The sequence below is a fragment of the Roseivivax sp. CAU 1753 genome (assembly GCF_054482575.1).
Genome location: NZ_JBTLRF010000005.1, coordinates 262,186 through 345,429, shown reverse-complemented (window position 1 = coordinate 345,429; position 83,244 = coordinate 262,186). Strand labels below are relative to the sequence as shown.

The window sequence follows — 83,244 nt, the reverse complement described above, 5'->3', positions numbered from 1 at the left end:
CGCCCCGCAGGCAACCCCCGGCGTCTCCACCGCAGCGCCGCCCCGTCTGGCGTCCCAACCGCGCCTCAGCGCCGCCGGTGAAGGGGCTTCTACGGTCCCACACCAAAACCCGCAAGCAGAAAATTCACAAATCCCGGGAATTTCTCGATCGCGTCCACGAAAGTCCTGTCAGAGCGGAAAAATTCCGCACCAACGACACGGCGGCACCCCCCTGCCCCGCCCGGTATTCGCGCACTTGTAACACAACCGGGGCCGGTTCACCGACTCATTTCTGGAATCAGCGGCGGTTTTCGGGTCTGTCCGGGGCCCGCGTCCGCGCCCGGGGCGACGGCACCCGGGCGACAGGCTGGGAAACATGCCGCGCACGCGCCCCGGCCCGGCAACCGTCAACAGCCATCGCATAAAGGCGCCGAGACCCGGTACAGGGACCCTGTACGAAAGCCCGGCGCAACAGACCGGTGCGGAAACGGTTCAAACCGGGATCAGGGGGAGGGTGGCAGCCCGTAGGGGAATCGAACCCCTCTTTCCAGGTTGAAAACCTGGCGTCCTAACCGATAGACGAACGGGCCATCCTTGTGGCGGCTGCCTAGGCCAACACGCCCAAAGCCGCAAGAGGTTTCTTCACCGCGCCCGCGCATGCCCCGGTCACGGGTTAGCCGATGCGACGGCTGCAGGAAATCCGGGGAAAAGTGGCAGCCCGTAGGGGAATCGAACCCCTCTTTCCAGGTTGAAAACCTGGCGTCCTAACCGATAGACGAACGGGCCACGATGTGGCGTGCGCGGTGTTTAGAAAAACCGGCGCGTCGCCGCAAGGGGCTTTCTCAGGAATTTTCACCGGCGGCGCGCGCGGCGTCTTCCAGTCGCAGCTGCACGCATTGCCGCCCGCGAAACGCATTGACCTCGAGCCGCCCGGCCAGATGAAAGCGCGCGCCCTTGTGATTGCTGAGCGCGGCCCCCATTTCGGTCTCGAAGGCACCGAAGGCAATGGCGTCGACCTTGGCCCCCAGGCCGTCGCCGAAGCCCAGCTTCAGATGCCCGTCGCCGACAGGCTTGGCATAGCCGATCTGCACATCGGGAAAGACATGGCGCGGCGCGGGCGCACCGGCCCCGAAGGGCCCCGCGCGGCCCAGTGCCTCGATCAGCTCGATGGTCGCGGCCCCGGGCATCAGCACGCCGTCCAGCCGAAGGTCCGCGGCACCGCCCTGCCCCGCCCCCTGCCGTGCCAGCAACTCGGTCAGCCGCGCCATGGCCGCCTCGACCCCATCGCGCGCCACGGTCAGACCCGCCGCCATCCTGTGCCCGCCGCCCTTGAGCAGCAGACCCTCGGCGGCGAGCTTCTGGATCGACGCCCCCAGATCCACGCCCGAAACCGACCGGCCCGACCCCTTGCCCTCGTCGCCCTCAAGCCCGATGACGACGGCGGGGCGGTTGGTCATCTCTTTCAGACGCGCGGCGACGATGCCGACGACGCCCGGATGCCACCCCTCGCCCGCGGCCCAGACCAGCGGCGCATCGAGATTGCGGGTCTCGGCCTGGGCCAGGGCCGCGGCGCGGACCGCGGTCTCGATCTCGCGGCGTTCGGTGTTCAACAGGTCCAGCCGTTCGGCCAGCGCCGCGGCCTCGTGCGGATCGGTGGTGGACAACAGGCGCGCCCCGAGATCGGCAGCGCCGATGCGCCCCCCGGCATTGACCCTCGGGCCAAGGACAAAGCCAAGATGATAGGCGGTTGGCGCGGTGCCCAGCCGGGCCACGTCCGACAGCGCCACAAGGCCGGGCCGCGCGCGGCGTGCCATGACCTGAAGCCCCTGCCGCACCAGCGCCCGGTTCACCCCGCGCAGCGGCGCGACATCCGCCACCGTCGCCAGCGCCACCAGATCGAGCATGGCCATGAGGTCGGGCCCCTGCCCGCCATCCGCACGGATCTGGCGCCCGCATTCCACCAGCATCAGGAACACCACGGCGGCGGCACACAGATGCGCCAGCGCGCCATCCTCGTCCTGCCGGTTGGGGTTCACCACGGCGACGGCCGGCGGCAGGGTCTCGCCGCCCAGATGGTGATCCAGCACGACCACATCCGCCCTATGCGCCGCCGCCGCGATGGGCGCGTGCGAAAGCGTGCCGCAATCGACGCAGATGATCAGATCGTGGGTCGCGGCCAGGTCGGTCATGGCCGGCACGTTGGGGCCATAGCCCTCGTCGATGCGGTCCGGCACATAGAGCGTGACACCGCGATCCTGTTGTCGGAACCAGTCGATCAACAGCGCCGCCGAGGCGCCGCCATCGACGTCATAATCGGCAAACACCGCCACGCGCTCGCCCTTGCGCACCGCCCCGAGCACGCGTGTGGCGGCGCGCTCCATGTCGCGCAGACCGCGCGGGTCGGGCAGCAGATCGCGCAGCTTGGGGTCGAGATACCGGGCCGCCTCCGCCCCAGTAACACCGAGCCGCGCCAGGGTGGCACAGACCGGTGCGGCAAGACCGGTCTCCTGCGCCATGGCCTCGGCCTGCCGCTGCAGCTCGGGCGCGGGCCCTACCCAGCGCCGTTCGGTCAGCGACGTCTCGACACCCAGAAAACTCACGCGCGCGCGCCCCTCATGATCGGACCAGAAATACTCCGGGGGTCCGGGGGCAGCGCCCCCGGTGGGGATCGCCCCGCGATCCGCGCACCCCTGCCCGCCTCAGTGCCCAGTCGGGTTGCGATACACCATGCGCCGGACCGACCCGGTCTTCGAGCGCATCAGGATCGTCTCGGTGGTCAGGTAGCCGACCTCGCGCTTGATCCCCGGCACCAAAGAGCCGGAGGTCACGCCGGTGGCGGCGAAGATGACGTGATCGGTGACCATTTCATCGCGCGAATAGATCCGGTCGAGATCGGTGATCCCGGCCTTGGCGGCGCGGCCGCGTTCGTCGTCGTTGCGAAAGATCAGGCGGCCGTAGATCTGCCCGCCCATGCATTTCAGCGCCGAAGCGGCCAGCACGCCTTCGGGCGCGCCCCCCGACCCCATATACATGTCGATGCCGGTCAGGTCCGGCTCGGCGGTGTGCATGACACCGGCAACGTCGCCATCGGTGATCAGGCGGATCGCCGCCCCGGTGGCGCGCACCTCGGCGATCATGTCCTCGTGGCGGGGCCGCTCGAGGATGCAGACGGTGATGTCGCGGGTGGCGCAGGACTTGGCCCGGGCCAGCGCCTCGACCCGTTCGCGCGGGCTCATCTCGAGCGTGACCACGCCTTCGACAAAGCCCGGCCCGACCGCCAGCTTGTCCATGTAGACATCCGGCGCGTGCAGCATCGAGCCGCGCGGCCCCATGGCGATCACGGTCAGCGCGTTCGGCATGTCCTTGGCGGTCAGGGTCGTGCCTTCCAGCGGATCGAGCGCGATGTCGACGCCGGGGCCCTTGCCCGAACCCACTTCCTCGCCGATGAACAGCATCGGGGCTTCGTCGCGCTCGCCCTCGCCGATCACCACGGTGCCCTTGATATCGAGCTTGTTGAGCTGTTCGCGCATGGCGTTGACCGCGGCCTGGTCGGCGGCCTTCTCGTCGCCGCGCCCGATGAAGTCCGCCGATGCGATCGCCGCGGCCTCGGACACGCGGGCGAGACCCAGCGACAACATGCGATCATTGAAATCCTTGTGCGCGCTCATGGCGATGCTCCGACCCTTGTCTGTTTCCTGTTGCCCGCACACCTACCCTGCCCGCTTGGCGCAGCGCAAGAACAAGGGCGATGCGGGATTTTAATTAAAATCCCGTGCCAGCGCCCGCAGGCAGAGCCGGTCGACATCGCGGCTCATCATCAGGCGCGCGGCGATGACATCGGCGATCCCGAACCAGCCCGCTTCCTCGGCATCGTCGGCGGCCTGCACGTCACCGGTGGCATGCGCGCACACGAAGGCATCCAGACGGTAGACCGCGTAGGGGCGGATCACATGCAGCACCCCCAGCGGCGTGGCGCGGGCGGCGCGCAGGCCGGTTTCCTCGGTCAGTTCGCGCAGCGCCGCCGCGGCGGCGGGCTCGCCCGGTTCGCACTTGCCGCCGGGATACCCCCAGAGCCCCGCATCCGGGCGATTGCGGCGACGCACCAGCAGCACCCGGCCCGCGCGGATCACCACCGCGAGGGCCGCGGGGATCGGCTCAGACCTGTTCGATGCGGAGCGCAACCGGATCGCTTCCCAGCACGCCGGACGTGCTCATCGCGGCAATGGCCCGGTCCAGCGCGTCGCGCGTGGTCTTGTGGGTCACGATCAGCACCGGCGCGGTATCGGCGGAGTGATCGTATTGCCGCATCCGGTTGATCGAGATGCCCGCATCGCCCAGTGCCGTCGCGACCTTGGCCAGCGCGCCGGGTTTGTCGAGCAGCCGCATCCGCAGATAGTAGGGTGCCGGTGTCGAGACCAGCGCCGGTTGCGCCTCGACCAGCGCCCGGGCGGGTTTGCCGAAGGTCGAGATGCGCAACCCGCGCGCGATGTCCATGACGTCACCCATCACCGCCGAGGCGGTCGGCCCCTCGCCGGCACCGGCACCGCGCATCACGATCTGGCCGACCATGTCGCCCTCGATCACCACCATGTTGGTGCCGCCGTCTAGCTGGCCCAGAGGCGAGGTTTCGGGCACCAGGCAAGGTGCCATGCGCTGCTCGAGCCCGCGACCGGTCATCCGCGCCACGCCCAGCAGCTTGATCTTGTAGCCCATGTCGGCGGCCTGCCGGATATCGTCGATCGACACCTTGCCGATGCCTTCCAGCCTGACGCCCGCGAAGTTGACCTCGGTGCCGAAAGCGATGGCGGCCAGCAGCGAAAGCTTGTGCCCGGCGTCGATCCCGCCCACGTCAAGCTCGGGGTCGGCCTCGAGGTAGCCCAGGTCGTCGGCCTCGTCGAAGGCCTGCCGATAGGTCAGCCCGGCCGATTCCATCCGCGTCAGGATGTAGTTGCAGGTGCCGTTCATCACCCCCATGACGCGGCTGATCTCGTTGCCCGCCAGACCTTCGGTCAGTGCCTTGATCACCGGGATGCCGCCCGCGACCGCCGCCTCGAAGCGCAGCACCGCGCCGGTGTCGTCGGCCAGTTCGGCCAGCATCTGCCCGTGATGGGCCAGCATCGCCTTGTTGGCGGTGACCACGTCCTTGCCCGCCGAAAGCGCCGCCTGCGTCGCGGCCTTCGCGGGCCCGTCCGAGCCGCCCATCAGTTCGACGAAGACATCGACATCGTCGCGCCGGGCCAGGGCCACGGGGTCGTCTTCCCAGGCGTAATCGGTCAGCCGCACGCCGCGATCCTTGTCGCGATTGCGCGCCGAGACGGCGACGATCTCGATCGGGCGCCCGGTGCGGGTGGCCAGAAGGGTGGCCTTCTGCCGCACGATTTTCACCACACCTGCCCCGACCGTGCCGAGACCTGCAATTCCGAGACGCAGGGGTTCAGTCATATGACGCAAGGCTCCTTTGCCGATCTGGGGTTCGCGGCTTCCTCTAGCGACTTGGCGCAGGCGCTGCAACGCGTCTCAGGGATCGGCCACGCCGCGGGCCATCCGCGCCCGTGTCGCCGCGTCGATCACCGGGCCGCGCAGGCGGGCGGCGCGGGCTTCGAGCGACGCCGCGCGCGAGACCACGGAGGCGCGCAGGTCGGGGGTGGCGCGCGGCACCGGACCGCGCAGCAGCGCGTCCAGCGGCAGAAGGTCGGGATAGTCGGCCTCGGCCACGCCGGGCGTCGCCGTCGCATCAAGCTCGGGAAACTGCGCGCAGGACGCAAGCAAGAGAAGGCAGAACAGGCGATGCATCGACAATCCGATCCGGCGATGCTTCTGTCTTGCCCGAGGGGTCGGGGCTTGGCAAGGATGAAGGCGCTTGATCTGAACAGGCGTTCAATACACACTCGCGGAATGGCACGCACGCGCGGTTCCCATTCCGACATCACCGGCCCGCGCGTCGAGCGCGCGGCGCTGACGCTGTTCGCGCGCCACGGCTTTGCCGCCGTATCCATGCGCCAGATCGCCGCCGAGGTCGGGGTGCAGGCCGGGGCGCTTTACAATTACACGCGCGACAAGCAGCAACTGCTGTTCATGCTGTTGCAGCGGCACATGACCGATTTGCTGGCGGCCTATGCCGCGCAGGACGGGCCCGGAACGCCGCTTGACCGGCTAGAGGCATTTACCCGCTTTCACATCCGCTACAACGCCGAGCGTCCGGAGGCGGTCTTCATCTCGTACATGGAGTTGCGCAACCTCGAGCCCGATCATTTCGCCGAGATCGAGGCGCTGCGCCGTCAGTATGAAGGGGCGCTGGTCGACATCCTGCGCGACGGGCGCGACAGCGGGACCTTCGACATCGCCGACCCCCGGATCGCCGCCTTCGCGGTGATCGGCATGCTGACCCAGGTCAACACCTGGTTCCGGGAAGGCGGACGGCTGAGTCTGGCCGAGATCGAGGCGCTTTACTGGACCATGGTGCGCCGCATCGTCGGCAGCTGACGTCATGCCCCTCCCCGAGGCGCCCGCCCGTCAACACCGGGCGCGCCGTCCGTTCCGCGTCAGCGCGTGGCCTGGATCGTGCGCAGGTATTCGGTCAGCGCCACCAGGGTGCGCGGCGTCGGCGTCAGCACGCCATCGCCGGAATCGTAGGGCACGAGGTCGCCCGACAGCATGTCGCCGAATTCGGGCATGCCCGGCCCGGACAGGTCCGAGCGCGCATAGCCGTCGACGGTCGAGAGCACCTTGCGCGCCGGATAGACATCGCCGTTGCGCACGCTGAGCAGCGTCAGGTCCAGCGGCGGCTTGGTCATTGCCCGCGCCATCGGCCCGTCGCCCTTGCCCCCGGTGCCGTGACAGACCACGCAATATTCGACGAACAGCCGCGCGCCTTCCGCTTCGGTGGGCATGGCATCGGCACCGTCGCCGCCTGCCGGACCACCGGGGACCGCGTCCATTTCGCAGGCCACGAGGCCGCTCATGGCAAGGCCCGCGATGGCAAATCGAAACATGGTCATGTCGCTACTCCTGTCCTTTGCGGCCCTGTTTCCGGCAACGCGGGCGTCCGCGCAAGGGCGGATTGCACCGGGAACGGGCGGGCGGCGGGTTGTCGCGTTTTCCACGTGACACCCCCGCATGCACACTAGAGTGTCGCCGCAAGGTCAACCGGAAGGACACGCCATGCTCCACTATGCCGCAATCATGTTTCTGGCTGGAATTGGCATTCCGCTGCTGGCCGCGCTCAATGCCGCGCTTGGCATTCGCATGGCATCGCCGGCGGCGGCGGCGCTGATCCTGTTCATGGTGGCATTTGCGGCAACCGCCACCGTGTTGCTGGTCACCGGACCGGGGGCGCTGGCTCGGGCGGCGGGCGCGCCCAGACACCTGTTCCTGGCCGGTCTGTTCGTGGCGTTTTACGTGCTGACGGTGACCTATATCGCGCCGCATTTCGGCGTCGGCAACGCGGTGTTCTTCGTGCTGATCGGGCAGCTTGTGTCGGCGGCGCTGATCGACCAGTTCGGCCTGTTCGGCGCGCGGCCCTCGCCGCTGACCCTGACGCGCATGACCGGCATAACGGTCATGGCACTTGGCGTGTGGATCACCCAGAGGGCCTAGTCGACGGCCAGATCGCTGAGCCGCGCGTCGATGCGGGTTTCGGTATCGTCGCTGTCGCCCGACACGGCGATGCCCACAAGCGCACCGGGGGTGCCGCCGAAGGCCCGGGCGTAGTCCTGCGCCAGATCGACGTTTTCCATATGCGCGCCGGTGCCCGATCCGCGCAGCACCACGGTCTTGCCGCGGTCGCCGAGATAGGGGCTGGGCAGCACATCGCCGCGGGCATGGTCGCCGCCCCAGACATAGACCAGCGCGCGGATCGCGTCCTCGTTCAGCAGCCGGGTGATCGACGCGCCCTGCAAGGCCTTTGCATCGGCCTCGGGCAAGAACACGAAATAAAGCGCCAGGTTGCGGTCGTCGCCGCCCTTCTGCGTCAGGTCGGTGGCGGGCACGCCATCCGTCACGGACCACGCCCATTGCGCCGCCCGCGCGCCCCAGGCGCTTTCCGCCAGCGGGCGATAGGCGATCGAGACGGTGCCGTCTGACACCACCGACATGCTGGAGCCGTTAAAGTCGTAATCGTTGCCGGAGAAGATCGAAAAGCGCTGCACTTTCCAGCTCTTGTCGAACGGAACGGATGCGGCGGAGACCGGCGGCGCGAGCGCGGTCGCAAGGCAGAGGGCAAGGACCGCACCGACGGTCGCGGGCAAGGAAAAGGCGGCTGTTCGGGGCATGGACTTCCTCATTCACTGACACCACGGAAGATAGCGCCGCGCCGCGTTACAGCGAGAAACGAATCCGTGACAGGGCGCAGGCTTAACAGGCCTAGCGGGCGCGCAGGCGACCCTGGTCGAGCACGACCTGCCGATCCATGCGGGCGGCCAGATCGAGGTTGTGCGTGGCGATCACCGCCGCGAGCCCGGTGTCGCGCACCAGCTGCATCAGCGCGGCGAACACCCGGTCCGAGGTTTCGGGATCGAGGTTGCCGGTGGGCTCGTCCGCCAGCAGAAGGCGCGGCGCGTTGGCCATGGCGCGGCAGAAGGCGACGCGCTGCTGTTCGCCGCCCGACAGCGCCGCGGGCCGGTGTTTGGCGCGGTCCGAGATGCCGACCGAGGCCAGCAGCTCTGCCGCGCGCGCAGCAGCGTCCCTGCGCGAAGTTCCGTTTGCAAGCTGCGGAAGAATAACGTTTTCCTCGGCGGTGAACTCGGGCAGAAGGTGGTGAAACTGGTAGACAAAGCCTACCGTTTCGCGGCGCATCCGGGTGCGCCGACGGTCCGACTGCCCGGTCATGTCCTGACCCGAGATGGCCACTGTTCCGGCATCGGGCGTATCCAGCAACCCGGCGATATGCAGCAGCGTCGACTTGCCCGCGCCAGAGGGCGCCACCAGCGCCACGACCTCACCGGCGGCCACCGCCAGATCAACCTCGCGCAGGACGTGCACTTCACCCGGCAAGCCCTTGTTGTAGCTTTTGGAAATACCCGAAAGACGCAGCGTCGGATCACTCATACCGCAGCGCCTCCACCGGGTTCATCCGGGCCGCGCGACGGGCCGGGAAGATCGTTACGATGAAGGACAGGCCCAGCGACAGGCTGACGGCGGACATCACGTCGCCGAGTTGCAGCTCGGCCGGCAACTGATAGAGACCGCGCACCGACGGGTCCCACACCCCGCCGCCGGCCAGGTAGTTCACCAGCGAGAAGATCGGGTCGATATAGATCGCGAAGAGACATCCCAGGACCACCCCTGCCGCGGTCCCGATGATGCCGGTGAACGCGCCGCAGATGAAGAACACGCGCAGCACCGCGCCCTCGGTCAGACCCATGGTGCGCAGAATGCCGATGTCGCGGCCCTTGTTCTTGACCAGCATGATCAGCCCAGAGGTGATGTTCATCGCCGCGATCAGCACCAGGATCGAGAGGATCACGAACATCACGTTATCCTCGATCTCGAGCGCGTTGAGAAAGCCGCCCGAGGCGTCCTGCCAGGTCCAGGTATAGGTCCCGTTGCCCGCCGCCTGCTGCAGCGCGGGCCGCAGCGTGGCCACGGTTTCGGGGTCGTCCACGCGGACCTCGATCTCGTCCGCCAGACCGTCGCGGTTGAAGTAGAGCTGCGCCTCGGCGAAGGGCATGTAGATGCGGGTGCGGTCGATGTCGTAGCGCCCCGCGTTGAAGATGTAGACCACCTCGTAGGATTTGACGCGCGGGCTTTGGCCGAAGGCGGTCTTGACCCCGTCGGGCGAGATCAGCTTGACCGGATCGCCGATCCACACGCCCAGTTCGCGCGCCACCCCCGACCCGATGGCGATGCCGTCGCCGTAGCGGGCGATGTCGCCGCTGCCGGTTTCGGGATCGACGATGCGCGGCAGGGTGCGCAGGTCGTCGACCGCCATGCCGAAGACCTCGACGCCGGAATTGCGCCCGTTGGCGTTGGCCATGACCTGTCCCTTGACGATCGCGGCCGCGTGGGTCACCCCCGCCACCTCGGCGAGGCGCGACGCCCGGGCGTCGAAATCGGCGAAGGAGCGGCTGACGATGCCGTCGGCATTGCGCGTCTCGGCGGCATAGACGGTCACATGGGCATTGGCCCCGAGGATCGTGTCCACGAATTCGGCCCGGAAGCCCGAGCGCACCGCCAGCGTCGCGATCAGCGCGAAAACTGCGAGCGTGATGCCCAGAAGGCTGATCCACGTCATCACGCTGACGCCCCCCTCGGCGCGTTTGGCGCGCAGGTAGCGCCAGGCAATCATCCATTCGAACGGGGCAAAGGGGGCGGTGCGTCGGGCCATCGTGCTCGGCTGTTGTTGGGCTGGGCGATAGGTGACGGCTGGGCCGCGCGCCGTCAAGCAGCGGCGCGCCTTTTCTTTGGCAACGCCCCGCTTACCTAGGGGACAAAGGAGATTGGACATGAGCAAGATACTGGTGATTGGCGCGACCAAGGGCATCGGGCTCGAGGTGGTGCGCTACGGTCTCGGACGCGGCCACGAGATGCGGGCCTTCGCGCGCAGCGCCGCAGAGATGACGCTGGAGCACGACCGGCTGGAGCGATGGCCGGGCGATGCCACCGATCCCGACGACCTGGCCCCGGCGCTTGCGGGGGTCGACGCGGTGGTGATGTGCCTTGGCATCGAGGAAAGCGTGGCGATGATCTGGAAGCCGGTGACGTTGTTTTCCAAGGCAACCGAGGCGCTGTTGCCGCTGATGGCCGAACACGGGCCGAAGCGGTTGCTGATCGTGACCGGGATCGGCGCGGGCCGGTCGATCCGGGCGCTGAGCTGGATCGAACGTCAGGGCCACGCGTTCCTGCTGGGCGAGCCCTACAAGGACAAGACCCGCCAGGAAGAGATGGTCATGGCTTCGGATCTGGACTGGACCATCGCGCGCCCGGTGATCCTGACCAAGCGTCCGATGACCGGGAAATACAAGGTGCTGACCGACCCCGAGAGTTGGCGGATGGGGCTGATCTCGCGCAGCGACGTGGCGCATTTCCTGCTGCACGCGATCGAGGACCGGAGCCATGTGCGCGGCGATCCGGTGCTGACCCGGTGACGCGCGGCGCGGCGGGCCTTGTGGTCCGCCACGCCGATCCGCATACTCCGCGCCCATGACCGGACCCAGATTGACCCGCCTCGCCCAGAGCCTGCCCGCCGACGTGCCCTTCGTCGGCCCCGAAGTGCAGGAGCGGCAGACCGGTCGCCCCTTCCGGGCACGGCTGGGCGCCAACGAATCGGTGTTCGGTCCGTCGCCCCGGGCGCTGGCCGCGCTGCGTGCCGCCGCACCCGACGTCTGGATGTACGCGGACGCGACCAATCACGCGCTGAAGGCGGCGCTGGCAGAGGCGATGGGGACCGCGCCCGACAACATCGTGATCGGGGCCGGGATCGACGGGCTCTTGGGCACGCTGGTGCGGCTGCTGATCGAACCGGGCGACCCGGTGGTGACGTCGAACGGGGCCTATCCGACCTTCAACTACCACGTTACCGGCTTTGGCGGGGTGCTGCACAAGGTGCCGTTCCGCGAGGATCGAGAGGATCTGCCCGCGCTGATCGACAGGGCGCGTGAAACCGGCGCGAAACTGGTCTACCTGTCCAATCCCGACAACCCGATGGGGTCCTGGCATGAGGGCCGCGCCATCGAGGCGGCGCTGGACGATCTGCCCGAAGGTACGCTGCTGCTGCTTGACGAGGCCTATATCGAATTTGCGCCCGAGGGCACCGCGCCCCGGATCGACCCCGAGGATCCGCGCGTGATCCGCATGCGCACCTTCTCGAAGGCGCATGGGATGGCGGGGCTGCGTGTCGGCTATGCCACCGGCGCGCGCGACCTGATCCGGGCTTTCGACAAGGTGCGCGATCATTTCGGCATGACCCGCGTGGCGCAGGCGGCGGCACTGGCCGCACTCGGGGATCGCGACTGGCTGGCGCATGTGCAGGCTGAAGTGCGGCGCGCCAAGGACCGGATCGGGCGGATCGCCGTGGCCAACGGTCTGGTGCCCCTGCCCTCGGCCACCAATTTCGTGACGCTCGATTGTGGCCGGGACGGTGCCCATGCCAGGGCGCTGGTCGCCGCGCTCGGGGCGCGCGGGGTGTTCGTGCGGATGCCCTTCGAGGCCCCCCAGAACCGCTGTATCCGGGTGAGTTGCGGACGCGATCAGGACCTCGACGTGCTGGAGGAGGTGCTGCCGGGCGCGCTCGAAGATGTGACCGCCGCGATCGCGCGCTAGGCTTTCAATCATCCGGCACCGGCCTATCGTTGTCTTCACGAGTCAAGGAGGCGGTCGGATCATGCAGCATCATCCCCGGGGCACGGCCCCCAACTATACCGTTCCTGCCCTGGTGATGGGCGCGATCAACCTGTTCTGGATCCTGGGCGTGATCTGGGTGCTGTTCGGACTGCCGGTGGTGCTGGCGCTGTCCTGGGTCATGAAAGCGTTGCTCGACCGGATCGCCGAGCGTCGGCATGGCTAGGGCGCGCGCGGGCGTCGCCACGGGCGCGCGGGCGGATCCGGGCGGCGCGGGCGCGGCGGCGCGCCGGACCTGATCCGGCGCCTAGTCGCAGCACCGGGCCGGGGTCGTGGTCTGCGGTGTTTGTGATGTCTGCGCCCCTCGTGCGCCAGTCGCCGCCGCGCTGGCCTCGGCGATGACCTGGACCGCCGCCGACACGCCACCTGCCCCATGCGGCACGCCAAGCGCCGTCAGTCCGGCCTCGACCGTGCCCACGAGTCCCAGGATCATATGCGCGTTGACATGGCCCATATGTCCGAAGCGGAAAAAGCCGTCGCCCCTGGGGTCACCCTCTTCGATCATGCCCAATCCGATGCCCAGGGTCACCCCCGTCTGGTCCGCCGTCCAGGCCCGAAGCCGCGCCCCGTACGGCGCGCCGACGCGCAGCGCCGTCACCGCGTGGCTGCGATGGGCCGGATCGGCCACGTTCAGGCGCAGCGGCCCGCCCTCGGACCAGACATCCGCCGCCGCCCAGATGGCACGGGCCAGCGTGGCGTGGCGCGTCCAGACCGCCTCCATCCCCTCGGCCAGGATCATGTCGAGCGCACAGCGCAGCCCGAACAGGTGGTGGGTCGGTGCGGTGCCGCAGAAATGCTGGTAGAACATCTCGGGCGCAGCGCGTTCGGACCAGTCCCAGTAGCGGCTGACGCGGGGCATGGCGCGGCGCACCGCGGCGGCGCGGTCGTTGAAGAACACAAAGCCCATGCCCGGCGGCACCATCAGCCCCTTCTGCGAGGCCGCAAGCGTCACATCCGCCCCCCAGAGGTCCATCTCGTAGCGGTCGCAGGCCAGCGACGCGATGCAATCGGCCATCAACAGCGCCGCGTGACCGGCGGCGTCCAGCGCCTGACGGCACAGGGCCACGTCCGACCGGATCGAGGACGCGGTATCCACATGCACCGTCAGCACCGCCTTGATGCGCCCGCCCGCATCGTCAAGAAGCCGCGATCTCAGGCGGTCGGCATCGATTGGCGCCTGCCTGCCGAACTCGAGGATTTCGACCTCGATGCCCATCGCGCGCGCCATGTCCGCCCAGCCGTGCCCGAAGCTGCCGGTGGCGCAGACCAGCACCGTCTCGCCGGGGGCGACGGTATTGGCCAGCGCCGCCTCCCAGATGCCATGGCCATTGGCGATGTAGATCGCCAGGTGTCCGTCGGTGCGCGCCACCTGCTTGAGGTCGGGCACCATGCCCGCGACCATGTCGACCAGCGCACCTTCGTAAATATTGGGCGCGGGCCGGTGCATCGCCTGCAGCACGGCGTCCGGGATCACCGACGGTCCGGGAATGGCAAGGTAGGGGCGACCGTGGGCGAGTGACATGGGGCGAAGACCTTCCTGGGGCTGCGCCGCAAGGCACGGGCGCATTTCGCACCCTACCCCCGCCGCCTGCGGCGTCAATCGCGTCACGTTTCGGCGGCGGTGCGGTCGCGAAGGCTTTCGCACGGTCGCCCAAGCGGTTACACCCCCTTGCGTGACAGGAGCCTGATGCCGGACCCGATGATCAGAACAGTATGGAACCGGATCGCCGAGGCGGAGCGCCGCCTGATGCGATCGTTCGGGAAGGATATCTCGACGCCGCGCGACCGTTTCTGGTCGCGGGTGCACATGGCGTTGTTCGACCACGGCATCCTGCGCGGTTTCTGGACCAATTTCTTCGAGATCGCCCCCGGCGTCTACCGCTCCAACCATCCGACCGACCGGCGCTTTCGCGCCTTCAAGCGGATGGGCATCAAGACCGTGGTGAACCTGCGCGGGCCGGACAAGTTCTCGTTTTACCTGTTCGAGCGCGAAATCTGCGAGGAGCTTGGCCTGACGCTGATCGATGCCAAGCTCTGGGCGCGCCACGCGTCGAGCAAGAAGCGCATCCTGACCGCGATAGATGCGTTAAGACACGCGGACAAACCGCTGGTTTTCCACTGCAAATCCGGAGCGGACCGCACCGGCCTGCTGGGTGCGATCTATCTTCTGGTGTTCGAGAACGCGACGATCCCCGAGGCGCGCAAGCAGCTTGGCCTGCGCTACATGCACCTGAAGTTCACCAGCACCGGCATCCAGGACTACATCCTCGATGTCTATGAGGCGCGGCAGGCGCTGGGGCGCATCGGGTTCGAGGACTGGATCCGCAACGAATACCGCGCCGCCCGTCTGCAAGCCGGGTTCGACGAAAAGCGCCCGGCCGCCGACCTGGCACCGCCGGAATGAGCAGGAAAACCCGCCTCAAGGTTTCGGACAGCTACGAGACCGAAGACAACACCTTCCGGGAACGCGTGGCGCTGTTCGCCTGGGTCTGGCGCGACTACCTGATCCGGCACTGGCCCTGGTTCATCGCTGCCTTTTTGCTGATGTCGATCGAGGGGGCGATGTTCGGGGCGCTGTCGTACATGATGAAGCCGATGTTCGACAAGGTCTTCGTCGCGGGCGGCGAGCAGTATATCGGCATCGTCGGCATTCTTTTCTTCGTGATCTTCGCGGTCCGCGCGCTGGCCGGGATCGGGCAGAAGACCATCATGAGCCGCGTCTCGGCGATCTCGATGATGGAGCTGCGCGAGGCGCTTTTGCGTCATATCATGACGCTGGATGGCGGCTTTCACCAGACCTACGGACCGGGCTACCTGATGCAGCGTCTGAATGGCGACGTGAACACCATCAACACCGTCTGGAAGGCCTTCATCACCGGCGCGGGGCGCGACGCGGTGGCGCTGGTGTCGCTGTTCGGGGTCGCCTTCGCGATCGACTGGCGCTGGACGCTGGTCGCGCTGGTGGGCGCGCCGCTGCTGGTCCTGCCGGCGTTCCTGATCCAGAAGTTCCTGCGCGGCAATTCGCGGCGCGTGCGCGACATGGATGCGGGCCTGTCGACGCGCCTGAACGAGATTTTCACCGGCATCGTGCCGGTCAAGCTCAACACGCTTGAAAACTACCAGGCGGGCCGGTTTCGCAGCCTTGCCGAGCGGGTGGTCAACATCAAGATCCGCAATTCCGCGGCGCAGGCGGCGATCCCGGGTCTGATCGACATCATGTCGGGGCTGGGCTTTGCGTCGGTGCTTTATTTCGGCGGCTCCGAGATCCTGTCGGGCGACAAGACCGTGGGCGATTTCGTCGCCTTCTTCACCGCCATTGGCCTGGCCTTCGAACCGCTGCGCCGTCTGGGCGGCCTGTCGGGCACGTTGCAGCCCGCGCTTGCGGGGCTGGAGCGACTGCGCGAGCTGTTCGACCTTGCCCCGGAGGTGCGCGATCCGGTCGACCCCAGGCCCGCGCCGACCGCCCCGCCGCGCATCGTCTTCGACAACGTCACCGCAAGCTACGGCGACGGCGCGATCCTGCAAGGCACCGACTTTGTCGCCGAGGCCGGACAGGTGACGGCGCTGGTCGGCCCGTCCGGGGCGGGCAAGTCGACCGTGTTCAACCTGCTCACGCGGCTGATCGACCCCGAGCAGGGCACGGTGAGCCTGGACGGCATCCGCACCGATGCGATGCGGCTGGGCGATCTGCGGGCGGTCTTTTCGGTGGTGTCGCAAGATGCGCTGCTGTTCGACGAAAGCCTGCGCGACAACATCCTGCTGGGCCAGGACGGCGTCTCCGAGGCGCGTCTGCAGGCCGCCCTCGATGCCGCGCGGGTCACCGATTTCCTGCCGAAACTGCAAGGCGGGCTGGATGCGGCGGTGGGACCGCGCGGTTCCCGGCTGTCGGGCGGGCAGCGGCAGCGCGTGGCGATTGCGCGGGCGATCCTGCGCGACACGCCGGTGCTGCTTCTGGACGAGGCGACCTCGGCGCTGGATGCGCAGATCGAAGCCGACGTGCAGGCCGCGCTCGATACGCTGGCGCGCGAACGCACCACGCTGATCATCGCGCACCGCCTGTCGACGATCCGCAACGCCGACAAGATCGTGGTGATGAACCACGGCCGCGCGGTCCAACAGGGCACCCATGACGCGCTGGTGGCAGAGGGCGGACTTTACGCCGACCTGCACAACCTGCAGATCCGCGATGCGGACTGACCGCCCTGCCCGGTTGCAGACCACGGCCCAGCCACTAGGTTAGGCAAACACACGAAATGAGGCCAACATGAGCGAGACCGACAGAACGGTGCTGCGCATCTCGGGCGCGGAAGCGCATCACTTCCTGCAGAACCTGGTGACCAACGACCTCGATGCGCTGCGCGATGGTCCGGTCTATGCCGCGCTGCTGACGCCGCAGGGGAAATACCGGTCGGATTTCTTTCTCGTGGCCGACGGCGACGCGATCCTGATCGACGTGGCGACAGCGCTGGTGGCCGACCTGAAGCGCGCGCTTGGATTTTACAAGCTGCGCGCCAAAATCGCCATCGAAGAGACAGACATCGCCGTCGCCCGCGGCACCGGCGCCGCGCCCGAGGGGGCCTTCGCCGATCCGCGCGACCCGCGCATGGGGTGGCGGGCCTATGACGGGCGCGCCTCGGAGGACGGCGTCGATTGGGATGCGCTGCGGGTGGCTGCCTGCGTGCCCGAAACCGGCGTCGAGCTGACCCCCGAAAGCTTCATCCTCGAGATGGGGTTCGAGCGGCTGAACGGCGTCGACTTCCGCAAGGGCTGCTATGTCGGGCAGGAAGTGACCGCCCGGATGAAGCACAAGACCGAACTGAAAAAGGGCCTCGCCCGGGTCACGGTCACCGGGGCGGCCCCGGTGGGCACCGAGATCCTGGCCGACGGCAAACCGGCCGGCACGCTGTACACGCAGGCGGATGGCGCGGGGCTTGCCTATCTGCGCTTTGCGCGGGCGGAAGACGGCATGACCGCGGGTGACGCAGACCTCGCGTGGCCGGCATGAGCCTGCCGCAGCCGCTTCTGGACGCATTGGGCACCGATGTCGCGCGCGTCGAGCCGCTGCACGGCGGCGATCTTTCCGAGGTCGCGCTGGTGGTGCTGGGCAATGGCGAGATGCTGGTGGCCAAACGCGGGCCGATGGTGGATGCCGAGGCGCGGATGCTGGCCGAAATGGCGCTGCTGCACGCGCCGGTGCCCCGGGTGCTGCACGTCGAACACGGCCTGATCTGCCTGGAATATCTGCCCGAAGGCGAAGGTGACACCCGGGTCTGGCGCGACTTCGGCACCGCGCTGGCGCGGATGCATGGCTGGGAAGGCCGCAGCTATGGCTGGAGCGAGGACTACGCCTTTGGCCAGGTCCGGATCGAGAATGCCAGCCTGCCCTCCTGGCCCGCGTTCTGGGCCGAGCGGCGGCTGGTGCCGCATCTGCCCCATCTCGATGCCGATCTGGCAGACCGGGTCGCGGCGCTGGCGGCGTCGTTGCACGACCGCCTGCCCGCCGCCCCGAGGCCCGCGCTGCTGCATGGCGATCTGTGGGGCGGCAACGTGCGTGTGTCGGGCGGGCGGGCCTACATGATCGATCCGGCAAGCTATTACGGCCATGCCGAGGTCGATCTGGCGATGCTGACGCTGTTCGGCGCACCTGACGCGGCGTTCTGGCGCGGTTACGGCAAGCTGGAGCCCGGGCACGAGGCGCGCCGCCCGATCTATCAGCTTTGGCCCGCGCTGGTGCACCTGCGGCTGTTCGGCAAGCGCTACCTGTCGCTGGTGACGCGGTGTCTGGACGACCTTGGCGTCTAGGGTCGCGGCGGGGCGCATGAAAAAAGCCGCGGGCCCAGGGCGCCGCGGCTATTTGCGTCTCGAGGGGCCGATCAGGCGCGTTCGGAATACTCCATCGTCTCGGTGTTGACGACGACATCCTCGTCCTGCCCGACAAAGGGCGGCACGTTGATCTTGACGCCATTGTCGAGGATCGCGGGCTTGAACGAATTGGCAGCGGTCTGGCCCTTCACCACCGGCTCGGTTTCGGCAACGCGGCAGGTCACCTTCTGCGGCAGCGTCGCGTTCAGCGCCTCGCTTTCGTAAAATTCGACGAGAATGGTCATGCCGTCCTGCAGGAAGGGCCGCCTGTCGCCAAGGAGTTCCGCGGGCAGTTCCACCTGATCGTAGGTTTCGGCATCCATGAAGGTCATGATGCCGTCGGTCTCGAACAGGAACTGCATGTCGCGCTGTTCAAGGCGCACGCGCTCGACCTTGTCGGCGGACCGGAACCGTTCGTTCAGCTTCGAGCCGTTGCGCAGGTTGCGCATCTCGACTTGCGCAAAAGCACCACCTTTTCCGGGTTTTACATGGTCGACCTTGACCGCGGCCCAAAGGCCGCCGTTGTGCTCGAGCACGTTGCCGGGGCGTATCTCGTTTCCGTTGATTTTGGGCATGTGGCAATTCTTTGTCGATGGGTTGATCGGATCGTGACGCCCCCTATATATGGCCATCAGACACCCTGCAACCTTACCATATATCGTGGAAGGCGGTGGCGGGCTGACGTGGAGACATGCGCGAAGCGCAATGGAGCTATGCAATACTGCTGTATCCGAATCGGGTGGGATAGGTCATAAGAACCCTCACGCCCGAAGGACAAGACCAATAATCAGAAGGACGACACATGCGAGATTTCGTTGACGGAACGGCGTTCAACGCGGAGCAGGGCAACCGTGCCCGCAAACTCTTCGCAGCCGTTGTGCTTGCCGCACTTGATGATGCCATCGCCGACGACAAGAAATACGGAAACGGCCCCGAGCAGATCGCCCGCTGGGCGCGGTCGCGCGACGGTCGCGAAGTTCTGAGCTGCGCGGGAATCGACCCCAACGAACGTGTCGTTGGCGGTCTCATGGAATTCGTCTCGAAGGGGGTCCGTACCTCTGTCGCGCTGTCGCGCGAAGAGAGCGAGCGTCGCAATGCGGCGTTGCAGGCCGAAGCCGCCTGATCCTTCCGAGATTTCAGACCTGATCTTGGCGCGCCCCCGGGCGCGCCTTTTTTATTCGGACCTGCCGGGCTGATGCGCGGCACAGGGCGCGATACAGGGCGCGGGCCGGGCGTAGACGCGGCCCCCGCGCGGCAGATCGCCCGCCACGTGCCGGGCAACCGCGTCCGCGGTTATTCGTAGGTCTGGTTCATCAACGCGCGCTGGATCTCGCGGCGGACCAGCTTGCGCACGTTGCGGGTGATCCGTTCGCCCAGTGCGCCCTGCAATTCGCTGCGCACAATATCGGCAACCAGCGCGCGCATGTCCGCATCGTCGAGCCCTGCAAGCGGCGCGGCCGGCGTGTCGCCCGCGACATCTTCGTCGAGGTCATCGGCCATTTCGGCCAGTTCGCCCGCGCGACGGGTCCGGAACATCGCATCGACCTGCGGCGCGTCCTCCCATTCGAGGGCGGAACCGAAGCTCTTGGCAAACCCGGCATTGCCGCCCTGCCCCGGTGTCTCGTCGTCCCATTCCTCGGACCCGTTGTCGCCGATCATCGCCTCGAGCTCTGCGATCTTCTGTTCTAGGCTGAGCCCGGATCGCGGCGGCGGCACAAAACGCGCGCCGCTGTCGTCTGGCGCGGTATGGCGGGTCGGGCGCGGACGTGGGCGCACGGCGGCCTGTTCGGGCGCGGGCTGGGCGTCCGGCGCGGGCTGGGCGTCTGGCGCGGCGGCTTCGGGCGTCACCGCCGGGGCGGGCTGCGGATCGACCGCGTCAGAGGCTTGGACCGCGTCATGTTGGGGCGCCGGGTCGCCTTGATCGTCGCTCTGGGCGGTCGGATGCGGCGTGCTGGCCATCTGCGCCTTGAGCGCGGCGGTCAGTTCCTGCTTGACCACCTGCGCGAGCAGGCTGTCGGCGGTGTCGGGCGCATTATCCTGCGCATTTTCATCATTTTCGCGCGGCGCGTCCCGGTGACGGTCCGTTGCATCCGTTGCATCGGCGGCATCCGCCTGCCCGCCGTCATCCGGGTCACCGGCGTCGGTTTCGGCGTCGTCCGGGAAAGCGACCGCGGATTCCTGCCCCTCTTCCAGCGCCGTGGCATAGGCGATCATCGGCGCGTCGGGCGGCAGGATGCGATGCGGTTCGGTCAGCAGGACCGGCGGCAGTTCCGACGGCTCGGTGGCTGCCGCGTCAGGGGCGCCGTGGTCCTGTTCATCGTCCTGCGCGTCGTGGTGCCGCGCGTCCTCATGACCGGCGGCGTGGTCCTGCGCTGCATCGTCGAACGGCGCATCGTCATTGGCCGCATGGTCCTGCGCGGCATGGGCTTCGGCGTCGTGGCCCGTGTCATGGTGGGCGTCGTGGCCCGTGTCATGGTGGGCTTCATGGCCCGTATCATGGTGGGCTTCATGGTCTGGATCATGGCCGTCGTCCGCGGCCCATTCCTCGGGCGCGGGTGCGTCCCGCTCTGGCGCGTCCTGTTCGGCGACGCGCTGTGCGGGGGTCAGGATCAGACGGTCGGCTGCCGAGACCTCGCGCGCCTGGCCATTCTGCACCGCGTCGGACAGCGTCCTTGGCGGGTCGACCGGGCCGGGTTGCAACGCGCGCGCCGCCGATCCGCGCCCGTCATCGGCCACAAGCCGACGGATGGACGCCAGAACGTCCTCGATTTCGACGTTCGAAACTGGTTTCGACATATGGTTCACCGCTCTACCTCAAGGAGTGAGTGTAACCGCACCCCTGATTCCGCACAACAGATCGGAAAAACCTTAATCTTTTCCAATCGCTCTCAGGACACGGTTGAGCTGCTCGCCCTGCTGCGACAGGGCCGGGGCATCCTTGACGAGGTTGTAATAGGCGGTCGGATCGTATTGCTGCACCGGCAAGTTGAGGTCCGCCACGGTCAGCCGACCCATCGCCGCGATCACGTTATAGGCCGCGACATATTCATCCACCTGCGCCGAAATCAGCAGCGTGCGCGCATCGAGCAGGTCCTGCTCGGCGTTGAGCACGTCCAGCGTGGTGCGCGCGCCAAGCTGTGCCTCTTCGCGGATGCCGTTGAACGCGACCTGCGCGGCCTCGACCTGACGGCGGCCCGCCTCAATCGCCGAACGCGACACCTGCACGTTGACATAGGCGTTCGACACGTTCTGGCGGACGTTCTCCGACACCACATACAGGTTGGCGCGGCGCTGGTCGCGGTTGGCCACCGCCTGACGCAACGCCGAGGTCAGCGCGCCGCCGCGATAGATCGGCCCGGACGCCCCGAGGGAGATCGACCCGCCGCGCGAGAAATTGTCCAGATCGTCAAGGTCCTGCGTATACCCGTAGCTGCCGGAGAGGTTAACCGAGGGCTTCAGCGTCGCCTCGGCGATCTGGATGCTCAATTCGGCCAGGGTGACGGCGTATTGCGCGGCGATCAGGTCCGGCTGGGTCTTGAGCGCGATGGCGGTCGCGGCCTCGACCGAGGCGGGGATCTTCGGCACCGAGCCCAGCACGTTGGAGGTGCCCGGACGGCGGCCCGTGGCGCGCAGGTATTCCTGCTGCGCGCGCGCCACGCTGCCCTGCGCCACGGCCAGTTGGCTGCGCGCCTCGGCAAGGCGGGCCTCGGCCAGCGCCACGTCGGTGCGGGTCACCTCGCCCACTTCAAAGCGGTCGCGGGCGGCGCGCAATTCGCGCGCGATGACGTTGAGGTTGTTCTGGCGCAGGCTCAGCGTGCGCAGGCTGCGCTGCAGCTCGAAAAACGCCTGGGTCGCGCGGAACAGCACCTGCTGCTCGATGCCGATCAGCTGGTAACGGGTTGCCAGAACGGCCTGTTTCGCCGCGTCGACGGACAGTTTCGAGCGGCCGAAATCGTAGACCAGCAGCGATGCGCTGATGCCGGCGGTCGCGCTTTCGCTGACCGAGCCTGCCACCGAGCCGAAGGTGGCGGCGCTGCGGGTCGCACCGAAGTCGCGGCTGACTTCCGCCGACCAGTTGATCACCGGGCGCAGCGCCGCGATGGCCTGGGCCACATCTTCGTCGGCGGCGCGCAGCACGGCCCGGTTCTGTTCAAGCAATCCGCTGGTGTTGTAGGCCCCGACCATGGCGTCCGCCAGCGTGTCGGCCCGGCTGACCGTGGTGTGGCCGACGATGGTGATCGCCGCCAGACCGGCTGCCGCAAGAATCCTAGTAAGCGCCATAAGGCCGCCTCCTGCCCGTATTTCCCATGCAGGACCGCCGACGCGGTCCCGCCGATCAGAGTGCGAAGGCGCGCGTTTTCGCAAAGCCCGGCAGAACAGGCGCGCTGGCGTTGAACGCGTAGCGCCAGTTCAGGTGACCGTCGATCTTGTAGCCGATCCGCACCGTGCCGAGCTGACCCTCGACAAACAGGCAGGCGATGCGCCCGCCGTCCTTTAGTTGATCCGCAAGCCCGTCCGGCAGGGTCTCGACCCCGCCCTCGACCATGATCGCGTCATAGGGGCCGTGGTCCGGCGCCCCGTCCTTGAGCGCACCCTCGTGAAGCACGACGTTATCGGCCCCGTGTTCGGACAGGATCGACGGCGCATCGGAGGCAAGATCGGTGTCTTCCTCGACCGCGACGACCGCTTCGGCGATATGGGCCAGGACTGCGGCGGAATAGCCGTATCCACAGCCGATATCGAGAACCAGCATGTCATTGGTGACGTCCAGCGCATCGACCATCTTGGCGAAAACCCGGGGCGCGAGGACGGTGCGGCCTGGACCGATGTCGATGGCGTCCGAGACATAGGCGACCTTGGCCTTGTCGACCGGCAGAAACGCCTCGCGCGGGACGGTCAGCATGGCCTGGATGATCGGGAACTTCGTGACATCGGACGGGCGCACCTGTGTGTCCACCATCACCCGGCGAAGGGTCGCGTAATCTGACATCCGCTAAACTCTTTCGTTCAGAAACTCCGCTTCGTTCTGCCACAGGTCGCAACAGGCGGCAACATGACGCGTGCGGAATGGGACAATCCGACACCACTTTTTGCGACAATGACGCCGGGATGCGCCCTGGCCGCCTCAGCCGTCCGAATTGGCGCGGGCCGCGATCTTGGAATGCAGTGCCAGATTGTCGTCGCTCATCGCCACGCCGATGACCAGAACCGGGATCGCCACAATGCCCCCGATCGGCCCCCAGAACCAGAGCCCGAAGATCAGCGCCACGAACACGATCAGCGGATTGAGCGACACGTGCCGCCCGACGAAGGCCGGTGTCACGAACTGCGCTTCGATCATGTTCATGGTCAGGTAGGCCGCAACCGGGGCGGCCACCATCGGACCTTCGAAGTTGATCAGCCCGCCCAACAGCAGCATCACCACCATCGCCGCCGGCCCGAGGTAGAGGACATAGTTCAAAAGCGCGGCGCCAAGCCCCCAGACATAGGGCAACGGCATGCCAAGCGCCGTCATGACGGCGGTGACGGCGAAGCCCAGTGCCAGGTTCACGGTGGTGATGGCGATGAAATACCGCGACACCAGATGCTCTGCCACCCGGAAGCGGCGCTTGATCAACTCGGTCTCTCCCACCTTGCTCAGGCGGCGGGACAGGAAGGAATAGACATCAAGGCGGTTGACCATGAAGAAGTAGAAGGTGCCCGCGAAGACCAGGAACTGGCCCAGAAAGACCGGTGCCGCGAGGACCGCGTCGGTCACGGTGGGCACCGGCGCGCTGTCATCCTCGCCACCGCCGCCGTCGCCGCCTCCGCCAAGCGCCTCCTGGACCTCCTGGTTCACGTTGCCGATGTTGCGCAGCGTGTCGCGGAATTCGAACACGATCTCGCGGATTTCCTGCCGGATCGCCGGGATTGCATCGACGAAGCGCCAGAACACCGGCTCGAAGGCCACGATGGAAATGACGATCAGCGCCAGCGTCATGAACAGGATCAGGGTCGCCCCGATGCCGACCGGAACGCCCAGACGGCAGAGACCGTCGAGCAAGGGCGCGACAATCACACCCGTGACCACCGCCAGCGTCATCGGAGCGGCGATATCCTGCGCGATATATAACACCGTAGCCACCATGATGGCCGCGATGACGTTGATCGACATGGGGATAACGGCGTTGTTCTGTTTCAATGACTTCTCCTGCCCGGTGATTGCCACCAAGCTGCGCAGGCGCGTGGTCCGCCGGGGGAACGAGGGTTAGCGGCGCGAGCGGCGTCCGGCATCGAGCCCGATCAGGAAGCCTTCGACCAGCTGCACGATCGGCAGATCGGTTTTCTGCGGGGCGGCTGAATGCGACGCGATCACCACGGGCCGGGTTGCGACGAATCGCGCGATGCCCAGCAGGATCAGACCGATGGCCACGAGCCCGCCGCCGATGACCATCGCCGCAAAGAGCGCATCGCGTATCTCGACCAGCACGATCCAGAGCGCCGCACACAAAAAGCCGACACCCAACAGTATGAAGATGGTGCCGACAACCGAGAAGGCGGCGCCGCGCACCTTGCGGAGCGCAACGGCCTGAGCATGGGCAAACAAAGCCATGCTTACTTGCGGCTGGTCAGGAAACCGGCCAAGAAACCGACGCCTACGGCGATGCCGATGGCCGTCGCGGGCTGGCGACGAATGGCCTCCATCGCCTGATCCTGCGCATCGTCGGCGCGGACCCGGGCCTCTTTGTAGAGCTTTTCGCCATCGCGGCGCAGCGCCTCGTAGCGCGCTTTCGCAGCGTCGAGTGTCTCGTCCTTCTTGCGCATGCCCAGCTCGGTCATCAGCTCGGTCATCGACGCCATGTCGGCCTTCAGCGTCTCGAGCTGCGCCTTCAACGCCTCAGCCTCGTCGCCGGTTGCATTCTTCGCGTCAGCTTCCACGTCCTTGAGACGCGCCGTAGTTTGAGACTGTGCCATGTTCCATGTCCTTAAGGTCAGTTCTGTCACTGGCCAAACGCGCGCCAGCGCCAGTTGTTCCGCGCTGATTGTAGAGATGCGGAATGTCCGTGTCACGCGCCGCATATCGGCTTGACGAGGACCTGCGGGGGCCATAGGAACACGCTCACTCTGGCGAGTTGGCGGAGTGGTTACGCACCGGATTGCAAATCCGTGTACAGGAGTTCGATTCTCCTACTCGCCTCCACCTTATTTCTATGAAAAATTTCTTATTAGTCTGCTTAATCAGGAGCGGTTTTTTCTCTGGTTTACAGGACAGTTTACAACAACATCCGATTTCTCGCTGAATAGCATAAACAAAAGCCGCGAAGAGAACTCTTCACGGCTTCAGATACTCGGGGAGAGATTTCACTGTCAGACCAAACGCCCCAGGCCCGAAAACAGCTGAAAGGCGGCGATACGATCATGGTTTGACCGGGGTCCTACTTTGACCAACGCAACCCGAATTTCGGACGGTCGGGTGGCAACAGACACTGCAGGATAGCCAAGGATCTCAAGGCAGGCACGGGCGAGAGCATTTATTTCCTCGGCCTCTTCCAGACTCTGGCCCGACAACTGGATCATTGGCCGGACCGCAGTCCGGCCATTACGTTGCAAGAAAACATGGCCAATAGCATGCCGCTCTCTGACTGCGGTATGTTCGAGATCGCACCAAGCTACGGCCAGCGTCAAGTCGGCCCGGATTTCGTTCAGTGCGATCATTCCATCCCCGCTTTCCGGGCTCTCTGGCGTTTAGCTTTTGCGTCAGCCTTCTTGGCCTTGCGTAGCTTGCGATGAACTTCATCCGTCACTTCCGGCACCTGCGCTGCGTAGCGCTCAATCACATTTGCGGCGTGACGGAGCCCCCATCCCATGTGAACCGCAATTTCATTTAGAGAGCAGCCAGCACGTAGTAACGCTGTCGCTGCGGTGCCGCGCATGTCGTAGGGACGCAACTCGTCCCGAATGCGCAATGGTAGCTCGCCAGCATCTACCTTCGCGTTGTGGCGTAGCTTTAGGTCTCGAATGATTTGCGACGCCCGCAACGCAGTCAGCGGCTTGCCGGTAAGCGACGTCACAAGGAGGTCTTGTTCCTTTGGAAGGCCGTCAATCAAATCCCCCAAAGCATCTGTCACTGGTATGCTTACTGGATTGTCAGTTTTCTGCCGACGGAAGAAGAGGCGGCGCCCCTTTGGTGTCACCTGAATGTGCTTCCGACGAAGCAGTCCAACATCCTGAGGCGCAAGTCCGCCCTCAGAGAACGCAATGACTACACGTTTTTCCTCGAGTGTCGCTTGATCCAGCAACATCCTGATTTCGATCGGCAACCATATCTTGTCGGATCGGTCAGACTTGTAGAGCTTGGGCTGCCCCTTGTGGAAATGCAGTCTAATCGCCGCGTCCTTTTCGACGCACCAATTGAGGAAAGTTGTGATCACCGTTCCAGCGTAATCGTAACGTTTTGGCGAATGACCCCATTTCTTTGATCGCCATTCCCGAATTTCACCTAAGGAGTCAGGTTCTTCGAATAGCTCGATGGGATCTTCTCCAAACTCCTCCTCAAATGCAGCGAGGAATTGCTGATAATCCTTTTTTGTACGAGGCTTAAGCTTTACGAATTCACTTGCGTTGAGGTAGCGGCCAAGCACAAACGATGTGGATTTCTCGTCGATCGTAGGTGTTAATCGTAGCTTACGTATGGCCGCTTCATATGCGGAGATATAACGTGCATCGCTCGCATCAAATTCCATCGTGCTGTCCCAAAACTTGGGACCGCTTCGAAAGACATAGTGATACTTGTTCTTGGTGCCGTCTTTCCGCTTTTTTGTCACGCGGTGCACCCCTGCGATGCGGTGTTCATTGTCACGTTTGGCCACGGCGGATCCTCCGTTCTTCGGTCTTAGTTAGTTTGTTTTGAAGCGCACCCGAGGTGCTGATGACCTCAGTTGCAGAGGTGTGCATGCCTTGCGACACGTTGAGGCGGTGCCGCACATGCTGCGGGTCATAGATATCATTCCGGCCGGGAACAGGCCTGATTCCGAGGTTCTTAAGCGAAGCCCGAAATGCCGAGGTGACTCCGGCATAGCGCATGATGGTGGCCAGTTCCGCGCCTGTCATCAGGGGCTGCAGCCAGGGGTTGTGTTGGGGCATGTCGAACATTGACGTTGTCCTTTTGCGTTGCTTGTACGCAGGAGGTGCGAGCGGTTGGCGCGGCACGTTCAAAACTCTGTCCAGGGTTCTTTATCTGAAAGTTTGGCGCGCCGACCGAGAGCAGCTGAAATTGTCGGCGCGCCTCATGTAGCTGATTATGCTACATATTAATTACCTCAGAGGTTGAGACGAAGTTTTTCCATGGCCGCTTCAGCGGCAATGCGATCCTGAATGGCTTCCAAAATCATTTGGAGCTCGAGAACTACCGAGAGCGCGCTCGACATTGCGTCAGCGTCCTCAGTCAATCGGGGCTCACGCCAAAAAGCAGGAGATACATTGCCTTCTCCGACTTCAGCACGGTCGACCATGAAAGTGCCGTCTGAGATGTGCTTGACGAGGCGTGCTTCGAGAAAGGCCAGTTCATCAAGCGTCCAGTGATCAAAAATTTCTCTACTTTCGATCGCTCGAAGTAGGCGTTTCGGACCAACTCGCTCGAGCGGCGCGAGTCGATGAAGTACATCCTCGCGTATTGCTGTAGCAACGATGCGAGCGGCCGCCAGCGCCTCCCATGCAAGGTCCTCAACCACGGCGGACTTGGAGGCAATGTTCATTCCTTGCCCCCTACCATGACTTGGCTTGGCAACAGTGCGCAGTGTCGATCCACTACAGCGTGACTGTCATGCACTAAATTGCATTGCTCATCCCACAGCGTACGATGATGAATTGCTGCATTGTCGAACTCCGGAAGCGTTCGAGCGAGTAACGAATGCAGTCGGTCCGTCAATGCTTGGTCCAGTCGGCCAATACGCGGATCGCCATGAGTTGCAAATTCGAAACCCGAATGAGCGGGGCTGACTATCAGCCGTCGATTTAGGGTGAAGCGCGTTGGGCGCGTCAATCCGGCTTTGCTAATGCCCTCTGACTGTCTGACGATTACTTCGCAGCCCCGGTTCGAAAAACCATAGGCCGAGGTGCCATAGGCTAACTCCACGAGGTTCTGCGTACCATAGCAGCCTGTTTTAACGACGAGGCAGGGTCGACGCTTTGGCGCGTCGCAATCCGGATAGACTTCGGTTGTTGGAAACCGGAAAAGAAGAATGTCGCCTACTGCGATTTCCTGCTCCCAGTAATTGTGTGGGTATTGCTCTAACATAAATGCTCCAGTCATATTGAAAGACGGCAGCAATTTTCTCTAAGGCCTTATGGCCCCTCGCTGCTGCGCGTCACAGCACGCGTGCAGCGGCGAGAGGCCTAAGGCCTGACATCGCCCCTGGGAAGATTTCTTCCGCAGCGGCAAGTTCCCTATCATTCGGCGTAAAGTCCGGAAGTCCTTCACGCGGTCTTCTGAGCCGATCGCTGCGGGTCGGCGTCATTCGCGCACGCTTCAGGCTTCTCCCAGAGGAGGCTTGAAGGGGGTATTGGAGGGTTTGGTGGTTGGCTGTGAGGTATTGCCACGGCCCACGGCTTGGCAAGCCCCCCTGTAGCGGTCGCGGAGGTGTCTCACAAGAAATGCCTCTTCTTTGTTCCACAACTTCGGTGGAATTCATAATCGGCGGCTTAGGGCGGCCGCGTCGATACCATGTTGCGCGAGAGTAGCCGAAGTATTCCCATGGTTTGGTGCGTGTTACCGCATGGCTGGCGAGATATTCTTCCCGCGTCACCATGCCTTTTGCGCGTCGGCGGCTGGCCTCCTTACCCATTCGCAGTCGGCTCCTCTCTGTTTCAGAATAGATCTGCTTGAGCCGCAACTTTTGAGCAAGAGCATCGGAAACATTCAGTATTTCGGCGATACGTGCACCCGAATAGAAATATCGCTCTTGCTCTCCCAATTGGCGCTTTTCCCCTGCACGGACCACTGCAACGACCTCGGAGTAAGGAAGGAGGGTACAATAACGTGCAGCAGCTGTCTCAACCTCAACTGAAACATCAACGCGACCACGTTGATGTGTGATGCAGGTGGCGAACAGATGTAACCAAGTATTCCGAAGCCCCTTAGGAACCTGGCCACCCCAGTATGTGGCCAGAGTGATCAAGTCGGCCTGCACCTGGGCGAAGCGGGCAGTTGAGCTTAGGCCACGGGTGCCATTCGATCGTTTTTTGTTTTTTTCTCCCCTCTCGGATTTTCGGGTCGCCAGCATCGCCCGCGTAGGTCGGCCTAAGGCCGTGTAGATAGCATCCGAGAACCTGTCGAAGTCGTACCGGCGGAGCGTTCCATCCAAAACAGTTACCGTACGCCCATTCTTCAAATTAACCGTGTCGGGAATGCGAAAGACGCGCGCGGTATCTCCACATGACTTGTCGGCGCCGAAGCCTGAGAACATATCGATTAGGCAACTCTGCGCAGACCTCCAGCGAGGTTCGGCGGCTGCCGGCAGTTCGTCAATAAGCCAAAGCACAGCAAGACCACGCCCGGTATCAGTGACGATTGAAGGCTGGGGTAAGTCGAGGTTAGAGACTGCCGTCTTGACCGCCGAAACAACTTGTTCCGGCGTCGCACCGCGCCATTTCGCCGTATTACGATAATCGAGGTCCAGAGCGAGCACGTTCAGTGCCGCAAGTCGGCCTCCAGACCTCGGCCCGTGAAAACGATGCAGCGTGACAAACGACGAAACATCAAGCCAAACGGTAGCGGCGAAAGGAAGAATATCGGGTCGGTATGTCCTGGCACAATGGATATCTCTATCCAACCTCATCAGCGTCACAGACCCAAATGTCCTATCAGGGTGCAATAGACGCAAATATTCCTCGGCTGCCATGCCTGCAGCGGCTGGCTTTGAATCTACGCAGAATGACTGTTGGGGCGGGTTCTCCATGATGAGGACCTACGCCCCCAAGCCATACCTCCCAAAAAGCTTACCCTACGTCATTCTGGTTATTGTTTCCGCGCCGCACAGTTCGATTTCATTTCCTGAATACTGGCCTGACGGTCTCACTACATTACAGGAAAGGCGACATCATGCATGTTCTCCCCGTCACCCTCCCGGCCCTGTTGTCGGGCATGATCGATACCGAAAGCGCGAAGCTGACACTTCAACTGAATTCGATGATGGCCGAAAAGGTCCAGGAGATAGAGGGGCGGAAGAAAGCAAGCTGTTTCGCCCGCCTGCGTCTTGACGCGCGGGGCGACTTTGATTGCTTAACCGCCTCGTTGGAACGCACTTCCCCAGAGGATTTCGAAGTTCAGTTGGATTGGATAAACTTCTCCATGGCGCGGTACAGCCTTCGGGAACATGTAGCCGCCGAATGGTTGAACCAAGCAGTAAAACGCCGTCTGTCACGTGGGCGCGAGCTGGCGCGTTTGAGCGATACAGAACTAAATGGCCTCTTAGTCCGTTGTGAACCGCGAATTCACTCGGCGACCTATTCGACTACACACTTCCAAGAAGCGTTTCTCGGTCTACTTGCCCAAGCTGAAATAAAGGAGCGCAACCGTACTGGTTCTAACCACCAGACGCTTCAAGCCATAAAGGATGCACAGCCACTTCACGAACTCCTCGCATACGAACGCGGACATGCCATTCGAGCGGATTTCGGCCCCCAGGAAATCTGTAGCATGAATAAATATGGGCGCGGCACGGCGCTGCCCGACGACACCCGAAAGGTTTACGACTACCGCGCCTACCATGATGAGCGCTGCGAAGGGTTTCCCCTGTTCGACGTTTGGGGCGACCCCTGGTCGGAAGGTGGATGGTAAAAAAGGACTACCTCGCAGCTGACTGCCCCCCAGAGCGGACCGGAAGCCTCGAAAGTTGCACCTAAAGCCATCGATTTCGTTTAGAACTCTTTGCTAAGTACCCAAAAACGATGTCGACGAACTCGCCTTAACGATCAAATCGCAGGAATACGAGATTTCCGTTAGAACAGAAGCGCAAATCGGTCAGCTGCCTATTTTCCGCTGTCTCTGGCGCGGGCGACGGGCGCGTTGTTTCGCTTTGTAGCTCATTGTGAATTTCGGCGGCTGCTTTGAATTTGGAGTGGCCGCCGTCTCGGTTTCGGGGTCGAGGGTACGGTCGCTGGTCGGGTCAATCCTCTTAGCGGCCTTCCCTTGCGCCCAAAGAATGGCTGCCTTCATTGGGTCAAGTGCATCGAGATGAGGCGCACTCTCGATGGCTTCAGCACGGGCGGCGGTGGATTGAGCAGTATCAATCTTAGTCGTAGCGTCGACACTATCCGCACGGCGGGCCGCTTCATTCTCCACGGCAATCCGCTGCGATTTTTCGAGGCGAGCTTTCTCACGCTCAAGGTCACGCAATAGCAGCCAGCTCGCCCAAAGCGCGTCGTTCTTAGTCTGAACTTCTGCACGCGCTTTGCCGAGAAAGGTGTCGTCCGCCCCCCTCATCAATATACGCCGACGGCCTCGTGCGGTACTTCTTGCTCCAATCTTCGGCTGCGGCATGAGCCCTTCAGGGGCGTCACCTACAGCAGCAGCTTTCTCATAACTTCTAAGGTCGACAAGCTCTTCTACGCCCAATTTCTTCAGTTGACGATTGACCCGCTGCTGCCATTCATCGCGGATTTCTTGCACAATCCGGGGGCCAGAAACGATACCGTCAAGGTCGCGGAGTTTCCGGCCGAAAGACTTCGTTTCTTCGTTCCAGAACCTGGTAGGGCAGAGAATGTGGACGTGTTGATTTAGATGATTACCACGTTCATCCTTCCGCAGCTTAGCTGGCTTTTTTTGCCCTTCTGTCTGCGGGATCAGATCTTCGATAATCTCTTGATCCAGCCCATGGGCAAGCGGATGATGGATCGCCGCCAGGGAAGAAATCCCATAGCGATCATGCAGCCAAAGGCAGAACCCGCGCACCAATACGCGTTGCTTTTCGAGCGATAGCTCGTGAGGTAATGACACAAGTATTTCACGTGCGAGCCGCGCCCTGGGGTGTTTCTCTTTGGCGCAAGCGGCGTTGAAAACCTGCTCAGGCATGTTTGGCATTCTAATCGATTCCACCGAGACGACATCACGACGACGAGAATAATCCTTCACTTTGCCAGTGCGGTCGCAGCGGTAGCGCCCGCCTGCACAATAGGCTGCAGCCGCGACGATGGACGCGGTGTTGCTACGGTTGCGAATTTTGATTTCTAAACGCGATGCCTTGTGTCTCATAGTCTTGAGATGGTGCCCCGTACCAGTTCACGCTCCCGTGCAAAGCCCGCTGCAGGCGCGCGGCAACTCCATCGGAGTTGCGTAACCGCGCCCTTAGCCTGTCCCAGGCTCGGTGCTGGCACTCAGTGGCACTATAGATGGGCGCAAACTTCTTGGGAGCAAAACGGCCGACAAGGCCACATTTCCAATCCGATAACTACAATCCAAAAGGGAATTCATGATGCCCCCTCTCGAAAAACAGATTGCTGCACTTGAGGCGAAAATTGTTAAGGAACGTGCAAAGTTGGCCGACGCGAAAGCCAAAGCGGCCATGCAAATCCGCAAGCGCGACACTCGGCGGAAGATCCTTTTTGGCTACGCCTTCTTGGACTGGACGAGCAACCTGCCGCGGCTCGAGAGAAACCGGATTGTCGGCTTGGTGCACGCCCAGCTGAAGGTGAAAGAGCGCGAGGCTTTTCCGTTGAGGGAGGTGCTCCGCGACATAGAGGCCCGCGCAAACAAGCAAGTAAACTCTGCGTCGACGACAGACCCTGTAGCGCCGTGCCTACCCTTCTTGGACAATGAATAGCAAATTTTGAACCGTTTACTGCTACTTCCTCAGAAATGACGCGGCTCGAACGACACTGCAAGACGCGCGGACTGCTCGGGGACAACTACTATAGGAGGGATTCTCCCTTGAACGCCCCAAACATCCCCAGTAGGAACAATAAAGGAACATCACAACATAACGCGACTGTCATTGACCGCCATGCACTCTAAGTGTTGTATAAAAGAAAAGGGCAAGAACAACATGCTGACATCTGTAGAACTCTGCGCCGGAGCTGGTGGCCAGGCTCTTGGCTTAGAGAATGCCGGATATTCCCATTCTGCCCTGGTTGAGATCGACAAGCATTGCTGCAACACGCTTCGACATAATCGCCCTGAATGGAATGTTCTTGAAGAAGACGTTCGGGAGTTCAAAAACCGCGCATGGGAATTCAAAGGCATGGACCTTTTGGCAGGGGGTTTGCCATGTCCACCTTTCTCCGTCGCGGGAAAGCAGTTGGGTGAAAAGGACGAGCGCAATCTTTTTAATGATGCAATCGACATAGTGGATGCGACGCGCCCTCGCGCAGTGATGATTGAGAACGTTAGAGGCTTTCTCGACGCCGCGTTCCATGACTACAGAGAGCACTTGAAGCGCCAGCTGGAAAAGCTTGGATACAAGACAGATTGGCGCCTGCTCAATGCATCTGACTATGGGGTACCACAGCTGCGGCCGAGGGTCATCATCGTGGCGATGCAGCATGATAGGGCCGAGCACTTCGATTGGCCTGACCCCCACCCGCACAATCCTCCAACAGTCGGCGAAACGTTGAAGGATCTCATGGCTGCTCGAGGATGGCGGGGTGCTGAAGCTTGGGCCTCAAAGGCTGATGAAATCGCCCCTACGATTGTCGGCGGCTCAAAAAAGCACGGGGGACCAGACTTAGGTCCCACACGCGCGCGCAGAGCTTGGGCGTCTTTGGGAGTAGAAGGACGCACAATCGCGCCTGAAGCCCCAGATCCATTCCATAATGACATGCCCCGCCTAACGGTTCCGATGGTTGCCCGAATCCAAGGCTTTCCTGACGACTGGGTTTTCACTGGCGCGAAGACGAATGCTTACCGACAGGTGGGAAATGCGTTTCCGCCTCCCGTTGCGGAAGTAGTAGGCAGACAAGTGGCAAAAGCTCTTCGCAAGCGAGTTTTGCGCGCGGTAAACACATAGAACTTAAGTTTCTCATCCTTGTAGGAAGCATTTTAAGTGCCAAATGATTGATTGAGGGAAAATTGAGAAAGCAGATTCCTCAAAGTGTTGTGATGCCGGGGCATTCCGACTTTGAACTCCTCTCGGACTTACAAAACGAAATCCTCAAGAGAGCCGGAGGGCAAGAGGGGCTGGAAGCACTGTTCCCCAGTATGCTTCGTCAGTGCATTGACGACGTGATCATGACCCCAAAGACTGGACGCCGCTCTTATGATGAGCTTGAGAAGACAGAAAAGACCTACATTGGCACAAGGGTTGAAATAGAACTTAAGGCGATGCTCGGTTTGAAGAAGGGCCGACTTGATACAGTAATCAACGGACATGATGTCGACATAAAAAACACCATGGGCAACAACTGGATGATTCCTTCGGAAGCGATTGATCATCCGTGCATTCTTGTGGCAGCTGATGAGGCCCAAGCAGCCTGTTTTCTCGGTCTTATTATAGCCCGTTCAGAATATCTCACTGCAAGCCAGAATAGAGACGCGAAGAAGAGTGTCTCAGCGCTGGGTTTCGAGAACATACTCTGGCTTCTGAAGCGCCGACCCTATCCTCAAAATTTCTGGCGAACCGTACCGCAAGAAACGATCGATGAAATATTCTCAGAGAAATCAGGGAATGGAAGAGTCAGAACTCTTTTTCGTTTAGTTCAAAGACGCCCAATTACCCGGGACGTTATTGAGGCTACGGCAAAGCAGAAAGATTTTACTCGTCGCGTGAGAGCGGATGGAGGCGGCGGGACCAGAGAGCAACTTGCAAAAGAGGGGATCCTCTTACTGAATGGCCACTATGACAAAAAACTAATTCAGGAACTTTCGCTTCCAATGTGCTCAAAAAGTGAGTTCATTTCGTGCCATCTGAACTCAGTTGACACATTCAAATAGGGATTGGACGGACGGCGTGACCACGCACCCACTCTTTCCAATCCGGGATTGAGTAGCTTGCCATGGACAAAAGGCCCTCGGCCTCTTCCACGATCTCCTCGACTAAACCGTCATCATTCCCAATTGCATCATCCAGATCCCAAATTCTTTGTACTCTGGCAATCGCCCTTTTGGCCGCACCCAACTCTAAGGGATCGCCAAGTAATTGCCCGTTTGCCGCTGGAGGGTTAACCCGGATCGGCTGGGGTGTAATCGTAAAGGCAAATGACAGCATATCGGGAGCACCGTCAACGACACGATAACAATACACGCTATTCAAATGTAGCTTTGCTTGAAAATTTCCTTGTCCGTGAAAGAACTGCAGTAAATGCTTCGCCAAACCAATCGAATAAGCCCGCAGAAACTGATCACCTTGATTGTCCCACGCGCCCTCCAGATTTTCGTCAAGATTATCTGGCGAAATATTCATGCACTTACCAAGTTCTACCGGGAAATCAGCAGGGTGTTCGTCTATATTTTTCCTAATTGCAGCTCTGAAATCGTCCCCAGGCTGACCGAGGAACTCAGGGCCGACTCTGGTTGTAAGAAACAGTAGCCAAGGTTGCTTAGCTTGAAACTGATGTGACAGTAGCGTGTGAAACGCCGCAAACAGATTCTTAGTGCGCCCAGTCGGTATGTGAGTGAGGTGGTTGCAAGCGTCAATATTAACGACGTCGAAGGGAGCTTCTCGCGCGAGACGCTCAGCGGCCTGTGATCGGTCCTCTGAGATATCTTCCAACCTATCTGGTAGAACGATAGAATTGTCTGTTATTTTCCCCACCTGTCGCAAGGCAGTTTCGTCTCCAGGGAAGGGTTGTTCCGTTTCAGATGGTTCCAGCTTCTCCAAGCTGGAATCGAAGCCAAAATACTCGATCTTTGTGCTGTGTTCCCCGAGGCGGTCAGAAAGATAGCGAATGTCCAGAAGGTCTTTTCCTGGAAGCGAAAAGTAACGGAGGACTCCACGATGTTCGGGAGTACGCTCATCAAACAGCCGCTTCGTAAGGTTGCCCCACTGATATTTTCGGACGATCTGTTTCACCGGATGGTGCCAAGGAAGGAACTGAGTTTTCAACCCATGCTGAGGTGAATACGATTCAGCTCCGGTATCAAAAACACGATCGAGATACTCGTCTTCATCAACCACTTCGTTTGCCAATTGTTTATTCAATTCTCTGAACTCCGGAAGACGGAGATAATATCTGAAATCAATGCCTCTTGCGCTTCAAAATCAAGTCCTTCCATTACCTCATGGGCCAGTAGAACTTTCGCAATTGCCTCCGCAAGCACCGCGGTATTCCCTGTAGCGTCACCTTTTCCGGTCATCCCCGAAGCTCGGATTGTAACATATCCTTCGGACCTGAGTTTTGATACATTTTCGGTCGGCCCGGCTATTCTCACTTCGGGTGTTGGTTGCGTCCCTCTACGTTGGCTCCAAATTACATCTGCTTCTCTAACAATAGAGTTTCGTGTGTCTTCGTGCGCCCTTTCTCGCTCAGCAGCATTCTTCTTAGTTGCCAGATCCTTCAGCCGGTTTGTTAGCTGTTTAATCGAGTTATGCAGCCATAGGCTAACAAGCTGAAAGTGAGGATGGGCAAAGTTGAAAGACTCACGATCGATGTTCAGCGCTGCATCCAGCCCTTCTCTTACGAATATCTCCGAGCTGATCTGTCTGAGCCGTGTCTGTTCTGCGACCTGATACTTAAAGAAAGTCGGATCAAAAAGAGCGCCACTCGCCTCCCGAATACGCACAAGGACCCCATTATTTTCCTTTGGAACCATTCTCCCCGTCCAAAATAAATAGCCTTCGACTTCTAAATCTCCACCACGAGCTTGGATCGAAATCTTTCCCATATCAGGAGAGAATTTGCCGACGAACATTACAGCTCTGCTCAAACCGCGCGCTTCACTCTTGTGATGCTTAAATCGAATAGGCTTTTTTAGGGTTATTCCATCAATATTCACTGCGAACTTGCCCTTTGGGTCGTAGCCGCTGTCCAATTGAACATCATACTTTTCTGCAACAGCATCCCGAACAGACTGTCCATCGCCAAGGGAAATCACATCACCTTTGCCTTTTGCGCCGCTCAACCAAAAAAAATCTATTTCGCTTGAATTAGTCAGATCAAATGGATGCTTATCTTCATATTCGACAGGAGAAGAAAGCCCGAGGTTCCATATCATTTCAAGATATTTATCCAGAGTAGTTGCCAAGTCTGGCCTACTTTTTCTCGAAAATCCTTCCTCTACCGCGTCAATAAGCTTCCCCATCTTATCATCCGCACGAACTTCTACCCCCCAAGGATAATTTGGCTCCACTTCGAACTGAGACAATTCACCAGGTTCGGGTTTTCTTCCAAGAAACCCGGAATGATAACTTGGTTTTTCGGCCTTCAGGTTTGCCCATGTCTCTGTATCGCCCGCTTCAAGGGCATCTTCCCGCTCCCGAATTGCCTCCCAATTATCGGCGTCTCGGAGCAGATCTCTGACCCTCGGCCGAATTCCATCCAGAATGATATCTGTTCCATGTGCATCGAAATCGGTCGTTTCTTCGCGCCGGATATACACATCCCCCGCAATATATTCACTGCTGCCATCAGCACCCGCCGTGCCATCTTCTCGATACTGGTGCATTTGGATTTCAGCAGAGAGCCTGAAACTTGCTCCCTTTGTTTTCGTTATTATGCGAAAGCTCTTTGCGAGTTGGCTGACTGAAAACAATCCGATCCCGATTTTGCCGATTATCCTACGGCCTGAAGGCGTACGCTCGGGGTCCGAAGCATTTGTGATACCAAGCTTCATGCCCTCATCAATGCGCTTCGCGCTTCCGCCAATATTGTGCATCAACCGGGCCAAGGATTCGTAACTCATCCCTAAGCCGTCGTCGCGCACATACATCTTGGCGAACCGCGGCGCATCAGTCATGATCGTAACATTCTGAGCGTCAGCGTCCCAGGCATTCGAGATCAACTCTCGTAGGGCAGATGCAGGTTGGCGGTAGATGCCGTCAGTTACTCGCGCGATCACCCTGTCGCTCGGCTTGAGAACCGTTTGGACTACCCGACCATTGTTCAAAGGATCTCCAAGCCAAGACGCGAGATTGCTTCGGTCTACAATTTTTTCAATGGCTTCGGTCATATTGGTCGCTTTCAGGTGTTCGTAATATCTGTAGTCTCACAGGTTGCTAATGCGCAATGTCAAATTCCCTTGATAGTGGTATGATCACAAACTGGTAGGCAAAGGATGTATGATTTGGGGAGGCCTGTTAGCAGAAGCAAAGGCCCCCAATCGTCGTGCTGTTCAACGCGGGTCGGATCGAGGTGACTAAGCTCTTGTTTGATGGCCTGAACTCGACTGCTTGACCCTGCCACACAGTGAAAGCTCAAAAAATTCGGTTTACACGCGACCAGGTATCCCGTTGAAATCGCTCAGTGAGCCCACGGTGGAGTTTACAATTTTTTCCAATCTTTTCAGCGCGTCGCTCGGATTGCAAATCCGTGAAGACCGGTTCGATTCCGGTACTCGCCTCCATTTCCCCCTAAGCCTCTAAATCCCCACATATATTGCAAAAAGACACTAACAAGGATACTACTTTGGATACTACCCATGGCCGGTAGCCCTCCTTAGTAAGGGGCTTTAATGCGCTATCATCCCTCCACGCTCTACCTGCCCAAAGCCAAGGGTAAGTGGTACGTCCGCGTGACCGTCCCTCAGGTCCTGATACCTCACTACCGGAACAAACAGCTTGCCCGCTCCACCGGCACCAGCGACCGGGCAGAGGCCCGCCTGAGGCAGCATGAGATAACCGCCCGCATCTATGCCGAGTTCGACTCGAAGCTCTCTACCCTCCTACAGGAAGAAACTGAGAAGGACGTGGCCACCTTCGCACAGGCAATGGGGGTGCGGCAGCCCCTAGGGGAAGCGGCTTCTAGGCCAGCCTACCAGAAGCTTTATGCTGACGCTCAATACGTCCTCTCAAACCAGCAGGACTACTCGAAAGCTCAGGTAGAGGCAGCCATGCATTTCGTTCTGGTGGATACGTTCACCTCTACCTCGAAGCTATAGTAGTCTATTGGCAAAATCTGCGTTCTGGATTGACTCCTGCCTTTGACTAAAACGAAATGGTCCTCCTCCTTAAATACAGCAAGGACTTCAGCGCCTTGACACTCGAAAAATGCAGGCGTTTCGAGCATGGATTTAGATTGAGGCCAGCTTGCCTGAGACCAACCTTTCGTGGCTGCGAGTATACAAATTAGAATACAGCAATATAAGTTACTTTTCTTCATTCAATCCTCACAGCAGTGCCTGAAGCCACCAGCATCAGCATACTGGAACCCGTGGCGGCCAGCTCAACATAATCCAAGTCAATCCCAACCACTGCGTTCGCACCCACTCTATGAGCCTCCCGCTTAAGCTCGTAGAGCACGGTTTCGCGAGCATCTCTCATGGTCTTCTGAACAGCCTCAGAGCGGCCACCAACTACGTTACGCACACCTGCAAATAGGTCCTTAAAAATATTCATACCGTAAGCGCACTCAGCCGTGATAACAGTGATGCGTTCTTGAATATTGATGTCAGGCTGAGACTCGGTGGTTATTAAAATACGGTCAACTAAGGCCCGCTCATTTCTTTCTTTCTCCTTTGCCTCTTGTGCATAGCGTTCCTGTCGCTCTGATGCTGTCTCGACCCTATCAAACCTACTGCGGTCTATATCTTTAACCAGATGTTGCGCGTGGCAAGTAGAGCAGCGCCCATTGAAGGAACCTTTGTTGCCAATAGCGTTACCACAATCAATACATACGGACATTAAGCGCCTTCAATCCTCACAGCAGTGCCTGAAGCCACCAGCAGCACCATATTACCCGCCCCACTTAGCTCTACATAATCCAAGTCGATTCCAACCACAGCGTTAGCACCGACCGCGTGAGCCTCTTTTTTGAGTTCGTAGAGGGCCGTGCGCCTTGAGTCCCTTAGCGTCTTCTGTACCGCCTCTGAGCGGCCTCCAAACACATCTCTGACGCCAGCAAACAGGTCCTTGAAGAGGTTCATTCCAAAAGCGCACTCAGCGGTTACAACTTCGATGCGTTTTTCAATCTTCAAGCCCTCAGGGTAGGCTTCGGTTGTGAGAAGCACTTGAGACACTTCGTGGTCTCGATTCTGTCGTTCGAGCTTCTTAGGGTCCGGCGCTCCACCACTTCGTTCTTCACGGATGCGCTCAAGCAAACATTCCTGACACTCGGCACCCCCCAGAAAGCCAGTTTCTCTCCCGCAGCCGCCACACTTAGCCATATTAGTCTCCTTGCTTCGCTCCAAGCAGCGCCTCACCTGAGCCACCCACGTAGGTGATGACAAACGTAGCCTGCCCTCTGACATGGCACTTGCTGCACCTTAGCTTGGGCAGCAGTTCGAGCACGTCCGTCTCTCATCCGAGCGTATCAATCAAGGTTTTCACTGCAAGCATGGAGGTGTGGCCACAAAATTGGATACTAAATTTGCAGTACCATGGATACTACAGCCTCCTTTAAGGTTCTGAAAACAAATAACTCATTTCGAATCAGTCGATTCCGGTACTCGCCTCCAAGACCCCCTCTTTTCCTGTTCCGAACGTTCCGCCGGTGCGCGCGGCACGGATCCGGGTGTCTTCCGGCGGTCGGGCATGGCGCGATTGTCCGCAAGGTTCCGGGGGATGCGGCGGGAAGATTGCCCGGTGCTCGGGCAGAGACAGGACCACCGGAACTCAGGGAAAGTCGTTTCACACCAATCACCTGACCGGCCAAGATCGTGCTTTGCCTTAACGGTCGCGCAGCCGGCCTTGGCGCGTGCAGGGGCGGGTTGCGCTGTGGCAGAGGATTGAGCCGCGCCGGGAAATCTGCGAGCCTTGCCGCGGGTGCCGGTGAGCCCGCGGATCAGGCGGCACCGGTTGCAGGACAGGGCGGGCAGATGGCCAAGGCGAAGGCATCGAAAACCCGGCAGACCGTGCCGGAAATCCTGGCGCGGTTGTCGGACCGGATGTTTCCGGCAGAACTGGGCGCGGCGCGGGTGACGGTGCGGTCCCGCGAAGCCGATGGCGACGGCGTCCTGCACAATCTGCTTTACGGTCGCGAGCTTTTCCCGGCGCAGGCGCTGATCGAAGTGGGGGCGGATGTGGATCTGGCGGGGAACTGCGGGTTCACGCCGCTGCATGTGGCCGTCTGGTGCAACGATGCGCGGGCGGTAGAGATGTTGCTGGACGCCGGCGCGAACCCGGCAATGCGCAACAGTGACGGCCAGACCCCCCTGGATATGGCGATCGAGGCCGACCATGCGGAGGTCGTGAAGCGACTGAACGGCCCAAGCCGACGGTAAGGGATGGCGCGGCGACGGGGCGGCGGATGGTGCCGCCCTGCCTTGTCAGACCATGTAGTCGGTTGACCCGGTCTCGCCGGTTCCAAGACCTTCCAGCAGGACCGTCTGGTCGAAAAAGCTCAGCTCGAGTCCATCGGCGGTGTGGTCGACATCGAGATTGCGCAGCACCCGGATGACGCCGTAGTCGGACACGTCGAACTTGTCGACGCCCTTCTCGAAGTCGGTGATGGTGTCGTAGCCCGCCTGCCCCTTGACGAAGATGAAGGTGTCCGCGCCGGCCCCGCCGGTCAAAGTGTTGTCCGCCGCGTTGCCGATCAGCGCGTCATTGCCGCTGCCACCGGTCGCGTTTTCGATCACGACGCCATTGGCGATGGTGTAGCCGCCGTAGATACCGCTGGCATAGGACAGCCAGCCACCGCCGCCCTGCTCAAGCTCGAGCGTGGCCGGGCGCAGGTCGATGACCACGTTGGCGCTGCCGTTGTAGCGGATCTCGTCGGTGCCACCGGCATCCCAGATGCAGGAATAGAAGGTGCCCCCGGCATTCACATCGGGCAGGAGATAGACGTTGTCGCCGGTCATGTAGGCCATGTTGGCGCCGTACTTGTCCTGCAACAGCGCCACGTCGACCGCCATGGGCGTGCCCTGGTAGCCGTAGGCGGTGGCCACGCTGGGATCGAGCGCCCCGTCGGGATTGGTGGCCCAGCCGTCCACATAGGACATCGTCGTATAGATGCCCTGGTTCAGATCGCCGAAGCCGGTGCTGCTTGACCCGATGACGCCGGGCAGCACGGTCGAGCCGCCGCCGGTATCATGCGGATGCGCGAGGCCCAGACCGTGGCCGAACTCGTGGATCAGGGTGATGAAGCCAAAGCCCCCCTGCTCGAGCCCGCCGCTGGTGTCCCAGCCGGTGCCGTCGCTGGCAAAGCCGGCAGAGCCTTCGTCGAAGTTGCCCGGCGGGTTCATCACGCCAAGATACAGTCCGCGCGCGTCGACCTTGTTGAGCTTGAACTCGGCATCGGCCTCGACGCTCGTCTCGACGAACTCGACGTTCATGATGTTCTCGTAAAGGTCGAACGCCGCCTCGACGCGCTGCTTTTCATAAGCGGTCCACTCCTGCGTCGTGAAGAAGCCGAAGCGCTGCCCCATGGGCTGGAAGTAGTATTCGATGATCATGTCGCCATCGGCGTTGTAGTCGCCCGAGGCCACCTGCGTGCCCCAGTCGATGGCGTCGGTGTATTCCGTCGGAACCGTGGCGGCGGTTGTGGCCGCGAATGTCGCGTTCGGTTGCATGACGAAAACTCCCGGTAGGATATCACTGATGGCGGGCCATCCCGAAATGCGGTGGCCACGTCGTTAATTTATGTAAAATCTGGTCTTTAAACAAGCACACCATCCCGTGAGATCGCGTGCCGCGGCGTCATGTCGCCGATCGGGGGATGCGCCGGATCAGGCGGATTCGATCTCCTGGAACGACTTCCGGAGCGCCTCGGACCAAGCCTGGCTCATCTTCTGGAAACCGGGGTCTTCGGCCTCGATGCGGCGTTCGCGCGCGATGCGCAGGCCATCGTTCTCGATCGTGACGAGGTCCAGCGGCATCCCGACGCTGAGATTCGAGCGCAGGGTCGAGTCCATCGACAGCAAAACGGCTTTTTCGGCGTCTGCCAGCGTGGTTTCGGGGCGGATCACCCGGTCGAGGATCGGTTTGCCGTACTTGTGCTCGCCGATCTGGAGATACGGCGTCTCGGCGGTGGCCTCGATGAAATTGCCCTGCGAATAGATCAGGAACAGGCGCATCGCCCCATCGGCGCGCTGACCGGCCAGGATCATTGAGGCCGAGACGGATTCCTGCCGCTGCATCTTGCCGCGCACTTCCTGGGTGACCGCCGACAGGGTGTCGCCGACGATCTGCGCCACCGCCAGCATCGAATGCGCCGCCATGATCGAATGGGTCTCGTCGCCGGTCTCGATCGCCTCGGACAGGCGCGCGATGGTGGTCTGGGTGACCGACAGGCTGCCCGCCGTCATGATCGCGATGACCCGATCGCCCGGGGCCTCGTAGGTGAACATCTTGCGATAGGTCGAGATGTTGTCCAACCCGGCATTGGTGCGGGTATCGGACAGCAGCACGATGCCGTCGTTGAGAAGCAATCCGACGCAGTAGGTCATCGATTCGAACCTGTTTGAAAGTGACCCGCAGACAGTGGCGCAACCGGTCCGGGGCCGCAATCGGCCTCGGGGCCTTGTAAGTTGCTACGTGACGTTATTGCTGCTGCTGCTGGCCCGCGTTCTGGGCATCCAGATCGCGGATCTTGACGATAACGTCCAGCGTTTCGCCCGCGCCGCCGATGACCATGCCGCGAATCGGGGATGCGTCCTGCGCGTCATAGCCCGAGCTGAGGCGGATATACCGTTCGTCGGGGCAGCAGCGGTTCGAGGCATCGAACCCGACCCAGCCCAGCCCCGGCACCCAAAGCTCGGCCCAGGCGTGGCTGGCCTCGGCGGCATGATCGCCGCTGTCGCTGAACAGGTATCCGGTGACGTAGCGGGCGGGTATGTCCGAGATCTGCGCCAGCGCGATCAGCACATGCGCCTGATCCTGGCAGACCCCCATGCCGCCTTCCAGCGCCGCAGCCGCAGGGGTCATGTGCTCGGTCTCTCCGGGGACGTATTGCACGTTGTCGGACACCGCCTCGGACAAGGCATGCGCCTGTTCCAGCAGCGTCGCATCGGCCATGTCCGCCAGTGTCGCCCGGGCCAGATCGCGCAAACCCTGGCTGGGGCGGGTCTGTTCGGTGTCGGTCAGATAGGCCGAGGGTGGCATCTTTTCGCGATGATCCTTCAGCACGCCCGCAAAATCGCGGGTTTCGATCTCTCCCACCACCTCGATTTCGAAACTGTCGAGCGGGCCCATGGCCGATACCGTTTCGGTCCAGTCGCCCGCCCCGTCCCGGAAGGCAGCCCCCCGATTGGCATGAAGCATGTTGATTTCCCACGACACGACCTGCTGGTTGGCGCATCGCGACGGGGTCAGCCGGTGCGACTGGATCAGCCGCTGGATCGGTCGGTCGAAGGTGTAGCGCGTCACATGAGAGACATTCAGCCTCATTCCGGCACCCCGCTGAGATAGGTTGATTGGACCACGCCCGCGATCTCGGCGTTGCGGTTCATGAAGCGCAGCAGGAACTGGTGCAGGCCCTCGTCGAAGATATCCTCGACCGTCAGCTCCGAGATTTCGCCCAGCAGACCGCGGGCGACCGCAACCGCGCGACCGGCCTTGTTGTAATCCCTCGACAGCCCCTCGAGGTGATCGACCGTGTCCTGCGTCGCCGCCATGAGCGAGCGCGGGAATTGCGGGTTCAGGATCAGCAGGTCGGCGATCTTGGCCGCCGTGATCTCGCCCTTGTAGGCCCAGACGAAGGCCCGATGCGCCTGCATCGACCGCAGCAGCGTCGCCCATTGGGTCTGGTCGAGCGCGGAGCCCACATAGGACAGGCTGGGCAACAGCAGGTAGTATTTCACATCCAGCAGACGCGCTGTGTTGTCGGCCCGTTCCAGCGAATAGCCCAGACCGATGAAGCGGTAACCGTCGCCGCGCAACTGCGTGCCGCTGACCGCCCCCCGGATCAACGCCCCGGCGCGCAGGGTCCAGTCGGTCATGTCGGTGAGCATGAGCTTGGACCGCTCGGTGCGGTGATAGTCCTGCATTTCCTGGAAGGTGGAGTTGATCGCGTCCCAGACCTGGCCGGTCAGCGCGGTGCGCACCACGCGGGCGTTTTCGCGCGCCGATGCAAGGCACGACATGATCGAGGCCGGGTTGGTGCTGTCAAAGAACAGGAAGGTCTCGATATTGCGCTGGTTCGGTTCGCCGTATTTTTCGCGGAAGACATCAAGCTGGCCCAGGGCCTGAAGCACCGCTTCCCAATCGTTGCGATAGCCGCCGCCGATGTCGGGCAAGAGCGCGTTGCGACCGCCGACCTGCAACAGGCGGGCGGTGGTTTCGGCGCGCTCGATATAGCGGGCCATCCAGTAAAGGTGCGATGCGGTGCGGCTCAGCATGATATGGTCACTCCGCCAGAACCCAGGTGTCCTTGACCCCGCCGCCCTGCGACGAGTTCACCACCAGTGAGCCTTCATTGAGCGCCACGCGGGTCAGACCGCCCGGCACCAGTTCGATCTTCTCGCCGACGAGGCAATAGGGGCGCAGGTCCACATGGCGCGGCGCCACGCCTTCGTCGACGAATGTCGGACAGGACGACAGGGCCAGCGTCGGCTGGGCGATGTAGTTCCAGGGTTTCTCTTCGATCTTGGCGCGAAAGAGCTCGATCGTGGCCTTGTCCGCAGACGGGCCGACCAGCATGCCGTAGCCGCCCGAGCCGTGCACTTCCTTGACCACCAGTTCGGGCAGGTTCTCGAGCACGTATTTGCAATCATCCGCCTTGGCGCATTGCCAGGTGGGCACATTCTCGAGGATCGGGGCCTCGCCCAGGTAGAAGCGAATCATCTCGGGGACGTAGGTGTAGATCGCCTTGTCGTCGGCCACCCCTGCCCCGGGCGCCGAACAGATCGTGACCCCGCCCGAGCGATAGACATTCATCAGCCCCGGCACGCCCAGCATCGAGTCGGGCCGGAAGCACAGCGGATCGAGGAAGGCATCGTCGATGCGGCGGTAGATCACATCGACCTTCTTCGGACCCTCGGTGGTGCGCATCCAGCAGAAATCGCCATCGACGAACAGGTCCTGCCCCTCGACCAGTTCGACCCCCATGAGGTCGGCAAGGAACGAGTGTTCGTAATAGGCCGAGTTGAACTGGCCCGGCGTCAGGATCACCACGTTGGGATCGCCGTCGCATTTCTTGGGCGCGACCGAGGCCAGCGTCTTGCGCAGCGTGTCGGCGTAATTGTCGACCGGCGCGATGCGGTTCTCGACGAAGAGGTTGGGGAACATGCGCATCATGATTTCTCGGTTCTGCAGCATGTAGGAAACGCCCGAGGGCGTGCGGCAATTGTCTTCGAGCACGTAGAACTGATCGGGTCCGGTACGCACGAGGTCGATGCCGACGATGTGGCTCCAGACGTTGCGCGGCGGGCGGATGCCGACGACGGCGCGCTCGAAGGCCGCGTTCCGGGTGACCAGATGTTCGGGGATCTTGCCGGCGCGGATGATCTCGCGCTGGTCATAGACATCGGCCAGAAAGGCGTTGAGCGCAGTGGCCCGTTGCCGGATGCCCCGGTCGAGCTTGCGCCATTCGTCGGCGGTGAAGACCCGCGGGAACATGTCGAACGGGATCAGCCGCTCGGGATCGCCGCCTTCGCCGTAGACCGCGAAGGTGATGCCGACGCGGCGGAACAACGCCTCGGCCTCGCTTTGCTTCATCGCCCGGAAATCGGCAGGCATTTCGTTCTGCCATTTCTCAAGCTTTTGATAGGCGGCACGCACCGCGCCACCATTGATCATCTCGTTGAACGTCTCTGCCATCGCGCCCCCTTATGCTGCCACGACATAGGGTATTGCGCCGAAACGCAATGGGCGCGCCGCTAATATTTGGGCATTCCGGCGCAACTGCCCGTTTTGCGTGCATCGACGCGGCCGCTTCGGGGGGCACGGGGGCCGCGCCTTTCGGGTTGCGGAACCGCCGGGCGCGCGCCATGTCCGGAAAAAGGCCCAGACCAAACCGCTTTGACCCCTGACCGGAGGCCCGCCACATGCACGCTTCGCCCTTGCCGCAAACCCGCGATCTGGTGCTTGTGGGTGGCGGTCACACCCACGCGCTGGTGCTGCGCAAATGGGCGATGGACCCACTGCCCGGCGCGCGCCTGACGCTGATCGACCCGACGCCGGTGACCGCCTATTCCGGGATGTTGCCGGGATTTGTCGCCGGGCATTACCACCGCTCCGCGCTGCAGATCGATCTGGTGCGGCTGGCGCGCTTTGCCGGGGCGCGGCTGATCCTCGGGCCGGTGACGGCGATCGATCCCGCGGCGCGGTTGATCACGGTGCCGGGCAGACCGCCGGTGGCATACGATGTCTGCGCGCTGGATGTGGGCATCACCTCGGCGATGCCGATGCTGCCGGGGTTTTCGGACCATGGCGTGCCCGCCAAACCGCTTGGGCCCTTCGCGGATCGCTGGCAGGACTACCTTGACGCGGACGGCGCGGCGTCTGTTGCAGTGATCGGCGGCGGGGTCGCGGGGGTGGAACTGGCGATGGCCATGGCCCATGCGCTGCGCAGCCGCGGACGCCAAGCCGAGGTGCGCATATTCGAGCGGTCCGAAGCCATGGCGGGACTGGGCGCACCGGTGGCCGCGAAACTTCGCGCGTCGCTTGAGGAAGGTGGTGTAACGCTTTGTGAACATACAGAGATTGAACGCATCTCGTCCGGCGGTGTGCACCTGTCCGATGGCACGACCCACGCCGCGTCCTTCATCGTCGGGGCCGCGGGTGCGCAGCCGCACGACTGGGTGGCCGAGATCGGGCTTCCGCATGACGGTGGCTTTCTGACCGTGGGCGAAACGCTGCAAAGTGCCGATCCTGCGATCTTCGCCACCGGCGATTGCGCACATCTCGGCCACGCCCCCCGGCCCAAGGCGGGGGTCTATGCGGTGCGGGCGGCCCCCGTTCTTTACGACAACCTGCGCGCGGCGCTCGGCGCGGGCAAGATGCGCGCCTACCATCCCCAGAAAGACTACCTGAAGCTGATTTCACTGGGTCGTCAAAGCGCTTTGGGCGCGCGCTTCGGGCTGCGGTTTTCAGGGCCCTGGGTCTGGCGCTGGAAAGACCGGATCGACCGCAAGTTCATGGATCAGCTGGACGATCTGCCGGCTATGAAAACCGTGCCTCTGCCAAGGCAGCATGCGGCAGGCATGGCCGAAGCGCGCGGCGAAAAGCCGATGTGTGGCGGTTGCGGCGCCAAGGTCGGCGGCGCGACCCTGGCTCGGGCGCTTGCGGAGCTGCCCGCCCCCACACGCTCTGACGTGATCCCGCTGCCCGGCGATGACGCCGCATTGCTGCGTTTCGGGCCGGTCAGCCAGGTCCTGACCACCGATCATCTGCGCGCAATGACGCTGGATCCGGTGATGATGACCCGCATCGCCGCGCATCACGCCCTGGGTGACGTGCTGGCCATGGGGGCCGCGCCGCAGGCCGCGACGCTGAACCTCGTGCTGCCGCGCCTGTCCGAGGACCTGAGCGCACGCACCCTGTCCGAGATCATCGTCACCGCATCCGACGTCCTGCGCGCCGCCGGGGCCGAGATTGTCGGCGGCCACAGCTCGGTGGGCGACGAACTGACCATCGGCTTGTCGCTGACAGGTCTGCTGGACGGGCCGCCGATCACCCTGTCCGGCGGTCAGCCTGGGGATGCGCTTGTCCTGACCAAACCGCTTGGGTCCGGGACAATCCTCGCCGCCGAGATGCAAACTGCGGCCCCTGGCGATGTGGTGGCGCGCTGCTGGGCGCTGATGTGTCAGAGCCAGGCCGACGCCGCGCGGATTCTGGCGGACGCCCACGCAATGACCGATGTGACGGGGTTCGGACTGTTGGGGCATGCGCGCAACATGGCCGAGGCGTCGGGAACCGGCGTTGCACTGACCCTGTCGGCGGTGCCGGTGATGACCGGCGCCCTGGCCCTTGCCGAGGCCGGGCATCGTTCATCGCTATATCCGCAGAACCGGCAGGTTGCCCCGCACCTGCCCGAAACCCCGAACCATGCGCTGCTGTTCGATCCGCAGACCGCCGGCGGGCTACTCGCGGCGCTGCCGGCGGCGCGGTCGGACGCCGCCCTCAAAGCGCTTCGGGACGCCGGATACGAGGCCGCGATGATCGGTCACCTGACGGACCGGGCGGGTGTCATCGAGGTCGATGCCTGACCGCTCGATCGGGCTGTCGGGAGGCGGGCATCACCGGCTTGCGGCGGCCTCAATCTGCTCCAAGGCGGCTTCGATATCGGCCGCAACCTCTTCCAAAGCGCTTTGGCCAAGCGCCTCGGTCCGCACCCGCGCGGCGACATCCGGCGCCATCGCGCGCATGGCGCTGGCATAGGCCGGATCGTAGTGATCGACCATCAGGCTTTCGACCAGACCGGCGGTATCGCCTGCGTCGATCCGGTCGAACCAATGGGTGACCAGCGCCCTGCCCCGATACCGTTTCAGGGGCGCAAGCTTTTGCCGCAAGGCGTTGGTGTCGCTCAGAATATCTGCGTAAGCCTCGACCAGGTATGCGGTGCGCACCGGCACCGGTGCCGCGATCTCGATCCAGCGCGCGGATTTCATCGCCGCCCAGAGCGCGGGCGGCAGGTTCAGGTCTCCGATCTTGCTCGACTCGGCCTCGATGATGACCGGGCGCGACGGATCAAGTCGCAGGACGACCTGGGCCAAAGCGCTTTCAAAAGCCTTCTGACTGGGCTGTCCGCCCGGTCGCGCGCCCAGAAGCGAGCCGCGATGACAGGCAAGCCCTTCCAGGTCGATGACCTGCACGCCGCGACGCTGCAGGACGCCCAGAAGATCTGTCTTTGCGGTGCCCGTGAAACCGCCGAGCTGCACCAGGCGCAGGCCGAGAGGCGCATCGTACAGCCGTTGGGACACCAGCCGTCGGTAGGTCTTGTAGCCGCCCTTCACGGTGTCGGCGCGCCAGCCGATTTCCTTCAGCATCCAGGCCATCGACCCCGAGCGCTGCCCGCCGCGCCAGCAATAGACCAGCGGTCGCCATCCGCCGTCGTGATGCGCCAGCGGTCCCTCGATGTGGCCCGCGGCATTGCGAAACACCAGCGCCGCGCCGATCTTGCGCGCCTTGAAGGGCGACACCTGCGTATAGATGGTGCCCACGCGCGCCCGCTCATCGTTGTCGAGCACCGGCAGGTTGATCGCACCGGGGACGTGGTCCTCGGCGAATTCCTCCGGGGAACGGACGTCGATCACGGTATCGAACCCGTGGTCGCACATGTCGGTCAGCGAGGTTGGAAAAATCGGCATGGTTCGGGTGTAGTGCAGCGGCGCGACATCGGAAAGATGCGATCCGAACGGGCCGTGTCGCGGGCCCCCGTGAGGCGCGAAACCATCCGGCGCGAGCGGCCCGCGTTTTTTGCCCGCGCACCTCTGGACACCGCTTGCGGCTTTGGCTAGACCGCCCTCACCCGAGGGCAGCGCCCTCTCCCGTGCCCGGGTAGCTCAGGGGTAGAGCAGTGGATTGAAAATCCTCGTGTCGGTGGTTCGATTCCGCCCCCGGGCACCACTTAACAAGCTGATATGATTGCGTTTTCTGCTCATGACTGATCCTCGTTTTCGTCAAGTTTGACGCTTTTCTGCGAAGGTTTGACACTTTCGGCCCGCCTTCGGTTCTCTTCTTCCAATGTCGCCATGGTCTCGCGGTTCTTGTCGGCAAGGTTCGCGGACCGCGAATAGTGCCGCGCCATAGATGGGGTTTTCTGCCCCAGAAGGTCCGCGATGCGGCGTTCATCCAGCCCCGCCTCGCGCAAAGTCGTAGCGACCGTGTGCCGCAAGCCCTTGAGGGTCAGGCCTTTTTCGATAAGACCTTCATTCTCAAGGGCGGTCTTGAAGCGGTGCCAGACGGTTGAAAAGCCGTTGTAGGTCCAAGCTTCGCCCCGCGAATTGGAAAGCACGGTTTCGGCCTCATGGTCGGTGATGCGGTCAAGCGCGGCCTGAAGCGTGGGGCTGACCGGAATCGCGACCTCTTCGCCGGTCTTGCCGCGAACGCCCCAGATGGTACCGTCATCAACCTGATCCTTACGCAATCGCAGTGCATCCGACGGATCGAGGCCGGTGTTCATCATAAGGGCGAGAGCCACGCGCACATGGGGCTTTGCTTTGCCTATGACAGTGTCTCGCTCCTCGATTGTCCAGGGGCGGTTGGCATAGGCGCGGTCGCGAGGGCGGCGCTTGGGGATCACATCTTTGGCGAAGTTGGCGGAAATGAGCCCCTTCGGGATGTTGTAGCGAAATACCTCGCTCAAAAGCGTGCGCACCATGTTCGCCCGCCGCCAGCCAATCTTCTTCGCCGCCTTGTCGTGAATGCCCGCGATCAGAGGCGTGTCGATCACGTGGATCGGCGTGTCGCGGATTGGCTCAAGGAAATCCGCGCACTTGCGATAGTCGCGCCGGGTTGCTTCGGCCAGGTTCTGGTAGTGCTCTGTTTCAAAGTAGGACTGGATCAACCCGCCCAAAGTTCCGGCTTTCGGTGCCTTCGCTCGCTGTGCCTCGGCGATTGCACGGATCGTCTCACATTCTGCAAAGAACTCGGCGGAACCTATCGGCGCATGGGACAGGTCAACCTTGTGGCCGGTCTCGCGGTGATAGCATCGCTGCTTGCCGTGCCGGTCCTTGAAAATCTTGAACCCCTTGACCCGCACCTGTGTCATCAAAGGCGGTCCAGAATGGTTTCGCGCGTGTCGGTCACGGACCCAGACTTCACATCATCAATCCAAAGATCGAGGTCACGGCGATCCCAAAGACGTGCACCTCGTATCAACTCCACCGGGCGCACCGGGCAAGCGGCCTTGAAATGCTTGACTGGCAACCCGGCATAGCTCGCGGCCTCGGACTGCTTGAACATGCGTTTATCTACCACGTTAATATTGAGATTGGTCGTCGTCATGACCTGACACCCCCATCAATTCGCCGCCGAACTCTCGGTCCTTTTGACCTTGGTGGCATTCTTCTGAAACCGTTCCCAACCGCTCATCGTCAGCATCTTTGTCTTCGACGATATCTCCACGAACTCCAGCTTCCCGGTGTTCATTAGTGCGCGAATTTGCGCAGGACTAAGCCCGACGATCTCGCTGAGCTGTTTGGGTGAAAGCAGGCGTTCTTGTTGCAAAATGACCTCCTTCATTGGGGTTGAGCGGAATCGGTTGTTTTGGCGCGGCTGGCATGTTCAGATAGAGTAGAACCACCATTGTGCTATTTTTTGCATATTTGTGAAATTTAGCACATTCGTCAACAGGAAGCCGCATTTGAGGCAAAAAACCACCGATTTGCTTGTTGGGATAGGTGCCCGACTTGCAATCACGCGCAATGAAATCGGATTGTCCCAATCGGACATGGCAAAGGAAATCGGCGTCTCGCTGCGAGCCTATCATAGCTATGAGAAGGGCGAGCGGGGGCTGCCAATTGAGGCTCTGGTCATGCTCGACGAGAAATTTGGGACTGACGTGACCTGGATACTTCTGGGCACGAAAGCTGCCCGCGTGCAGCACGATATCGACGCGCTGGAAGAGTTTGAAACCTCACTGGATCGCTTCCTGACGGACCAAGGCATCCGGATCAAAAGCGAAAAACGTGGGGCCATCGTAGCGCGTTGGTATCGGTCTCTTACAGATGGAAAGGAGATCAAGATGGAAGACGTTCACACTTGGATCGAGCTGTTGAGGGAGTAGGATATGGAGTTTAGACAATCCGGCACATGGCAGCGTCACCAACTTGCAGCACTTGAAAGAATGCAGATCGATATTGGCCGATTGACGCGACCAGTAATGAGTCTCACTAGTACTTTCTCACTCGTTTACCTACTGACGTGGTGCCCTATCTATTTGGGCTTAAGCTCAGAAGATCTCCCTTTGATCTATCTCGTTCTCGCAGGCATTTCCGGGATGGTAGTCGCGATGATCTTCCCTTCGTTTGCTTTGGCCGTAGCGATAGAAGGTTACTTCTGTCGACGCCTTGGTTCTTCACGCAGAAGGCCCTTCAAATGGGAAAAATAAGCTTCTTTCTAAACAGATGCGTGGATAGAGCGGTTATCTATGCGCGCCAGCGGTTCAGATGTATCTCCACCATGTAGCTCTATCTTTGTTGCTAATGCTCATCTGCGTGGTGCCCTTCGTAAACCCGTCTTCAAGTGTGGCCTTGATCTGGTTCCCTTTTGGGCTGCCGACGTCGTGAACCTCGTAGGTTACCGTGCCACCACTTTTTTCAAATCTGGCATACGGATCGTCGAAATCCTTCAGTTCTGGGATTTCGAGCTTGATGGTGTTTTGTTTGTTGTGAGCTTTTGCAGGGTTAAGCCCATGCACCAACCCAGATTGAACACTCTCAACCTGCGAAATGTCCTTGAAGAACTTGTCTGCAACTCGGAAGGGTATCTGCGTTTGCGTACCTCGTGCTTTGCGGAGGCGCATTAAGACAGTAGTGCCCGATGGATCAGCCTCAATGGGCTCTTTTTCTTTTGGGCCACTCGACCCAACCGACTTGGATTTCTTTGTTTTTGTAGTCTTTTTCGGAGGCGCGTATGTCCGAGACGCGAAGAGCTTTTCGGTATCAGAACCGTCTGACTTCTTTTTACTTTTTCTTTGAGGAGGCCTGATCTTGTCCTCTTCTTTGATGTAGCCGTTGTCCAACAGCTTTGAAAGAAGCGTCTCATCCAACTTCAAGGCGAAGCCAGAGGTTGTATCGCGCCACGAAGCCATGGCGTCGAGAGCGCTCTCGATGACTTCGTCTGTCAGAGCAGTGTCCAACTGCAGTCCTGCTTCTACGTTCGAATATAGCCCCGATGCCGTCATATTGTTTGAACCGACGATCAAACGTGCTTCTTCGACGTTCCTAAACAGATACACTTTTGGGTGGAAAACGCTTCCAGCCTCATTGTGATAGACGAATGTTTCGCTGGCACCGTGTTCTTCGAGCTTTAAAAGTGCCTTTACGCCCCCGATGCCGACACCGTCGTCGTCGAGAACCCGCCGCGCTTCACATGGCTTCCGGCAATCGAGGACGAGGCGCAGTATGTCCTGCGCGTGTCCCCCGATCCGGCCTTTCCCGCCGAAACGACGCGGACCTTTGCCAATCTGCCGTTGAATTTCTTCACACCGGACGTGACCTTTGCTGCCGGTGCGTATCACTGGTCATACGCGGTCTGTGACCCCGCAACGGGCAAGCCGGCCACAAGCTGGAGCAAGGCGCGCCCGTTTTCCATCGCGGAAGGACTGCCTGAAACGCCGTTGGCTGCCCGGAACACGCGGTTCGCAAAAGCGAACACGGACCATCCGCGCCTGTGGCTGACAGCCGATAGGCTCGACGGCTTCCGCAAGGACATCGCCGCGAACCAGGACCATTGCAGCTGGGCCAACTTCTACCAGAAATCCGTCCTGCCCTGGATGGATCGCGACGTCATGACGGAACCGGTCGGCTATCCCGACCACAAACGCGTGGCCCCCGTCTGGCGCCAGACCTACATCGACCTGCAAGAGGTGATGTATGCCATCCGCCATCTGGCGATCGGTGGCCAGATCACCAAAGACGACGCCATGCTGACGCGCGCCAAGGCCTGGCTGCTGGAAGCGGCAAGCTGGGATCCGATGGGCGTCACGTCCAGGGCATATACCGACGAATGGGCTTACCGCGTCACCAATGCCCTGACCTGGGGCTATGATTGGCTGTATGATCACCTCGACGAGGCCGAGCGCGGAATAGTGCGCGAGGCGCTGCTGGCGCGCACCCGAGATATTGCCGAACACGCGATCCTGAACGCCAAGATCCACCTGTTCCCCTATGACAGCCATGCCGTCCGGTCCGTGTCGCTGACCATCGTGCCCGCCTGCATCGCCCTGCTTGGCGAGGACGAAAACGACGACGCCCGTGACTGGCTGAACTACTGCATCGAGTTCCTGTTCACCGTCTATTCGCCCTGGGGCGACAGCGATGGCGGCTGGGCCGAGGGGACCAATTACTGGATGATGGGCATGGCCTATCTGATCGACGCGGCCAACCAGCTGAAATCCTACACCGGGCTCGACCTGTACAAGCGGCCCTTCTTTCAACACACCGCCGACTTTCCGCTGTTCTGCAAGGCCCCGAACACGCGTCGGGCCACCTTTGGCGATGACAGCACCTTGGGCGAGTTGCCGGGCATCAAGACTGGCCTCAACATGCGGCAATTCGCGGGCGAAACCGGAAACGGCGCGTACCAGTGGTATTTCGAGGAGCTCAACCGCATCAATCCCGGCACGGAGATGGCGTTTTACAACTGGGGTTGGTGGGACACCAATTTTGACGAACTGGTCTACCTGACCTGCTGCCCCGCGATCGAGGCGACACCGCCCGAAAACGGCATGCGGCATTTCAAGGGCATCGGCTGGGTCGGCATCCAGCACGAGATGGCCAATCCGGACGAACATATCCAGCTGGTCTTCAAATCCTCGGCTTTCGGGTCGATCAGCCACAGCCACGGCGACCAGAACGCGTTCTGCCTTGCCGCCTACGGCGAAGACATGGCGATCCAGTCCGGCCATTACGTCGCCTTCAATTCGACCATGCACCGCAACTGGCGTCGTCAGACCAGATCCAAGAACGCCATTCTGATCAATGGCAAAGGCCAGTATGCCGACAAGGACAAGGCCAAGGCCATGGCTGCGACCGGCAAGATCCTGACGGCGGAGCACCGCGCGGATCACTACTACATCCGCGGCGATGCGACAGCGGCCTATCGCAGCCTGTCGCCCGAGGTGACGCTGGCCGAACGCGAAATCTACTTCGTGCAGAACAACTACTTCGTCATCGTCGACAGCGTCGATGCCGAAAGCCCGGTGACGCTGGAATGGTTGCTGCACGCCAACGCGCGCTTCGAACTGGGCAACACGTCGTTCCGAAACACCGGGGAAAAGGCCGGCTTTTACGGTCAGGTCGTCTGGTCCGAGGCGGGCAAGCCCACCATGACGCAGACAACCGGATTTGCGGATGTCGATCCGTCCGAGTACGAGGGCCTGCCGGTCAGCACCTGCCTGACGGCGCAGTATCCGGCCTCCACGCGGCACCGCATCGCCACCCTGCTCGTCCCCTACCGGCTGGACGATCCGAAGCGGATTTTCCACTTCCTCGACGATCAGGGCTACGACGCCGACCTCTACTTCACCGATGCCGATGAAAACAGCTTTCGCGTCGTCATGAAGAAACTGGCCTACACCTGATCCAACGCACGGAACGAGGTGGGCCAGACGGTCCACCGGTGGCGGATCGCAAGAAAATGCACGGAGACCTAGAATGACCACGAAGAACTTCTTTCCCGCGGCCGAGAACACGCTGTTCGATGCCGGCGGCGGGCTGACCCGGAAGGTCGGCGCCTACAACGACAACATGATGTGTGTCGAAGTGAAGTTCGAGACGGGCACGGTGGCGGCAATGCACCACCATCCCCACGAGCAGATCACCTACGTCATCTCCGGGAAGTTCGAGTTCCGGGTCGGCGACCAGACCTACGTCGTTTCAGCCGGGGACTCGCTCTACAAACAGCCCAATATCGAACATGGCGCGACCTGCCTCGAGGCAGGCACGCTGCTGGATTTCTTCACGCCACACCGGGAAGATTTTCTGTGATTCACCGAACAACAACAATGGAGTACACGGCATGACCAAACCCGTTATCGGTTTCATCGGCCTCGGCCTCATGGGCGGCAATATGGTCGAGAACCTTCAGAGCAAAGGTTACGAACTTGTCGTGATGGACCTTAATCAGGATGCCGTGGCAGAGGTTCTGGCCCGCGGCAACGCCAGGCAGGCCGCATCACCCAAGGACCTGGCCGAAGCGAGCGATATCGTCATGCTCTGCCTCACCACATCCGACGTTGTCGAAAAGGTCGTCTACGGCGACACCGGCATTCTGGCTGGCATCAAGGACGGGGCCGTCCTGATCGATTTCGGCACGTCGATCCCGGCATCGACCCGGAAGATCGGTGCCGATCTGGCGGCGAAGGGCGCGGGCATGGTCGATGCACCGCTCGGTCGCACACCCGCGCATGCCAAGAACGGTTTGCTCAACATCATGGCCGCCGGGGACAAGGCGACCTTCGACAAGGTCAAGCCGGTGCTCGACGACCAGGGAGAGAACGTCTTCTACCTTGGCGCGCTTGGCGCGGGGCATGTGACCAAGCTGATCAACAACTTCATGGGCATGACCAGCGTCTGCGCCATGAGCCAGGCCTTTGCCGTGGCCGATCGGGCCGGTGTCGATCGTCAGCAGCTTTTCGACATCATGTCGACCGGACCGTCGAATTCACCCTTCATGGCGTTCTGCAAGAAATACGCGGTCGATGGCGTCAGCGATCTGGGCTTCTCGATAAACAATGCCAACAAGGATCTCGGCTACTTCCTCAGGATGGCAGAGGATCTGGGCACACGGGCCGAGATTGCCGAGGGCACCTCGCACAACCTTCAGGCCGCTGTCGCAGCGGGCATGGGGGACGGCAACGTTCCGGAAATCTTCGACTATTTCCTGACGCTGAACAGATAGATCACGACCGCCCGCAACGGGTGCCACGCCGCAATGCGGAAAAACCAACAGGACGGGATAGAGACAGGATGAAACTCCAGGGAAAGACCGCGATCATCACCGGCGGCGGCCGCGATATCGGGCGCGCCTGCGCCGTCAAACTCGCCTCCGAAGGCGCCAACATCGCGATCAACTACTTCGCCAGCAGCAAGGGCGCGGATGAAACGGTCAAGCAGATCGAGGCAATGGGGGGCAAGGCGATCGCTGTGCAGGGCGATCTGAACAAGCCCGCCGATGTGGAGACGCTGGTGTCCAGGACCGTGGACGCCTTTGGCAGCATCGACGTGCTTGTGAACAACGCGGGCGGGTTGATCGAACGCAAGACCATCGCCGAGATGTCGCTTGAGCATTGGCAAGCGGTGATGGATCTGAACCTGACAAGCACCTTCCTGATGATCAAGGCCTGCCTTGCCCACATGACCTCGGGCACGATCGTCAACCTGGCAAGCCAGGCGGGTCGCGATGGCGGCGGGCCCGGCGCGGTGGCCTATGCCACCTCCAAGGGGGCGGTAATGACGATGACACGCGGGCTGGCCAAGGAACTGGGCCCCGACATCCGTGTCAACGCGCTTTGCCCCGGGATGATCGATACGGATTTCCACAATATCCACACGGCGGACACCGCGCGTCGCGGATTTGAGGCAGCGGCGCCCGTCAAGCGGCAAGGCAGGCCCGAGGACACGGCCAACCTTGTGCTGTTTCTTGCCTGTGATGACAGCGCCTTCATCACCGGTGCGAATATCGACATCAACGGCGGCATGTTGTTCAGCTGAACCCGGGACAGGAGTATCGAGATGCACGTTCTGTCCATCGGCGAATGCATGGCGGAATTGGCCCCGGCTGCCGCGCCGGGCGAGTTCCGGCTGGGGTTTGCGGGCGATACCTTCAACACGGCGTGGTATCTGGCCCGGATGCACCCGGACATCGAGGTGTCGTATCTGACGGCCGTCGGCGACGATGCGATTTCCGGGCAGATGCACGACTTCATCGCGCAAGGCGGGATCGGGGTCAGCCATGTGCGCCGGGTGGCGAACCAGACTGTCGGACTTTACCTGATCTCGCTGGATCGGGGGGAGCGCAGTTTCTCGTACTGGCGCGGTCAGTCCGCGGCCCGGCAGCTGGCGCGCGATCCCGATGCGGTCCGGGCGGCGATGGCGCAGGCCGATGTCGTCTACTTCTCGGGTATCACGCTGGCGATACTGGACCCCGCGTCGCGCCAAACGCTGCTGGACGCCCTCAAGGACGCGCGCGCGGCCGGCAAGACCATCGCATTCGATCCCAACCTGCGGCCCCGCCTGTGGTCGGACACGTCCGAAATGACCCGCACCATCATGCAAGGTGCAGGCGTCAGCGATATCGCGCTTCCCTCTTTCGAGGACGAGGCGCAGTGGTTCGCTGACCAAGACCCCGAGGCCACGGCAGAGCGCTATGTCTCGGCCGGGGCGACAACGGTGGTGGTCAAGAACGGCCCGGAGCCGGTGCATTTCCGGCAGGCCGGCACAGGCGGCACGGTTGCCGTGCGCGCCCTGCCCCGGATCGTCGACACCACGGCGGCTGGCGACAGCTTCAATGCCGAAATTCTGGCAGGCCTGTCCAGTGGCGCGGCGTTGGAGACAAGCATCGCATCGGCCTGCGCATTGTCCGGTCTGGTGGTGCAAAGCAAGGGGGCGCTCATTGCCGTCGACCCCGCAGGGCTTCATCCCTAGATCCAACTGGCAAAGGAGCCCGACATGCCCAACCCACAGCCCGCGGACACAGTCACGCTCCGGCCCGATACGCTCGATATCCTTGCGCAGGCCAGCACGGCCACGGTTGCCACGCTCCTTTTCAAGCGGGGATATCAGAACGCCTTCGTGCAGGGCGTCGCGGTGCTTGGTTCAGGCAAGCGCACCATGATCGGCCCCGCCTATACCCTGCGGTATATTCCGACGCGCCCCGACACCGATCCGCTCGATGCCTTTCGCGAACCGGACCATCCGCAACGTGTCGCCGTCGAGGAATGCCCGGCAGGCGCCGTTCTGGTAATGGATTGCCGTCAGGACGCCTCTGCCGCTTCGGCCGGGTCGATCCTGCTGACGCGGCTCGATCTGCGCGGCGCTGCCGGTGTCGTGAGCGATGGCGGCATCCGCGATGCCGCGGGTGCGGCGGCGCTGGACATGCCGGTCTTTGCCGCCAGAGCCTCGGCCCCGACCAACCTGACCAAACACCATGCGGTCGATATCGGCTTGCCGATCGCCTGTGGCGGGGTGGCCGTCTACCCTGGTGACCTGGTGCTGGGCGATGATGACGGCGTCATGATCATCCCGCGTCACCTGGCCGACGAGATCGCCCGCGAAAGCGTCGGGATGGAGCTGTTCGAGGCGTTCGTGCTTGAAGAAGTCCGGCGCGGTGTGTCGATACGCGGGCTCTACCCGGCAACCGATCCCGACACGCTGACGCGATTCGAGGCCTGGAAAGACGCGCGACCGGCCAAGAGCTGATCCGCCGCGACCCATCCCCCGCCCTGGTCGGACAAGCGCACCGTGCGCTGCTTCGGCGCGTCGCTCAAAACGGGGCGGCAGGCAGTCGGGTGCGGTTGCTGCGACCAGGGGATTGATCTGCCGCATGGAGCCTTGTCTGAAAGCATGCTGAATGAAGTGAGTGCAATTGATCACCGACGGGGACGATTCCAATGCCGATCTCTGCGGCCTCTCCAGGACAAGGCATGTCGATCACCGCGCTGTTCTTCTTCCTGGGACTGACCTTCCTGATCACCTGGGGCGTGATCGGAAGCTATATCGTCTGGCCCGATGCGATGACCGCCGCTTTCGGCGCGCTCAGCGGGTCGCACCCCTTGTTCTTTCTTGCCACCTGGGCCCCCGCCGTCGCCGCCTTGACCGTGGTTTGGTTTTTCGGCGGCCTGGCCGGATTGCGGCGGTTCCTGTCGCGACTTTTCCTGTGGCGCTGCCCGGCCCCTTGGTGGATCTTCATCCTGGTCGTGATCCCGCTGGTCTTTATGGCAGGGTCCCTGATCAAGGGCGGCCCGCTTTTGGCCCCGCTTCCCTCCGAAGGCGTGGGCGCGGTCGTTGGCCTGATGGCCATGATGCTATTTCTCGGGCCAATCGAGGAATTCGGATGGCGCGGTGTCGCGCAGCCCCTGCTGCAGCGGTATTTCGCGCCGGTCTGGACCGGCGCGCTGATCGGGGCGATCTGGGGCATCTGGCACCTGCCGGCTTTCTTCCTGGCTGGCGTTGTCTTCGCGGATTGGGACTTCCTGCCGTTTTTCATCGGCAACATTACCCTGGCGATCCTCGTCACCCCGATCTTCAACGCGTCGCGTGGCAGCCTGGCTTTGCCGATGCTGTTTCACTGGCAGCTGATCAACCCGTTCTGGCCCGATGCGCAGCCCTGGGATACCTGGCTTCTGGTCGGCGTCGCCGTCGCTGTCGTCTGGTGGCAGCGCGACGCGATGTTCTCGCGTCAGGGCGCCGTCACCGAGGTTATCCCCGAAGGGGCACCGTGATGCCGACCCGCCGCTCCGTGCTGATTGGCCTCGGTGGCATGGCACTCGCAGGCACCGGCTTTACCGCGGGCGCGTTTCGCGAGGCGCGCCTGCAGGCCGACACGCGGCTTTTCGGCCAAGCCGACGTGATCGAGGCCAGCGCCGGGCCGCTGCTCTATGCCGTCGCCGGGGACGGTCCGCCGCTGATGATGATCCACGGCACGGGGGGCGGCTTCGATCAGGGGCTGCTTTTCGCGGCAAAGCTTCGGGAGCGCGGCTTTCGCATCATCGCGCCCTCGCGCTTCGGATATCTTGGCAGCGCCTTTCCCGATGACGCCTCGCCGGTGCATCAGGCCGACGTTCTGGTCGAGCTGCTGGACCATCTCGGCATCGACAGGCTGCCGGTGGTCGGCGGGTCGGCCGGGGCGCTGACGGCTGCGGAATTCGCGCTTCGCCATCCCGACCGCTGTTCGCATCTGGGGCTGCTGGTGCCCGCCGCAAACCTGACCGACCGCGATCCGGTGGAGTTCACCGCGTTGCAACGGCTGGCCGTCGGTGCCGTGTTGGGGTCGGATTTCGCGTTCTGGGCGCTCTCGCGCGCGGCACCGGGCCCGATGATGCGCACGCTTCTGGCCACCGATCCGGCGCTTCTGGACAGCGTCGCTCGGGACGAGCGCCAGCGCGCCTTTACCATCCTGAACCAGATATTCCCGATCAGCCGCAAGATCGACGGTCTCGGGGCCGATGGCTTCTGGGCTGGCACGCCCTCGCCCACCGCCTATGACCGGATCGCGGTGCCGACGATCCTTTTGTCCTGTGAGGATGACCTGTTCGGGACGGCGGCCACGGCGCGTCTTCTGGCGGACCGCATTGCCGGCGCGACGCTGACCGTCTTTCCAACCGGCGGGCATATCTGGCTGGGCCAAGATGCCGACGTGGCAAATCTGGTTTCGGAGTTCATCCTGACGCAACCGTCCGGGGGCGACCGGTGAAGAGTAACAGGCACATGACGCGACTGTTGCGCGTGGCGACCACGCTTGCCGTCCGGGTCGCAGGCGCGGCGGAGGCCTACTGAACCATTTTGTACTCGTACAGGCTCAGCGCGAAGTCCGCGTCGCAGAACCCGAAGGCACCCGAACTGGTGGAGGACACCGTGCCGCCCGACATGATCACCGACCCGTTGACCCCATCGGGTTTGGCGGCAAAGGACACGTCGCCGCGCGCAACGATTGCAGAGCCGTGCAGTTCGAGATTGGAGGGCGTGTGCATGCCGCCCTCGGTGATCAGCACGGTGTTGCCGGTGGGTGCGCAATCGTCGATGGCGCCAAGACGCAGACCCGACGACGCCTTTACAGCGTTTTGCGACGTGTTGTCTTGATAGATCACCGATCCCTCAAGTGCCGTGCCCGAGCCGAAGCTGATCTTGCAATTGGTCCAGAGCACGATATCGCGGAAAATCCCGGAGTCGAAACTGAGGGTAGTGCCTGCGTTCAGGCACACGTAATTGTACATATTGCCCGGCGACAGGATTTCCGGGGTCACAGTGCCTGCACCGTTGTTGGCCACGGTGACGATATTATCCAGCGCGAATTGCACGGTCTCGGGGATATACGCGTCGTCGCCGTTTTCAATGCCGTCGCGGAAATCGGCGATGACCTTGTCGATATCCAGCCGCTCAGGCGCATTGTGCAACGCTTCGGCCAGACCGGGATTGCCGTCAAGCGACCCGCCCGGCAAGGTCAGATTGGAAATATCCGGCATCGTGACAGAAACGTTTTCGTCGAACGTATTGCTCTGCGAGAATTTCATGCTCTGATCGGAGTGAACGCAATACCCGGGCGCGAAATAATTGTTCGATGTCATCTCGACCGCGGTCTTGGCAATGATCCCGTTTCTTACGCAGGGGTGCGGAAGCGCGGCAAAGACCGAGTCGGCAGCAATCTCGAAGCCCAGAACCCCGAGCAGCGGAGACAGGAGCCCCGTTACGTAGTTTCCGCGCGCCGCATCCCGTGTTGCGCGCACGCGCACCGCCTCCTTGGCATCGGATTGCGGAATGAATTCCCGCAGTTCCTTGTTCCAGATGCCAAACTCGATGTCGGCCGCCGCGATGGCCGCGTTGTTGGCGAACACCGCGCTGTTTTCCTGCGCCAGCAGCAATGCCGCGGTTTTCGCCGCCCCTTCGGGAACGGATTGCCGCAGGACAATCGCCGTATGGGCGACGCTGTCGGCGGTGATCTGCAGGTCGGTCCGGGCTTCGGTACGGCGCATGAAATCGATCGAAAGGCTGCCCAGCATGAGCCCTGCCAGAAGCAGGAACATGGCGGCAATCGTGAACGAGCCGGAGTCACATCTGAGGAAACGGGCAGCGATATGGGAAGCAATGCGCATTTCCGTCACCATTCCTTGAGGTGTTTATAGGCGATTACGATGTTGACCGGGGCGAAGGCCGGAAAGATGTTCAATCCCATCAGGTCGGACGCCGGAACGACGACGCGCGTTTCGATATTGCTGTCGACGACGGATGTATCGACCGTGGCATTGGCGGAATAGGCCAGAAGCGACTCGCGAACGTTGTCTTCCGTTTCCGCGTCGGTAATGAAGGATCCGACCGAATAGGCCCGGTTGGCGTTCTGTACGATCTGCGCGATCTGCGACTTGTCGTAATAGATCGAACTGACATCGATGATCAGCGCGGTCAGGAAAATGAAGATTGGCAGCCAGATAACGGCCTCTACGCTATAAGAGCCGCCCTCGTCGGTCACAAATCGCTTGTTGGGTTTGAACGAAACCATGGACGTCGCTTTCACTGGGTAATGCTGGAAGTTACCCATCTTTTAAGCGCACTATTGAGGACAGAGTTTGCCTTGATTAAGACCGTTTCGTGTCATTCTCCTAGAAAATTCGCCAAAAACGAGGCGCAGGCGCTATTGGTGCGGAAATGGCACGCAATTCACGGAAAAACGGGACGCGGGGCAGCGATATCACGTCGGGCGCGGCCCGGTATTTGCCCTACTCGCGCCACAAGCAGGGACACTGGCCCGAGGAGACCCGCCCGGGTCCCTGTCGGCAGGTCCAGAGGCATGGCCCGCACAAGGACCATGCCCACGGGCTGCCACATTCACGACGCTATGCGGCGACGCAATCGGCGAAATATTGCACCACGCCATCATCGCCGACCTCCTGCACCAGTCCATGGATATCTATTTCAAATCCCGGACATTCCTGTGTGAAGGCGCGATTGAACTGCAGATAGTCCACGATCTTGCGGTTGAAGACCTCGCCGGGGATCAGCAGGGGAATGCCCGGCGGATAGGGTGTCACCAGGCTGGTCGTGATCCGCCCTTCCAGCGCGTCGATCGGCACCCGCTGGGTCGTGCGCTGGGCGATATGGGAAAAGGCATCGCTGGGTTTCATCGCGGGCGTATGGTCACTCAGATACATGTCGGTGGACAGCCGCGCGACATCGTACTTGGCGTAAAGCCTGTGCACGTGCTGGCACAGGTCGCGCAGGCCCATGGTCTCGTAGCGCGGCTGGGTCTGGCAGAACTTGGGCATGGTGCGCCACATCGGCTGGTTTTTGGCGTAGTCGTCCTTGAACTGTTGCAGCGCCGTCAGCAGCGTGTTCCAGCGCCCCTTGGTAATGCCGATGGTGAACATGATGAAGAAGCTGTAAAGCCCGGTCTTTTCCACCACGACGCCATGTTCGGCCAGAAACTTGGTGACGATCGAGGCGGGAATGCCGTCGGCCTCGAACCGGCCGTCCAGGTTGAGCCCCGGCGTGATGATCGTCGACTTGATCGGGTCGAGCATGTTGAACCTTGGCGCTATCTCGCCGAAGCCATGCCACATGTCGGCGCTGTCGCCCCCCTGCCCGCCCCGCGCGTCCGTGTGGGATCCGCCAAGGATCCAGTCGTCGGTCTTGCCGATGCCTTCGTCGTCGGGGACCTCGGGGCCCCAGACCTGGAACCACCAGTCGTCATCGCCGAATTCGGCATCGACCTTGCGCATGGCGCGGCGGAAATCCAGCGCCTCGACGATGCTTTCCTCGACCAGTGCGGTGCCGCCCGGCGGCTCCATCATCGCGGCGGCGACGTCGCAACTGGCGATGATGCTGTATTGCGGGCTGGTGGAACTGTGCATCAGGTAGGATTCGTTGAACAGATGCCGGTCGAGTTTGTGCTGCTGGCTGTCCTGCACCAGAACGTGGCTTGCCTGGCTGATCCCGGCCAGCAGCTTGTGGATCGACTGGGTGGCATAGGTCACCGAATGGCGCGGGCGTTCACGTTTGCGGCCCATGGCATGATACCCGCCGTAAAAGGAATGGAACGCCGCGTGCGGCAGCCATGCCTCGTCGAAATGCAGGTTGTCGACATAGCCGTCGAGTTGGGTCTTGATGGTTTCGGTGTTGTAGAGCACGCCGTCATAGGTCGACTGGGTCAGCGTCAGGATGCGCGGCTTGACCGTTTCGGCATCGACATCGGCCAAGAGCGGATTGTCCCGGATCTTGGCCCGGATCGTCTCGATCTCGAACTCGCTTTGCGGAATCGGGCCGATGATGCCGTGATGGTTGCGCGTGGGCTTCAGAAACACCGGTATCGCGCCGGTCATGATGATGCTGTGAAGGATCGACTTGTGACAGTTGCGGTCCACCACCACGACATCGCCGGGGGCGACGGTGTGATGCCAGACCATCTTGTTCGAGGTCGAGGTGCCATTGGTGACGAAAAAGCAGTGATCGGCGTTGAAGATGCGCGCCGCGTTGCGTTCGGACGCCCCGATGGCGCCGTCGTGATCCAGAAGCTGGCCCAGTTCCTCGACCGAGTTGCAGACATCGGCGCGCAGCATGTTTTCGCCGTAGAACTGGTGATACATCTGCCCCACCGGGCTTTTCAGAAAGGCCACCCCGCCCGAATGCCCGGGGCAATGCCAGGAATAGGACCCATCCTCGGCGTAGTTCAGCAGGGCCTTGAAGAACGGCGGCTGGATGCCTTCGAGATAGCTTTTCGCCTCGCGGATGATGTGGCGCGCGACAAATTCGGGCGTGTCCTCGAACATGTGGATGAAGCCGTGCAATTCGCGCAGGATGTCGTTCGGCAGGTGCCGCGAGGTCTTGGTTTCGCCGTAGATGTAGATCGGCACGTCGGCGTTCTTGCGGCGCACTTCCTCGATGAAGCTGCGCAGGTTCACAACGGCAGGGGCGAGATCCGGGCCGGGGCTGAATTCCTCGTCGTCGATGGACAGCACAAAGGCACTGGCGCGGGACTGCTGCTGGGCGAACAGCGACAGATCGCCGTAGCTTGTGACGCCCAGAACCTCGAAGCCTTCGCTTTCGATCGCGTCGGCCATCGCGCGGATGCCCAGACCCGAGGAGTTCTCTGACTGGAAATCTTCGTCGATGATGACAATGGGAAAGCGGAACTTCATGGATGTCTCCTGCCTGCGCGCGGCGTGGTTCGGGTGAGGACGGCTGTCCGGGCGTCCGCACCATTAGGGCAGATTCGCAGGCAGGAACAATGAAGGATTTGTGCGCCGACCGACGCGGGACAGGGCCGATCGCGCGGGCTGGGCGGATCGCGCGGAGATGGCCGATCGGTGAGGCAGAGGCAGCGGTTGGTCGGGCGCGGCGGGTGTCATCCGAGGCACCCGCCGCGGCGGCCGGCGCCTGACCGGGCGCCTGACCTGTGTCTGGCCGGGGGGCGGGGCAAGCGGGACGGTCCGTGCGGGTGGGCGTCAGGCTTGCAGGATCCGTTCGATCTGGGCGCAGGCCGCGATGGCGTCGTCGGTGTCGCCAGCCTCGATGAAGCCGCGCAGGATGGCCACCGCCTCGCCCAGCGACAGCATGTCGAAGCTCATCTCGGGGTCGGCGTTGCGCCGCCGGACCGACAAATAGCGGCTTTCGACGCGCGCGGTGGGCAGCAGCGTCGCCGAGGGGTCGGGTTCGCGCCCGAAATGGAAGTCGATGCCGTCATTGGCGAAAGCCCATTCCAGCGCGTAGAGCGTCAGCAGGGCCAGCGCCTCGTGGCCGGCCGGGCTGTCTTCGGCCAAGGGAAACAGGCGGATCATGTCGCCGTAATCCGGATCGAAGATATGCGGGGCCGCCGCGACGGGCGCATCGTTGTCCCAGAGCAGCGGCATGAACAGCACCGCGTTCGACGCCGCCGCCCGCAACAGCGGTGCGTAGCGCGCCACGCGCCCCTCGGCACTTGCCCCGATCCGGGCTTCGAGCGCGCCCAGCGCGTCGAGCGCGGCGTCGATGCCGTCCGATGTCACCAGCGACAGGCGCTGCCGTTCGGGTTGGCGCAACTTGCGCCATGCCACGTAGCGCTGTGCCAGTTCGGGCGATACGAGGTTCTCCATCACCGCCGTGAAGCTCGCGGGCAGCGGAAAGACCGCGTTGACCAGCTTGTCGGTGGCCCCGTCGCGGTCGAAGTAGCGTTTCCATTTGGTCTCGCAGCCCTCGGCCTCCAGCGCCCTGGCCAGAGCCTCGATGCGCGGGACGGGCGTGGCATAGAGCAGCGACAGCTTGGCCCAGGGCATCGCGCACAGGTGACGGGCCAGCGCCGTGATCGCCGCGGCTTCGTGGGACGGTGCGCACAGAAAGCCGGTGAACGGGCTGAGCAGCAACCGCCCGCCTGCCTTCAGCTCGGACTGGAAGATCTTGCCGCTGCCGCTCCAGCGGGTGCGGTAGCTGAGCGGCAGGATGGCCACGCAGGTTGCGGTTTCGGCGTCGCGCACCACCAGCAGGCTCCAGCGCAGCGCGTTGTCGCGAAAGGCGGTATCGAGCCAGTCCCAGGACAGAAAGGCATGCGCATCGGGGTCCTGCAGGCAAAGCGCCTCCCACTCGGATCGCAGCGCGCGGAACCCCTGATGGGTATCGACAAGCGCGACCCCAAGGCTCGCGTCCGGCGCATCGGTTGAGGGGACAGGCATCATCTGCATGACGGATCAGGCTGCCTCTCGGATCATCTGGTCGAACACGCGCCGCGCATCCTCGAAGTCGCGCGCGATGGGCCGGGTCAGCGCCGAGCGATCGCCGAAATGCGCCGCCACACCGCAGAGATGCGATGCGAACTCCGGGTGCACGCCCGCGTCATCGTATTTGCGCACGCGGGTCTTGGACAGCCAGCCGCGCTTCTTGGCTTCCTTGATGATCAGCTTGAACCGCTGCACGCAATGCAGCGTGGTGTAGACGCCGAGATAGTCGAGATAGGCATCCCGCGCGTCGGCGGGCATCGGGCCCAGCGCGTCGCGGACGATGTCTTCCATCGCCGGTCCCGACACCGGCCAAGCTTCGTCGCCGATCAGCCAGGCAAGATCCTCGGCGCCGTGGCGGACGCCGGCATATTCGAAATCGAACCAGCGCAGGCGGTCGTCGTCGCCGATGGCGGCATTGCCCGACCGGCAATCCCATTTGACGAACTGACGCGCGGGAACCGCAATCGCGGCGCAGAGCGCGTCGTGATCGACACCGACGCCACGGCCCTTGGAAAACGGCACCAGCGCGTCCCGTGCCCCGGCAAGGTTGTCGAGCCAGTCGCGATTGACACCCAGATGCGGCATGGCCTCGTTCAGCCCGGCCTCTGCGGCGGCGCGCTGGATGCGGAAGATCGCGGCGACGGATTCCTCGGCCAGCGCCTTGCGGCGGGTGCGGCTGACCTTGGCGATCTCCTGGTTGAGCCGGCGGCTGCCGACATCGGACTGGTAGATGATCTCTTCGTCGACGCCGAGGCATTCCGGCGTGTCGTCGCAGTGTCTGGCGATCCGGCTCAGCGCGAAGGCCTCGAGATGCGCGCGGCGGAAATTCGGGCGCAGGGTGGCGATCACCGTGCGGTCGGCGAAGATCAGGCGGCAGCTCGACCGGCCCTCCCCGCCCGGGTGCTCCACATCGCGGACCTTTTCGCCAAAGAGCCCTTCGGCGCTGGCCAGGATCCTGGCAAGGCGTTTCTTGCGCGAGCTGTCGGACATGGTGTTCCTCCGCCATGGGTCCGCGGGCCTTGGACGCCCACGTTCAAGCGGCGACCATCGCGGGAAAGTGCGGCGTCTTTGGGGTCAAATCGGGTCGGTTTCTTGGAACCGCACCGGACCGGACGCCGAATGGCCCGCGATCAGGCGGGCCATTCTGTGTTTTCATTCCGGGACTTACCAGATCTCGTAGTAGTCCGCGGACGATCCGGAATGCGTCGCCGTGCCGGTGGTGGCGTCGTCTTCTTCCGGCTCCTGGTTCATCAGGTCGGCATAGCTGTCGCCATCCTCGGGATAGGCCTTGTAGGTCGGCAGACCCCAGGTGACGTTGGTGTTGCCGCCCGAGCCGGAGCCATCGTAGCAGGCGCTGCCCTTGGTGCCACCGGAGCCGCTGCCCTTGGTGCCGCCCGAGCCGCTGCCCTTGGTGCCACCCGAGCCGCTGCCCTTGGTTCCACCCGAGCCGCTGCCCTTGGTGCCGCCCGAGCCGCTGCCCTTGGTGCCGCCCGAGCCGCTGCCCTTGGTGCCACCGGAGCCGGAGCCCTTGGTGCCGCCCGAGCCGGAGCCCTTGGTGCCACCCGAGCCGCTGCCCTTGGTGCCACCCGAGCCGGAGCCCTTGGTGCCGCCGGAGCCGGAACCCTTGGTGCCGCCGGAGCCGGAACCCTTGGTGCCACCCGAGCCGCTGCCCTTCGTGCCACCCGAGCCGGAGCCCTTGGTGCCGCCCGAACCGCTGCCCTTGGTGCCGCCGGAGCCGCTGCCCTTCGTGCCACCCGAGCCGGAACCTTTGGTGCCGCCGGAGCCGCTGCCCTTGGTGCCACCCGAGCCGCTGCCCTTGGTGCCGCCCGAGCCGCTGCCCTTGGTGCCGCCAGAGCCGCTGCCCTTGGTGCCACCCGAGCCGCTGCCCTTGGTGCCGCCCGAGCCGCTGCCCTTGGTGCCACCCGAGCCGGAGCCGATCGGCTCTTCCGGCTCTTCCGGATCGCATTCGCGCAGGAAGTCGTCGAGCGATACCTTGACCGGCAGTCCGGGACCGTGGTCTCCGATCACGTCGAGGTCCGCTTCGGTGTAGCCGTAGCCGTTGTCGGATTCGGGCAGCAGGATTTCCGACACGTTCGAGAAGTGACCCCAGGCCACCGGCGTGCCGTCATCGCTGAGAAACTCAACGGACCCGTTCTGGGTGCCGTCTTCGTTCGTCGTCACGTTCAGAATGATGTGCGACCCGGCTTGCGACAGATCGAGGACGGTTCCGGCCTCTTCGGTGTCACAGGTGTCCGCGCCGACGTCCCCCATCTGCTGCGACAGGTTGTCGTCATACCACTGCGCGAAGCTGTCCCCTTCGACACCGCCGTTATGGTAGGATTGTGTCGTACTTGCGCTCGCATTGCCGGATCCACCGGTGCCGCTTGCCTGATTGTAATCTGTCATATTCCCGAACTCCCACGCCAAAAAATATTGAATCGCTCATGCACTGGACTGCGCGACCGAATAGGGAGGCGCGCTCTTGCAACTGGGATCAGTCAGTCAAACGAGCGCCGCATTTGGCAAGAATTCTATGTATTTAGCCACATTTCAGGGGGTCATTGTCGCCACCTGCGCGCCAATACCACGGGGATCGGGAAGACCTATGCGGGTATCGTAAACAACCCGATTGCCGGGTGCGGCAACGCGGCAGATGCGATTCGCCCAAGGGACCCGCGCGAGGTCGCAGCAGGCGGCGCAACCTTGGCGCGAACGGGGGTGCCCGGTGTGATCGAAAGGCCCGGGCGGGTGCCGTCGATCAGGCGACCGCCAGCTGAACCGGTGGCAACCGGGTCATGGATTCGGCCTCGCGGGCGATCTGTTCGCCAAGGTCGTCGGCCAGATCGGTCGCGAATTGCAGGCAGGCCAGCCGGTCCCGTCGCGGGATGTAGCGCGACGGGCCATCGGTTGCGACCACCACGACCGGCTCGGTGCCCGCGAAGGGCATGGTATCGGCGACCCAGTCGTTGAACCTGACGGCGAGGTCGTGGCAGTCCACGTCGCTGGCCCCCTTGAGGACAAAGGCGATGGTGCCGCGACCGAGATGGGACAGTTGGTAGTCCTGTTCGCTGAGCATATCCGAGAGGATGCGCGCGACAGCCGTCACCATTTGGCGAAAGCCCGCCTCGGATGCTTCGGCGAGGATCGTGTCGATATTGACGATCTTGAGCGTGCCGATGCGCAGGCGCGAAAAACTCGGCAGGCGCAGCAGCGCGGTATCGAGCGCGTCGCGGTCCACGCACCTGGGCACATCCTGCAGGGCGAACGCCTCGGACAGCCGCGCGGCATCGGCGGCGTCGGCGGATGCTGCGGTCGGATCGTCGCGCCTTTCGGCGGCGCGCTGGCTATCAAGACGGCGCTGCGCGAGCCCCACCCGGATGCCGATTTCGGCCTGGTCGAAGGGCTTGACGATATAGTCGCTGGCACCCGCGTCGAATGCGTCGCTGATATACTTGCGATGGTCGAGACGGGTGATCATGATGATCGGTGTATCCGCATGGCCCGGCATGGCGCGGATCCGGCGGCACAGCGTGATCCCGTCGATCCCGGGCATGTTCACATCCAGCAGGAAACAGTCGAACGGGGTCTTTGACGTCTCGATCAGGTCGAGGGCGGACTGCCCGCTGGCCGCGAACGCCGCATCGAAATAACTCGCGCGATACAGGGCGATCTTCAGAAGGTCGCGGATAATTCCATCGTCGTCGACAACAAGCAGGCGCATGGCGGCCATCCGGGTAATGAGCGGTTGCCGCCATTGGGTCGCCGAAATCGGGCGATTGTGAGACCCGAAAGGGACCGATACGTGAAGCCGACGCCCGGGGCGGCATCGCCCGCGCGCCCCGCAGCCCCGCGCCCGACCGCCGACCGGCGCCGCGGTCAGGGTCGGCGACCGGCCCGCGACCTACCCGAACGGACACGACATGACCCATTCGCACGGTTGCGTTATGATGTTAACTTTTGTCATGTCTAAACAAATTCCGGGAGTCGGGCATGATGAAGCGGGCTATCAGTCGCGCGGCGGTGGCATTGACCGCCACGGTCGCGATGGCTTTGACCGCCTCTGCCCAGCCGCTGCCCCAGCCGACCGGTCCGGTCGTTTTGACCGTGACCGGCGACATTGCCCATACCAACAGGGGCGACACCGCCGTCTTCGATCTTGCCATGCTCGAGGCGCTGGGCAAGCGCACCATCTGGACCTCGACGATCTGGACCGATGGCAAGATCGCCTTCGCGGGTCTGTCCCTTGACGTGCTGATCGACAGGCTGGGCATCACCGGCGACACCATCGTCGCGCGCGCGCTCAACGATTACGCGGTCGAGATCCCGACCAGCGACGCCACGCCGGACGGCCCGATCATTGCCTACGAGAAGAATGGCCGGTTCATCCCGCGCCGCGAGCAGGGGCCGCTCTGGATCATCTATCCGTACGATTCCGCGCCGGAGTACCGCACCGAGGTGATCCATTCGCGCAGCGTCTGGCAGATGGTGCGCATCGAGGTGCCCGAATAGGCGGGTTGCGACACCCGCCCATCGGCGCGATTGCCCGCGCACCGCGCGGCGCGCCCCCTGCCCCGATGACCGACCCTGCCAGACCCTGCCAGCCCCAGACCGGCGCGGGCCGGATCAGACCACGTTCGCTTCGAGCGCGACCAGCGCGGCCTGCGTGCGGTTGCGGACATCGAGTTTGCGGAACAGTGTTTTCAGGTGCAGCTTCACCGTCGGTTCGGTGATGCCGAGGTCCCGGGCGATTTCCTTGTTGGCCATCCCGGCGACGACGCCTTTCAGCACGTCCAGCTCGCGCGAGGTCAGTTGCGCGATCAACGGGTCCTTGGCCTCGACCTCGGTGGCGGTCATGAAATCGATCGGGGCGTATTGTTCGCCCATGGCCATGAACTTGATCGCGCTGACCAGCGACTTTGCCGACAACGTCTTGGGAATGAAGCCCGCCGCCCCCATCGCCAGCACCTTCTCGGCCACGCCGCGCGACGCCTCACCCGAGATCAGCGCGACACGCTGGGTTCCGTTGCCCAGCGCCATCGCCTCGGACAGGCCGCTCAGCCCATGCATGCCGGGCATCCGGAAATCAAGCAGCACAAGATCGAATTGCGCACCCGATTCAAGCATCGCGCGCGCTTCGTCGAAACTGGACGCCTGGTCCGTTTCGATCCCGTCCTCGGCTTCGAGATAGGCCACGAGCGTGTCCCGAAGAAGGTCGTGATCGTCTGCAATCAAAATCCGCACGTTCAATGTCCTGCTGATCGAAAAATGGCGGGGGCCAGCATCGGGTCGAAAAATCAAATCATATCATAGATAGCAAGGCTTCGGCAGTCATGGCCAGTTCGTTGTCGCGTCAATGTTCCCCGCAGCGCCCGAAATTCGTCGCGGACGCTGGCAGGAGGCGAAACGGGTGGCCCCGGTGTCGCATTACGGTATGATCGGGCACCATTGCAAGCTGAGCGGTCATGGCATCCGAACACCCCGCACCAAGAAAAAGAGCCGGCCTTTGGGGCCTGATACTGATCGCGGCGATTTGCCTGCCGCTGATCGGCGTGATGATCCAGAACGTCGTGCGCGATCTGGGCGTTCTGCGCTCGGCCTCGTCGGACAGCCTGCTCTGGACCCTGTCGCAGTCCGAGATCGAGTTTCTGGAGTTCCAGCGCGCGGTCGAGCTTCGGGCCACCGAGACGCCGCCCGATCTGGAAGAGTTGCGCAAGGAATTCGACATCTTCTACGGACGTATCTCGATCGTCGAGAACAGCGCCGGATATGCGCCGCTGCGGGACAACCCGAGCTTTGCCGGCGCGGTCTCCGAGGTGCGCGGCTTTCTCGATCGCGCGGTGCCGCTGGTGGACGGCCCCGATGCCGCGCTTGCCGCCGCGGTGCGGGACTGGCCGGACGAGATCGCCCCCCTGCGCGACGCGACGCGACAGATGTCCACCGTCGGGGTGAGCCATTTCGCCAGCATCTCGAACGCGTTCCGCGACAGCATCGGGCAGACTTTGCTGCGGGTGGCCTTGCTGACCACGGCGCTGATGGCGGCGATGGTCGTGGCGATGGTCTACCTGCGCCGGGTCACCCGGCAGACCGAAGTGCGGGGGCAACAGCTCGGCTCGGCCAATGCGCGGCTCAACACCATTCTGGACACCACGCTCGACGGGATCGTGGTGGCCGACAGCGACGGGCATATCCTGCAGTTCAACGCCGCCGCCGAGGCGATGTTCAAACGGACCGCCGCCGAGGTCGGGGGGCGCAGGCTGGGCACGCTGCTGGTCATGCCCGAGGATGCGGGCGGGTCGCTGCAGGGGCTTGTCGGCAAGGGCCGCATCCGGATGGACGGGGTGCGCCCCGATGCCTCGACCTTCCCGATCGAGATCGCGCTGGCCACCGCGGAGGCAAATGGCGACGACATCCTGATCGGGTCGCTGCGGGACATCTCGCTCAGCCTGGCGGCCGAGCGGGAACTGCTGGCGGCGCACGACCGGGCGATCGCCATGGAGAAGACCAAATCCGATTTCCTCGCGGTCATGACCCATGAGATCCGGACGCCGCTGAACGGCATCCTCGGCAACCTCGGCCTTCTGGAAGGATCGCAGCTTGACGCCGATCAGGCCCGCTACCTGCGCAACATGCGCATCTCGGGCGACATCCTGATGCAGCACGTGGACGCGGTGATGGATATCTCGCGGCTCGAGTCGCAAAAGGCGCCGCGGATGACCGTCCCGGTGCATCTGGGCCGACTGGTGCAGGACGTGGTCGATGGCCAGAGCGGCGCGGCGCTGGCCCGGTCCAACCGTCTGGCCTGGTCCTGGGTCGGTGCGCCGGTCGATTGGGTGCGCGCCGATGCCGGGCGCATCCAGCAGATTCTGCTCAATCTCGTGGGCAACGCCATCAAGTTCACCCGGGACGGCCGCATAGACATCGAGGTCGAGGCACAGCGCCGCCCCGGCGACGCCCGGCTGTTCGACATCGAGCTCCGCGTCATCGACACCGGCATCGGGATCGCGTCGGACGCCCGTGACACGGTGTTCGAGGATTTCGAAACGACCGACACCAGCTACGGACGGATGGCGGGCGGCACCGGCCTCGGGCTTGGCATCGCCCGCCGCCTGGCCCACTTCATGGGCGGCGAGATCGGGGTCGAAAGCACCCTGGGCGAAGGCAGCGTCTTCTGGGTCAGCCTGCCCCTTCCCGGCAGCGACGCCCCCGAGGTCCTGACCCGCGTGGAAGCCGCCGCCGCCGCGACCAGGCCGATGCACATCCTCATCGTCGAAGACAACGAGATCAACCTTGAGCTGGTGCAGGACATGCTGCGTGTCCTGGGGCACAGCACCACGGCAGCGGTTCACGGGCGCGCGGCGCTGGAACTTGCCGCGGCCCGGCGGTTCGACCTGATCCTGATGGACATCTCGATGCCGGTGATGGACGGGTTCGAGGCGACCCAACGCATCCGCGCGACCCCGGGGCCCTGCGCCGACGTGCCCATCGTCGCGCTGTCCGCCAACGTGCTGGCCTACAACCAGACCAATTTTGCGCAAGCCGGGATGAGCGGGTTTCTGGGCAAGCCCTTCTCGAAGGCCGAGTTGATGGCCGTGCTGGCAGAGCATGCCCCGGACCCCGCGCCGCCCGACCTTTCGGGGCTTCCGCCCGCGATGCCGACAGGGCCGGACGAGGCCGTCGTCGCCCGCCTGCAGGACAGCTTTGCCCGCGAGGTCGATGCGCTGATCGACTGGCTCGAGACCGGCCCCGAGGACCGCGACGAGATCGGCGCGCGCTGCCACCGGATCGCCGGAACCGCGGCGGTTTTCGACGCCATCAGCCTGCGCGACGCGCTGATCCGGGTGGAAGAGGTCGCGCTTTTCGGGGGCGACATGCATCTCGATCGGCACACCCGGGCGCTGCGTCAGGTCTGGCGGGCGATCCTCGCTGAGACCGAGGCGGGCCGCGTCTTGGCGTCCTGACGTGCCGCCCCGTCCCCGCGCCAGGCGGCCTCAGCCCGGCGGCGCGACCACCACTTGCGTGCCCCACTCCGCGCAGCGCCGTGCCAGCGGGTCGGTCAGTGGCATGTCGGTGAAGAAGGTGTCGATATCGGCCAGGGTAGCGATCCGGGCCGGTGCGTCACGGGTGAATTTCGAGCTGTCGGCGACCAGAAAGGTGCGCCGCGCCTGCGCCAGGATGGCCTGGCTGACGCCCACCTCCTCCATGTCGTAGTCGAGCAGGTCGCCATCCTCGTCGAGCGCGGAACAGCCGATCACCGCCAGATCGAACTTGAAGCGGCGGATGGTTTCGGCCGCGAGGCTGCCGATCAGGCCACCGTCGGCGCGGCGCAGCTGCCCGCCGGTCACCACCACCTCGCAATCGGCATTCGAGGCCAGGATATTGGCGACATTCATGTTGTTGGTCACCACCAGCAAGTGACGGTGCTGGCCCAGCGCGCGGGCCACCGCCTCGGTCGAGGTGCCGATATTGAGAAACAGCGAACTGTCATCGGGGATCTGCGCCGCGCAGGCCTCGGCAATCGCCGTCTTGGCCGCGGGGTTGAGCGCGCGCCGTTCCTCGTAGCCGATATTGGTGGTGCCGGAAGGCAGGACCGCGCCGCCATGCACCCGTTCGAGCCGCCCGCCATCGGCAAGTTCCGTCAGGTCGCGGCGGATCGTCTGCAGGGTCACCCCGAAATGCGCCGCCAGCCCCTCGACCGTGACCTTGCCGTCGCGGCGGGCGATTTCGACGATCTCGGGCAGGCGAAAGGTCTGGGACATGGCAACATTCGTTTTATTTCGTTTTCTCACTAGCACAAAAAATTCTGAAGCCATGCGAATTATTGCGCATACCCGGCAGAATCAGGGGTGATTCCTCCTTTTTTGCGGGAATTTCTGCTGTTCCGGCGGTTCGGCGACCGCGCGGGATCTTGGCTGGCCCGCGCCACAAACCGGTTCGCATTCAGCAAAGCGAAGATAAACGAAAATATTTCTTGCCGGATACCCGCGGGTTTGCGATAAGCCACCATCATGTGCGTTTTTTGGGGAGGAACCGCGTGGCACAGCAGCCAGACAATGCGATACGCGATCTGTTCATCATCGGCGGTGGCATCAACGGCTGCGGCATCGCCCGGGATGCGGCCGGTCGCGGCCTGAGCGTCACGCTGGCCGAGATGAACGATCTGGCCTCGGCCACGTCCTCTGCCTCGACCAAGCTGTTCCACGGCGGCCTGCGCTACCTCGAGTATTTCGAGTTCCGGCTTGTCCGCGAAGCCCTGATCGAGCGGGAAGTTCTGCTGCGCGCAATGCCGCATATCAGCTGGCCGATGCGTTTTGTTCTTCCTTATCATAAGGATATGCGGTTCGAAGCTGAAACGCCGACGTCGCGTCTGCTGAGCCTCGTGATGCCATGGATGAAGGGGCGCAGGCCTGCCTGGCTCATTCGGCTGGGGCTGTTCATGTATGACCACCTCGGCGGTCGGAAGATCCTGCCGGGCACCACCACCGTGTCACTGACCGGCACGCCCGAGGGCGCGCCGCTGAACGACATGTTCGAAACCGCCTTCGAATATTCCGACTGCTGGGTCGAAGACAGCCGCCTGGTGGCGCTGAACGCCCGCGACGCCGCCGCCCGGGGCGCCGAGATCCTGACCCGACGGACCGTGCTGGGCGCCGAACGCGAGGGCGATCACTGGGTGATCAAAACGCAAAAAAGCGAACATGACGAGGTCGAGACCTTCCGCGCTCGCATGCTGGTGAACGCCGGCGGCCCCTGGGTCGGCGACATCATCCAGACCAAGGTGCGGCTGAATTCGCGCGAAGGCGTGCGGCTGGTGCGTGGCAGCCATATCGTGACCCGCAAGCTCTATGATCACGACAAGTGCTACTTCTTCCAGGGCACCGACGGGCGGATCATCTTCGCCATCCCCTACGAGACGGATTTCACCCTGATCGGCACCACCGACGCCGAACATGACGACCCCGCGCGCAAGCCCGTGGCCACCCCGGAAGAGCAGCGCTATCTGATCGATTTCGCCAACACATACTTCAAGCGCGACATTTCCGAGGACGACATCGTCTGGACCTATTCCGGCGTCCGGCCGCTCTATGACGACGGGGCCACCAGCGCCACGGCGGCGACGCGGGATTACACGCTCAAGGTCGACGCGGATGGCGGCGCGCCGATGCTGAACGTGTTCGGGGGCAAGATCACCACCTATCGCAGGCTGGCGGAAAGCGCGCTCGAGAAGATCGCGGCCCATATTCCGGTCGCCAAGGGGGCCTGGACCGCGGGCGTGCCCCTGCCCGGCGGCGATTTCCCGGTCGATGGCGTGCCAGCCCTGATCGACGCGCTGCAGACCCGCCATCCGTTCCTGTCGGATTTCTGGGCCCGGCGGCTGGTGCGCGCCTATGGCACCGATGCCGCCCTGATGCTGGGCGGCGCCGACAGCGCAGAGGCGCTGGGCCGCGACTTCGGGGCGACGCTGACCGAAACGGAAGTGCGCTGGCTGATGGAGAACGAATACGCGCGGACCGCCGAAGACGTGGTCTGGCGGCGCAACAAGCTGGGACTGCGCATGAGCAAGGCGGAAATCTCGGCACTCGACGCCTTCATGGCCGAGGACGGCAGGACCCATGCGCGCGCGGCGGAAGCGAGAGGAACACGCGATGACGCTTGAATTGCAGGGCGTATCGAAGACCGTCGAGGGCCAGACCCACATTTATCCCACCGATCTGACGCTCGAAAAGGGCACGATGAACGTGCTACTGGGGCCCACGTCGTCGGGCAAGACGTCGCTGATGCGGCTGATGGCGGGGCTCGACCAGCCCGCGACCGGCAAGATCATCTGGCAGGGCGCGGATGTGACCGGCCAGCGTGTGCAGGACCGCAAGGTCGCGATGGTCTATCAGCAGTTCATCAACTACCCGTCGATGACGGTGTATGAAAACGTCGCCTCGCCGATGAAGCTGATGGGCGTCGACAGGGCCGAGATCGACCGCCGCGTGCGCGAGACAGCCGAGCTGATGCAGCTGACCCCGATGCTCGACCGCAAGCCGCTGGAATTGTCGGGCGGCCAGCAGCAGCGCTGTGCGCTGGCCCGCGCGCTGGTGAAGAATGCGGGCCTTGTGCTGCTGGACGAGCCGCTGGCGAACCTCGATTACAAGCTGCGCGAGGAATTGCGCGTCGAGATCCCGAAGATCTTCGAGAAGTCCGGATCGATCTTCGTCTACGCCACAACCGAACCCGAGGAGGCGCTGCTGCTGGGCGGCAATACCGCCGCGCTCTGGGAGGGGCGCGTCACCCAGTTCGGGCCCACCCCCGAGGTCTATCGCAGGCCGGTCGATGCCACCACCGCGCGGGTTTTCTCGGACCCGCCGATGAACTTCCTGCCGCTGACGAAATCCGGCCCCGAGCTGATCCTCGGCAAGGGCCAGACCGCGCCCGCGACCGGCACCCTCGCCGATCTGCCCGATGGGCGCTATACCGCAGGTTTCCGCCCCAACCATCTGGAAATCGGTCAGAAAAGCGAAGGCGCCATACGATTTACAGCACGCCTCGTGGTGACCGAGCTGACCGGATCGGAAACCTTCGTGCATCTCGACCACCAGGGCGAGCGCTGGGTCGGGTTGATCCACGGCATCCACCACCTGGAGCTGGGCAAGGACCTCGATGTGTGGCTCGATCCGCGTCACGTCTACATATTCAGCGAAGCCGGCGATCTGGTCGCGCCCGCGTCCTACGCGCTTGCGGCCTGAGGAGACAGAGCATGGCCAAGATCACCCTCGACAACCTCGCGCATTCCTACCTGCCCCGTCCCGAGGGGCCGGACGATTATGCGTTGAAGGAGTTGAACCACGACTGGGAGGACGGCGCGGCCTATGCGCTGCTGGGCTCGTCGGGCTGCGGCAAGTCCACCCTTCTCAACATCATCTCCGGGCTGCTGCATCCCAGCCAGGGGCGCATCCTGTTCGACGGGCAGGACGTCACGCATCAGGCCACTGCCGAACGCAACATCGCCCAGGTGTTCCAGTTTCCGGTGGTCTACGACACCATGACCGTGCGCGACAACCTGGCCTTTCCGCTGCGCAATCGCGGCAATGACGAGACCTATGTGATGGAACGCGTTCAGGAAATCGGGCGCATGATCGACATGGAGCATATGCTCGACCGCAAGGCGCGCGGGTTGACGGCGGATGCCAAGCAGAAAATCTCGCTCGGGCGGGGGATGGTGCGCAAGGACGTCAACGCGCTTCTGTTCGACGAGCCGCTGACGGTGATCGACCCGCACATGAAGTGGGAGCTGCGGACCCAGCTGAAGAAGCTGCACCACGAGTTCGGTCACACGATGATCTACGTCACGCACGACCAGACCGAGGCGCTGACCTTCGCCGACAAGGTGGTGGTGATGTATGACGGTCGCGTGGTGCAAATCGGCACGCCCGATGAGCTGTTCGAGCGGCCAGAGCATACATTCGTGGGCTATTTCATCGGCTCGCCGGGCATGAACGTGATCCCGGCCCGGATCGAGGGCGCGACCGCCCATGTGGAGGGCGCCGCGGTGCCGCTGGGGGCACGCTACGGCGCGCTGTCCGGCAAGGTGGAACTTGGCGTCCGGCCCGAATTCGTGCGTCTGACCGCCGGCGCGGGGCTGCCCGTGACCGTGCGCCGGGTCGAGGACGTGGGCCGTCACAAGATCATCCGGGCTGATTATTTTGGCAAGGATATCAACATCATTGCGGGCGAAGATGATGTGATCGGCACAGACATGACGCATGTCACCTTCGATCCGGCGCATGTGAACGTCTACGCCGACGACTGGCGCGTAACCGGCGAGGCCGCGTGATGTCGGAGGCTTCCATATATGGCGTCACGCATGCGGCAAGCGGTCCTCGGGTCAGGCCCGAGGATGACGGCGGCTTGTTCGGGCCGCGCGCAAGCTGCGCCAGCGCTGGACCGGGGGTCGGCGCAGCCGCGCCCGGGCGATGGATCGGCCCGAACAGCACCGAAGGTGCCGGGCCTGCGCCGGACCGGCCCCACCGGTCAGGCGCATTGTCAAAGCCAGTGCGCCGTTCGACCAAAGCGATGACTTGGCACAATAAAGCGTTCAAATCCGCCGTTGCAGCGCCCGCCCACCGGACCGGCGCTGGCCTGCCTGTGATGTCGCTGCCTTGCGCCCCCACCCAAACCAATTCCCGAAAGGCCCAGTGATGGAAAAGACCGTCAATCAAAAAGCCTGGTTCCTGGTTCTTCCGGTGCTGCTGCTCGTCGCCTTCTCTGCGGTGATCCCGCTGATGACCGTGGTCAACTACTCGGTCCAGGACACTTTCGGGAACAACCAGTTCTTCTGGGCGGGTCTTGAGTGGTTCGAGAAGATGCTCGAGGACGAGCGCATGTGGAACGCGCTGTCGCGGCAGCTCATGTTCTCGGGGATCATTCTGGCCATCGAGGTGCCGCTGGGCATCTTCGTGGCGCTCAACATGCCGAAATCGGGCTTCTGGTCGTCCTTCTGCCTGGTGATGATGTCGCTGCCCCTGCTCATTCCGTGGAACGTGGTGGGCACCATCTGGCAGATCTTCGGACGCGTCGATATCGGCCTGCTGGGCTACACGCTCGATGCGCTGGGGATCAGCTACAACTACACGCAGGACACATTCGCGGCCTGGGTCACGATCATCGTGATGGATGTCTGGCACTGGACGTCGCTGGTGGCGCTGCTGGCCTTTGCCGGTCTGAAATCCATTCCCGACGCCTATTACCAGGCCGCCAAGATTGATCAGGCGTCGCGCTGGAAGGTGTTCCGCTTCATCGAACTGCCCAAGATGATGGGCGTGCTGATGATCGCGGTGCTGCTGCGGTTCATGGACAGCTTCATGATCTACACGGAGCCGTTCGTCGTCACCGGCGGTGGCCCCGGCAATGCCACCACGCTGCTGTCCATCGATCTTGTGAAGATGGCGCTGGGGCAGTTCGACCTTGGCCCCGCGGCGGCGTTCTCGCTGATGTATTTCCTCGTCATCCTGCTGATTTCGTGGGTCTTCTACACCGTCATGGTCAATCTTGAAAAAAGGGAGGGCTGAGCGATGACCGACACGACCGCATCCCGCATTCCCGGCGACCTGACCGCCGATGGCCGCGCCAAGCGTGTCCGCATGCGGCTCAATTCCAGCGCCGTGGTGATGACGCTGTATCTGCTGTTCCTGCTGTTGCCGATCTACTGGCTCTTGAACATGAGCCTGAAGACCAACACCGAGATCCTGAACAGCTTTACCCTGTGGCCGCGCAATTTCACGCTGGCGAATTATGCCACGATCCTGACCGACCCCGCGTGGTACATGGGCTACGTCAATTCGCTGATCTACGTGGTGATGAATACGGTAATCAGCCTCGCCGTGGCGCTGCCGGCGGCTTACGCCTTCTCGCGCTATCACTTCATGGGCGACAAGCACCTGTTCTTCTGGCTCTTGACCAACCGGATGGCGCCGCCCGCGGTCTTCGCGCTGCCGTTCTTCCAGCTTTATTCGTCGGTCGGACTGTTCGACACGCATATCGCGGTGGCGCTGGCGCATTGCCTGTTCAACGTGCCGCTGGCGGTGTGGATCCTTGAGGGTTTCATGCGCGGCGTGCCGAAGGAGATCGACGAGACGGCCTATCTGGATGGCTATTCCTTCGGGCGGTTCTTCGTGAAGATCTTCACGCCGCTGATCGCGTCGGGCATCGGCGTCGCGGCATTCTTCTGCTTCATGTTCTCGTGGGTGGAATTGCTGCTGTCGCGCACCCTGACCACCGTCGACGCCAAGCCCATCGCGGCGATCATGACCCGGACCCAGGGGGCGGCCGGCATCGACTGGGGCGTGCTGGCCGCAGCGGGCGTGCTGACCATCGTGCCGGGGGCGCTCGTGATCTATTTCGTGCGCAACTACATCGCGAAGGGCTTTGCCCTGGGACGGGTGTGATGCGAGTTCTGGCTCTGAATCCGCAGGTCCGCCCCGCAACAGCCGAGCTATGCACCGGCCCGAACGGCACCGCAGGTGCCGGGCCTGCGCCGGACCGGTGCAGGCCGTATGAAACCGTTCCCCTTGCATCAAC

At 62.7% G+C, this 83,244-nt stretch carries 79 protein-coding genes, 4 tRNA genes and 1 pseudogene; 35 read left to right on the top strand and 49 right to left on the bottom strand.

Translation table 11 applies throughout. From position 1 onward, the window contains the following. Nucleotides 1-494: 494 nt before the first annotated feature. The 7 genes from ACXYMN_RS13215 to ACXYMN_RS13185 all read right to left on the bottom strand — a co-directional run bounded on the left by ACXYMN_RS13215 (nt 495) and on the right by ACXYMN_RS13185 (nt 5,772). Nucleotides 495-569: transfer RNA gene (locus ACXYMN_RS13215), tRNA-Glu, on the bottom strand. 121 nt (nt 570-690) lie between these two features. Continuing rightward, nucleotides 691-765, bottom strand: a tRNA-Glu gene (locus ACXYMN_RS13210). Between the two features lie 56 nt (nt 766-821). After that, nucleotides 822-2,579: a single-stranded-DNA-specific exonuclease RecJ gene (gene recJ / locus ACXYMN_RS13205; protein WP_459014173.1), complete on the bottom strand. Its 1,758-nt coding sequence runs from the start codon at nt 2,577-2,579 to the stop codon at nt 822-824. A 99-nt stretch (nt 2,580-2,678) separates the two neighbouring features. Then, a complete protein-coding gene (gene glpX, locus ACXYMN_RS13200) occupies nt 2,679-3,647 on the bottom strand; it encodes a class II fructose-bisphosphatase (protein WP_459014172.1) in 969 nt (322 codons plus the stop codon). Nucleotides 3,648-3,737: 90 nt separating this feature from the next. Then, a complete protein-coding gene (locus tag ACXYMN_RS13195) occupies nt 3,738-4,160 on the bottom strand; it encodes an NUDIX domain-containing protein (protein WP_459014171.1) in 423 nt (140 codons plus the stop codon). Further along, nucleotides 4,135-5,421: a homoserine dehydrogenase gene (locus ACXYMN_RS13190; protein WP_459014170.1), complete on the bottom strand. Its 1,287-nt coding sequence runs from the start codon at nt 5,419-5,421 to the stop codon at nt 4,135-4,137. The genes ACXYMN_RS13195 and ACXYMN_RS13190 overlap by 26 nt, the downstream gene beginning before the upstream one ends. A 75-nt stretch (nt 5,422-5,496) precedes the next feature. Beyond that, on the bottom strand, nt 5,497-5,772 hold the full coding sequence (locus ACXYMN_RS13185; RefSeq protein WP_459014169.1) for a hypothetical protein: 276 nt from the start codon (nt 5,770-5,772) through the stop codon (nt 5,497-5,499). Nucleotides 5,773-5,874: 102 nt separating this feature from the next. Between ACXYMN_RS13185 and ACXYMN_RS13180 the strand changes: the two genes are divergently transcribed. Continuing rightward, entirely contained in the window at nt 5,875-6,462 is a 588-nt protein-coding gene (locus ACXYMN_RS13180; RefSeq protein ID WP_459014167.1) for a TetR/AcrR family transcriptional regulator, read from the top strand. A 59-nt stretch (nt 6,463-6,521) separates the two neighbouring features. On the opposite strand, the gene ACXYMN_RS13175 is transcribed toward ACXYMN_RS13180, so the two are convergent. Beyond that, nucleotides 6,522-6,977 carry a c-type cytochrome gene (locus tag ACXYMN_RS13175; protein WP_459014166.1) on the bottom strand — a complete coding sequence of 152 codons (456 nt, stop codon included), beginning with the start codon at nt 6,975-6,977 and terminating at the stop codon, nt 6,522-6,524. A 163-nt stretch (nt 6,978-7,140) separates the two neighbouring features. Between ACXYMN_RS13175 and ACXYMN_RS13170 the strand changes: the two genes are divergently transcribed. After that, complete coding sequence (locus ACXYMN_RS13170) at nt 7,141-7,575, top strand: DMT family transporter (RefSeq protein ID WP_459014165.1); 435 nt, start codon at nt 7,141-7,143, stop codon at nt 7,573-7,575. Here the strand turns inward: ACXYMN_RS13170 and ACXYMN_RS13165 are convergent. From ACXYMN_RS13165 to ACXYMN_RS13155, 3 genes are all read right to left on the bottom strand, one after another. Beyond that, nucleotides 7,572-8,249: a DUF3047 domain-containing protein gene (locus ACXYMN_RS13165; protein WP_459014164.1), complete on the bottom strand. Its 678-nt coding sequence runs from the start codon at nt 8,247-8,249 to the stop codon at nt 7,572-7,574. The genes ACXYMN_RS13170 and ACXYMN_RS13165 overlap by 4 nt on opposite strands. Before the next feature lie 91 nt (nt 8,250-8,340). Continuing rightward, a complete protein-coding gene (locus ACXYMN_RS13160) occupies nt 8,341-9,024 on the bottom strand; it encodes an ABC transporter ATP-binding protein (RefSeq protein ID WP_459014163.1) in 684 nt (227 codons plus the stop codon). Next, nucleotides 9,017-10,303: a lipoprotein-releasing ABC transporter permease subunit gene (locus ACXYMN_RS13155; RefSeq protein WP_459014162.1), complete on the bottom strand. Its 1,287-nt coding sequence runs from the start codon at nt 10,301-10,303 to the stop codon at nt 9,017-9,019. Before ACXYMN_RS13155 ends, ACXYMN_RS13160 begins: the two co-directional genes overlap by 8 nt. A 118-nt stretch (nt 10,304-10,421) precedes the next feature. Between ACXYMN_RS13155 and ACXYMN_RS13150 the strand changes: the two genes are divergently transcribed. The 3 genes from ACXYMN_RS13150 (at nt 10,422) to ACXYMN_RS13140 (ending at nt 12,481) form a co-directional block, all read left to right on the top strand. Then, nucleotides 10,422-11,063: an NAD(P)-dependent oxidoreductase gene (locus ACXYMN_RS13150; protein WP_459014161.1), complete on the top strand. Its 642-nt coding sequence runs from the start codon at nt 10,422-10,424 to the stop codon at nt 11,061-11,063. A 55-nt stretch (nt 11,064-11,118) separates the two neighbouring features. Further along, nucleotides 11,119-12,237, top strand: a complete 1,119-nt coding sequence (locus ACXYMN_RS13145; RefSeq protein ID WP_459014160.1) for a pyridoxal phosphate-dependent aminotransferase — start codon at nt 11,119-11,121, stop codon at nt 12,235-12,237. A 61-nt stretch (nt 12,238-12,298) separates the two neighbouring features. Then, nucleotides 12,299-12,481: a hypothetical protein gene (locus tag ACXYMN_RS13140; RefSeq protein WP_459014159.1), complete on the top strand. Its 183-nt coding sequence runs from the start codon at nt 12,299-12,301 to the stop codon at nt 12,479-12,481. 81 nt (nt 12,482-12,562) lie between these two features. Here the strand turns inward: ACXYMN_RS13140 and ACXYMN_RS13135 are convergent, their stop codons facing one another. Further along, entirely contained in the window at nt 12,563-13,837 is a 1,275-nt protein-coding gene (locus ACXYMN_RS13135) for a pyridoxal-phosphate-dependent aminotransferase family protein (RefSeq protein ID WP_459014158.1), read from the bottom strand. A gap of 177 nt (nt 13,838-14,014) precedes the next feature. Here ACXYMN_RS13135 and ACXYMN_RS13130 point away from each other — a divergent pair, with 177 nt between their 5' ends. The 4 genes and pseudogenes from ACXYMN_RS13130 (at nt 14,015) to ACXYMN_RS13115 (ending at nt 18,117) form a co-directional block, all read left to right on the top strand. Then, the gene (locus tag ACXYMN_RS13130; RefSeq protein ID WP_459014157.1) at nt 14,015-14,719 is read left to right on the top strand and encodes a phosphatase domain-containing putative toxin; all 705 of its coding nucleotides are present in this window, start codon (nt 14,015-14,017) and stop codon (nt 14,717-14,719) included. Then, nucleotides 14,716-16,512 (top strand): ABC transporter ATP-binding protein, encoded by a 1,797-nt coding sequence (locus ACXYMN_RS13125; protein WP_459014156.1) that lies wholly within the window; start codon nt 14,716-14,718, stop codon nt 16,510-16,512. The genes ACXYMN_RS13130 and ACXYMN_RS13125 overlap by 4 nt, the downstream gene beginning before the upstream one ends. A gap of 61 nt (nt 16,513-16,573) precedes the next feature. Then, nucleotides 16,574-17,320, top strand: a pseudogene (gene ygfZ / locus ACXYMN_RS13120) (CAF17-like 4Fe-4S cluster assembly/insertion protein YgfZ); the annotation flags it as partial. Beyond that, nucleotides 17,317-18,117 (top strand): fructosamine kinase family protein, encoded by an 801-nt coding sequence (locus ACXYMN_RS13115; protein ID WP_459014155.1) that lies wholly within the window; start codon nt 17,317-17,319, stop codon nt 18,115-18,117. The pseudogene ygfZ and the gene ACXYMN_RS13115, both read left to right, overlap by 4 nt. Before the next feature lie 71 nt (nt 18,118-18,188). On the opposite strand, the gene efp is transcribed toward ACXYMN_RS13115, so the two are convergent. Continuing rightward, complete coding sequence (efp, locus tag ACXYMN_RS13110; protein ID WP_459014154.1) at nt 18,189-18,752, bottom strand: elongation factor P; 564 nt, start codon at nt 18,750-18,752, stop codon at nt 18,189-18,191. Nucleotides 18,753-18,979: 227 nt separating this feature from the next. Between efp and ACXYMN_RS13105 the strand changes: the two genes are divergently transcribed. Then, complete coding sequence (locus tag ACXYMN_RS13105) at nt 18,980-19,300, top strand: DUF6280 family protein (protein ID WP_459014153.1); 321 nt, start codon at nt 18,980-18,982, stop codon at nt 19,298-19,300. A 170-nt stretch (nt 19,301-19,470) separates the two neighbouring features. On the opposite strand, the gene ACXYMN_RS13100 is transcribed toward ACXYMN_RS13105, so the two are convergent. From ACXYMN_RS13100 to ACXYMN_RS13075, 6 genes are all read right to left on the bottom strand, one after another. Beyond that, nucleotides 19,471-20,973: a hypothetical protein gene (locus ACXYMN_RS13100; RefSeq protein ID WP_459014152.1), complete on the bottom strand. Its 1,503-nt coding sequence runs from the start codon at nt 20,971-20,973 to the stop codon at nt 19,471-19,473. Nucleotides 20,974-21,045: 72 nt separating this feature from the next. Then, on the bottom strand, nt 21,046-22,458 hold the full coding sequence (locus ACXYMN_RS13095) for a TolC family outer membrane protein (RefSeq protein ID WP_459014150.1): 1,413 nt from the start codon (nt 22,456-22,458) through the stop codon (nt 21,046-21,048). Between the two features lie 55 nt (nt 22,459-22,513). Further along, entirely contained in the window at nt 22,514-23,167 is a 654-nt protein-coding gene (locus ACXYMN_RS13090) for a protein-L-isoaspartate O-methyltransferase family protein (RefSeq protein WP_459014149.1), read from the bottom strand. A gap of 135 nt (nt 23,168-23,302) precedes the next feature. Next, on the bottom strand, nt 23,303-24,358 hold the full coding sequence (locus ACXYMN_RS13085; RefSeq protein ID WP_459014148.1) for an AI-2E family transporter: 1,056 nt from the start codon (nt 24,356-24,358) through the stop codon (nt 23,303-23,305). Between the two features lie 66 nt (nt 24,359-24,424). Beyond that, complete coding sequence (locus ACXYMN_RS13080; RefSeq protein WP_459014147.1) at nt 24,425-24,769, bottom strand: hypothetical protein; 345 nt, start codon at nt 24,767-24,769, stop codon at nt 24,425-24,427. Between the two features lie 2 nt (nt 24,770-24,771). Further along, nucleotides 24,772-25,131, bottom strand: a complete 360-nt coding sequence (locus ACXYMN_RS13075; RefSeq protein WP_459014145.1) for a DUF883 family protein — start codon at nt 25,129-25,131, stop codon at nt 24,772-24,774. A gap of 152 nt (nt 25,132-25,283) precedes the next feature. Between ACXYMN_RS13075 and ACXYMN_RS13070 the strand changes: the two genes are divergently transcribed. Then, nucleotides 25,284-25,357, top strand: a tRNA-Cys gene (locus tag ACXYMN_RS13070). Nucleotides 25,358-25,524: 167 nt separating this feature from the next. Here the strand turns inward: ACXYMN_RS13070 and ACXYMN_RS13065 are convergent. From ACXYMN_RS13065 to ACXYMN_RS13040, 6 genes are all read right to left on the bottom strand, one after another. Further along, the gene (locus ACXYMN_RS13065) at nt 25,525-25,872 is read right to left on the bottom strand and encodes a hypothetical protein (protein WP_459014144.1); all 348 of its coding nucleotides are present in this window, start codon (nt 25,870-25,872) and stop codon (nt 25,525-25,527) included. Continuing rightward, on the bottom strand, nt 25,869-27,026 hold the full coding sequence (locus ACXYMN_RS13060) for a hypothetical protein (protein WP_459014143.1): 1,158 nt from the start codon (nt 27,024-27,026) through the stop codon (nt 25,869-25,871). Before ACXYMN_RS13060 ends, ACXYMN_RS13065 begins: the two co-directional genes overlap by 4 nt. Then, complete coding sequence (locus ACXYMN_RS13055) at nt 27,013-27,309, bottom strand: hypothetical protein (protein WP_459014141.1); 297 nt, start codon at nt 27,307-27,309, stop codon at nt 27,013-27,015. Before ACXYMN_RS13055 ends, ACXYMN_RS13060 begins: the two co-directional genes overlap by 14 nt. A gap of 167 nt (nt 27,310-27,476) precedes the next feature. Next, nucleotides 27,477-27,911: a hypothetical protein gene (locus ACXYMN_RS13050; RefSeq protein ID WP_459014140.1), complete on the bottom strand. Its 435-nt coding sequence runs from the start codon at nt 27,909-27,911 to the stop codon at nt 27,477-27,479. Then, a complete protein-coding gene (locus tag ACXYMN_RS13045) occupies nt 27,908-28,453 on the bottom strand; it encodes a hypothetical protein (protein ID WP_459014139.1) in 546 nt (181 codons plus the stop codon). Before ACXYMN_RS13045 ends, ACXYMN_RS13050 begins: the two co-directional genes overlap by 4 nt. 70 nt (nt 28,454-28,523) lie before the next feature. Next, a complete protein-coding gene (locus ACXYMN_RS13040) occupies nt 28,524-30,113 on the bottom strand; it encodes a hypothetical protein (protein WP_459014138.1) in 1,590 nt (529 codons plus the stop codon). A 143-nt stretch (nt 30,114-30,256) separates the two neighbouring features. On the opposite strand from ACXYMN_RS13040, the gene ACXYMN_RS13035 reads away from it, so the two are divergent. Beyond that, a complete protein-coding gene (locus ACXYMN_RS13035; protein ID WP_459014136.1) occupies nt 30,257-30,994 on the top strand; it encodes a hypothetical protein in 738 nt (245 codons plus the stop codon). Nucleotides 30,995-31,177: 183 nt separating this feature from the next. Here ACXYMN_RS13035 and ACXYMN_RS13030 read toward each other — a convergent pair whose 3' ends face one another. Beyond that, complete coding sequence (locus tag ACXYMN_RS13030) at nt 31,178-32,407, bottom strand: MobA/MobL family protein (RefSeq protein ID WP_459014135.1); 1,230 nt, start codon at nt 32,405-32,407, stop codon at nt 31,178-31,180. A 217-nt stretch (nt 32,408-32,624) separates the two neighbouring features. Between ACXYMN_RS13030 and ACXYMN_RS13025 the strand changes: the two genes are divergently transcribed. From ACXYMN_RS13025 to ACXYMN_RS13015, 3 genes are all read left to right on the top strand, one after another. Next, nucleotides 32,625-32,975 (top strand): hypothetical protein, encoded by a 351-nt coding sequence (locus tag ACXYMN_RS13025; RefSeq protein WP_459014134.1) that lies wholly within the window; start codon nt 32,625-32,627, stop codon nt 32,973-32,975. A gap of 222 nt (nt 32,976-33,197) precedes the next feature. Further along, a complete protein-coding gene (locus tag ACXYMN_RS13020) occupies nt 33,198-34,157 on the top strand; it encodes a DNA cytosine methyltransferase (RefSeq protein WP_459014132.1) in 960 nt (319 codons plus the stop codon). 62 nt (nt 34,158-34,219) lie between these two features. Then, a complete protein-coding gene (locus tag ACXYMN_RS13015) occupies nt 34,220-35,080 on the top strand; it encodes a NaeI family type II restriction endonuclease (RefSeq protein ID WP_459014131.1) in 861 nt (286 codons plus the stop codon). Here ACXYMN_RS13015 and ACXYMN_RS13010 read toward each other — a convergent pair. Next, a complete protein-coding gene (locus tag ACXYMN_RS13010; protein WP_459014130.1) occupies nt 35,073-36,287 on the bottom strand; it encodes a PP_RS20740 family protein in 1,215 nt (404 codons plus the stop codon). The genes ACXYMN_RS13015 and ACXYMN_RS13010 overlap by 8 nt on opposite strands. Next, nucleotides 36,284-38,254, bottom strand: coding sequence for an ATP-binding protein (locus tag ACXYMN_RS13005; RefSeq protein ID WP_459014129.1), 1,971 nt, complete (start codon nt 38,252-38,254; stop codon nt 36,284-36,286). Before ACXYMN_RS13005 ends, ACXYMN_RS13010 begins: the two co-directional genes overlap by 4 nt. 501 nt (nt 38,255-38,755) lie before the next feature. Between ACXYMN_RS13005 and ACXYMN_RS13000 the strand changes: the two genes are divergently transcribed. After that, nucleotides 38,756-39,181, top strand: coding sequence for a DUF6538 domain-containing protein (locus tag ACXYMN_RS13000; RefSeq protein ID WP_459014128.1), 426 nt, complete (start codon nt 38,756-38,758; stop codon nt 39,179-39,181). Nucleotides 39,182-39,398: 217 nt separating this feature from the next. Here the strand turns inward: ACXYMN_RS13000 and ACXYMN_RS12995 are convergent, their stop codons facing one another. Further along, complete coding sequence (locus ACXYMN_RS12995) at nt 39,399-39,923, bottom strand: YbjQ family protein (protein ID WP_459014126.1); 525 nt, start codon at nt 39,921-39,923, stop codon at nt 39,399-39,401. Continuing rightward, nucleotides 39,923-40,405, bottom strand: a complete 483-nt coding sequence (locus ACXYMN_RS12990; RefSeq protein ID WP_459014125.1) for a YbjQ family protein — start codon at nt 40,403-40,405, stop codon at nt 39,923-39,925. The genes ACXYMN_RS12995 and ACXYMN_RS12990 overlap by 1 nt, the downstream gene beginning before the upstream one ends. Before the next feature lie 651 nt (nt 40,406-41,056). Between ACXYMN_RS12990 and ACXYMN_RS12985 the strand changes: the two genes are divergently transcribed. Beyond that, on the top strand, nt 41,057-41,461 hold the full coding sequence (locus tag ACXYMN_RS12985; RefSeq protein WP_459014124.1) for an ankyrin repeat domain-containing protein: 405 nt from the start codon (nt 41,057-41,059) through the stop codon (nt 41,459-41,461). Nucleotides 41,462-41,506: 45 nt separating this feature from the next. Here the strand turns inward: ACXYMN_RS12985 and ACXYMN_RS12980 are convergent, their stop codons facing one another. The 5 genes from ACXYMN_RS12980 to ACXYMN_RS12960 all read right to left on the bottom strand — a co-directional run bounded on the left by ACXYMN_RS12980 (nt 41,507) and on the right by ACXYMN_RS12960 (nt 46,937). Further along, nucleotides 41,507-42,751: a M10 family metallopeptidase gene (locus ACXYMN_RS12980; protein WP_459014123.1), complete on the bottom strand. Its 1,245-nt coding sequence runs from the start codon at nt 42,749-42,751 to the stop codon at nt 41,507-41,509. A 156-nt stretch (nt 42,752-42,907) separates the two neighbouring features. Next, nucleotides 42,908-43,627, bottom strand: coding sequence for a peptidase (locus tag ACXYMN_RS12975; RefSeq protein WP_459014122.1), 720 nt, complete (start codon nt 43,625-43,627; stop codon nt 42,908-42,910). 94 nt (nt 43,628-43,721) lie between these two features. Continuing rightward, nucleotides 43,722-44,567: a transglutaminase family protein gene (locus tag ACXYMN_RS12970; protein ID WP_459014121.1), complete on the bottom strand. Its 846-nt coding sequence runs from the start codon at nt 44,565-44,567 to the stop codon at nt 43,722-43,724. Beyond that, nucleotides 44,564-45,517 (bottom strand): alpha-E domain-containing protein, encoded by a 954-nt coding sequence (locus ACXYMN_RS12965; RefSeq protein WP_459014120.1) that lies wholly within the window; start codon nt 45,515-45,517, stop codon nt 44,564-44,566. Before ACXYMN_RS12965 ends, ACXYMN_RS12970 begins: the two co-directional genes overlap by 4 nt. A gap of 7 nt (nt 45,518-45,524) precedes the next feature. Further along, nucleotides 45,525-46,937, bottom strand: coding sequence for a circularly permuted type 2 ATP-grasp protein (locus ACXYMN_RS12960; protein WP_459014119.1), 1,413 nt, complete (start codon nt 46,935-46,937; stop codon nt 45,525-45,527). 227 nt (nt 46,938-47,164) lie between these two features. On the opposite strand from ACXYMN_RS12960, the gene selD reads away from it, so the two are divergent. Beyond that, nucleotides 47,165-49,327, top strand: a complete 2,163-nt coding sequence (gene selD, locus ACXYMN_RS12955) for a selenide, water dikinase SelD (protein ID WP_459014118.1) — start codon at nt 47,165-47,167, stop codon at nt 49,325-49,327. A 30-nt stretch (nt 49,328-49,357) separates the two neighbouring features. On the opposite strand, the gene mnmH is transcribed toward selD, so the two are convergent. Then, a complete protein-coding gene (gene mnmH / locus ACXYMN_RS12950) occupies nt 49,358-50,428 on the bottom strand; it encodes a tRNA 2-selenouridine(34) synthase MnmH (protein WP_459014117.1) in 1,071 nt (356 codons plus the stop codon). Between the two features lie 184 nt (nt 50,429-50,612). Here mnmH and ACXYMN_RS12945 point away from each other — a divergent pair. Beyond that, a tRNA-Phe gene (locus tag ACXYMN_RS12945) sits at nt 50,613-50,687 on the top strand. Nucleotides 50,688-50,718: 31 nt separating this feature from the next. Here ACXYMN_RS12945 and ACXYMN_RS12940 read toward each other — a convergent pair. From ACXYMN_RS12940 to ACXYMN_RS12930, 3 genes are read right to left on the bottom strand one after another with little or no spacing between them, the layout of a single operon-like run. Then, entirely contained in the window at nt 50,719-51,831 is a 1,113-nt protein-coding gene (locus ACXYMN_RS12940) for a tyrosine-type recombinase/integrase (protein WP_459014116.1), read from the bottom strand. Beyond that, a complete protein-coding gene (locus tag ACXYMN_RS12935; protein ID WP_459014114.1) occupies nt 51,831-52,067 on the bottom strand; it encodes a hypothetical protein in 237 nt (78 codons plus the stop codon). Before ACXYMN_RS12935 ends, ACXYMN_RS12940 begins: the two co-directional genes overlap by 1 nt. A 15-nt stretch (nt 52,068-52,082) precedes the next feature. Further along, nucleotides 52,083-52,289 carry a hypothetical protein gene (locus ACXYMN_RS12930; protein WP_459014113.1) on the bottom strand — a complete coding sequence of 69 codons (207 nt, stop codon included), beginning with the start codon at nt 52,287-52,289 and terminating at the stop codon, nt 52,083-52,085. Between the two features lie 136 nt (nt 52,290-52,425). Here ACXYMN_RS12930 and ACXYMN_RS12925 point away from each other — a divergent pair, with 136 nt between their 5' ends. After that, the gene (locus ACXYMN_RS12925; RefSeq protein WP_459014111.1) at nt 52,426-52,848 is read left to right on the top strand and encodes a helix-turn-helix domain-containing protein; all 423 of its coding nucleotides are present in this window, start codon (nt 52,426-52,428) and stop codon (nt 52,846-52,848) included. A 378-nt stretch (nt 52,849-53,226) separates the two neighbouring features. On the opposite strand, the gene ACXYMN_RS12920 is transcribed toward ACXYMN_RS12925, so the two are convergent. Next, a complete protein-coding gene (locus ACXYMN_RS12920) occupies nt 53,227-54,303 on the bottom strand; it encodes a hypothetical protein (protein ID WP_459014181.1) in 1,077 nt (358 codons plus the stop codon). Between ACXYMN_RS12920 and ACXYMN_RS12915 the strand changes: the two genes are divergently transcribed. The 8 genes from ACXYMN_RS12915 (at nt 54,199) to ACXYMN_RS12880 (ending at nt 62,198) form a co-directional block, all read left to right on the top strand. Next, the gene (locus tag ACXYMN_RS12915; protein ID WP_459014110.1) at nt 54,199-56,367 is read left to right on the top strand and encodes a DUF4962 domain-containing protein; all 2,169 of its coding nucleotides are present in this window, start codon (nt 54,199-54,201) and stop codon (nt 56,365-56,367) included. The two genes, ACXYMN_RS12920 and ACXYMN_RS12915, sit on opposite strands and share 105 nt — an antisense overlap. Before the next feature lie 73 nt (nt 56,368-56,440). Then, complete coding sequence (locus tag ACXYMN_RS12910) at nt 56,441-56,773, top strand: cupin domain-containing protein (RefSeq protein WP_459014109.1); 333 nt, start codon at nt 56,441-56,443, stop codon at nt 56,771-56,773. Further along, nucleotides 56,703-57,686, top strand: a complete 984-nt coding sequence (locus ACXYMN_RS12905) for an NAD(P)-dependent oxidoreductase (protein WP_459014108.1) — start codon at nt 56,703-56,705, stop codon at nt 57,684-57,686. The genes ACXYMN_RS12910 and ACXYMN_RS12905 overlap by 71 nt, the downstream gene beginning before the upstream one ends. Before the next feature lie 68 nt (nt 57,687-57,754). Further along, the gene (locus tag ACXYMN_RS12900) at nt 57,755-58,498 is read left to right on the top strand and encodes an SDR family NAD(P)-dependent oxidoreductase (RefSeq protein ID WP_459014107.1); all 744 of its coding nucleotides are present in this window, start codon (nt 57,755-57,757) and stop codon (nt 58,496-58,498) included. Nucleotides 58,499-58,519: 21 nt separating this feature from the next. Continuing rightward, complete coding sequence (locus ACXYMN_RS12895) at nt 58,520-59,431, top strand: sugar kinase (RefSeq protein WP_459014106.1); 912 nt, start codon at nt 58,520-58,522, stop codon at nt 59,429-59,431. Between the two features lie 24 nt (nt 59,432-59,455). Continuing rightward, nucleotides 59,456-60,205 (top strand): ribonuclease activity regulator RraA, encoded by a 750-nt coding sequence (locus ACXYMN_RS12890; protein ID WP_459014105.1) that lies wholly within the window; start codon nt 59,456-59,458, stop codon nt 60,203-60,205. A gap of 224 nt (nt 60,206-60,429) precedes the next feature. Continuing rightward, entirely contained in the window at nt 60,430-61,227 is a 798-nt protein-coding gene (locus ACXYMN_RS12885) for a CPBP family intramembrane glutamic endopeptidase (protein WP_459014103.1), read from the top strand. Then, on the top strand, nt 61,227-62,198 hold the full coding sequence (locus ACXYMN_RS12880) for an alpha/beta fold hydrolase (protein WP_459014102.1): 972 nt from the start codon (nt 61,227-61,229) through the stop codon (nt 62,196-62,198). The genes ACXYMN_RS12885 and ACXYMN_RS12880 overlap by 1 nt, the downstream gene beginning before the upstream one ends. A gap of 76 nt (nt 62,199-62,274) precedes the next feature. On the opposite strand, the gene ACXYMN_RS12875 is transcribed toward ACXYMN_RS12880, so the two are convergent. From ACXYMN_RS12875 to ACXYMN_RS12845, 7 genes are all read right to left on the bottom strand, one after another. Next, nucleotides 62,275-63,594 (bottom strand): TadE/TadG family type IV pilus assembly protein, encoded by a 1,320-nt coding sequence (locus ACXYMN_RS12875; RefSeq protein ID WP_459014101.1) that lies wholly within the window; start codon nt 63,592-63,594, stop codon nt 62,275-62,277. Between the two features lie 5 nt (nt 63,595-63,599). Beyond that, on the bottom strand, nt 63,600-63,998 hold the full coding sequence (locus ACXYMN_RS12870; protein ID WP_459014100.1) for a TadE/TadG family type IV pilus assembly protein: 399 nt from the start codon (nt 63,996-63,998) through the stop codon (nt 63,600-63,602). 334 nt (nt 63,999-64,332) lie between these two features. Beyond that, nucleotides 64,333-66,630 (bottom strand): Orn/Lys/Arg family decarboxylase, encoded by a 2,298-nt coding sequence (locus ACXYMN_RS12865; protein ID WP_459014099.1) that lies wholly within the window; start codon nt 66,628-66,630, stop codon nt 64,333-64,335. A 306-nt stretch (nt 66,631-66,936) separates the two neighbouring features. Next, nucleotides 66,937-68,145 carry a GNAT family N-acetyltransferase gene (locus ACXYMN_RS12860; RefSeq protein WP_459014098.1) on the bottom strand — a complete coding sequence of 403 codons (1,209 nt, stop codon included), beginning with the start codon at nt 68,143-68,145 and terminating at the stop codon, nt 66,937-66,939. Nucleotides 68,146-68,151: 6 nt separating this feature from the next. Continuing rightward, complete coding sequence (locus ACXYMN_RS12855) at nt 68,152-69,171, bottom strand: hypothetical protein (RefSeq protein ID WP_459014097.1); 1,020 nt, start codon at nt 69,169-69,171, stop codon at nt 68,152-68,154. 174 nt (nt 69,172-69,345) lie between these two features. After that, nucleotides 69,346-70,587, bottom strand: coding sequence for a hypothetical protein (locus tag ACXYMN_RS12850; RefSeq protein ID WP_459014096.1), 1,242 nt, complete (start codon nt 70,585-70,587; stop codon nt 69,346-69,348). 352 nt (nt 70,588-70,939) lie between these two features. Continuing rightward, a complete protein-coding gene (locus ACXYMN_RS12845; RefSeq protein ID WP_459014095.1) occupies nt 70,940-71,902 on the bottom strand; it encodes a response regulator in 963 nt (320 codons plus the stop codon). A gap of 269 nt (nt 71,903-72,171) precedes the next feature. Between ACXYMN_RS12845 and ACXYMN_RS12840 the strand changes: the two genes are divergently transcribed. Continuing rightward, nucleotides 72,172-72,690, top strand: coding sequence for a putative pterin-binding protein (locus ACXYMN_RS12840; protein WP_459014093.1), 519 nt, complete (start codon nt 72,172-72,174; stop codon nt 72,688-72,690). Between the two features lie 114 nt (nt 72,691-72,804). Here the strand turns inward: ACXYMN_RS12840 and ACXYMN_RS12835 are convergent, their stop codons facing one another. Further along, nucleotides 72,805-73,422 carry a LuxR C-terminal-related transcriptional regulator gene (locus ACXYMN_RS12835; protein ID WP_459014091.1) on the bottom strand — a complete coding sequence of 206 codons (618 nt, stop codon included), beginning with the start codon at nt 73,420-73,422 and terminating at the stop codon, nt 72,805-72,807. A 221-nt stretch (nt 73,423-73,643) separates the two neighbouring features. On the opposite strand from ACXYMN_RS12835, the gene ACXYMN_RS12830 reads away from it, so the two are divergent. Continuing rightward, the gene (locus ACXYMN_RS12830) at nt 73,644-76,139 is read left to right on the top strand and encodes a hybrid sensor histidine kinase/response regulator (RefSeq protein WP_459014089.1); all 2,496 of its coding nucleotides are present in this window, start codon (nt 73,644-73,646) and stop codon (nt 76,137-76,139) included. A 30-nt stretch (nt 76,140-76,169) separates the two neighbouring features. Here ACXYMN_RS12830 and ACXYMN_RS12825 read toward each other — a convergent pair whose 3' ends face one another. Next, nucleotides 76,170-76,937 carry a DeoR/GlpR family DNA-binding transcription regulator gene (locus tag ACXYMN_RS12825; protein ID WP_459014088.1) on the bottom strand — a complete coding sequence of 256 codons (768 nt, stop codon included), beginning with the start codon at nt 76,935-76,937 and terminating at the stop codon, nt 76,170-76,172. Between the two features lie 275 nt (nt 76,938-77,212). On the opposite strand from ACXYMN_RS12825, the gene glpD reads away from it, so the two are divergent. From glpD to ACXYMN_RS12800, 5 genes are all read left to right on the top strand, one after another. Next, nucleotides 77,213-78,835: a glycerol-3-phosphate dehydrogenase gene (glpD, locus tag ACXYMN_RS12820; protein ID WP_459014087.1), complete on the top strand. Its 1,623-nt coding sequence runs from the start codon at nt 77,213-77,215 to the stop codon at nt 78,833-78,835. Continuing rightward, on the top strand, nt 78,825-79,913 hold the full coding sequence (locus tag ACXYMN_RS12815) for an ABC transporter ATP-binding protein (protein ID WP_459014085.1): 1,089 nt from the start codon (nt 78,825-78,827) through the stop codon (nt 79,911-79,913). The genes glpD and ACXYMN_RS12815 overlap by 11 nt, the downstream gene beginning before the upstream one ends. 11 nt (nt 79,914-79,924) lie before the next feature. Further along, nucleotides 79,925-81,001, top strand: a complete 1,077-nt coding sequence (locus tag ACXYMN_RS12810) for an ABC transporter ATP-binding protein (protein WP_459014084.1) — start codon at nt 79,925-79,927, stop codon at nt 80,999-81,001. Between the two features lie 364 nt (nt 81,002-81,365). After that, nucleotides 81,366-82,235: a carbohydrate ABC transporter permease gene (locus tag ACXYMN_RS12805; RefSeq protein WP_459014082.1), complete on the top strand. Its 870-nt coding sequence runs from the start codon at nt 81,366-81,368 to the stop codon at nt 82,233-82,235. A gap of 3 nt (nt 82,236-82,238) precedes the next feature. After that, a complete protein-coding gene (locus ACXYMN_RS12800) occupies nt 82,239-83,111 on the top strand; it encodes a carbohydrate ABC transporter permease (RefSeq protein WP_459014081.1) in 873 nt (290 codons plus the stop codon). Nucleotides 83,112-83,244: the final 133 nt, after the last annotated feature.

Excerpts from the sequence above, each read along its gene's own strand:
- ACXYMN_RS12870 (WP_459014100.1), bottom strand. The coding sequence starts at position 63,998 with ATGGTTTCGTTCAAACCCAACAAGCGATTTGTGACCGACGAGGGCGGC.
- ACXYMN_RS13150 (WP_459014161.1), top strand. The coding sequence starts at position 10,422 with ATGAGCAAGATACTGGTGATTGGCGCGACCAAGGGCATCGGGCTCGAG.
- ACXYMN_RS13040 (WP_459014138.1), bottom strand. The coding sequence starts at position 30,113 with ATGGAGAACCCGCCCCAACAGTCATTCTGCGTAGATTCAAAGCCAGCC.
- ACXYMN_RS13065 (WP_459014144.1), bottom strand. The coding sequence starts at position 25,872 with ATGATCGCACTGAACGAAATCCGGGCCGACTTGACGCTGGCCGTAGCT.
- ACXYMN_RS13190 (WP_459014170.1), bottom strand. The coding sequence starts at position 5,421 with ATGACTGAACCCCTGCGTCTCGGAATTGCAGGTCTCGGCACGGTCGGG.
- ACXYMN_RS12970 (WP_459014121.1), bottom strand. The coding sequence starts at position 44,567 with ATGAGGCTGAATGTCTCTCATGTGACGCGCTACACCTTCGACCGACCG.
- ACXYMN_RS12855 (WP_459014097.1), bottom strand. The coding sequence starts at position 69,171 with ATGTCCGACAGCTCGCGCAAGAAACGCCTTGCCAGGATCCTGGCCAGC.
- ACXYMN_RS12900 (WP_459014107.1), top strand. The coding sequence starts at position 57,755 with ATGAAACTCCAGGGAAAGACCGCGATCATCACCGGCGGCGGCCGCGAT.
- ACXYMN_RS13125 (WP_459014156.1), top strand. The coding sequence starts at position 14,716 with ATGAGCAGGAAAACCCGCCTCAAGGTTTCGGACAGCTACGAGACCGAA.
- ACXYMN_RS13020 (WP_459014132.1), top strand. The coding sequence starts at position 33,198 with ATGCTGACATCTGTAGAACTCTGCGCCGGAGCTGGTGGCCAGGCTCTT.
- ACXYMN_RS12975 (WP_459014122.1), bottom strand. The coding sequence starts at position 43,627 with ATGACCTACTGCGTCGGATTGCTTCTCAACGACGGCATCGTGCTGCTG.
- ACXYMN_RS12985 (WP_459014124.1), top strand. The coding sequence starts at position 41,057 with ATGGCCAAGGCGAAGGCATCGAAAACCCGGCAGACCGTGCCGGAAATC.
- ACXYMN_RS13175 (WP_459014166.1), bottom strand. The coding sequence starts at position 6,977 with ATGACCATGTTTCGATTTGCCATCGCGGGCCTTGCCATGAGCGGCCTC.
- ACXYMN_RS13055 (WP_459014141.1), bottom strand. The coding sequence starts at position 27,309 with ATGTTCGACATGCCCCAACACAACCCCTGGCTGCAGCCCCTGATGACA.
- ACXYMN_RS12935 (WP_459014114.1), bottom strand. The coding sequence starts at position 52,067 with ATGACGACGACCAATCTCAATATTAACGTGGTAGATAAACGCATGTTC.
- ACXYMN_RS12875 (WP_459014101.1), bottom strand. The coding sequence starts at position 63,594 with ATGCGCATTGCTTCCCATATCGCTGCCCGTTTCCTCAGATGTGACTCC.
- ACXYMN_RS13080 (WP_459014147.1), bottom strand. The coding sequence starts at position 24,769 with ATGGCTTTGTTTGCCCATGCTCAGGCCGTTGCGCTCCGCAAGGTGCGC.
- ACXYMN_RS13090 (WP_459014149.1), bottom strand. The coding sequence starts at position 23,167 with ATGTCAGATTACGCGACCCTTCGCCGGGTGATGGTGGACACACAGGTG.
- selD (WP_459014118.1), top strand. The coding sequence starts at position 47,165 with ATGCACGCTTCGCCCTTGCCGCAAACCCGCGATCTGGTGCTTGTGGGT.
- ACXYMN_RS13140 (WP_459014159.1), top strand. The coding sequence starts at position 12,299 with ATGCAGCATCATCCCCGGGGCACGGCCCCCAACTATACCGTTCCTGCC.
- ACXYMN_RS12850 (WP_459014096.1), bottom strand. The coding sequence starts at position 70,587 with ATGACAGATTACAATCAGGCAAGCGGCACCGGTGGATCCGGCAATGCG.
- ACXYMN_RS13025 (WP_459014134.1), top strand. The coding sequence starts at position 32,625 with ATGATGCCCCCTCTCGAAAAACAGATTGCTGCACTTGAGGCGAAAATT.
- ACXYMN_RS13170 (WP_459014165.1), top strand. The coding sequence starts at position 7,141 with ATGCTCCACTATGCCGCAATCATGTTTCTGGCTGGAATTGGCATTCCG.
- ACXYMN_RS13050 (WP_459014140.1), bottom strand. The coding sequence starts at position 27,911 with ATGAACATTGCCTCCAAGTCCGCCGTGGTTGAGGACCTTGCATGGGAG.
- mnmH (WP_459014117.1), bottom strand. The coding sequence starts at position 50,428 with ATGCCGATTTTTCCAACCTCGCTGACCGACATGTGCGACCACGGGTTC.
- ACXYMN_RS12980 (WP_459014123.1), bottom strand. The coding sequence starts at position 42,751 with ATGCAACCGAACGCGACATTCGCGGCCACAACCGCCGCCACGGTTCCG.
- ACXYMN_RS12800 (WP_459014081.1), top strand. The coding sequence starts at position 82,239 with ATGACCGACACGACCGCATCCCGCATTCCCGGCGACCTGACCGCCGAT.
- ACXYMN_RS12830 (WP_459014089.1), top strand. The coding sequence starts at position 73,644 with ATGGCATCCGAACACCCCGCACCAAGAAAAAGAGCCGGCCTTTGGGGC.
- ACXYMN_RS12910 (WP_459014109.1), top strand. The coding sequence starts at position 56,441 with ATGACCACGAAGAACTTCTTTCCCGCGGCCGAGAACACGCTGTTCGAT.
- glpX (WP_459014172.1), bottom strand. The coding sequence starts at position 3,647 with ATGAGCGCGCACAAGGATTTCAATGATCGCATGTTGTCGCTGGGTCTC.
- ACXYMN_RS12885 (WP_459014103.1), top strand. The coding sequence starts at position 60,430 with ATGTCGATCACCGCGCTGTTCTTCTTCCTGGGACTGACCTTCCTGATC.
- ACXYMN_RS12990 (WP_459014125.1), bottom strand. The coding sequence starts at position 40,405 with ATGGCTAAGTGTGGCGGCTGCGGGAGAGAAACTGGCTTTCTGGGGGGT.
- ACXYMN_RS12965 (WP_459014120.1), bottom strand. The coding sequence starts at position 45,517 with ATGCTGAGCCGCACCGCATCGCACCTTTACTGGATGGCCCGCTATATC.
- ACXYMN_RS13130 (WP_459014157.1), top strand. The coding sequence starts at position 14,015 with ATGATCAGAACAGTATGGAACCGGATCGCCGAGGCGGAGCGCCGCCTG.
- ACXYMN_RS12960 (WP_459014119.1), bottom strand. The coding sequence starts at position 46,937 with ATGGCAGAGACGTTCAACGAGATGATCAATGGTGGCGCGGTGCGTGCC.
- ACXYMN_RS12865 (WP_459014099.1), bottom strand. The coding sequence starts at position 66,630 with ATGAAGTTCCGCTTTCCCATTGTCATCATCGACGAAGATTTCCAGTCA.
- ACXYMN_RS12805 (WP_459014082.1), top strand. The coding sequence starts at position 81,366 with ATGGAAAAGACCGTCAATCAAAAAGCCTGGTTCCTGGTTCTTCCGGTG.
- ACXYMN_RS12815 (WP_459014085.1), top strand. The coding sequence starts at position 78,825 with ATGACGCTTGAATTGCAGGGCGTATCGAAGACCGTCGAGGGCCAGACC.
- ACXYMN_RS13105 (WP_459014153.1), top strand. The coding sequence starts at position 18,980 with ATGCGAGATTTCGTTGACGGAACGGCGTTCAACGCGGAGCAGGGCAAC.
- ACXYMN_RS12810 (WP_459014084.1), top strand. The coding sequence starts at position 79,925 with ATGGCCAAGATCACCCTCGACAACCTCGCGCATTCCTACCTGCCCCGT.
- efp (WP_459014154.1), bottom strand. The coding sequence starts at position 18,752 with ATGCCCAAAATCAACGGAAACGAGATACGCCCCGGCAACGTGCTCGAG.
- ACXYMN_RS13045 (WP_459014139.1), bottom strand. The coding sequence starts at position 28,453 with ATGTTAGAGCAATACCCACACAATTACTGGGAGCAGGAAATCGCAGTA.
- ACXYMN_RS13005 (WP_459014129.1), bottom strand. The coding sequence starts at position 38,254 with ATGACCGAAGCCATTGAAAAAATTGTAGACCGAAGCAATCTCGCGTCT.
- ACXYMN_RS12940 (WP_459014116.1), bottom strand. The coding sequence starts at position 51,831 with ATGACACAGGTGCGGGTCAAGGGGTTCAAGATTTTCAAGGACCGGCAC.
- ACXYMN_RS13135 (WP_459014158.1), bottom strand. The coding sequence starts at position 13,837 with ATGTCACTCGCCCACGGTCGCCCCTACCTTGCCATTCCCGGACCGTCG.
- ACXYMN_RS13155 (WP_459014162.1), bottom strand. The coding sequence starts at position 10,303 with ATGGCCCGACGCACCGCCCCCTTTGCCCCGTTCGAATGGATGATTGCC.
- ACXYMN_RS13100 (WP_459014152.1), bottom strand. The coding sequence starts at position 20,973 with ATGTCGAAACCAGTTTCGAACGTCGAAATCGAGGACGTTCTGGCGTCC.
- ACXYMN_RS13180 (WP_459014167.1), top strand. The coding sequence starts at position 5,875 with ATGGCACGCACGCGCGGTTCCCATTCCGACATCACCGGCCCGCGCGTC.
- ACXYMN_RS12825 (WP_459014088.1), bottom strand. The coding sequence starts at position 76,937 with ATGTCCCAGACCTTTCGCCTGCCCGAGATCGTCGAAATCGCCCGCCGC.
- ACXYMN_RS13165 (WP_459014164.1), bottom strand. The coding sequence starts at position 8,249 with ATGCCCCGAACAGCCGCCTTTTCCTTGCCCGCGACCGTCGGTGCGGTC.
- ACXYMN_RS13185 (WP_459014169.1), bottom strand. The coding sequence starts at position 5,772 with ATGCATCGCCTGTTCTGCCTTCTCTTGCTTGCGTCCTGCGCGCAGTTT.
- ACXYMN_RS13145 (WP_459014160.1), top strand. The coding sequence starts at position 11,119 with ATGACCGGACCCAGATTGACCCGCCTCGCCCAGAGCCTGCCCGCCGAC.
- ACXYMN_RS13035 (WP_459014136.1), top strand. The coding sequence starts at position 30,257 with ATGCATGTTCTCCCCGTCACCCTCCCGGCCCTGTTGTCGGGCATGATC.
- ACXYMN_RS13000 (WP_459014128.1), top strand. The coding sequence starts at position 38,756 with ATGCGCTATCATCCCTCCACGCTCTACCTGCCCAAAGCCAAGGGTAAG.
- ACXYMN_RS13075 (WP_459014145.1), bottom strand. The coding sequence starts at position 25,131 with ATGGCACAGTCTCAAACTACGGCGCGTCTCAAGGACGTGGAAGCTGAC.
- ACXYMN_RS13030 (WP_459014135.1), bottom strand. The coding sequence starts at position 32,407 with ATGAGACACAAGGCATCGCGTTTAGAAATCAAAATTCGCAACCGTAGC.
- ACXYMN_RS12895 (WP_459014106.1), top strand. The coding sequence starts at position 58,520 with ATGCACGTTCTGTCCATCGGCGAATGCATGGCGGAATTGGCCCCGGCT.
- ACXYMN_RS13160 (WP_459014163.1), bottom strand. The coding sequence starts at position 9,024 with ATGAGTGATCCGACGCTGCGTCTTTCGGGTATTTCCAAAAGCTACAAC.
- ACXYMN_RS12840 (WP_459014093.1), top strand. The coding sequence starts at position 72,172 with ATGATGAAGCGGGCTATCAGTCGCGCGGCGGTGGCATTGACCGCCACG.
- ACXYMN_RS12845 (WP_459014095.1), bottom strand. The coding sequence starts at position 71,902 with ATGCGCCTGCTTGTTGTCGACGACGATGGAATTATCCGCGACCTTCTG.
- ACXYMN_RS12860 (WP_459014098.1), bottom strand. The coding sequence starts at position 68,145 with ATGCAGATGATGCCTGTCCCCTCAACCGATGCGCCGGACGCGAGCCTT.
- ACXYMN_RS13095 (WP_459014150.1), bottom strand. The coding sequence starts at position 22,458 with ATGGCGCTTACTAGGATTCTTGCGGCAGCCGGTCTGGCGGCGATCACC.
- ACXYMN_RS12890 (WP_459014105.1), top strand. The coding sequence starts at position 59,456 with ATGCCCAACCCACAGCCCGCGGACACAGTCACGCTCCGGCCCGATACG.
- ACXYMN_RS12905 (WP_459014108.1), top strand. The coding sequence starts at position 56,703 with ATGGCGCGACCTGCCTCGAGGCAGGCACGCTGCTGGATTTCTTCACGC.
- ACXYMN_RS12880 (WP_459014102.1), top strand. The coding sequence starts at position 61,227 with ATGCCGACCCGCCGCTCCGTGCTGATTGGCCTCGGTGGCATGGCACTC.
- ACXYMN_RS12995 (WP_459014126.1), bottom strand. The coding sequence starts at position 39,923 with ATGTCCGTATGTATTGATTGTGGTAACGCTATTGGCAACAAAGGTTCC.
- ACXYMN_RS13115 (WP_459014155.1), top strand. The coding sequence starts at position 17,317 with ATGAGCCTGCCGCAGCCGCTTCTGGACGCATTGGGCACCGATGTCGCG.